Raw genomic sequence first — 94,547 nt, 5'->3', positions numbered from 1 at the left:
CAAATGCAGGGACAAAAAGATAGCTTTTACAAAGCTAGGTCTGTGGCACAATCAGGTTGAGAATGCGGGCATTGCTTCCTTTGAGAGCGTGGCAAGATCCATTGCAGCACATCACCAATATATACTACACTACTTCGATAACAGAAGCACCAATGCCTCGGCAGAATCTTTCAATGCAAAACTCAAAGCTTTTAGGAGTGTCTTTCGTGGCGTAAGGGACACAACATTCTTCCTGTACAGAGTGATGAAATTATATGCTTAAAAATCTTTACCCCCCAAACTTTCGGTATGATCCGTTAGTATTGAGTATTTAGACCTATGGCGGCCTGGGCTTGCAACATCTCCGCGTCATTGCGAGGTACGAAGCAATCTTTATCCATGTCATGGTGAGCGAAGTCGAACAGATCCCTCGACTAAGCTCAGGATGACCAAAAAGAAAGATTGCTTCGTTCCTCGCAATGACGATGTGTCTGCTTCCTCGTGCTTACTCGAGATGAGGGAGGAAGCAAGAATAAACAAAAAAAGTCGATGCTTACACATCGACTTAAAATTATCAAACCATCTAAATATTATATTCAATCCACTTACGGACAGGCAATCTTTTTTTGTCCATATCCCCTGCCGACAACAAATGTAGTATTTGATACCCTTTGAGTAACAACAACAGTATTAGATGAGGTAGTATTCCAAGGAACTTTATTAAACTGTAAACCCGCTTTAAGAATTAATGGGAATAACGGTCCTCCATCTGTTTTACTACCCAACATCGTTACCTCACCAGTTTTACTGATCATAATCCTTATAATTGGAGCTGTATCAGTACCTGTTAATTTCCAAATATCCGGTACAGCAACCCCATTTACCGTTTTCCCATATTCTGAACCATCTAAGAACCTGATATTCTGAGAAATGATACCTTCACCATTTGCTGTGTTATCATAAGTTTGAAATTGAATCTGTGCGGTATCCAAAGCCGAAGCACCAAATATCCTTGTATTGTTCACCCTCATATTAATGGCATTATCCAATAATTTAATATCAAAAGTGAATCCGTAATCAGATGCAGGCGCAGAAAATGATCTTGTCAACAACTCTCCATTTTTATATTCCTTCCCAGTTACTGGATCTATACAACCGGTATAGGTTGAGTTAACCTCGTATCGCCAGTTCAATGCATCATCAGCCATTTTTACCTCTTGCGTACATGTTCTAAAGTTTAAGTTCAAATTATACTTACAACCTGGTGTTATTTTGATATTCTCAATTTTAAAACCTGTTTTAGTTTCATCATTTATCGTGATTGTTCCAAAAGTTAAGGTCTTTGTGGTTGCTAATGGGTTAATCAATAATGTTGGATAACTTATTACTTCCCTTATTCCCACTGATAAATCTGGAAAAACAACAATCGCATCTGTACTTTGGTTATTTTTATAAGTAAGTGTTCCGTCTACAAAATTAAAGGTTGCACTAGCATCAACTTTACCTATCGTTGTATTTGCTAAAGCCTTAATAGTTCCTGTCATTTTCGGATCCATAGTCAACTTAGTGGTGATCATACTGTATCGATGTTTCATAATAACCCCTAAGTAGTTATCTCCCACGTTTAAAGTCCTATCTTTAATTACCTGGACCATCAAATCCTGACTAACATCTAGTAACTGTGCATTTGCAAATGTCTGAATACCATTTTTATAAGTTACATTAGGTAAATTATTTGTTTTACTATTTATGGAATAAATAACAAAGGTATAAGGAACTTTTGAATCTAAAGCGATAAAATTATTAGCTGGATTAGTTCCATAAACATAATCTTTCGTGGCTTTAAAAGTCCCATTGGAATTATAAACAACCACCCGATAATAAACACCTGGAGTTAATTTATTCCTGACTACAGTTGCTGCGCGAAGACCATTATTTGAGCTCTGAACAGTTCCTCCACCAATAGATTTTTGAATTGGTCCGTTATCCTTTTCCATCACAACATCTACGGAATAATCGTCAAATACCAAAGTAGTATCTTGTACCACTCCCGAAGGTGATGAACCAGCTCTAGAACTCGATTTCTTCTCAAAATCAATTTGGTCTTCTTCATAAGAAATACCATCAATGGAAATATTGACTAAAGAACCGTCTTTTACCACTGCAGGATTATCCTCAGATTTACTACATCCAACAACAAAAAGCATTAAGATTAAGGGTAAACTCAAGCTTAATCTCCTAAAATTATTTTTTAAATTTTTCATTTGATTATCGCTTAAGTATTACCAATCTATGTTTCTATTGTCATCTGCTTCCTGTTCCCATTCCTCATAAATTTCTCCATTATTATTATAAGGATACAATCTTGCAGATCCTACAGCAATATCAGCCTCCATGTGTATCTTCACGACGCTGACCGTTGGTGAACTATACTTTTTTTTCATTTTTGGGTAGATTTCTAATTACAGCCGAAAAATTAAGGGATGGGTAAATCCTTTACATACTTAATAAAATCAACGGTAATTAATTTTTAACTCGTTTTATTTTTCTAATAGATGTGTGGTACAATAGTTGGCTGTGTGATTGCCGCTACTATACATCACAAATGTAGAAAGGATTTATGGAGCAAGAAAATTTTGCATAGGTGTTTATACGCCTATTTAAGATTATGTAGTGTTAGTTCTACACTAAGACCAAAAATGGAAAGATATGTATGACATATTGCTATTGATAAACCTTTACCCAATCAATTTCCATGGCAACTGGGAGTTGCTTTTGGTCTACTTTCCCCACCCAATTTCCTCATAATTGCTGATCAATCAAAATGAAAAATGGCTGATCATAAGGCCATTGGGTTTTGTCGACACCTGCTTTTCGAGGATAAATGAAGGTGTCCTTACCATTCAATTGGAACACCAACCGATCAGGATACCAACTCAATCCATATACATTGAATTCCCCTGCATCCACAGGAGCAGTGCCACCGTGCGGAGGATTTTGTTTTTGCCCTAAGTTTAGTGTATAATGCGAATGCGTAGTTTGATAGATGATCTTATCAAAGTTCAAATGTTCCATGATATCGATCTCTCCGTTCATAGGGTATTTTCCATATTTATCCAGCTCCGCCAACATCCACATGGCTGGCCAGGCCCCTTGTGCGGACCCTAATTTAGCACGGATTTCGATCCGGCCATACTGAAAAGCAAATTTCCCTTTAGACCAAATACCACCAGTAATGAAAGGCCTTGGGTCCTTTAATGTATCAGGATTGTTGATACCAAGTAAATGTAAATGACCATTTTCCAAGTGGAAAACCTCATCTTCCTGACTCATATGCCTATTCCAATCCGAACTCCCAGCTGGAATCCTCGACCATTTTGTGGTATCAATCTCTTTGCCTTCAAAATCATCCTCCCAGACCAATTTCCATTTTTTATCCGAGCGATTTTCTTTTTGGAGGTAGACATAGGGCTTGTCAATCATTTTCTGGTTTACTTTACAGGCAGAAAATAAGCATAATGCAGTCCCAGCGAGGATAAAAAATCTTTTAAGAATCATGGTTTTTAGGTTGATGTTTTCCGAAACTACCTCTTTTTGACCTAATTTCAAAAGCAGTAGGTAGAAAATTATAATGCAGTATGTAGAAATCAATAGATCAGCAGTTAGAAATTAATCCTGTATCTTTAAAAAAATCAAAAATGGAAAATCTGAATAGCATAAATCCAACAAAAAAATGAAAATAAACACCTTTCATCCAGTAGATTTCAAAAGGCTCTTTATCGGAAATCCAACCGATAAATTGTGGTTTCAAATGGATATTGATCATTTTTTCATTCATTCCTTCCATTCGGAAAAGGTAGATCTTAAACTTCCCCTCCCCTTGCACAAAAAAACAGTGCATGATTTTATGTTCATTGTGAATGGAAGTTCGGCGAGATTGGCGGGTTTACATCGCTATGAACTTAAAAAAGCTGATCTACTTTTTGTACCTAGGCTTACCGCTTCCAATACCGAATTTATGACCGCGGATATCGAAGGGTATTATTGTCATTTTTCGGATGAAATGCTCCAGACCCAGCCGTTATTATTGGATTTTTTTAACCAAATGATCCTACCAACCTACCTTCATTTTCCTGAGCCCAATTTCCAAAGAGTAAATAAGCTCTTACAATCACTATGGGAAGTCAGTAGGGAAAAGAAAAACGACACAGAGCAATCAAGATTACAAGCCTTTTATTTAGCGTGTATATTGGCTGAGATCAGCCTGCTGATCAAGGAAGAAAACCAGCAAAAGCCCAGCAAAGGAAACAAATTATACAAGGACTTTTTGAGTTTAGCGAAGACCAAAATCATGCACGGTTGGACCTTAAAACAATATGCTGATGCCTTAAATATAACACCGAACCACCTCAACAAAACCATTAAAATGCTGAGCAACCGCTCAGCCAACGACTTATTGAATGAGCTAAAAATTCAAGAGGCGAAAGTCCTGTTGCTACAAACCCCTTCTACCCTTGCAGAAATAGCCTATCTACTCGGCTTTACCGACCAGGCACATTTCGGAAAATTCTTTAAAAAACACAGCAACCATACTCCTAGCCAATACCGTAAAATGATTGATATGTACTAAATAATGCGTCTTAAATAATATATTCTACATCAAATCCAGCCTAATTTTGCCGATGTAAAATATTTATTAATAAGCATGAAATCAGTTCATATCCATTTATTGTTATTCGTTGTTCTTTTAGGGATCAACAAGAGTTTTGCACAAGGACCTCCAGCAGCTCAAGGCGGAGCACCTGTTATGAATCCACCTGTATCGGTAGAAATGATGGCAGGAAGCCGTGGTCTATCCTACCAAATGATCGTCAACAAAAAGTTCCAGAGTGTACCACGTTTGGGATTCTTTTCCGTTAGTAATTTTCAGACCGATTGGAAATCTTCAGCCATGCGTGATTACATGATGCAAGGTAATCTTACCTTAAGTTTGGTTAAAGGACTGGATATTTCATCTGGATTTATCTGGACCCCTTATACCGGAATCCGTCCTTCAGCAGGTATCATGTACACTTTTGCGAATAGAGATTGGTTGATCGTTGCCAATCCTCGGACCGATTTGACCAAAAACGCCAACATGGAAGTTTTGGCCTTGGCCGAATTCAAACCGATGATCAATGAGAAATTAAAGTTCTACAGCAGATTGCAGGGCCTATACACGCAGGATACCGGAATTGGCGAGCACGGTAGAAGTTACATCATGGCCAGAGCCGGAATCACGATCAAGGATGTAACCTTTGGTGCTGGTGCTAATTTTGATTTCTATGGTCCACAAAAAATCAAAGACCATAACATTGGTGGATTTGTAAACATCAATCTGTTCTAATCCAGCTCAAATGACAACTATTTATTCAAGGTAAAATAAACATTTTATCTAGGTAAAATAAACATTTATACTAAGTAATAAGACCCATCTAACAATTCATGTAGGTGTAAATGGCAATCCTTTCTGGGTTGCCTTTTTCTTTCTAATCTATAAAAACATACCTTTAAACACTTATAATATCATTATATTTAGCGAAACGAAGAACCATTTTAACATTATCCATGGAAGAATTAAAAGCATTACCAAACCTATCAGCCGAAGAAGTTCGCGTATTGGGATCACTGTTAGAGAAATCCAAAACGACTCCAGAATACTATCCAATGACATTGAATGCACTGCAGACCGCCTGTAACCAAAAAACATCCCGCAAACCTGTGGTCAATTATGATGAAAGCACCATCATCAACACCTTGGATAGTCTGCGAAAAAAAGGATTGATTTCAACGGTTGTTGGTGGAGGTAGTCGCGTGACGAAGTATAAACATAACCTGGCAATACAATTCCCCTTATTACCCCAAGAGTTAGCCGCCTTATGCTTACTATTCCTAAGAGGGCCTTTAACAGGAGGTGAAATCAACAGCAATTCGGGGAGATTGTACGAGTTTGAATCCTTAGAGGAAGTACAGGAACTGCTCCAAAAATTAAGCACAGATGAACCTGCCTATGTACAGCAGCTATCAAAGAAGCCAGGACAGAAAGAGGCCCGGTTTGTTCATTTGTTTTCGCCATTTGATGAGGAAGCATATGAAGAAAGCTCCGCTTCGGAAACCGAAGCCAGTACAGGAAAATATGCTCAATTAGAAGAACGTGTCCAACAATTGGAACAACAATTGGCTACCCTGCAAGCTTCCTTTGATAAGCTTATGGAAGAATTAAGCTAATAAAAACAAATCCATTATTTGCTCATGAAAAAAATCAGTTTTTACCTTTTCTTCTGCCTGCTACCCTACCTAAGCTGGTCACAAGAATTTACCGATCTGGCAACACAAATCCAATCAAGTTTTAGAGGGTTGGACAGCTATAAAAACCAAGCTATCTGGGTAAGTGGCAGCAACGGACAAGTTGGAAGGTACTTGTTATCCAGTAAAACCTGGCAATGGACCCAGGTAAAAGGCTATGAGAAATTCGATTTCCGTGATATTGTAGCGTTCAGTGCCAAAGAAGCGGTAGTGGTTAGTGCTGGAAGTCCTGCGGTCATCCTCCGGACAACGGATGCTGGTAAAAACTGGAAAGAAGTTTACCGTAATGAAGATCCTGCCATCTTCTTGGATGACATGGAATTCACGGGTAAGCATGGATATATATTGGGCGATCCCATTGGAGGGCAATTCCAATTATTGGAAAGCAAGAATAAAGGCAAGACCTGGAAGGATGTTACGGATGAAATACCATTGATTGCCGAAGAAGGCGAAGCAGCATTCGCGGCAAGTGGTTCATCCATGCAGATGTTGAACGATTGGTTATATATCGGTACCGGAGGAAAGGTTGCCAGTTTGATGAAACGCAATCTCAAACAGAATCGATTGGATGTACAGGATGCACCGATCTGGTCTGGGGAAAGTGGAACCGGAATATTTTCCATTGCCTTTCTCAACCAACGGGTTGGTGTGGTAGTCGGCGGAAATTATATGGACGATAAGAACAACAGCAATAACATCCTTTTGACCAAAAACGGAGGATTATCCTGGGAAAAACCCATTACACCTGTTTTCGGTTATCGATCTTGCGTGAAATATATTGATGAAAACACGTTAATAGCAACCGGTACTTCCGGGACGGACCTATCCCTAGATGGCGGAATGAACTGGAAGAAGATTTCTGACGCCAGTTTCAATGTCATTGAAGTAAGTAAGGATGGTCAGATTTATTTGGCAGGCAGTAATGGAAACGTCGTGAAAGTAGATCTTATTCCTTGATCAGCTCGATATTGGGATGTTCAGAAATGATTTCTTCAATGATTTCAAAATAGGTTTGGCCATTACCATTTTTTAGATCATCAATTTTCTGTTGGATGGCCGCGGAATCAAAAGATTCAGGATCCTCCAATTTCTTTTTATAGAACTCAAGGGTAAAATCATAGCCAAGGTCTTTTTTGTTCGATTCGAAGTTCTTCCAGATCAAAAGCACTTCTTCCTTTTCCTTGATTGCTCCAAACCCACCATACAGCAGGTCATCAAAAGCATCCAAGCTTTCTGCCAATAGCCAGCTCTCATTCTCCATGAATTTTCTATTGATTTCTGCGTAAAAACTGGTTTTATCGTGGATCAAGGCTCCTTCTATGACAATTTCCTTCTTCATTCCTATCATTTTCCCCAAAAATAAGGATAATATTTAATGATCAGCAGCAATCAGTTTACGGATCAACACGATCTGTCCCAAATGGTAATAGCCATGTTCTATAACGCCTTCTATGTTACGCCAATAGTTTCCAAACCTTTCTTCAAAGAATGTTTCTTCTAATTTACTTTCGTCAAAGCGCTCAATGGTTTGGGCAAATTTCTCCGCATTATCCAAAAATACATGGACTAATATCTGCCATTCTCGGTCCTCAACGATCTCCGGAACATCGAAACTAAACTTATCTTGAATCGTAAATTGCCCATCTTCCAATCCTTCCAAAATTCCCTGCAGGTAATAATTGATGTGATATACGATGGCAGCAATGGTGTTTAAATCAGCAATCTGGGTACTTGCTATTTGCCAATTGATCTGCTGTAATTGATCCTGATAATTTGTATTTGCAATCCAAGTTCCTGAAAGATATACTTCCCGAAACCTGGAAGCCATAAATTCGCATCTTTCCATGGTTTCTTTTTTAAAGGATTTTTTATGCTCTCTTTCTAAATGCTATCCAAACTATATCTAACTCCTATCCCTACTGTATTTTGTCTGAGCGATGTATCCGATTTCGACCTTCGCTTCTACACATTTGAATTTAAGGAGCTTATCCAGGCTTCCAAATAAAGAAGTCCCGCCACCAAGCAGGTAAGGAATGGTGGTGATGATCATATCATCAATCAGATCTTCTTTAAGAAATTGTTGGATCACGACCCCTCCATCTATATATAAACGAAGGTATCCTTGATCATGTACAGTTTTCAAAACATCCTGAATCTCCCCTTTAAGCAAATTCACTTTTCCTTGATAGGCAGGAGGAATACTTTCCATGCTATTGCTCAAGACAAATACAGGCTTAGGATAAGGCCAATCCCCACCGAATCCACAAACTACCTCAAAGGTGTTTCTACCCATGAGTATGGCGTCGATTTCGGCTATGAAATCCTGGTAGCCCATATCCTGTTGTTCCGGATTTGGGATGGACAATAACCAATCAATCTTATCGTGGCGATCTGCAATATACCCATCCAAGCTGGTCGCAATAAATACCGAATTCCTTTTATCCATAAATGTTGTTATTCTTCTCCGTTAATTGTTGTTCTCCGTTGATTGTAGTTCTCCGTTGATTGTAGTTCTTGTCATCCATTGAATGTAATGATTGAACCTCTGAACTGCTTATTTGTTCTCTCCAAAGGTCAACAAATTCATATCAGGGTCTAGGATAGAAAATTCTTTCATCCCCCAGGGTTTTAATGATAAAGGTCCATTTGGATGAATGGGAACACCATTAGCCTTAAACTCTTCGTATAGCTTTTCTATTTCGTTGGTCCGAATATAGATCATCCCATAATTATCTGTTATGGAAAGATCTTGGAATTCAAAAAAATGGACCTCAATATTATCCCTATAAAGCATTAGGTAATCTGGATACTCATCTCCAAACTGTTGGAATTTAAGTTTATCTAGATAGAAATCTTTGGTAATTTTCAGATTTCTTGATGGAAGCTTGGGGTGAACGGTTGATAACATAACTAAATGAATTGAATTACTGATTTAGAGACCAAATTAATGCTTTCTCCTTGGTGGCACGGAATATGGTTTGATGTTGTTGTTGAGGTTCATCTGAATATTTCCAATTCAACGTAGCGGGCGAATTGTTCTTCAGGCTATCTGCAAGTTGTTTCGTGTATTGGTTAATATCTTCGGCATCAGAACCTGCAAACCAAAGGATTTTTTTATTTGCTGGCATTTTTTTAAGATGTTCTCCAGCTGTCCTCACCAAATAGTGGTCGTTCCACCATATGGAAGGATCAAAAGCGATATAATAATCAAATAATTGCGGTTCTAAGAAGAAGGATTCCATCACGAAATAACCGGATAAGGACTCCCCTAATATTCCTTTTATCAAATTGGTTCTATAATGTTTATTGATCTCAGGGATCAGTTCATCCTTGATAAAGGCACGGAACTTTTCAGATCCACCTATTACCGGAGCAACTTTCTTGTCTTCCTCTACATTTGTGATACCGGTAAGATCCCGCCTTCTCTGGGTGTTTTCTATCCCTACCAAAATAAATGCAGGAATCTGTTTGGTTTTGATCAAGGTATCAAACGTATGGGCGATATGCGGAAAATCCTCCATCAATCCCCCATCAGCCATATACATTACTGGAAGTGAATCCGTTATTTCATCATAATTCTCAGGTTTCCAGATATTGATTCTTCTCGATTCGTTCAATATTTTTGATTCGATCCGAAGGGAGTCATGGGAAGGAATCGGATCAGCATTTTGCTTATTGGATTTACAGGCCGAAGTCCAGAGTAATAGGAATAATAAGAGGTAGTTCAATGATTTTATCATGTAATTTTCAGCTATATTTATAATTGATTATAAATATAGCTGAAAATTAATTGCCATTTCTTAATTAAGAAGTTTTACTTTCGTTCATTTCTTTGGTGGTATTATTTAACCGAATCTCTACACTATTATTTGGAGCTTGTAGCATAGGACATCCTTTGGCTAAACTTGTAAAAAGAATTACCAACATCTGCGAGTTTACCTTTTTCAGAAAGATCATTGATCCATTTCATCCAACTGTCCATGTAGAATTTCATTTGTTCTTCCGAAGGTTGATTACCTGCAGTTTGATTGGTTCTAAAAATTAGTGTGAATTTTTTCATTTTAATGAAGGCAACTCAATTTGAAGTTTTATTTTGGCTTTCAAAGCAGTAAAAACCCGTAATAAAGTATCCAAAGTTACATTAGTAACATTGTTTTCAAGTCTAGAAATTTGGGCTTTCTGTACTCCAATCATTTTTCCCAATTCTTCCTGAGTCAATTTTCTTTCTTTTCGAATTTGTTTAATAGCAGTTCCAATTAAGTCCAATTGAAGTTCATATTCAAATAAATCTCTTTCAATAGATCCTACCTTTCCAATAAGTTCATCCTGCACTTCATTTAAAGTATGTGTTTTCATAAGAAAATTTTTGACTATTTTATCCTTTCAAAATTTATGTTAATTTTTCCTTAAAGTACCTTAACATTAATTTTTTAGCCTTTTGAATTTGACCACTTGGGACCTTTCCTTGTTTCTTAATAAAACCGTGTGTAGCAACAACCAATGTTCTTTGAGTGGAAGTTTTGTCCCAAAAGGTTAACAATCTATATTGAGCACCGTGGTATAAAGTCCTAAGTTCAAAATATCATTATTTAATTTTTTGAATAATTCTGGATCATTTTCTAACTGAAGCTTACGGATATTGAAAAGTATTTTTTCATAATGTTTTCGCTCCAGTCCTTTTAAAAACTCGAAAGCTTCATCTAAAAATATAATTTCGAAACGATTATTCATTTGCTCAAACAAAATTATAAAAAGTTTCTTTAAAACGAAACATATATCGTATTTTTAATTCATTATTAGACACTTATTATAAGGATATATTAGATGGAAGAAATCCAATAATATAAGGATAATGCTCCATCAATAAAGAAATAACCGCCTAAAGCAATTAATACTATCCCTAATGGTTTATTAATCTTTCTGTTTTTCTCATTTATAAGAAAAACGCCAAAGGCTAAAATGAAAGGTGAAATAAAGAAAGTAATGAATTCCATTAATTGGATTCAAAATTTGATTAATAATAATTCTAATTATAAATATAACCCGTAATCTGATTTAAATGATGTGCCAAATGGGAATTATAATCAGCAGCTAGAAACGCTAAAGTTTGGTCATTTGCTCTCCTTTGAAAATCTTCATCAGTGAGATTTGTCCAAAGATGTACTAATTGTTTATTTAATGCATTCCATAGGTCGATCATCTGTTGTGTTTCAGCTACTTGGTAATGATTGTATTTACACCACTTATCTTGATCATAAAATATAATAGGATTAACCTCAAATTGTGCCAAAAGAAAACGTCTATGATTGTTTGTTGCACTATCGATTAGATGGCCTAAAATTTCTTTTTTACTCCATTTTTCTGGTGATTCTTTATGTGTGTAAGTTTGCTCATCGATCAATTTCAAATGAGAGGTTGCTAAATCAATAATTTGGGATAATTCTTGGATAGTTGTTGGAATCATGATAAAATGGTTTTATTAAAAGTAATTTATTATTGTATACTTAACAAGAGAAATTATTTCTCTAATTCATTTACGATCACCTTTGCAATTTCCTTGGAACTGAAAGGGTTTTGACCAGTGATCAGATTACCATCTACCACGACATTGGAAGTCATAGGTATAAAAGCCTTTTCAAACTTCACTCCTCTTTCTTTAATAGCAGCTTCAAGATTAAAAGGAACTTCTTTTTTCCTCCCAGCGATACTTTCTTCAAACCAATCAAATCCTGTTAAGCTCTTTCCAGAAATTAAATAGGTACCATTTGATAATTTAACGTTTAATAACCCACCAACGCCGTGGCATATCGCTGCTACCATTTCACCTTTCTCATATTGTTTTCTGATGATAGATTGCAAAACATCATTATCTGGAAAATCATACATGGTTGCATGCCCTCCGGCTAAATAAACACAGTCGAAAAAATCATTTTCTACTTCAGTAAGGCTTTTGGATTGATGGAGTTCTTCCAAAAAACCGGGTGAAGAATAATATTCTTTCGTGATTTTATCCATTACAAAAGGTTTTAGACTTTCCGGATCAATGGGTACTTTTCCACCTTTAGGACTTGCAATAGTAACGCCCCACCCTTTTTGTTTTGCAGCATGATAGATGTGTGTCAGTTCGCTTAACCATAAACCTGTTGCTAATCCGCTTTCATAATGAGCTACATTTGTAACCACCAATAATAATTTCTTCATATTAAGAGTTAGATTTAATAAGAAAACTTAATATTTAGAAATATGTTTTGGTTCTTATTCGTCCATTAAAGACCAAGCCGGTTTAAATATTCATTTCCCAATGGGGAAATCTCATAACCTACAGGTTGACTAATGGTCAATCCTAAATTTTTCAGTTTCCGGATATTAAGCTTGAGCCATTCCTTTTCAAAACCAGTCAATTTTGCTATACCTATGGCGTGTAAATTGGGGTTGTCTTTTATGGCTAAAAGAATCTTGTTAGTCCAATTTCCTTGTTTACTAAAACGATCTAATTTATCCACTTTATTCTTCAGCTCATTGAATTGATCTTCGGATAGTTCTGTTTGTTCCCTTAATTTAATTCTGGGATCTGCTGAATGATAACTGACGGTTATTTTATAAATATTTCCTCTGTTGTTAGGACCAAATGATTTTAATAACTGGAGCGTATCATGATAACCCGCCATTATAGCATCTTGATCGGTTATATCAATTTCGTTGACAACTTGAATATCGCTGATTTTGATTAAACCTACTGACGTATGCACAAGGCTTCCAATTTTAACGGAAGCCTTATGCCACTTACGAAATGCCAATGTGATTTCTCCTGATTTAATACTTTTCAGGTGTATCTCTTTAAATAGCATATTAATTTTTTTATAAGATTAAGCTTCTAATGCAAACAAAGCGATCTTATTCCCTTCATTATCCAATACATGTGCAATGAAACCTGATTTTATCTGCTTGGAGTCCATCACTATTTTACCATGGTTTTCTTTTACTCTTTCAAGTGTCGGACCTAATTTTTCACCCGCATTAAAATACAAAATAACTGTTTGATTAGGCTCAGCATTTTGATTTTCTACCAATGCGCCAGAAACATTACCTCCATCAAATGGAAAAGTTAGCGATTTAAATCCATCAAATTCCATGGGGGTTAATGAAATTTCTAATACATTTTCATAAAATTTTTTGGCTCCGTTAAGGTCATTCACAGGCAATTCAAACCAATTAATTACGTTGTTCATCTTTTTTATTTTTAGTGATACAACAAAAATATGGGGATTGATGACCTTAAAATTGGATAAAACCGACAGGCACTAAACTATCCATTCTGGATAATTTTCTACCTGTTCTATGGTCTGATGAAGGTATTGTTTTGGATTCATTCCTGTAAAAGCCTTAAACTCCCTTATAAAATGAGATTGATCAAAATAATCATTTTGATAGGCAACATCTGTTAATGTTTTGAAATTGTTTTTACGGAAAGCTTCTAGACCCGACTGAAAACGAACAATTCTTGAATAGGCCTTAGGAGATAGTCCTACATATTGCTTTATCAATCTTTCTAAAGATCTTTCGGAAATTTTCATTTCAGATTGAATGTCTTTTAACGCTTTGCCTTGCTGCAAAAGAATAGTAGCAAAATCTGCCCTATTAAGACTTTGTTCTACCTGTTGGATTCGTTTTTGAAAAAAAAGGGAAATAATTTCAATTTTCTCTGTAATTGAGGAAGCGTGTATAATTTGTTCAAGTATGGGTTCTTTCGTAAGACAGCCTAGTGCAATATGCTGATTAGTCAGTTCCAAAGCATCTATTTTAAAAATGGCTTTAAGTGCAGTTGGTTGTAGATATGCACCAAAAATTCTAAAATTTCCTACTGCTTGTTGTTCACCTGGACAGGTTGTTTGCCCATATAGAAACATCTGCGGCAAAAGTTTGTATTCTTTGTTAAGAAATAGATCAGGCTCTTCTTGAACTATTAATCCTGAGAGACCATCAGGGATTATTTTAAACGTTTTATCGGCAGTACCTTCTAAAACCCAAAAATATCGGATATAGTTCTGCAATGGCTTAATCGGAAGGATTTTTTGATAAAACATTATAATTTTTAGAACTCGTCATTATTAATTATAAATATAATCCAAATCTCTGAGATGCCCAGTAAATAAATAGGTGGCCAACTCCAACTACCATTTTTTCTCCAGTCACTACATACTTAATTTCAACCTTAACAATGGATAATTTCTACCTTGATCATCCTGATCAGTTCTTTCAAATATTTCAAATCCAAAATTTTGATAAAATTTCAGTGCCTTTGTGTTTTGTTCATTTACATCTACTTTATCGGCTTTTAATTCATTGACTGCGAAATTCAATAATTTCTGGCCATGCCCTTGACCAAAATATTCAGGAGCTAAAAAGAGCATTTCAACTTTTTTATCTGCTACGCCGATAAAACCCAATACAACCCTTCCATCAACTAAACAAAAAACCTGTATATCCTTGAAATTAATAGTGTAAACAAGCTCCTTAATTTCTTCAAAATCAGTTGGGGTTAGGAAATCGTGTGTCGCAAGAACGGATTTCTCCCAAACTTCCAAAACTTGTGGTCGATAGATTTCAGAATATTCAGTAATTTCAAAACTTGGTGTATGCATAAGGCTAATATACTGATAAAACTTAACGTTAATTATCCATTTTCTACAAGTGGTTTCGCTGCTATGCCTTCAAAATATGTTTGTTTTAGGGTTAGAATCGTGCTTTAAGCAAGGTTAAAGCGAGGTTATAGTAAGGGAAAAGTATGTAAAGCATACATTTTACATACTTTTAGTATACTTTCAGTATGTTTTTACTTCGAAGGTAACCTTTAATAAAGAAGTCTTAAATTTAACTAAATTAAGAGAGAAAAAGGATTATCACAATTGCAAAAACAATTCCCGAGAACGGGAAGAGTCGCAATTAAATCTCATAGTTTGGGAAGTAGCCAAAATGAAACAATTTGAACTTTCTAACAATAAGATTTGGCCTTTTTAACAAATTAAAATTATCTTTCCTTATGGAAATTTGTCTTTATCAAAATTTCAAAAAATGGAAAATAAGGAAACGGTATTGGTTACAGGAGGATCTGGGTTTATTGCGACCCATTGTATCATTGTTTTATTGAAAAACGGTTATAAAGTAAAGGCAAGCTTACGTTCTTTAAAGAAATCGGAATTGGTAAAGGAAATGCTCACAAAAGGTGGCATTAATTCTTTTGAAAATTTATCTTTTGTGGAAGCAGAACTTTCCAATGAAAAAAGTTGGGAAACAGCTGCAGAAGGTTGCCAATATGTTATTCATACGGCTTCTCCAACACCAAATACAGATGCAAAATCAGAAGATGATTTTGTAACTCCTGCTGTAAATGGCGTACTGTTCGTGCTTCGTGCTGCTAAAAAAGCAGGTGTAAAGCGGGTTGTACTTACATCTGCCTTTGGAGCTGTAGGTTTTGGCACCAATAAAACGACTCCATATACGGAAGAAGATTGGACGGTTATCAATGGTACTGTTGCACCATATCAACGGTCTAAAACAATTTCAGAAAAAGCAGCTTGGGAATTTATTAAAAAAGAAGGCGAAGGAATGGAGCTTTCGGTTATCAATCCAATTGGCGTATTGGGACCAATTTTATCCCACGACTATTCTCATTCCATTCAAACCATAAAAAACATGTTAAATGGCGGTATGAAAAGTTGTCCAAAAGCAGCTTTTGGTTATGTTGATGTTCGTGATGTTGCCGACTTGCATTTCTTGGCAATGACAAAATCGGAAGCCAATGGTCAACGTTTTATTGCTGTAGAAGGCAAAGCATTATCTTTCTTAGAAACAGCAAATATTCTAAAAAAGAATTTTGGAGAAAAAGCGCGTAACGTACCATCAAAAGAAGTTTCAAATTGGGTCATAAAATTAGTGGCACTGTTTAATCCAAAAGCAAAATTAATTATACCTTATTTGGGATTGGTGAAGGAGGCTAGCAACGAAAAAGCCAAAACCCTGTTAGGATGGAAACCTAGAAAAGTAGAAGAGGCCGTTGTTGCGACTGCACAAAGTTTAATTGATTTTAAAGAGGTAAATGTATGAAAGTGATCATCACTGGCGCCACGGGAATGGTTGGCGAAGGCGTTTTATTCGAGTGTCTGGAAAATGCAGCAGTATCGGAAGTATTAATAATTGGCAGAAGAAATTACGAAATGAAACATCCGAAACTAAAGAAACTTATTTTGAAGGATTTCTCTGAAATCAATGATCATTCCGAAGTATTGATACAATATGACGCTTGCTTCTTTTGTGCAGGCGTAAGCTCTGTAGGAGAAAGCGAGGAAAGTTTTACCAAAAAGACATACGATTTTGTAGTTCCGTTTGCCACTTCGCTTGCTGCTATCCATCCCGCGATGACATTTATTTATGTTTCGGGCAATCGAACCGACAGCACTGAAAAAGGAAAAGTAATGTGGGCAAGAGTAAAAGGGCGCACCGAAAATGCGTTGATGAAATTGCCTTTTAAAGGCCAGTACAATTTTCGCCCAGCAATAATGACCGGCACGAAAGGACAAAAAAATGTAAAAACCTTTTATAAAATAATGGGACCGCTAATTGCTCCTTTCATTTCCGCAAAAACGTTGAAGCTTTCGGAGGTTGGAAAAGCCATGATCAATGCAGTGGCAAAAGGATATCATACGCAGATTTTGGAAACAGAGGATATTTTGAAATTGTCGAAATGAAAATAACGGAAATAAAATCCTGCATTATTGGTCCGGTGATTTCAGCCGAGCAATTTATTGCTGAGCATTTCTTTTTGTTTTTGGGAAAGGGCAGAATGAATGCTTATGATGGAAATAAACATTATGTTCTGAAACCCGGAGAAAGTTTTCTTGTTCGCAAGAATCGGTTAGCCAGATATAATAAAGTAAAGGATAATGACGAATTTGAAAAAGTAATTATCTTTTTTGATGAAGCTTTTTTAAAGAGTTTCCAGAAAAAGCATTCTATTGTATTTAAAAATTTCACTTCCAAGGATGCTATTATCAAATTGAATAAAGATGATTTGATCAATAGCTTTTTATTTTCATTAGAGCCTTATTACAATCATTCAGGAAATATCAGTCCTACATTTTCGGATATCAAAAGAGAAGAATTGTTGCTTATTTTGCTTCAACTGCATCCAGAATTGTCTGATATTTTGTTTGATTTTGGAGTTCCTGGACGAATAGATTTGGAGAAATTTATGCAGCAAAATTATAAGTTTAAAGTGAGTATGGAACGATTCTCCTTTCTGACAGGTCGTAGTTTATCGGCATTTAAGCGGGATTTTAAGTCCATTTTTAATGAAACGCCTAATCGTTGGTTGGTAAAAAGAAGGTTGCAAGAAGCTCGCTTTCTGATAGAAGAAAAACAACAAAAACCGGCAGATTTTTATCTTGATTTAGGATTTGAAGATTTGTCGCATTTTTATTTTGCATTTAAAAAGGAATTTGGAAGGACACCTGTTGAAATGCGGGGTAAAGGTTAGACTGCAGTAAATGCGGTTGTATTCTCTTTCCTAACTTGTTTCATAATTCGCTAATCCATTCATTTATATAAGACATTGAATCAACCAAATTTATATAATATTGGCATAAATCTATTATATCAAACTTATATTTATCAACTCATCCATTTCACATTCTCTATTTCTACGGACGGCTTACCTATGCATCTTTAGCTCATATAATGTATACTTTTCCAATACACCCCGGAAAATAAATTCTTCTTCATTTTGCTGAGCTGGTGGAAATTCAAAATCTAATTATTATTGAAAAGAAATTAGAGAAAATTAATCCTAGAAGAATGTTTCAACAAGGATGATGATCAGGCTTTATGCGTATTTACTGCATCAACAATATCCTCCTTGATAAATTCCCAATATTTCCCTCTTAAACAGATTGGATCGAAATCATCATCGGCAAGCTCAAAATTAATAAGGTTGTCCAATATTAGTTCTTGATCGTGTGTGTAAGGATATCGATCCTGATGCAGAGAAAGCATAGTAGAAATTTTATATTGGGATAGCAATTCATGCAAATCCCAGAAATCCTTCTTGCGACCTATCCTCTGTACAACATCAATTTTCATGGCAATGATTTCTTCGGTCGTAGCCATTCTGATTGTATCCACGATCAATGGAGGTTGTATAAAAGTATCTGTATAAAAAACATCTAATTTTACCACATTATTGTTATCTGTGCCTATACTATAAGATTTACCCATTGCCGGATCTATACTTGAAAAATGATAGTAGTAAGGAAATGTTTTCTCTATGAATTCATCTATAGCTTTAAAATCAATAGAACCATACGAGGCATCACTAAACAAATCTATATCTACAGACAATCGATGCCCTAATTGAAGACTTAATGCTGTACCACCTACCAAACGAAAGGATTCAAATACAGAGGATTCCATTAAAGTAATCAATGTATTTTTTAAAAGATCATTGACGGTGGTATAGTACATCATGATTAGTCTGTAGTTTTATTTAATCGGTATATAGTATATGGATCTCTGATATTGGACTCCTGTAAAGCTTGGTTTACTTTTTCAGTACCATAAAAGCGAATAATCTCCCTTTTGTCATTTTCGTTTCCACGCTCAAAAACGCGTTGAATAACAGCTCTGTACTGTCGTTCCCAATCTATGTGTTGAATGTCGGTATCCCAAAACAATTCTTTACTAAGGATATGCAGATCAGGAGTATTTTTGATTTCTTTTTCTTTGATTTTTTGGATATCATAATAGGCTTGCAATATCACTAAAGTACCTTCTTCCAATCCAAGTTCTCTTTCAATCTTCAATGCTAATGCAGTGCTAATTCCTCTTTTACCTTTAGTAATAGCGTTAAACGTTTGGGGATGTTCCTCTAAAGACATAGCAAAAGGACGTTGTTTGATAGAACGTTTTTTTAATTCTCTATCAAGTACAATCCCTGGATGGATCCCTTTGTACTTCTCAAATTGCCTATTCATAATACAAATATAAACATTTTTGCTTACATAAAATTGGCAAAAGAAAACAATTCAAGAATATTAATTTTTTTATGGAAAGGCTATAAATAAACAAAGCCCAACTATCGTCGGGCTTTTTTTCTTCAGCGGAGAGGGAGGGATTCGAACCCTCGATACAGTCATCCCGTATACAGACTTTCCATTTCAATGCTCAGTTTAAGTAAAGAAATCTAGATTTAAATATATGTAGATAGGCTTTTTTAGAGTGCGCAGTTAGTAGTTTATTGTTGTTGTGGACCCATTATGAGTGCGCAATTATTAATGAATTATTTAACAAAATGGCGAGAAATGGCGAACTACACTATTCCCAAGATTAACTTTGGTAAGAATTGCAGAACCAAAGCAGAACAAGCAAAAACCAAATGGGTGATTGAATTCACAATTGGTGACCAACGAAAACGAGTAAGTAACGGTCTTAACAGGTTACTGGATTATGACAAGAAATTATCCGAGTTTAACAAACTAAGGGATTCAATTGAAGATGAACTTATAAAAGGAACATATAACCTACCTAAACAAAAGCCTGTAATTATTCCTACAGTTAAAATTGCTGTTAAGGAGTTTATTCAATGGCATAAAACCTTATATAAGCTAAAGTAAGACGTTTTAAGATACTTTGCTTTTTTTTGAACACTAATACGGTTTTTTATAGATAATTGATTACAGGTGTGTTTCTGAAGTTCAAATTCTTTGTATGTTATATAAGTGAGATAAAATTAATTTAAAAAGCTTAGTTTTATATAAATTAAAAATCCAACCCAATATAATAATGAAAAAGAATAATTTGAAAGGCTTCGGTCTAGTATATATAATTTTATCAATTGTAATTATATATAATATAATTTATTTCTTATTAATTCTTAGTAAAGCAAATGAATCTGATAAAACATTATACGATACTGTAGGAAATTTTTTAACATTATTTATTAATACTCTTACAATATATTTTGTGTACAAAACATATGCATCCAACAAAGAGGATGTTCAATTTAATCGAACTATAGATTTGTTTTATAAGCAGTTGACCTATTCAGAAAAAAGAATTTTAAATGATGTAGCATTACAATCACAAATGGAGAAATTTTTCAAAAGGGTACAAAACTCAAATGTTTCATTTGAAGTGGAGAATGACTTTTTAGGTAATGATGAATTGGAAAGATATAGTAAAGTCTTAAAATATATTTCTGAGGACTTATACATCTATACCTTAATCTTAGAAAGAACCAATTTAACTTTGGACAATAAAAAATTCATAGTAAACCTTACAATAGGAAATATTTATCCCAATCTATTAATAAGACTTTCTGAATTCCAAAACCTATATAAAAATTTCAAAAACAGCATTAATTATATTGAAGCCAGTGAAAGACAGTCAACAACCCTAACCCATAATGATGAATTAATAGTTATTTGTAATGACATTGACTTTTATTTAACAATTATTACTGGTTCGGTCTTTTTGGAAATAGAAGATGGATTGAATTTAGGAGAATAAATAGGATATCTTTTTCATTAATAATACAATATAGAATGACTAAGAAAAAAACACCTAACATTGAGTTTGGTTATCTTATACCTGCAATTATCGCTATATGCCTAATAGCAGTAGCAATATCAATTATTATAATTTACACGGATAGCGAAAAGAATTCAAACATCATTCAGAATGCAATAAGCCTATCAACATTAATTTTAACAGGGATAACATTAGTCTTTTTGTACCTCACATTGAATCAACAGCAGGAACAAATTGACAGCAATAAAAGTGATGTAGAATTCAACAGGGTTTTGGATTTGATTTATAAGAATGTAGAATATACGAAGAAAGACTTTGATATTTTATCGGAGGCAACTTTATATGTTGATTCTAGTATTCAAAGCCGTTGGACAATAGAAAATTATCTTCAGAAATTTTTTGACCTTAATGAAGACAAGTTTAAGCACGATAAACTTGGAGATTTGTTTAATAAGAGACATAAGATGGTTGATTACTATATAAAATATAAAGGAAGGCTTGGAGTTTATGTATCTAGGTTTAGTACCATAGTTGGTATCTATCAAAAATTAATCATTGAAAATGATTCCCTTAAAGGTGAATCAAAAGAAATTTTATATTTCTTAATAAATGGTTTGTTTTATAGGGATGCGGTTTATGTTATTGTAAGGTATCATACATTCCTTAAAACTAACTTAGAAATTATAAAAGGGGATTTGATGGATTATTATAAAAACGATGTTGAAGCTGTAAAAACTACGTTAGATTCAGTTAATAATTTATCAAAGAGAATGAGTGAACTGGAAGGGTTTTTTAAACACAAATAAATTGAATAATATTCGGTTCTATATTTTTATATATTTTATAAAATAGGTGGGTATTAGATGTTGAAGCAAGATATATGCTGTTTTGGGTTGTATATGTAATGAAGAAACATTAAGTTTGCAATTGTTAATCATTTGATTGATAATGTTTTATATATTGTAGGTGATTTGAGGTAGTAAATCCGCCTGTCTATTCCCCAAGCATCCGAACCCATATCCAACCGCAACAAAATATATCTTGAAAACATTACCCTGTGCGCTGTATAAAGCAGTATCAACTTCATCCAAAACATTTTATAAAATATAATAATCCTCAATCAGTGCGCTGTTTTGGGTATATACTTTTTAAATTTAAAATGTGTGGCGAGGCGTGGCGAGATTTATGTGAATTCACAAATAATTTTTATTAAATATTTAACAATAATGTGCGCTGTAATGGTATGAATTTTGTATCTTTATATACGTTTAAAGCACAAAGAAAAGGGATTTAAGTGTTTTATTACCTAAATCCCTGATGCGGTTCTTACAACATATAAATTGCTAGTTGCGGAGAGGGAGGGATTCGAACCCTCGATACAGTCATCCCGTATACAGACTTTCCAGGTCTGCTCATTCGACCACTCTGACACCTCTCCGTGTCAATCGTGGCGCAAATATATAAATTTATCCCATTAAAAACATATTAATCCAAAATAATTCGTTTTTCGTTTTGCTTTCCCTAAATTAGGGCTGAGCGAATATGAAGCGAATCCTATCAATCGACGGCGGTGGAATTCGGGGAATCATCCCCGGCATGGTATTGGTTTCCCTAGAGCAAAAGCTTAAGAAACAAAGCAATAACCCAGATGCCCACCTTTCTGAATATTTTGATTTCTTTGCAGGCACCAGCACCGGTGGAATCTTGGTCAGTATTCTTCTCTGCACCCATCCCAATGATCCTACAAAACCTCGGTTCTCTGCTCAAGAGGCATTGGACATTTACCTGGAACATGGCACAGAAATATTTACAACCAGCAGTTGGCGCAGATTCTTGAACCAATTTGGACTACTAACGGAACTTTACGATGAGCATGTGCTTGAAAAAGTATTGGAAAGCTATTTCGGAGATATGAAGCTAAGTCAGCTCATAAAACCCTGTATCATCACCGCCTATAACATCGAATTGCGGAAAAACCATATCTTCCGGCAACAGAAAGCGATTTCCCATGGCGAATCCCGCAACTTCTTTTTGAAGGATGTTTGTCGAGCTACTTCCGCAGCGCCCACCTATTTTTCGGTGGCAGAGATCTATTCCTTGGCAGGCACGCGATATCCCTTGGTGGATGGTGGCGTATTTGCACATAGCCCCGCCATTTCGGCTCTTCTAGAGGTGCTCAAAACCTTTAAGACCTTCAAGATAGACGATGTACATATCCTCTCCCTCGGAACAGGGATTGCCAAGAATGCCTATAACTACGAAGATTTCAAAAAGAAAAAGGCCATTTCGATCGGGCCGGCTTTGGTGGATATCATGACTTCCAGTTCTTCGGAAAGCAACGATTATTTCCTACATCAACTGTTCCGATCTGTACAGCAGAGTTCCAACTATATCCGCTTGGAGCCATCCAACCTCTCCTCCATCGAACCTTCATTGGATGCGGCATCAAAAGGAAATATCCAGAAGATCGTTTCTTTGGCAGATAAGATGATCAGTGATAACGAATACTTATTGGATGCCTTAGTGATCGACCTCATCCGCGAAAAAGAAAAAGGGAAAGAGAAAAAAGAATTAACCGTTTGGCAATACCTTAAGGATAAATTTTAATAATTTTACTATCTTAATAAAATTCCAAAAAGAACATTATTCCATGGCAAAAACAATTGCATTAATAGCCCATGACGGCAAAAAAGCAGAAATGGTCGGTTTTGTAAAAGACCATCAGGAAGAACTTTCAAAAGCCCATCTGGTAGCCACCGGAACTACCGGCTCCTACATCCAACAAACGGGTTTGGAGGTAGAACTTAAATTAAGCGGTCCGAAAGGTGGCGATGCCCAAATTGCAGCAATGGCCGCAGAAGGAAAAATCGATGGCATCATTTTTTTCAGGGATCCCCTGGGTAAACATGCCCACGAACCCGATATTCAGATGTTGATGCGGATTTGTGATCTTTGGAATGTGCCTTTGGCTACCAACCTGGCAACAGGAACCCTGATCATTAAAGGATTACTGGAATAAACCCAGATGCATTTTCAAGCATTAATGGTTATCATATTTCAACAACAGATTAAACATAGAAAGATTACATATTATAAATGGAAAACGATAAAGTGAATAAGGACGAAACTACTCTTGATAAGAATAAAGCAGAAGCGAACAAAACAGAAGATACCATTGGTTTAAACGAGGTATTGGTGAGTATTGGTGAAGAAAATTACACCACCAATATCCAATATGGCGACCTTTCTTTGATTGCCGATGAGCCTTTGGAGCTCGGCGGACAGAACAAAGGGATGGCCCCATCCCAATTGTTGCTATCGTCCGTAGGAGCTTGTAAAGCCATCACTATGCGTATGTATGCCAACAGAAAGAAATGGAAAGTAAACCGTATCGATATCAAGATCAGCAGTGAGGTTCAGAAGAGCGAACAACAGCAAACCACCTTTATTCGCTGCAATATCTTTATAGATGGCGATCTGGATGAGGAACAAAAACGCAGGATCTACATGATCGGCGAAAAATGTCCGGTTCAGAAAATGCTGCAAAATCCAATTGTTGTAGAAAGTAATCTAATTGATACAAATAGTTAAGAAAATAAAAGAGGATTGTATATTTGCGGCCTAGATTAATTATTAATCATGCATACCATGAGTGAGCACACCTTTACGAGTCCCTTCCGTAATTTTACACGTGAGGAATGGAAAAGATTGAACGGTCAATTAAGTCATGCGATCCGCGAGGAAGACCTCAGCCAATTGCATGCCTTGAACGAGCCCTTGACCATGCAGGAGATCGAAGAGGTGTATATTCCCTTGGCCCACTTATTGGAATTGCATATCAATAAATTCCAGGAGCTCCATGCGATAAGCAATGACTTCTTTAAAAGGAACCATCAAAAACTGCCTTTCATCATTGGGATTGCAGGATCTGTTGCGGTGGGTAAATCCACCACAGCAAGGGTGTTGAAAAAGGTTTTGGCCCTATTGCCGCATCGACCAAAAGTGGAACTGGTGACTACAGATGGTTTCCTCTACCCGAACAAGGAACTTATCAAACGGAATATCCTGAACAGAAAAGGATTTCCGGAAAGCTATGATAGTAAGAAGATCATTCAGTTCCTGGCGGATATCAAGTCAGGAAAATCTTCGGTTTCTGTACCCTTATACTCCCACTTGGCGTATGATGTTCTGCCAAATGAAAAACTGGTGATTTCCCAACCTGATGTGTTGATCGTGGAAGGGATTAATGTTCTTCAGGTCAATTCTCGTAGAAATGGTGTCTTCGTATCTGATTTCTTTGATTATTCCATCTATGTGGATGCGGATGAGAAGAACATTGTGGATTGGTATATCGACCGTTTTGAATCCCTGAGAGCAACAGCGTTCCAGAATGAAGCCTCTTATTTCCATAAATATGCAAACCTGAGTACGGAGGAAAGTATCGCCATGGCGAATAATATCTGGAATGAGATCAATCGCCCGAATCTACATCAGAATATACTTCCAACGCGTTATCGTGCTGATCTGATCCTTAAAAAAGGATCACACCATTTTGTGAAAAGGATCAAGGTCAGAAAGATCTAATTAGCTTTGTGCTTATCAGCTTTGATTCTTTGTCCTTTTCGGCTTTTTATCAGGAAATGTAAATAGACTCAAATTTGAGGACCTCTTTCAGGATTTCATTCTCCAACTGTCGATGCATGCGGTTGCTATTGCTGATGGCGTACAGATCTATTTTATACTTCACATAATCCTTACCGATTTCCGTAACTTTTAGTTCAATAGTGCCGTCCTTAATCTTTAGGTTTGGGTGGGTGATCAAGCTCATTTTCAATGCTTCTTCCAATTCTTTGATATGGATGGATACGGATAAAGGCAGCTCAAACCTCACGGAAAACAGACTGGATTGGTGTGCGGAAAGGTTCATGAATGTCGAGGTGAATACCATATTGTTCGGAACCATCACAATATCATCCTCTTCGTCCTGTAATACCAGGTTGGCAAAGGTAATATCAATAATACGGCCTTTATGCTCTCCCACCCTAATTCTATCCCCTACGGAGAGCTGTTCTGAAAACATCACGATCAAACCTGAAATCATATTGGTGATGTAATCCCTGAAGATCACAGCTATCGCCATCGCCACAATGGTCATGCTGGTGATGAATTTCCCTGGATCGATTCCAAAGGCCAACATCAAACAGATGATTCCAAATACCACATTCAAAATGGCGGTTAAGCGGTTAATTCCCAACACGAAGTTCCCACGAACAGGCCGATGGGAATGCCGGGTATTATACAGGAATATGATCAGAAACCTTAAAATGGATAAAATAACGCTGACGATTAAGAATGCTGATAGCCCATCGATAAATTGGACCAATCGTTTATCCAATTTCAGTTCCGACTGGAAATAGAAATAATATATGGTCACCAGACCCAATAAAAAGACTTTTAACAGAAAAGACCAGGGTATCCTTTGTTTATTTTCTTCCAAGCTTGCGTTCATGGTTTTGAAGATATTGTTTTTTTGGTTTCGGAGCAAAACAAGTTCATGGAATATACCGTTATATACTTAATAATCAACCATTAAATTAAAAAACAATTCATTTAGGTTATTGATTCACTTAAATAACGTTTTATAATTCTTAAAAAACAAGTAACTTAGCAGTCGCTTTTTATAGCAGCAAACACGAAAATATGGAAACAACATTTGATTTTGAGAAGCCAATTGCAGATTTGCAAACCCAGATCGAAAAAGTAAAGCAGGTTGAAGAAAAAACCAAGGTGGATATGGGCGCAACTGTTCGTGAGTTGGAAGAAAAATTAGAACAAACAAAGGTTGACGTATATAGCAATATGACTGGATGGCAGAAAGTGCAGATGTCCAGACACGCAGACAGACCACAAACCTTCGATTATATTGACCTGATCTGTAATGATTTCGTAGAACTTCATGGAGACCGAACGGTAAAAGATGATAAAGCCATTGTTGGTGGTTTTGCGTCTATTGGTGATGAGTCGGTGATGATCATTGGCCATCAGAAAGGTAAAAATACCAAAGAACGTCAGTTCCGTAATTTCGGGATGGCAAATCCGGAAGGATACCGTAAAGCGCTTCGCTTGATGAAGATGGCAGAGAAATTCAATAAGCCTGTTATTACCTTGATCGATACGATGGGTGCTTATCCTGGTTTGGAAGCGGAAGAACGCGGACAGGGCGAGGCGATTGCAAGAAATTTATTGGAGATGTCGGTATTGAAAGTGCCAATTATCTGTATTGTGATCGGTGAAGGTGCTTCAGGTGGTGCTTTGGGAATTGGTATTGGTGATAAGGTGTATATGTTGCAGAATACCTGGTATTCGGTGATTTCTCCAGAATCATGTTCTTCTATCCTTTGGAGAAGTTGGGACCATAAAGAAAGAGCAGCTGAAGCTTTAAAACTTACTGCAGAAGATATGTTGGGCAATGGATTGATCGATGGGATTATTCCAGAGCCATTGGGCGGTGCTCATCAGGATCCTGAGACAACGGCGTTGAATGTGAAGGACAGGATCTTGAAAGATTTAGCGATTTTAAAAGCAAAAGATACAGATACCCTAGTGCAGGAAAGAATTGAAAAATTCAGCAATATGGGTGTGGTGAATGAATAAATAATCGTCATTGCGAGGAACGAAGCAATCTTTGGACTATGTCATCCTGAGCAGCGTCGAAGGATCTGTTCGAGTACCAAATGTAGATGCTTCGACTTCGCTCAGCATGACAAGCGGGAAGATTGCTTCGTCGTACCTCCTCGCAATGACGCAAAAACACTGTTATCCCCCCTTCCTAAACGGAATTGGATCCTTCAAAACAAACCTAAAACTCATTTCCTTATCCAATCTCCTTACCAACAAATGAATTGGTTTTCCATCTTTTTCCTGAAACTTCCCCATCACCTCCTTCAACTTCATATCCCCTACCTTTTTACCATCAATCTTCAACAGCACATCATCCTTTAACAATCCAGCCAAATCCGCAGGCGAATCTTTTCTAATATTCGAAATCACATATATCGGCAATAGCCTAAACTCATATTTAAAACTCTGGGAAATATTAACCTTAAATCCAGGTTCGTTATTATCCGTACTACTGCTATTAATATTCGCCGGAACCCTTCGTTGCGTCCAGACCATGCCATCATGCTTAACCTCAATCCCACTCATATTAATTGGAAATGGCTTTCCAAATTTCCTGTTCGGCTTTAAATAAACATGAAGGTTCGAATAATCAAACACCACATGGAAATGCTGCAATACCTGATTCCCTACCGATCCCACCCTATTCTCCGCTAATTTTGCCGCATGCACCGCATTGGAATCTGGATAGGAAACAATAGGTTGATTGATATGGAATCCAGCGAAATCAAACCCTTCGATCCGATTCCTCATTCCGAATATTTCGCCATTGAAACCCCGACCTATATAATCATAAATATGCGGTTCTTTGATCTTCAAATCAGGTATGAGAAAAGGAAAGATCAGCATCCCATCTGAATTCCCCATGTCGATCAGCATCTTGGCATCATTTAATTGCCTATCCCCTAAGTTTACATCTGCCAATGCGTAAGGCCTACTTCTTTCCAAGCTAATGTCAATTTTTTTATACCCTTTAGTCTCTTTACTGATGTCGGAAAAGAAATCAAAAAGGTAAATTTTCGATTTTTGATAATCTAATTTCACTTGGAAGCTCTCAAAGAATTTACTTCCTAAAATTCCATGCACCGGAAGCCCAACATGACTCGACACATCCAACTCACTGGAATTGATGACATAGATATCATGTCCAAAGTCTGCCGCTACATCTCCAATGATCAATTCATTGTTCAGTGCCATTATCCCTTCTACGCCATCCTCAATCCCAATTCCACTGAATTTCATTTTATGTACATTTTCCAAGGGAATACTATCCTTTTCAGAAACGAAAAGCATGGTTTCCTTTACGCCGGTGTCCAAAAGAAAGGAAAGGCTAACCCCGTTTAGGGTTACCGGGATGATAACCAGGTTACTGGAAAGATCAAATTTGAAGGAATTCTTTTTCGGAGAAATTAAATGAAAAGATTCTTGCGCCTGCGCAAAAAAACACATCATCCCGAACAACATCATGACCAATATTCTCATCAAAAAAGGTTTATATCCCTAATGTAATTAAAAAATTAATCGAATTATAGCGATAATAGTAATAATTAAAAAACATTCGTTAAATTTGTTGTAGCAGAGTTGAACTTTCCAACGTTCAATTAACTTAACCAACCAAAATGAGAAGAATATACACATATCTCAGTCTGTTAATCGGAATTACCTTACTTTTTACTGCTTGTGAGAAGTCGGAGCTTCATTCTGAGTTGGAAAACAGCGAAATCCTTTGGTCTCAATTCAAAATCAACAATAAGAATAGCTATCAATACACCCATACTACCCTATCTTGGACAGGATGGCGAACTTCTACAACCATCGAGGTTAATGGTGGTAAGATCACCAAAAGGGAATTTAATGGCTACATGATAAGTTATTACAATAACGTTCCGGATACCACCAAAAAGATAGAAATCATTGAGCTGAATGAAGATGTAAATAAACATCCCGAACTGATGAAGGACAAGACCTTGGATGAAATCTACCAGTTGGCAAGATCGCATGCAGATAACCAACAATTAAACGGTAGATTCGTTTTCGAATCCAAGAACAACGGCCTGATTTCAAGATCTGGAATTTTTGATGACGATTGTGTAGATGATTGTTTTGATGGGATTAACATTACAGAAATCAAACCCTTAAATCCATAAGCCGAAGATCACCTCTTCAAAATATACGAATTAAAAAAACCCGACCTAATGATTTTAGGTCGGGTTTCTTATTACAGGTCCGTACATTAACGTATAGGTCCTTTTATTTTTTTCCTGCTATTATAATGCAGCCAACGCAGCATTTAATGTTTCGGATGGACGCATTGCTTTTCCAGCTAGATCATCATTCGGGAAATAATAACCGTCGATATTTTCTGCTTTTCCTTGAGCTGCGATCAATTCTTCATTGATCTTATTTTCTTGCTCTGTCAAAGATTTAGCAAGTCCTTCAAATTTAGCGGCCAATTCTGCATCTTCTTTTTGAGCAGCTAGCGCTTCAGCCCAATAAGTAGCCAAATAGTAATGAGAACCACGGTTATCGATTTCACCAACCTTACGTGCTGGAGATTTATCATTTGCCAAGAACTTCGCATTCGCTTCGTCCAATGCATCCGCTAAAACCTGCGCTTTAGGGTTGTTCTGGGTTTGAGCTAAATGCTCCAAAGAAGCTTGTAGTGCTAGGAACTCACCTAGAGAATCCCAACGTAAATAGCCTTCTTCCAAAAACTGCTCCACGTGTTTAGGGGCAGAACCTCCAGCTCCAGTTTCAAATAGACCACCGCCATTCATCAATGGAACGATAGATAACATTTTTGCTGAAGTACCTAATTCTAAAATCGGGAATAAGTCAGTTAGGTAATCGCGTAAAACATTACCTGTTACTGAAATAGTATCCTCTCCCTTACGGATTCTATCAATAGAGAATTTAGTAGCTTCAATTGGAGATAGAATACGGATATCTAATCCTTCTGTATCGTAGTTTGGTAAATATGCTTTTACTTTTTTGATGATCTCTCTATCATGCGCACGGTTTTCATCTAACCAGAATACAGCAGGCGTATTGGATAGACGAGCACGGTTTACCGCCAATTTTACCCAATCCTGGATTGGCGCATCCTTCGTTTGACACATACGGAAGATATCGCCCTCTTCTACGGATTGCTCCATCAATACATTTCCTGAGCCATCAACTACACGGATAACACCGCTACCTGTTGCTTGGAACGTTTTATCATGGGATCCATATTCTTCTGCTTTTTGAGCCATTAATCCAACGTTAGGAACAGATCCCATTGTTTTTGGATCGTAGGCACCATTTACTTTACAGTCCTCAATAACCGCTTCGTAAATACCCGCATAAGAACGATCTGGAATAATCGCTAAGGTATCACGTTCAGCACCAGCTTTATCCCACATCTTACCTCCAATACGAATCATAGCTGGCATAGATGCATCAACGATTACATCTGAAGGGACATGTAGGTTGGTAATGCCTTTATCAGAATTTACCATAGCCAGGTCTGGTCCATTGGCAATAGCAGCATCAATAGCAGCTTTTACCTCAGCTTCTTTTTCGTGACCAGCAATCTTTGCGTAAACCTCGCCTAGACCATTGTTTTTATTGATGCCTAATTCTTTGAATAATTCGCCGTATTTAGCGAAAACATCTTTAAAATATACTTCTACAATAGCTCCAAAAATGATAGGATCAGAAACCTTCATCATAGTTGCTTTTAGGTGTGCCGATAACAAAACGCCAGAAGCTTTTGCTTCTTCGATCGCTTGCGCAACAAAATCTTTCAGTTTTGCAATATGCAATACAGAAGAATCAATTACTTCGCCTGCTTTCAGGTTTCCTAAACCTTTTAATTCTTGAACTGCCCCATCAGCAGCAACAAATTCGATTTTAAATTGAGAATCCTTTTCAACGGTTACTGATTTTTCAGAACTGTAGAAATCACCATCTTGCATAGATGCTACCTTGGTTTTACTATCTGATGCCCAAGCGCCCATACGATGTGGGTTTGCTTTTGCATAATTCTTAACCGCTTTAGGTGCTCTACGATCAGAGTTTCCTTCTCTTAATACCGGATTTACGGCAGATCCTAAAACCTTAGCATATGAAGCTTTGATTTTCTCTTCTTCTGCATTTGCAGGAGCGTCTGGATAATTAGGGATGGCATAACCCGCTTTTTGTAATTCAGCAATAGCAGCTTTCAACTGAGGGATAGATGCAGAGATGTTAGGCAATTTGATGATGTTTGCATCAGGCGTAGTGGCCAATTGACCAAGTTCAGCCAATGCATCAGCAGTTTTCTGTTCTGCTGTTAAATATTCATTAAAATTAGCTAGGATACGTCCTGCTAAAGAAATATCTCTTAATTCAACTTCAATATTTGCGGTTTTCGCAAATGCTTGTACAATAGGTAGAAATGAATAAGTTGCCAATAAAGGCGCTTCATCTGTTTTTGTGTAAATGATTTTAGATGACATAATTTTCTATTGAAATGATATTGTTTTGCAATTTAATTTGAGAAACCATGCAATTAAATGCCTGTTTTTTTAAAATTCGCCTAAAGATAAGAAAATGAAACTTAAATAGCCATAAAAGGATAAATAATGACAGCAATTCAAAAATCATTGTCAATATTGAATATATTTTAATTTTTTGAACGGTTTTTTAAGGTAAAATTAAGATAGGATTTCCTTGGGTTCCAAGATAGTGATATCATCCTCTGAATTATCAAAGGATCGATCTACAATTACTTTAGCCAGGTCGACTGTAGTTATTGGTTTATAATTCTTTAGAATGCCTAAGGCATTGAATACCTTAATGACTTTTAAAGCTATTTTTTCGCCTCGCCGATCAGTTTTAGGCCGATCAATCAGTCCTGAACGTAGAATGATCAATTTGGGGAAATCCAATTGTTTGATCTTTTCTTCGAGCATACCTTTCATCCGGCTATAGAAGAATTTTGATTTTGGACTTGCTTGGGCAGAAGACAGCAACACAAAAGTGAAAACATGGTTCATTCTTGCCAGTTGGGCAAATTTTAATTGATATTCATAATCCACTCGCCACTGTTTTTTCTTACTCCCGGCCTGCTTGAGTGTTGTTCCTAATGTAGAAAAGGCTACATCAGCATCTATGAAAGCAGCATATTTCTCTAGATGGTCAAAATCGACTATCACTTCTTTGAGCTTGGGATCGGGCATAAAGAATGGTTTTCGAACCAAGGCAACGACCGATTCTACTCGATAATCTGCCAAGAGCTGAAGTACCAATTCCCTACCGGTTGCACCGGATCCCCCAATTACAACTGCTTTCATAGATAGATGTTGCTGGATTATACTAAAGACTAAAACAGTACGTCACGGATATTTACATCCCGATCAAAAGAAGCCTTTGCAAAAGGACATAAAGGCATGATTTTCACATTGTTTTCCCTTGCGTATTCAACTGCTTTGTTAAGCAATAAATGGCCAATGCCTTTGCCTTTCTCTTCTTCATCCACTTCTGTATGATCGATAATGATCTTTCCAGGACCTGCCTGGGAATAGGTCATCTCTCCGATTTGCTTTCCGTCTTCTTCCGCAATAAAACCTCCTTTATTGCCATTCTCAACATGTTTAATTAGCATACTATTTGTTTTTTGATGTTAAACTATCAATTATTTTATCCTCTGCCGGAGTTTTTAATGGCACCAAGGTATCGACTAAATCATTTGGAACAGTCATGGACAATACATAATGTTTGATCAACCATTTTCCATTCTTCTTTTCCAAGACGCCTGATCCCCGACAGATCTTCATCTGTGTATTTAACAATTCATCTAGCCATGCTGTTTTACCATCGGCAGAAAAAGTGATGTGTCTTTCCAAAGAAGTGAAGGACCAAGCTTTCCCTTTATCAAAATAAGGTCTGGCCCAGATCATGAAATCCTGCTTGTTCCAGCGTTCTGTAGCATCCGTCCCGATAAAGATGGATTCTTTGTCCATCAGGTCAAAATACGCTTTAAAATCTGCCTTGGAGGCCGCCAGATGCCATGCATCCATCACTTTGTTAATGGCTGCCTTTTGTGTTTGGTTTTGTGCGAAGGCCAGATTTATCCCCATAAATAGGACAAGAAATAATGTTATCTTTTTCATATGTTGGTATTGGTTTATAAAAATTAAAATTTATCCAAAATGCTTCACATTTTTGGTGACATTATCGACATTCCACTCAATTTCCTTGCGGAAATCCTCCGAACGTATAGGGCAATTCTCTACATGGCAATAATGGCAACATTCCGGCATACAAGGATCTGCATGTATAAAGAATTCCGTTTTTGATTCCAGGTTAGCATTTAAAACTTGATCAAATTCGGATATGACATCATGCACTTTTGTCAAGGTATAATATTTTGGCAATGTTAAATGGCAATCAATATGCATTTCTTGACCATAACGCTGGACCCGGAGATTATGGACATCGATCCAATTTTCCTGTCTGTTCTTGTTCAACACATCGACTACTTCCTGAACAATTTCGGTATCCGATTCATCCATCAAGCCTGATATAGATTTTCTAAGTAGCTTATAACCATTGAATAAAATAAAACTACCTAAACACATGGATAAGGCAATATCGATCCAAGCCTGGTTGGTAAATTTCATGATCAATAAGCCGGCTATCAATCCAAATGAGCTGATCGCATCCACCTGCAGGTGCTTACCATCGGCTTCAATCGTCAGCGAGCGTAGTGCCTTCCCTCTTTTCATGAGGTAGAATCCAACTCCTAAGTTGATAAAGGAAGTAGCCAAGATCAGGTAGATCCCTTCCTCCACATTGCTGACAGACTCTGGAAAGAAAATATTATAGATGGATTTGATGAGGATAACACTACCGGCAATGAAAATCATCCCTCCTTCCACGAAAACAGAAAAGAATTCCACTTTTCCGTGTCCGTAAGGATGGTTCTGGTCTTTAGGCTGAGATGCTAAATAGATACTATAATATGCAAAACCAGATGCTACCACGTTGACAATACTTTCCGCAGCATCTGAAAAGATCGCATTAGACCCTGTGATAAAATAAGCTACAAATTTTATCAGCATCAACAGGATGCCTGTTGCCAAAGAAAGCGACACTAACCTCATTTGTCTTGACATAGCTCTTATTTTTTAGAGGGGCAAATGTAATTATTAAATATACGTTTAATATCCTTTTTCTTCATGTTGTTTTCCTAATCGTTTGGGCAATGATGGTTACAACGAATATCTGGAAAGCATGATAGACCATCAACGGCAAAAAATACAATCCCAATTTGGGATTATTTGCGAAGATAAATTTGGCAAAAACACTACCATGGGTCAAAGACTTTTTAGATCCGCAGAACAATCCGGTAATACGATCTTCACGATTGAATTTTAGCACAAACTTAAGGATCAGAAATATGAGCCCATAGGAAATGAAAAACAGTAGGATTACTCCAGCAAATAAACTTAACAAGTAGGAAGTCCCGATCGCATGAAATACATCGGAGATAAAGGATTCGGAAAAACTACTATAAACGATCAACAACACAACGGCCTTATCAAATTTCGTTAATGTTTTTCCATATTGATGGGCCCAATTTCCCCAATATTTTTGCAGAATTAAGCCAAGAATAACTGGAAGTATCACTTCAAGTAATAAACCTAAGTACAATTCAGCAAACATATTGACTTCGGTTACCTCTAAGAAAAAGTGCATGAGTAGTGGTGTCATCAATACCCCAATCAATCCGGAAATGCTCGCATTAAAAATAGACGCTGGAATATTACCTTTAGCAATAGCGACCATTACTACGGAAGAAGTAACCGTAGATGGCAAGGCAGCTAAAAAATAAAAAGATAACCAAAATTGTTCTTGGGTTTCTGTCTGGACAAAAGGGCGAAACAAAAGCACCAAGACCGGAAATAAGATAAAAGTAAACAGCTGTACCGAAATATGGAGTTTCCAATTCTTCATACCGGCCTTTATTTCCGAAAAACTAAGTTTCAATCCGTAAAAGAAAAAGACCAATGCGATACCTACGCTGCTTAGCACGGAAATGAATCGCCCATTTCCTATTTCCACTAGATCTGGGTATATATACGCAAGGATGATCATGGCTATTAAAGCAACAATAAACCCATCCAATTTCCATTTCAGTCGATTTCCCATATCAGATACAAAGCTATCATAAATTTCAGCAAAGGCTTATTTCCGCTGATTTTTTAAAATGTTACAGCAGAGAACTGAAATTCTTACATTTTTCGTATCATTAATAAATTGTATATAATATATTTGCAATATCATGAGTACAACATCCTATTTATCGGAAAGAATAAACAATCTTTCTGAATCAGCAACTTTAAAAATGACGAAACTAGGTCGTGAATTAGCGGCCAAAGGTATCAACGTTATCAGTCTTAGTGTCGGAGAACCGGATTTCAACACGCCAGAGCATGTAAAAGATGCTGCTAAGAAGGCGTTGGACGAAAACTATACCCGCTATTCACCTGTACCAGGATATCCTGATTTACGTCAGGCAATCGTCAATAAACTAAAGACCGAAAACAGTTTAGATTATGACATTTCCCAGATTGTGGTTTCAACTGGTGCTAAGCAGTCTCTTTCCAATGTATTGTTGACCTTGGTAAATCCAGGAGATGAAGTGATCATCCCTACACCTTATTGGGTTTCCTACTCTGAAATGGTGACTTTGGCAGAGGGTAAATCCGTTTTCATTGATACTGAAATCGATGCAGACTTTAAGATCACTCCGGAACAATTAGAAGCTGCCATTACTCCAAAAAGTAAGGTGTTCATGTTCTCCTCTCCTTGTAATCCTACCGGATCCGTTTATTCAAAGGATGAATTGGCGGCATTGGTAAAAGTATTTGAAAAACATCCACAGATCTTCATCATCTCTGATGAGATCTATGAGCATATCAATTTTGTGGACCAGCATGAGTCTATCGCGCAATTTCCTTCTGTAAAAGACAGGGTGATCATTGTAAATGGTTTTTCGAAAGCATTTGCGATGACTGGATGGCGCTTGGGCTATATCGCAGCAAACAAAGAAATCGCAGCAGCCAATGATAAGATGCAAGGACAGACAACTTCAGGAACTTGCTCTATCTCACAACGCGCAGGAATCGCGGCTTACGAACAGGGATTGGATTCGGTAAATCAAATGAAAGAGGCTTTTGCTCGTCGTCGTCAATTGGTTTATGATTTGTTGAATGATATCCCAGGTGTGAAAACGAACCTTCCTGATGGCGCGTTCTATTTCTTCCCGGAAATCAGTTCTTTTTTCGGAAAGCATGATCCTGATGGAAATGTGATTAAGGATTCTGCGGATCTTGCCTTGTATCTTTTGAACTATGGTCATGTGGCTACTGTAGGTGGAGATTCTTTTGGGAATAATAATTATATCCGTCTTTCTTATGCGGCATCCGATGAGAATTTAATTGAAGCGTTAAAGAGGATTAAGGAAGCATTGGGAAAATTGGTTTAAAGGAAGATTGCTTCGTCGTACCTCCTCGCAATGACGTGGAAAGTTCCTCGGAATGACGATATGGTCGTAATGACGAGATAGTCGCAATGACAAGGATACTTTGAAAATATAAAAGCTCGACTGCAAAGTCGAGCTTTATACTAACCAACTAAAATAAATATAAGATAATAAAAAACTATAATTAATAAACATGTTCAACATGTTTAGATTATGCTATTATAGTAAGGATTGGTAAATAACTTCTCCGATCAAACATCCTAATACAATCCCCGCTCCTACAGAAAATGAAATCTTTGCCCACCAAGGCAACTTTTTTATCAAACTCAATTCAACCACTATTTTAATGTCCGAAATATTATTACTAATTATCTATGGCAAAAGTGCGAAAGTATTGGTCTTGTGCCAAGGAATTGAATTTGGTTTAATTAGAATTGTAACCGAACAACTACATAGCTGTTTACAACATCTATTTTTAACATAAATATCATAAAAAAGAAATCATTACTTGCCTATTTACAAACATTTACCTATTTTTGCACGTCCGTTAAAATAACTACGGCAAGAATTCATTAACATAATTATTTAAACAATGCAACAGTACGAATCTGTAATCATTCTTACCCCGTTGCTTTCAGAAGATGCTGCGAAAGAAGTAATCACTAAATTCAAAGACATCTTAGTAGAAGGCGGAGCCGAAATTATCGCTGAAGATAATTGGGGTTTGAGAAAATTAGCGTATCCGATCCAGAAAAAAACAACTGGGTTCTATCACTTAACTGAATTCAAGGCTCCAGGTGAATTAATCAAAAAATTAGAGGTTGACTACAAACGTGATGAGCGTGTGATGCGTTTCTTAACTATCTCTCTTGACAAGCATGCAGTTGCTTACAACGAGAAAAAACGTAGCGGAGCATTCAACAAGAAAGTAGAAACTAAAACTGAGGAGGCAGCAAACTAATGGCAAACGAAAATATCCAGTACGTAACAGCCCCTAAAGTAGAGGACAACCGTAAAAAATACTGTCGTTTCAGAAAGAACGGTATTAAATACATCGACTACAAAGACGCTAACTTCTTATTGAAGTTCGTTAATGATCAAGGTAAAATCTTACCTCGTCGATTAACAGGTACATCATTGAAATTTCAACGTAAAGTAGCTCAAGCGGTGAAACGTGCGCGTATCATCGGACTATTACCTTACGTAACTGATTCATTAAAATAAGGAGGATACGATAATGGAAGTTATATTAAGACAAGATGTTAAACACCTTGGAGAGAAAGACGATATCGTAGTAGTAAAACCAGGTTTCGGCCGTAACTACTTAATTCCTCAAGGATTTGCAGTATTGGCAACATCATCTGCAAAAAAAGTATTAGCTGAGAACATTAAACAAGCTCAGTTCAAACAAGATAAAATCAAGAAAGATGCTACGGAATTAGCTGGTAAATTAGAATCGGTAAAATTATCTATCGGTGCTAAAGCTGGTGAAACTGGTAAAATCTTTGGTAAAGTGAACAGCATCCAAATCGCTGACGCTCTTAAAGCGCAAGGTTACGATGTTGACCGTCGTCGCATCACTTTCGAAACTGAACCTAAAACTTTAGGCGAATACATCGCTAACTTAAACCTTCACAAAGAGGTTAAAGTTCAAGTTCCTTTCGAAGTAGTAGCAGAATAAGCTTTACGGATAAAAAAATAAAAGTCGCTTCAAATGAAGCGACTTTTTTTATGTTCGAATACTAACCTTAATTCGGCCAGTACACATCATGACGTTTGTAAGGTTTATTATTCCCCTTATTGTTTTTGTATTTCTTCTTTTGCTGTCCAGGGGCATAACGTTTTGCAGATTTACCACCATAACGTTTCTTCGCTTGTCCTGGAGGAACATGACCACGGCGATGATCACTCACATAACAAGAGCTTACACTGAAGGCCATCACCGCTATTAGAATTAATCCCATTAATCTCTTCATATCTTATTATTTCTTGTTTCTATAGGTGTTAGACCAAATACTAAGCCAAAAGTCAATTCTATTTAAAAATTAATGAGTTGAAAGAAGCTATTCAGATCTTGATTCTTAAAATGAATTCGCCCAATCAAATTGATTTCAGTGGGTTGTGAGGATTTTCCGTTTATCTCCAGGTAATCCAGTTTTTCATAACTCGGCACGAAAGCAAAGTATTTTCCGATCAATGGACTGTTCTTATAATAAAAATGGAAAACCCGGTCAGATGGCACTAATGTTTCCTCCTGACCTTGCTGCTGTCCAGCTGTAGTTAAATTTAAAAGGCCAGCATGTTCCGATTTATGGAATTTATAGAATATCTTTTCAGGAACTAAGGATAGTAAATGTGGTGATCCCATGATGTTTAAATGGATATCCGGAACTTGGGTTTCATTTAAGGTCTTCTTTTCGATCATTTCAAAATTATCATCATAATCATAGCTGACTATCGAATCTACCTGTGTGATTTCCTTGTTGGATATCCGTAAGCTCAAATAATTCCCTAGATAGTTTGAAATGCTATCCAACGGTGTACTGCTGGTTGAATCGCTCAATAAGTTGTTCAAATTAACCATGGCACCTAAATCATTATTGATTTCCAAATGCACCAATAAGGAATCGTGCGAATCAGTCTTCAGCTTTTTGGTAGCCTTCGGAAACCGATAGGAATCGGAAGCTAATGTTCCGGTCAAGGTTGCTGTACCAGCAGAGAATTTGAGGCTAAGGTAATTCTTCCCCTCTCCTTGCCAGGTCATATCGCCCAGGTTACTGTTTCTCTTTGCATCAAATTGTTCCTTTGCATTTACCCAATCTTGTTGATCATCTTGGAGTAAAGCTTTCATAGGTTCCAGATTTCCTTGATTTTCTTTCCCTAACCCTACGACTAACTTGGAATCCGATAATAAAATACGCAGATCGCCTTTTGTGTAAAATAGTTCATTGGAAGAAGAAAGACCTTGCTGTGCCTCCATACCTAATTTATCAGTTAAAAACTGTTTTGCCTTGGCAAAATCAGAAACCCTTAAAATGGTGTAATACGTCGATTCTCTCCCAGGCAAGGAAAAGAAGTAGAGATGCCCAGGAACATCAATCCCCATACCCCATATTTTCACTTTATCAGCAGAAGTGCTATCTTTTCCTTTCGAACCATAATAAGCATTCCAATTCATCAAAGAGTTACTTCCCATTTTGAGCAAAAGGTTATCCACTTTGATATGGAGCATGGCTTGGGAATCTTTCGGAATCCTGATCTTATCCGCCTGGTTCGCCCTAATGGTTCTTAATACAAAAAGACTTATGGCGATAACCACCATAAGTCCTAAAATAACATAAAGTATCTTTTTTAAAATTCGCATGGAATTAGTCTTTAAACTTCAAGGTTAATTTATTGATGGCATCCACCATAAAACTCACCGCATTTGGTTTGGTTTTCGGGAAATCAACCCCAATTTCAAAACCTGCATTATTACCTTTCACTTTTTTAGAAACAAAATAAAGGTTGCCATATTGCGACAATTCATTGATCGTTTCTTCTATATTCCGGTGAATAGGAATGTCCAACTCCTTCACCAATGAAGGTACCTGTTTTGCATTGAATACCATGGATACTGGGTTATTCTTCACAAAGGAAACAAAACTTGCATCGCCTTTCCCGCGGAAAGTTTTGGATTTGATATCCTTCAATTTCTGTAAATCATTGGATAAAAATACTATTCCTTTATCAATTAATAAATAGGGTTTGATGCCAGATCTGTCGTTTATTTTTAATTCAAAAATACCACCATGGTCTTCAATGGAATTTTCCGATTTACCTACATTGATAATCTTTTCAAAAATACGGGTATCATCCGAAGAGAACATCCATATAAATTGAGGCAAAGTTTCCATTTTCGTGCGCTCCACCTCGGTATAATTATAATCATCATCGTATTGGTAATCCTTATATTTCACCTCTTGTTTGGTTACACCATTCACAACGAATAGATTATCGCCTTTGATTACTTTACCAAGAGCTTTTTCATCCAAGGTTACATCAGCGATGGTCGCAAACAGATCGATGATATTACCTACCTTATCGCCTGCCATATTACCATATACTTTTTTAACCAGACTTGGCATATGCTTGATGTAAGCCTCCGAGTTCATGTTCAATGAAATAAAACCCAACGCATTTGGATCTAAAAATTCAAAAAACTTAGAATTGAACTTGTTTTTATAGATATCCTTAAAATATTTCGTCATTTCCTTGTCCAGGCCAAGGTCTCCTACGAATTTCAACTGAGGACCATCAACGATCAAACTTCCTGCTAAAGATTCATAGCCATAATCGAAAATTGGCTTAGCACCAAATGTTCCGTAAAATAGATCCATTGGATAATATAGACTATAGAAATCATTAAAGTTCTTCATTTCTAAACGCATCAATTCATTATCCTTCATTCTGGAGAAAGTTTTTGACTTGCTATAACCTATCTTACCGTCCAATATCTGCGTAAATCTTTGGTTGACCCATTGAGCCATCAAGACATTCTTTACGGAATCATTATGCTGAGATACTTCGGCATACACCTTATAATAATCATCCTGATATTCATCACGTTCCAAAACCGAATCTACATAAGCATATTCATCCTCTTCTATTTCTGTTCCTTTAGCTGGAGGAGATGCCGGCGGAACTATAAATTCTTCTCCTTCTTCGAATTCAACCTCTTTGATTTCACCTTGCTTAACCGGTGGAACTTCGACCTCAGTTATAGTCGTATCTACATAAACCGTATCTGGGTAAGCTTCCACGGTAGTTGCTGCTGCTGCATCATCATAATTATATTTAGGATCTTCCTTCAGGCCGTATCTTGTTCTGATCTCTTCGTTATTAAAATAATTGAACATAGGGACAGCACCCAGAAAATAAAGGGTATTGTCATCCCAGGACATCCTTAATGTACCGTCTGAGGTATACAAGGTTTTCAGGCCATCTACCGTCTGTATTTTTTTATCTTTAGGCAGGACCTCTTCTAATTGCGCTACATTGGCTATTGGAAACAATGCCCCGATGTATTGAACACTATCCGTGATCTGGGCATGGATATAGGCCTTGGAATTCAGGTCAAGACCTAATTCTTGGATGTTCTCCTTACTTATCTTATTCTTTTTGCCGAAAACATTATCAAAGAACCCTATATTCTGGAAGATCTTATTCACTTCAGCTGCATCCACGTGCTTAAAAAAAGCCTTTCCATTCATCGCCATGACTACTTGAGCTTCCTCAGGAACCTTTTTCAATAAGTCTTGGGCATGAATCATGTTGCTCCATCCAACCGTCGCAAGAACAGCGACTAGTCTAATCATTTTCATATTATATGTATTAGGGTTAATGTTTCTATTTTAAAACGATGGTATTCGTCAGGTCCACCTTTCCATTTATCAGATCAGGAATATTGACCTTTAACATCACCGCCTTCTTATTTGGTGATACCTTCGCTAGATTATTCTGTTGTTTTGCTACCAAATTCTCAAAACGATAGATACTTGTATAAAAGGCCTGTCCGAAAGATTGCCTATTTTCTGGTCTTAATTTTTCGAATTCCTTCTTTCCTTCCGTACTGTGTTTATAATTTCTTTTCAGCGTTTTAGTTCCGGCATCATAACTATAGCTGGAATAACTGTTTATCTTCGCTTTAAAGTGCTTGGATAAAGTGTTGGTATAAGCATTCAAGGCTTGCACATTCTGGAAATCACAGCTGATGCTGGCAATATAATTGTCAAAATCCAAACGCTGCTTAACATTGCTGATTCCAGGGGTGTTTTTTAATAGATTGACGATGACTGCCATTTCCTTCCTTATTTCCGCCTGATTTGGGATCTGGATACCATCAATTTTATCCAATTTCATTAAGGAAGCCACTTTGGTTTTACTTTTACTGAGGTTCAAAGTTCCTTGGATAGTGCCGGAACCATTGGATTTCATGTTGATTTCTTCCACTACATCAAAACAGGATGTTAAGCAAAAAATGCTCAACAGACAGATCATAAAATGAATAATACGCTTCATATTTTCTTTAAAAAAATAGCAATAATAAACTGGAGTAAACCTAAAGAATTTTATTGACTAGACTAATTAATAGTTTGTTCAAATTATATAATAAATACAATATCCTGCTTAATACAAGCAATATGCCACAATTCTGTGAATAATTAGTTATTTATTTACAAATCTTTAAAGGCAATAAATGAAAATAGGCAGTACCCTAATAATCAAGGTACTGCCTATCCATCAAATAATTATTATTTAATAATTATATTTCTCAACTGATTTAATTTGGTTATTACCTTCCGTAAAGACCAATGTAGGTTGATAAGTTTCTGCTTCTTCGGGACTAAGGTTTATGAACGATAAAATATGTACCGTATCTCCTACCTTAGCATGCAACGCCGCCCCACCGTTCATACAAACCTCTCCACTACCCCGTTTTCCAGGCAATACGTAAGTCATGATACGACTTCCATTTACTGCGTTATTGATGTATACCTGCTCGTATTTCACAATACCTGCTGCATCCAATAAATCGGCATCAATGGTAATCGAACCATTATAGGCCACGTTTGCCTCTGTAACTTTGACTGTATGAATTTTCGCTTTTAATAATTTTAATTCCATAGATTGTTTACTTCCTAAATAGATTGTTTGATGGCCTGATCGGCCAAATGAATTGTTAAAAATATAATTTCTTTCTGATTTTGCTTAATGATATGTTTATGATAATGCACATGGTAAGAAAATTCAAAAGGCTTTTCCATATCCAAGTCTTCATCCGCCTGTGCCATTACCTGATATTCCGTTTCTCCTTTCGCATTGTATTTCCTGATCTCATACCCAAAACTCTTTTCTTGGAGATAAAACCAACTGCCTTCACCTAATCCCCCTAACCAAGTAGCCTGTTCAGGGACATGCATGGGCTTGTAAGGCTCATCAATATACCCTAAAATATTATCATCTGGCAAGGATTTAGCATGGGAAGAGAAAAAATTAGGCTTCAATAAACCGATCTGGAATTTTAAGGATTCCCAGCGGTTCAGCTTCCATTTCTCGATTACATTCCTTTCCAAAATAACTATTTCATTATCCTCCACCGCATTAACCACATTACTCGTCGGGCTTGCCTTAATGTTTTCCGGATACAGGATCTTCTGGATTCGCTTATCCTTTGGCTTCATACCTTCTACTAAGATCTGTGCCACATACCTCGAACAGGAATTGTTTTTTGCAGCCAATGCTCCATATAATATAGGCCCTTGATCCACCAGATCTTCCGCAAATTTTACGGCCTTTTCGAATGAAATATGATAGGAAACAGAACATAACAGTTTTCCACCACCATGGGTCGCAGCTTCTTTTGCCCTTAATTCCAATAAGATAGCATTCAGATTTTGCAATTCGCCATTTTCATCAAACTGGGCTTTTGTGTCTATTTTTAATCGCGGATCAAACTCGGCAGATCTTGCTCTACCATAGCCCCTAGGTACAATATACCGACCGAAATCGTAGTATTTGATCAAGCCGGATTTCCGTTCAACCAATACGATAGCCGCATGCCCAACTTTAAAATTCAGGTTCTTTACCACCCCTAATTTCTTAAAGAAAGACATCCATAATTCATCACCCCTAGCCGTTTGATCTGGCCAGGCAAGTGGTATGGCTATATCATTGTATCGTTGCATCTTTCCGCGCTACCTTTGCTTTTGAAATCCAATAAAAATCTTTGTATAGTTTTTCCAGATACCGATCACCGTAATCCGGAAACAAGAGCACCAGATTATCTGCTGGCTTTAAATCCATGGCACCTATGTGCTTATCTAAGGCAGCCAATACGGCAGCACTCGAATAGCCTAAAAGCTGGTTGAATTCCAGTGCAAATTCATGTGCCATTTCTTTGCTAGCCTCCAAAGAAACCTGAAATACCCGGTCAACCGTGTTTACATCGAACGACCCTGGAATAAAAGTCCTTCCGATACCTTCAATGGAATCAAATTTAACCTCCATCTCAGGCAGTTTCTGTTGGATCAGGAAATGCTGATACACTGAATTATTAGGCTCTACGCCAAAAACCTTGATGCTTGGGTTCATTTCTTTAAGGTATCTTCCAACCCCGGATATGGTCCCTCCAGTTCCCATCCCGATCAGCACATGGCTAACTTTACCTGCTGTCTGATTCCAGATTTCAGGTCCTGTAGTTTTATAATGTGCTCTGATGTTGGACGAATTATAATACTGGTTCGTAAAATAGGCATCTTCGGTATTTGCAGCATATGCTTGGGCGAGGTATTGGGTTGATTGAAAATCATGCAATCCATTCGAATTCTCACAAACAACCACCTCTGCACCATAGCTCTCCAAAACCTCTATCTTCTCCTGGGAACAGGACTGGGAAACAAAAATCTTACTTTTATAACCCATCTCTTTGGCGATCATCGCCACACTGATCCCTGTATTGCCACTGCTTGCTTCAACGAATGTGCCCCCTTTGGGAAGCCTATTTTGTTTGATCGCTTCTTCCATCATGAATAATGCAACCCTGTCTTTGGCTGATTTTCCTGGATTATGGTATTCCTCTTTTATAAAAATATTGACCCCATAACGCGCTGATAGTTCAGTGTGTTTATGGAGTGCTGTATTTCCAATCTTTTCTCTTAGCAAAGTCTCTCCGAATTGAATGATGTTTCCTGTTATTATTTGGTTTCTTGTTATTATTTATAACGATAAGATACCCGTTTTTATTTCTAAATAAAACAACTACCAAGCCAAATTGTTGAAGGAAATGGCTGAAATGGTGTTAATACGCTAATTCTTATCAGAAAAGTTACAATTAAATATTTAAATTTGTTGGAAACCGTAACAATATGAAACCGAAATCAATCATCATAGCTGTACTATTAGCGTTGCTATTGCTTATTTTATTCAATAATAAGGAAGAAGCGACTTTTTGGTTATTTACAGAGATCAGGACTTCGAAATTGATCATTCTTGGGATATTCTTTTTGATGGGGGTAGCCGTTGGCGGGATATTATTCCGCAGGAAGGCAAAACACCCGAAAGAGTATGGGGTCTCGAATCCTAATGTGGGGTATTTGGCGCCTGAGGATGAGGAGTTTTTGAAGGATGAGAGAGATGGGTTATCGGATGATGATAGGGAGTATATCCGTAGGGATTAAGTAGTTTTATCCGTCATTGCGAGGAACGAAGCAATCTTCCAGAATGTCATGCTGAGCGTAGTCGAAGCATCTGTTCGTAGTCCAATGTACAGATCCTTCGACTCCGCTCAGGATGACAGAGGCCAAAGATTGCTTCGTCGTACCTCCTCGCAATGACGCGGAAAAGTCATTTCCATTCCCATATTTTTTTAGGAGAATCCGTAAATATTCCCCTGCTATTCCTTCAAAAATTAATGCTTTCAAAATGAGGAAGTTTAGAAATTATTTAAAAATAACTTTACAATAAGTTTGCAATTTCAGGTGAAAAGTCTACCTTTGCATCACTTCAAACAACGAAGTGGTTCTTTTAAACAAAGAATTCCGATTCCGTAGCTCAGCTGGTAGAGCAATACACTTTTAATGTATGGGTCCTGGGTTCGAGTCCCAGCGGGATCACAGAAAAAAGCAACTCTTTTGGAGTTGCTTTTTTTGTATTTAGTAGTTAGACCAAAGGCGCCATGCCTAAACTATTTTTAAATATTATTTCGAAGAAGATTCCATTTAATTTGATATTTTAAGCATAAGTATCTATTTCGCATACCGGTAAAGAAAATACCTTCCATAAGAACTCAATTTTCTTATAGTTAGCTTCGAAATAAAACCATACTGAAAGTATACTAAAAGTATGTAAAATGTATGCTTTACATACTTTTCCCATACTTCCACCCTGCTTAAACCTTACTTAAACCACGATTCTTACCCAAATTCAAACATATTTTGAAGGCATAGCATAGAAACGACTAAGAGAAAATGGATAATATTCGTTAAGATTTCTTGCTTAATCCAAAGGATTTGAAAAATATTAACCTACAATAAAGATTACCAATAGAAAATGTAGATAATTTGTATATACCATTGTAAGTAAATTACAGGATTTGTTGACTCATCCATCATATAGATTCGGTTCTTTCTTCATATTCTTGTAAAAACAAGTAATCATGAAAATAGGAAGGAAATCAATTTCAAATGTTGGCGGCATTTTATGGCTCGTTTTAATCACCATAAGCACTATCGCATTCCAATCTTGTAAAAAAGATAAAGACGATATTGAAGATGAAGATCTAGACCAAGTTTGGGGAGGATCTGAACGACCGTTTCCTATTTATACCATTGATGATGCCACCTATATTGTTAAAGAAGATGGGACGCTTTGGGCAAGAGGGCGAATATTTAGTACTTCCCCTGGTGTAAATAAAGCCGGATATATACAACTAGAAAGCAATGTAAAGAAAATTGCAAATGCTCATAATGCGGAGCGGCTATATGTACTCAGAAAAGACAATTCCGTATGGAGATCACCTATTTTACCAAGTGATGAAAAACCCGAATTTGTTAATCAAAAAGCTACGGAAAAAGTAGCAGACAACGTAAAAGATGTAGTGGAGGGCCAGTATTTCGCGGCACTATTGAAATATGATGGTACGGTTTGGGCACTTGGTAAAAATTCAAATGGTCAATTCGGATTAGGAACTGCTAGTGATCAAGAATTACCGCTTACCCAAATTGCCAGTGGTGTAAAGCAAATTGCTGTAGGATTTAATACTATTTATCTTTTAAAAAATGATAACTCGCTTTGGTCTGCTGGAGATGATAATTATGGCAAGCTAGGCTATCTTACCGACGGAGACCAACGCACTTTCGGGAAGGTAATGGAAGATGTGAGAATTGTGCGTGCAAACGGAAATAATGTTATGGTCATTAAAAAAGACCGCTCAGCCTGGTCTTTCGGCACCAATGCCAATGGTACCCAAGGTATTGGCGTTAGTCCGAGTGGCAGTATTGAACCCATCTACCCCCACCGAATTGCTGATCAAGTAAAAGAGGTCTTCCCCATGGGATATACCTGTTTTTTTCTTAAAGAAAATGGAACGCTTTGGGCATCCGGCACTAATAATTATGGACAAATGGGTATGGCTACACCAGATCGTAGTCTTATTTTTATCCAGATAGCGGAGAATGTAACTTACATGTCGGCACACAATTATAATCGCCATATTGTAATACTGCAAAACGATAAATACATGATGACCGGTCGCAATGCTTTTAAAGAAATTCAACAGTCAGCCATCCAAAAATTCACTACTTTTACTGAATTCGAAATGCCGTAGAACTAATCGATTAATACCAACAAATTGCAATGAATAATTTTACCAAAGCAGAAAATATCTTGAGTCAAATTAGTGACAAAACTAAACTTGGCGACTTAAGAAAAATCGCAAATGACATTAAAAGAGACCATGAATTAGCTTTGGAGCTGTGGTCATCAAAGGTGTTTTTAGCACGTCAATTGGCAATTTTAATCATGGATAAGAAGCAACTATCTCCAGAAACTATTGATAAGTTGGATAAAGATATTATGCAACATAATGAAAATGAAAGGATTCAATTAATTGACTGGTTAATGGCCAACCAATTATCAAAGGACAAAAATACAATTGCATTAATGAATACTTGGGAGAATAGTCCATCTTCACTCCAGAGAAGGGTTTATTGGTATTATCAAGGTCGTTTACGTTGGGTTGGGCAAAAGCCGACTGATAGTCAAGAATTATTATCAAAAATTGAATCAGGAATAGATAAGGAGGTATTAGAAGTGCAATGGGCCATGAATTTCACGGCAGGTTGGATAGGTGTTTATGAAAAAGAGCTCCGAAATCGATGTATTGCACTTGGTGAAAAAACTGGCCTTTTCAAAGAAAAAACAGTATCCAAAGGATGTACTCCGGAATATTTGCCAGAGTTTATAAGAATAGAAAGTAACAAGCGGAATTTATAATTCGCACATGATAAATACTACATCAATCCCAAATCCTTAACCTTTTGCAATAGGTTCACCGTTTTATTCACATTAAATTTCTGAAGAAGATTTCTTCGGTGGGTATCCACCGTTGCTGGGCTTACAAACAACAGTTCTGCCATTTGTACAGAACTTAAACCTTGTGCTAAATAATTTATTACTTCCTTTTCCCTGCGGGTAAGGGCAGGAATTTCCTCCTTCGGATTTACCTTGCTTATCGCCATAACTTTTTGAGCGGCTTCGCCAATATAAATCCCACCAGCGGCTATATTCGTAATAGCTCGCACAATCTCCTCCATCGGTGCACTTTTTAACAGGTAGCCCGATGCACCATGCTGCAACATCTGAAGCATCATATTCCGATCATCCAGATTACTCAAACCTAAAATGAGTAAATCGGGATAGGCTTGTTTTATTTCCGAACAAACCACCAACCCATTACCATCAGGCAATTGAATATCCAAAAGCAATACATCAGCCTCCAAAACCTTAAGCAAGTTCCGGAGTTCAGTTAAACTGGCTGCAGCCGCAAGCACTTTAATTTCCTCATGTGGTAACAGATAGCTACTCAAACCTTGTGTAATCAACGGATGATCATCACAAATAATCGTACGAATCATATTTTAAATTTGGCATGTAATCATAAAATTGGAACCTTCTCCTATTTGGGAATCAATTTTCAATTTTCCACCTAAGGCAATAACTCGATCTTCTAAATTATGAAGACCCATATTTCTTCTTATTTGGTTTGGATCGAAACCCTTGCCATCATCTTCCACCTCAATTAGCACAAAATTATCCTCCACTCCTACTTGAACAAGGATCTTAGAAGCATCCGCATGTTTCACCGCATTGGTTATCAGTTCCTGTATAATACGCAATAAGGGCAACTCTATATTGCTGTCCTTTAAGGATTCCAATCCTCGAGCATAAAAATTGATCTTAGTTGAAGTGGATTCCATTTGCTGACAAAAATGTCGAATGGCTTCCTCAAAACCATCATTCTTCAAAACGATTGGTTCAAGGTTATGTGCAGTTTGTCGAAGTTCTGAGATCACCGTCCCCAACTGTTCGGTTACAACCGCTAAATCCACTTGATGATGGGTATGTCCATCCTGATGGTGTTTACCTTGATGGTCCCGAGCAATACGTTCCACATTCATTTTTAATCCCGTAACCTGTCCGATCAATCCATCGTGCAAATCCCGGGCAAGCCGTTTTCTTTCCTGCTCCTCTCCTTCAATCAATGCTTTTGCCACATCGATTTCCCGCTGTTGTTTTAACAATAGGGTTTCCTGTATCGTTCTTTTCTTTCTAGCGTTCCAGGCATACCAAATCCAAAGTCCAATCAAGCCGGCAACCACAAGACCCGAAATCATGAAGGTTCGGTTTAATAGATTTCTACTTTCCAATAAGTTGATCGCTTGTTCTTTTTCGGCCGTACGGTATTTTGTTTCCAGCTCAGCCATCAGTTTTTTGAAGTCTAATGCCCCAAGGCTATCACTCAAGACTTTATATTCACGAGTCCAGCGATATGCCTGTTCAAAATTCCCCAAACTAGCCTCCATTCCCGCAATCTCATTGATCATCACTAATCGGCTTTTGCTCATCGTACCACGGGGATCTTCTAATAGCTCCGAAAGTTCCTTTTTTGCTGAAACCATATCTCCTGCTTCCTTATAAGCCTGTGCTTTCTCGTATTTTAAGGCAAATTTGTCCCAATACAGATTATATTGATCTGCTAATTTCATGCCTGCAGAAATTGCCTGTTGCGCCTCATCAAATTTCTTCTCTTTGATAAGAATCCTGGCCTTATTCTTATAGAATAGGGCTGCTAATTTTTTACTCGGCAATTTGTTCAATAAGATTTCCGATTTCTCCAATACATCTTTACACTTATCCAATTTGTTCTGCATATAATAGGTGTCGAACATATTATGATAAGCCCAAAGCAGGTTTTCGGTTTCCTGTTCAGGAGATTTTACCAAACTTATGGCCTTAAAATAATATTCTAATGCTTTTTCGTATTCCTTATGGTTATAAAAAAGCATTCCGACATCCGTAAAATAACTCATCAATAAATCTGAATCCCCAGATTTTAAGGCATAAGGAATACAATGTTTGATGGTGATGTCTAAAAATGCTTTATCATCATCTTTTTGTTGTTCCAATGCCCCATAATTATGCCATAACTTTGCCCTGTACCGATAGGATTCCTTAGTATCTATTTTCTTAAAGTATTTTTCGGCTTGCATGTAAATGGCTTGGCTCTTTGGGTTATTATTGCCATAATAAAATCCTGCCTCGTAAAATAAATAGATGCCCTGCAACAAATCCTTTCCACGGATCAGTGGCTTAGCCTGAAGAAGATATTTTTTAGCTTGTAAGGTATCCTGATACGACCAATAATCCGATAGTTCCAACAAAGCCTTAAAACGCTGTTCTTCCGTTGTCGCATCCTTCAAGGACTTATCAAGTTGCTCAATTTCCTGTCCCCAAATGATAAAATGGACCAAAGAGAAGCATAGCATCAAAAGATAATTTCGAATCATTTATTTGCAGAAGATGTATAATTAGTGCTTATAAAGATAACCAAAAAGCATCTACCAGAAAACAGGTAGTAAGAAATACGCCTTTTTAAGGATTGACCTAGGTTATGGATACCGTTATTTTTGTTTTAACCCAAAAAATATACAACTATGAAAACACACAAAAGAATATTCGCTGCCCTCTTCGCCATTGCTTTATGCCTATTTTACAGCTCCTGTAGCAAGGACGAAACTACGGATCCCATTGATAAGGACTACAAACAGATTTATGAAGAGAATTTTAACGGTGGTAAATCTGATTGGTTTACCGGAACCTATAACAACAATACGTATAACGTATCTATGGCCAATGGTAAATATATCCATAAGCTAACTGCCTTTTATTCTAATTATGCCTTTATGCAGCATAATTATTTTACCGACCAGGAGAAGAAACAGTTGATGGAGACATCACTCCAATTAACAAGTGGAAACGGCGCGGCGTGCATTGTTCTAAATGGAAAGCAAAGTGCAGTAGCTGGTCAGATTGACCAAATCTACCTGTACATTTCTAAGAACCAATACTTCTCCATTGCTAAAATTAAAGATGGAAAATCAGAGGTAATCTTAAATTGGACAGCTCATGAAGCAGTTGATATCACTAAACCGGCTACCTTTACAGCTGAATTGGAAGGTGGAAATCTTAAACTTGCGATTAATGGTACGGTAATTCATACTTGGAATAACAGCGGTATAAATACATTAAATGCGATTGGTTTAGGCCTTGCCCAATGGGAAGAGAATTCAGGATCTAGCAGTACAACTATTGAGTATGATTATTTAAGGTTGTATGTTGTTAATTAAGTAAACATTTCCTTTTAGAAAGGGATTATGGATATAGAATTTCATAATCCTTTTTTTTGTAAAACATTCTCAGCAATACGCTGGACTACAAGCATTTTTGAAATTTTAAGAAAAGAAATAAATGAAAGTTTATTCCATAAGCGATATCCTACCGCATTTAAATCAATCTCTTGGTTATTACATCGGCGTATTTGAAGATACCCCCGACCCTATTTTAGAATGGCCACACAGACACGATTTTTATTCCTTGGTCTGGTTCACAAATGGTGAAGGATTTAATGTAATCGACTTTAAGGAATATGAAATTTACCCAAATAGAATTTTTTCTATTAACCCTAAACAGATCCATAATTGGAATTATTCCATTGACAGCTGTGGATACTTTATTCTTATTGATGCCCCAAATGCAAAACAATTAAATGTTGATTTTAATTACCCCTTCCTTGATCTATTGCAAGAAGACATTCCTTTTATAAAGGAGATTTTTGATCGCATGCTCTCCGGAAACAATCAATTATCAGGTATATCTTATTTACTATCCCTTTTACGACCAAATATAGCTTTCAGCCCAACTTCAAACTCTGTTATTTCAGATTTTAAAGAACTTATTTCCGAAAATCTTGACAAAAACCACAGTATAGATCAATATGCAAATGAACTTGGCATTACTTCAGGTCTATTGAACCAAACCTGCAAAGATGAAACTGGTCTATCAGCTAAGCAATTACAACTGGAACTGAAAATTACCGAAGCCAAAAGATTGATGTTATATTCGTCTTTAAACACCAGTGAGATTGCTTTTAAGTTGGGATTTGAGGATAGTTCCTATTTTGCTAGAATCTTTAACAAGAAAGCTGGTTATTCTCCTACCGGATTCCGAGAAAAGTACCTAAAAAATAGTATAAAGTCCTAACCCTGTGGCCACTTCTTAGACTAATTTTACTATTAAAAAAGATGAAATTAGTAGCCATCCTTTCGCTTTTAATATGCAGTATAAATGCAAGCGGACAAACAGATAAAATTATGAGTCAGTCTGAAAGGTATAAACTGGGTTTGGAAAAACTCAAAGAAATAGACGGTGAAGCCGGTGAACATGTTATCAATAGTTTGGCCGATATATCGCCAGATTTAGGTAAGTATATTGTTGAATATGCCTTTGGCGATATCTATTCAAGAGAAACATTGGATCTGAAATCAAAGGAAATTGCTGTAGTGGCTGCATTGACTGCCATGGGCAATGCCCAACCACAGTTAAAGGTGCATATAATTGGGGCTTTGAATACTGGAAGTTCAATCAATGAATTGAAAGAAGTGATCTTACAGATGTCCGTTTATTCGGGTTTTCCAAGTAGTATTAATGGGATGAACGCCCTTAAAGAAGTACTATCAGAAAGACAAAGAAAAGGGATAAAAGATAATTTAGGAAAAATTGCAAATGTGAATAAGGTATCAGATCGTAAGAGTTTAGGCGAACAGGAATTATCGGCTTTAGATAGTCTGCAAGTAGAAAAACTTAAAAACACGTATGATGATTTTTCACCCGAACTGGTTCAGTTTACTCTCGAATATGCCTATGCTGATATTTTTTCAAGAGATAATTTAAGTAAAAGACACCGGCAGATAGCTACAATTTCTGCCCTAACCGCCTTGGGAACAGCCCAACAGCAGTTAAAATTTCATATAAATGCAGGGTTAAATATTGGATTAAAAGAGGATGAAATAAAAGAAATTATGCTATTGATGACTGTTTCCTCAGGCTTTCCTTCAGCCATCAACGGCACAAATGCTCTGAGAGAAGTTTTAGCAGGAAGGTAGCTCACCTTCCAGCTCTGCCCACTCTTACTTATTATGCAATATTAAATACCATCTATTTATTAAATATTTTTGTTAATTAATTTTTTAAAGCATAAATTAGAATTAACACAAAACAAACCAATTACCCATATTAATGGATATTTTCAATTTACAAATGCATGGCATTTCTAAAGGCCTTAAGGTTGGGGACCTTCAAATCGCAGATGTAGGCGAAATTGTTCCTGCTTCCTTGATGGTTCATGATCTGGATGGGCTACAACCCATCGGGTGCACCTATATGAACAATTGGGGTTGTGAACGTTTGGGTACTTCGGTGGATGAAATCAATCATCTTGGCGAGTCATATTACGATCAATACTTTGTAAAAGAAGAGTCTAAGCACATATTTGTGGGGATGGACAATTACCTGAAGATCGGCGATTTCGACAAGCAGTATAATTTTTTTCAACGGGTAAAACTTCATAAAGATGATTTTTACACTTGGTTTTACACCGTCCTCAAGGTTGTTTCCTTTGATCTAGGTATTCGAATGGATCATAAAATCATTATTCTATCCTCACCAATCATCGGAATGGACCATCTCATATCCCGAGTGAATAAAACGCTGGAACAAAATAGCTTTATCCAAAATAATTATAAGAAATTTGCTTTATTGACAAAGAGAGAAAAAGAAATCATTAAACTGGTAGCTAATGGTAAATCCACTAAGGAGATTGCTGAAATGCTATTCTTATCCCCACTAACCGTTTCAACCCATCGAAAAAACCTGATCAGAAAGATTGAATGCGAGAATTTTGCGGATCTCTTAAAATTTGCCGTAATTTTCGATTTGATCTAAACTTTCACACAAAACTACTTCCTGCCCAAATAATTAATTCGCCTTCTTCCTAAAATAATAAGGATCATCAAAATTCTTATTCTTCTGTATATAGGCAAATCCGCCTTTGATATCTATAATCCAATTGAATCTATGGATCATGTCCGCTCCTAAATAATTGGAGCGTTGTTGAAAACCATCGCCTAAAAAGAAATTTGCAGGAACTTCATTAAATTGAAAAGCACCTAACTGAAAATTCGGTAAAACGGAAACCATATTATGAACTTCCTGACCTGAAGAATTTTTCATTATCTTTTTCTCTATAACCGGAAGCTCTTCCAACTTAAGATCTTCTGAAATTTTTTGCTTATAAAGGACAGCTCCAGAAAATCCAGATTGAAGTAAAAATTCGTCGGTTTGCATCTTCTCCCCGCTACTACTTGATGCTTCTACAAAAAGTTGACCCCTATTTAGTTTAAGCGGTAATTTGCTGTATGCCTTAATATCCGGCAACCCTTCGTAAACCACAAATTTAGAGGCATCAAAATCCATCTTAAACACCTTATTTTGGAACATTTTTAACCCAATTTTACCCTCAGCACCATAGCCTGTAAGTTCATTATCCCAGATCCAGATACTATCTACCGTAACTCCAGCTACCTGAATGCGATTAACCTTGCTCAAACCTTCAGGAAACTCTGTCGTATCAAACTTCACCGAACTCATTTTCCGCTCCCGATTAGGTGCCAATGAAGCTTCCTGCATAGAAATCTGGAACATGAGATCAGCAGAGTCCTTTTCATTGATCAAGCCTTTAACCAAAATATTGTAATGATCATTAAGCTTAAATGGAATTGTATCTTGACCATTTGCAAAACCTACAACAGAAATACAAAGAAGGAAAATTAAAAAATATCGGTTCATCTGGAAAATATCTTAATATTATTTCAAAAAATGAAACTTTATAAAAGATTAAAAAAAGGTACTAAGGTATACCAAAGGATATACATAAGCGCAATGCCCATAATGCCATCAATACGAGCAGGTTTATCGGCTTTATTGATGTATTGGTAAAGTAAATATAACAACCAACCGCCGTGCAAAAAGGCTACATAGATAATATCTGAATAAACCCAATCCAACAGCACATCCTTCTTCAAAAGAAGTACAGAACTCATGGACAACAAAACGGAAAGCCCCGCCAAATAAGTCGCCCTCACCTTACCAAGCCTAACCACCAAGGTTCCTTTTCCAGCAGCTAGGTCGGCATCATGATCAGGTATTCCCGCCATGATAATCGCCGGAACAATGGAAAAGAACAAAGGAATACCAACCACCCAAGAATAAATATTATTCAACGCTCCACCCTGATAAACAAAACCACAGATAATAACGGCAAAACTATGCGTAAACCCCACCACAATCTCGCCCCAACCATTGTAGGAAAAACGTAAAGGCGCGGCCGTATAAGATACCGCAATCAAAAACAAAAGGACAGTAACCAACAAAACTTGCATAGCAGAGGCAATAGCGAATATGCCCATGAACACACAGAGAACCGCCAATACTATCAACAGATATTTTAAGGAATTGGTATAAGCTTTTTCACTCAACACACCATCGACCAATACCCTTGATCCCCCAGAAAATGTACTGAAATGCTTATTCAACCGATCGGTTTCCCGATCTAAATAATCGTTACTGAAAACCGTGATCACCTCGATCACAAAAAGATCCAGATATCCCAATACGAAAATCCAAGGGTTAAAAGACCCTGCTAGTTCTGCATACAAAAAGGCACCGATAGCATAGGCAAAGAAGGTCATGGGATAGAATTGCAATCTGATCGCCTTGATCCAGGGCATGACCTGGTCCATCAACTTTTCCCAAGGAGTAAGGACGCCATTTTCAAGCGCCTTTCCTTTCTGGTAGGCCTTAGTCAGCCACTCCTCCTTTTTTTCATCAGAAGAATGTTTTACCGGACTGATCAGCATACTCCTTACAGGACTCACCCCACAGAATTTTAAAGTAGCATTTTCCAAAGATCTTCTTGAAGGTGCTCCATTGATCAAACGGTCTATCAATACAGGCGTATCCATGGTAATGATCAACTGGGCAGTTTTTGGGCTGAGCAATTTTTTAAAGGCATCCGGTTGAATCTCGTAAAAGGCAAACCCAGGAACAAACACCCGATCGATAAATCCCTTTAATAAGGCCGGCATATTTCCCCACCAGGTCGGATAGACAAAAACAAGATGATCCGCCCATTTGACCAACCGTTTGGCCTCTTTGAGGTCTTCCTCTTCAAATTGATCCTGCGGGGAAGGGATCTGAACATGCAGATCGAAATGAAGGTCAGCGACATGCAAGTATTCCACATGCGCCCCAGCTGCCCTTGCCCCTGCTACATAGGATTCGGCCAAGGCCGCATTATAGCTGTCTTTACGGGGATGCCCCAAAATAACCAAAACCTTAATGCTTGCTTCCTTCATACCTGTTCTTTTAGAAAGAACAATAAAGCCAAGCAACTGTTTAATCGAAATACAATTCTTCCGCCAATCGTTTGATTTTTGGTATTATATTGGAGATATAGGTCCTGGAACTTTCCAATCGCTCAGGAATATGTTGATCAGTCGGGTCCAGGTCTGCAGCCAAAGTTAAATTTACCCCAATTATATTCTCCCTCAACGTATAGATATAATCTACATTGTTTTCAATATCCCAATGCACGATGCATTTTTTCGCTGCATCCACCTGCAGCTCCTTAAAAATTTCAAACCCCTGCTCCCATGCTTGAATATATCGATGTTGAACCAATAATTTCTCCAGCAATTCTACATCTGCATGAATGGCAATTTCTTCTTGATACATGATCATCTAATTTTGTGTTAATCCATTAACTATCAAGATCAAAATTAGAAGCTACAAGTCGTATATAGGTTTCAACTTATAGAACTGAACCAATACCATCAACCGCAGTCAATAGCCAGGTTTACAGATGCTTAAAAGTTCGGATTTATAAATCCGATCAAGTTAACTGTGCTGTTGCCGATATGCAGTGGGTGTCAATCCGGTGCTGTTCTTAAAAACCGTATTGAAGGCCGTCTTGGAATTGAATCCAGAAGAGAATCCGATCGAAACGATATTATAAGGCATCATCTTTGGATCTAACAATAGTTCTTTGGCTCGCTCTACTCGGAATGAATTGATGAACTGGAAAAAGTTTTGCTGAAAACCGTTATTGATGATGTAGGACAATTGATGGCTACTGAGTTCCATTTGATTAGCCAATTTCAAGAGGTTTAATTCCGTATCCAGAAAAGCCTCCTGCTGTTCCATCAATTGCATCAATCTTTCTTTACCAGCCATAAGATCCTCATCACTCATCAATTTGATCTTTTGTTGGTTGGGTTTGGACTCCTCTTCCTCCGATTTTTCAAGCTCTTCAACAATGTCCAAACCTTTAGGGAATATCTCCTTCTGTCGGATGGAGTAAAACGCGACCAAATAAAGGATAAACAAGAAGAATAGATTCGCAAAAATATTCAGGTTCCTATTGGGCAAGAGCAGGTTATAAGCAAGGATCAAAAAGGATGATGCTATAAAAGAATAGATAATATATTTTATCCACCGCAGATCCACATCTTGGGTATGGGATGAAAACGATTGGATAAGCTTTTGATGCCGATGTACCTTAAAATACGCCAAAACCACACAGGTAATGGCATGGCTAAAGAACAGGACCAAAATCAGGATATGATAAGTCTTTTCAGATAATACTTCTTTTAAGGACAGGGCAATCAGTATCAGGAGTGGAACCAAGAAAAGAATAATTCGATATTTCCCGAATTTATAATCTGGATTAGTATAATAATAAACACTGATCAAAAAGGTAAGCGGCACCAAAAATTGAATGAATACCATGCCGATTTGATAGATAACATGATGTTTTAATGATCCAAGATAAAGCATTTCATCCAACCAGAATGTGGACCAGAAAATAGCAAACACCCCGAACCAAATATTCGCCTTCCGATTGACTTGTACAGCATGGCTGAAATTAAGAAATGCAAGGAGGAACATTCCTCCAATTAGAAAAGCTTTGATCAGGACTTCGAAAGTAAACATCTGTAGGTATTAAAACGGCAATATACACAAAGTTTAAAGCGCCAATTTACACAAAGTCGTACAAACCATTCTTCCAGCCTAAAATTTTATTGGAATCAGCCTGGAGCCAATTCTTCAGTACCGTAGCATAGACCTTCCGAAAGTCTTCTGTAAATATCAAATCCCCTTCATGAAGGTTTTTCAGATCCGGAAGCGCATTGAGCATCCCTTGTTTCTTCAATCCTCCACTGATAAAGAAAAGTTGATTGGCCGTTCCATGATCAGTACCATTGCTGGCATTCTGTGCCACCCTCCTTCCAAATTCCGAAAAGGTCATCAATAAGACATTCTTGAAAAGATCATGTTTTTTCAAATCGGCAACAAAAGCTTTTACCGCTTCATTGATTTCCTGGAATAACTTCCCTTGTCTATCATTCTGGTTCACATGGGTATCGAAACTTCCGATAGATAGGTAATATACCCGGGTATTGATATCCGATTTGATAAGCGAGGAAATGGTCTTGAATTCCTTTCCTAATCCTGAGTTTGGATAGGAATCAGCAGTTGCTTTGGTCTTGCTCTTATCAAAGATATAATCGGCATTATTGATGGTTGAACCTAAGGTGCTGTACAGATAGGAAACCGTTTCTTCCTCATGATCATGTTGCTGGGCTAGGGTTTTAAGATAATTTTCCTGGCTCAACTGGTATAGTTTCCGTGGCTCCTTGAACGCAAAAGCCTTATTATTCTTTCCTTTTAGGGCCAAGCTCAACATATCATCCACCTCCAATGCCTGTGTGGGATGCGGACAATCGTAACAGGCTTCATCCAAATACCTTCCTAACCAACCTGTTTCCAGGTATTCGTCCGATCGGCTGGCCGAATGCCAAATATCCATGCTTCGAAAATGGGATTTATCCGGATTTGGATACCCCACATTATTTAAAACCGCCAGTTCGCCCTGTTCATATAATTTATTGAAAAAGCCAAGGTTAGGATTGATGCCGGCCTCATCATTCAGGCGCAGGGAATTTTTGATTCCAATTTGGCTTCTTTCCCGAAAATAAATATCATTTCGGGTCGGGATGATGGTATTCAACCCATCATTTCCGCCTGTAAATTGCAGTACTACCAATATATTCGGCCTATTTTGGAGTGAATTATCTATTTCCAAGGCCTTCAGAAAGTTTGGTAGCATCATAGATGCGGAAACCAAACTGCCCATCTTTAAAAACTCTCTTCTCTTGATATACATATTCTCAGGATTACATCAGCTGATATTCCGGTGTGGACATCAAGTTGATCATATTCATTTTTATTCCCTCATCTGCAAAACGTGTAGCAACTTTTTGAACGCTTTTATTTGGTGATTGCAGGATATAGTCCACTAATTTCTTGCCTTTGAATGTATCATTGACTTGATTCCAGTCGATTTCGATCTGGGGGTTCTTGAATTGTCTTAAATTGCTGTTCTTATTCTTGGTCCCCATGTCCAGATCGTCATCCAGCGGCGCATCGTAGACCATCGGCCTTAAGCCAGTCCAGATTTGTGGCATCTGAAGCCGGAGCATCAAGGTGGAACTATCGATCCAGGCTTTTCCATTCGGCCATCCGGCCACATTGGGTGGATATAACAACATTTGGCCCAATAAGCGTTGATAATCTATAAGATTTTCGGGATGTGCCACTTGCATGGGCATAATACGCATCATGCCTACCATCAATTCAATGGGTGATTTTATACGGTTGCCAATATGTTGTGCTTCGTAGAACCAATCGCTCAGAAAGATGCTATCCATTAATTTTCGGATATCATAATTAGCTTGATAAAAGATGGAACTTAATTCTTGTACCCTCGCTTCATCTACTTTTTCATTCACGAAGAACTTATAGATCTTTTCGGTTATAAACCGAGCCGTTTCTTCCTTTTCTAAAATAATATGAAGAACATCCTCTCCAGAAAAATTACCCTTCTTCCCTAAGAACGTCTTTTCTCCAGTATCATGCTGATTCTTCCGTTCTATGAATTCTCCTTGCTTATTGTATGCCCAGCCCGTAAATGCCCTCGCCCCTTCCCTTACATCTGTTTCCGTATAATTCCCCCTTCCCATGGTGAATAATTCCATTACCTCCCTTGCAAAGTTCTCATTGGGATGGCCTTTTTTATTCTGTTGGTTGTTCAGGAAATTCAACATGGAAGGCGATTGGCTGACGGCAAACAAGAGATCCTTAAAATTACCTAGGGCATGCCGACGGATGCTGTTCAGCAATTGTTTGCTAAACCTGGGATTAACAGATCGACTCGCAAAATGGCCGTGCCAGAAAAAAGCCATCTTTTCGTTCAGTTGGGCCACGGAAAGGATCATCTGGTTCATGAAATCGATATTTAGATCCAGGTTCTGGGAACGGTTTAATTTTTGGGCCTGTTTCCGCTTCTCCGCATTGTCCATAGGGTTATAAGCATCTTCCGTTGGCTGCTCTGGCTTTTGGAAATTCACTGGCTGGAACTTCTGGGGCTTAGTTAAGCTGCGGTAGAGGTCTTTGATACTGCTTTTATCAATGGTCGGAATCTGTTCCAGCGCTGGCCCAAAACCTGCGCGCCATAATAAATGCAATTTTTGGGTTAAGGTTTCCCCTTTCATAAGGCGGTTTTCTAATTATATACCAATTTACGTAAAAATTATAACAAGTGATTTATGAATTTATTGTAAATTGTCGGGTAATTTTTTACCTATTGAATTAAACATTATGCATCCAAAAAATATAGAACGCGTTTATAAAATGTCTTTCGCAGGGGTTTATCCGATGTATATCCAAAAAGCGGAGAAAAAGAACAGAACAAAAGCGGAAGTTAATGAGATTATCTATTGGCTTACGGGTTATGATGAAAAGACCTTACAGAAAGCCATAGATGAGAAAATAAACTTGGAGGATTTTTGCGGGAAAGCACCAAAGATGAATCCGAATGCTGTAAAAATCACCGGGGTAATCTGTGGCGATCGAATTGAAGAAATTGAAGATAAGCTGATTCAACAGGTTAGGTATTTGGATAAGTTGATAGACGAGCTGGCCAAAGGAAATTCAATGGAGAAGATTTTAAGGTCATAATCTTTTGTAAATATGATAAAAGGATCTATTACTCTGTAATATTTCCATTATGCAAACGATTGAATGATTAAGGCTGGTTTTCCAGCGTCTTTTATTCATTATCTTGGAATAAATGAATGAAATGATGAAGAAACTAGCCATAATCAGTTTTTTGATCTGTGCCAGCAACCTAACCTTTGCACAATCAGAAAACGACCTTTCCTTTTTTAACAAAAAAAACCTGACGACTTTAGCCAGAAAGGCGAATCAACAAGCGATCCAAGAAATCCAACATCCGGTTTTGCGTGAAGTTGCAAACCAGATCAAAAATGGAAAGTACCCATTAGCGGAAAGATTCAAAACGTATGAAAGCTTCTTTGACCCTAAAATTCTTGCTAAAGAATTAAAAACCAGCCCTTATTCCCAATTTGAAAATCCTACCGGAATTTATTTTTCAGCAAATGAAGAAGTTCTTGTCTGGGTTGAAGAAAATGAAAACCAAAAACTAAACTTATTGGTCACCAATTGGGATGATGAACATTTTAGGATGCACTCCTATCCTTTAAAAGCTGGATTAAATAAATTCCAAGTAAAGGATAAGGGCAATTCATATATCCAACATTTCTATGATGAAGGAAAACCCTTTAAAAAATTAAAGATCCATATCCTTTCTGGTAAAATAAACGGTGTGTTTGATGCACGAAAAGATGATAATAACAAGTACCAAAAGATGCTGAGTTCAGCCTATGGTCCGGTTATCGATTTAGTAGGTAAAAAAGTACACCTTGCCTATTCCAAAGAATCGTTAAAAAAAGGGACCCCAGAAAATGGTAAAGGATTAGTAGCACTATATGATTCGATAATCCGTATTCAGCACGAGATCATGGGTTTGGTAAAATATAAAAAAGAACCTAAGAACCATATGTTTGGCCGCGTAATTTGGAAAGGATTTATGCATGCAGATGGATTGGGTGCCGCCTTTCATGATAATACCATGAAAGATCTAGCGAACATCAATCGGCTACGGAAAAATTCTTGGGGAGTTGCGCATGAATTTGGCCATGTCAACCAAGTAAGACCAAATATGAAATGGACTGGTACAACGGAAGTAACCAATAACATATATTCCGTTTGGACACAATATCTATACAATTCCCACTCCCCTAAATTGGAACATGAAAAACTAAAGGATTACGATGAGCCTAAAATTGGAGGAAGGATAACGGCCTATATGGAATCTGCATTTGTGCATAACCAACCTTGGTTAACCCAAGCGGGTCCAGACCGTTGGGATAGAGAGCGAAAAAGAGATTGGGGTGGAGATCATTTCGTTAAATTGGTTCCGCTATGGCAATTACAATTGTACTTCCATGAGGTTGGTGCAGGTAAGAAATGGGGGAATAAGGACTTCTATGGTGACATATTTTATAAAGCTATCCAAGAACCTGTTTCAGATCAGGAATCTGAAAGCTACTATCAATTACAGTTCGTCAAGAATGCTTGTAAAATGAGTGGATTAGACTTAACCGATTTTTTTAAAAAATCTGGGATCCTTGCTCCGATCGATCTTATTGTAGACGATTATACAGTTGGGCGAATGAAGATCACAGAAGCGGACATAAAGGAAGTAGAAAAATATGCTTCCCAGTTTCCGAAACCAAGTAGTCCTGTTATCCATTATCTTACGGCGAACAGTATAAATATCTTCAAAGATCAAGAAGAATTAAAAGGAAATATTAACGAAGGATTTTCGAAGGAAAAGGATCGTTTGATCATCGATAATCTAGCTTGGCCAGGTGCGGTTGCATTTGAGACGTATCAGGGCGATAAATTAGTCAAAGTCGCATTCCGTGGTGCTGGTTTCACCAATAACCAACACACCATTGTTCATCTTCCAATTGGTTCCACCAAAGTAAAGGCAATTGGTTGGAATGGGGAGAAAATAGATGTAATTTAAGCTTGTAGATACTTTGTATATAGGTATTAATAGCCTTTAAACAAGGTTGGCATATTTTTTATCCTGATATGAGTACACCAATTCATATCAGGATGAAAATAGCACAATCACTAATTTTAGGCGTTTTAGCCCTTTCTCTTACTGTCGGATGTTCAGGTTCTGGAGACAAATCCAAGTCTGGAGAAACAGAAAACGAATCAGGAGGATTATTTTCTTCCGGTTCTAAAAATGAGGCGCAAGAAATCATAGATTTCAATAACAAGATGGTTCAAACGGAAAATAACCACAATAGTTTTATCCGTAATTACATCCGCGCAGTCGATAATCTGGATTACTTCATCAAACAAAAGATGGCCAATCCAGAGGCCATAGCTATACCTCCCATTTTGGTAAAACCTGTAATGGTCAACCAATTAAAAGATTTAAAAGCCCCAAGCTCATTAAAAGGTGATTATGCAGTATGGATAGACAGCATGCAAACCAGTTTCACTGCCCTGCAAAGCCTATATAAGGAAATGGAAAACTATAAATCTGCCGAAGATTGGAAAGAAGACAGTGGAAAAAAAATGGAGCATTTTAGAGCCAAGGGTTTAGCAGAGATAGATAAGAATGAAAAGGCCTCAAAAGCAATTTTTACTGCATTGCGTCCTGAAGCGGATAAAGCAGAATCGGAAATATTGAAGGATCATCCTTTTAAGGATCAGATTATTTCTTCTAGAAAAATCATGGAATACTGTAAAGAAATAACCATGGGTACTTATGATGATGTGAGTAACCAGACTTTCAAAGCCAACTTTGAAAAACAGTACAATGAATTGGAGACTTTATTGAATAAAAATAAGGAAAACCCGATCAAAGGGGATCAATACGAAAGTAACAACCGAAGATTTAATACATTCAATGAAGCAGTGGATACCTATTTGGGGAAAATGCGCATTATTCAACGTGAAATGAATTCGTCAAGCGAGATTTCGGAAGGAGCATTTACCGATTTGGACAATGCTGCCCAAACGGTGGTGAGCACCTATAATAATTTTGTAAACTAATTTTTTACCGGTGGAATTTGGAGATCACTTGGATGATCGGAAAAGCCACCGTTTCTGATGGGGCGAGGGGTAGATATCGTCTGAAACTGTAGAATAGTCTTGGTATTCTATTCATTCGTCCCATTGGATTATTGATATCCGGAAAACGTGGATCATGGAAAGCAAAATTTCCTGCAAAAAGGATATCCTTGATCATCCAATCGTTGACCGATTTCTTTTCTAAAGGGAAAGGTAAATTCTCCTCTTTTAATCCCATATACTTGACCAAGGTATAATGGAGTTTATTCATCCATGCCAATACCCCCAATTTCTTGTAAACAAATTTCAATCTGTCCCCATCCAATTTTTGGTATTGGGTATGGTATAAACGGGCAACATCACATAGTTGCCTCAAACCAATGCCATAGCCCACTTGATGGCTAAGGATATGTACATTGAGCATGATGGAATTTAAAAATGGATTGGGCATATGAGTCTGAAAACCTTGACTGAAAACGGGCTCAAATGGTGCTTTTTCTTCACACAGAAGCCTTTTCAAGAATTTTAGGTTCCATGGATTTCTAGCTTGTATCAGTCGTTGATGATGTTCTACATGAAGACCTTTCCAGTCGTATCCACAGCTATATCCAGCATGGAAATGGATGTTCGTTTTCAGATCTACCATGAGCTTGAAGGCCTTATTATAGGGAAAGCCCCGTTCAAAATACCAATCGATATCTCCGCAAACACGCAAAAAAGGATCCGGATAATATTGGGCAACAGCCTGCCCCTTTTGAAGAATTGGCCGAATACCCTCCTCATTATACAATCTATCCAATTCGGAAATGATCGTATTCATTTTCTCGTTTTTTTCCCTGATCTGCTGTTCGCGGAGGATCATTTTATATAACATAGGCTGCTCGGGCATAAAGTAAGAAGGAAGTTGTTGGGCTGCATGAGCAATTAACCCATCGAGCGTCTGAAAGTAGGCTAGTCTATATACATTTTCCCAATCTGGGTTTTTTAGCTCCTGAAATTTATCCAATGCGAGGGGTTTTCCCCATAAGGCAAATTTCAGGAGATCTAAAAAAACCACAACGGATTTTGATATAGGATATCCTGCTTTATCATCGTGCAACAAATAATCCTTCTCGGAAGAAATGCGTCAGGATCTGCCGAACATCCGTTTGTGCCCTTTGGGCTTCCACTTCGAAAGTCCGCAGAACAAAGTCCACGGCATCCTGTTCTTCAAAATCCCTCCCTTTAAACTCTTCAATGATCATGGCGGCCGACTCGGAAAGGGTAAAAACACGGGCCATATCGAGCATTTCCAATCCAGGTTGCAACATGATGTAATCATTGCCAACCTTTCTGACAGATAAGTGGGTTAAAAATTTCATAGGTAGATGATTTTTAATTAGCTCGCACGCATCTTACGTTCTTGAACGGTGATTCGATGACATCAACACCAAGGGTTTCTACATTCAGCAGTTCCGCCTCCATGATATCCCCCAAAGTATTCGTCATCAACAAACTGTAGCCCCCTAGTCCAACTAAACCCAATATATTGGCTCCATTGGTCGAACTCCAGTATTCGCCGGTAATACCAAGATTACCAAAGGTTACCTGCAATAAGCCTTCAACTAAGCCTACGGAAAGACTTCCGCCATTATAATTAAAATGGAGATCATTGCTTGGATAAGGCGCTGCGGTCCCTGTAGCGTTGGTATATTCGAGATAACCAAGGCCACCTGTGGCACCCGTGGTATTAGCCTGTCCGTTAAGATATAATGGTGGTGTTCCCGTCAATGCCATAAGGTCATTATTGGTTGGCATGCGCCATTTACCTGCTGGATACACTTCTGCACAAGGATCACCATTCACCCCAAAACTTTGCGGAACAAGGCCTTTGAAGGAAAAGAAGGTGTTTCTTTCAGAAGAATGGGCATAGGTATGGTGAAAGCGATAAGGATTGTGTCCACCTGCATAATACAGGTTTGCACGACCCCAACGCACTCCTCCCACAGTCAATGGCGATTCGATCAGATTGACCAATAACCGGTGATCATTGGCTACTACCGGGGTTACATTAAAAGTAAACACCGATGGTGTAGCGGCTAATAAAGCACTGAAAGATCGTACAGTATTATCGTCAATATTTAAAGAAAGATCGGTCATGGTCACCGTCAGGTTATTAATTGCTGCTGTACTTGGTGTATATACATAGGCGATTTTCCGATCGGCATAGGGAGGTTCAATATCTACAAAATCTGCCCAATCAATACCGTTGGCTGCAGCTGTAAGAGTTCCCCAAGTACCCGATGCCAAGTCAAATGTCCCTGAGTAGGTCGATAAGCCTGTAACTGAAACTACCGCAGAGGCCATGTCTGCAAACATCCCCATGGTATTCAATTCGATTCCTATCCTGGATACCATATGATCAAATACGATACTGACAGGAACATCGATTGGGGTTGGTCCTGTTGGAACGGAAAATGTACCTGCATCATACAGAATATCTTTGTTGGCAGGTAATGAAAGCGAAGTCACGGTAGGTGTTGCTGGGTTGACATCTACCGGTGATTCACTATTGTTATAGGATAAAGCATACCATTTATAATCCACACCTTGATCCACTTCGATCTCTGCAGGGACATCTGATGTCAGTTCTGTTGAACTGACGAAGCTATTATCCGCCTTATAGAGGTAAAGCCTATATTTTACCCCGGAATCCATTGCTGCTCCCATTACCTGTTTAGAAGCTCCTTTTCGGGAACTCGATTTGATCATTTTTCTACCTCCTGCGGTCCCTAATTCGTGGTCTACAGAAAGGGAAGCATCGAAACCGGCGAAATGCAATTCTGCGACTTCCTTAGCACTAACTTCCTTGGAAGATGCCGAAGCCTTCGCTTCGCCTTGGGCGTTCTTTATACTTTCATCGATTCCATCTACTCGTACCGAAATCTTAGTTTTTTTTGGAATGGCATCATCCGCGTTCATTTGTTTGGAACATCCTACTAGAAGAAAATACGCGGTACCAAGGAAAATAACACCAGCTACTCTCCAATTGAAGTGATTTGTCAACTTTTCCATAATTTGTGTAATTAGCTAGTTTTATAAATCGTTATCATCCATACCGCCTGTTCCCTCATTCCAATCGCCTACGGATGGATTGGGTGAGGCAGTTACTGATTCGGCAGCAATTCCTTGCTCGAGCTCCACGTGCGTAACAGACATGCTAGGCACGATATAATCTTTTCTTTCATCATTTTTCATAATATTGTCTGTTTTGGGTTATTTTGTTATAATAGGATTTATAATTACCTATCAGTTAATTACACTTTTATGAACATTCCATCAATAAAAATTGAACCTTATCGTAATCTTGAAACTCAAAAATAATTTTAGCGGTACTCTTGGAAATAATATTTACAGCAGGTAGATAATCGTAGGTATTTATGCTTGTTTCTGGGTGTCTAGCATTTATAGGAACAATGTTAAAACAAATATTTCATTATTACAAGCTTAATATTGTCTTAACATTAATTTTTTATACTATTAAGCTTTTTTAGCAATATTTTGTAGATATACAGCTACTTTATAATCTATATCATTATCTATTTAAGATATTTTTGTCTTATTAGATTAATTAAAAACCTAAATTTCCTCATCCAGCCTTTTTTTACTGGTTCTTCGCCATATCCATATCCGTAGCCATAACCATAGCCTAAAGAAAAATCTACGTCATTCAGTAAAAAAGCCATTTTCTTCAGTTTCCCTTCTTCAAAACAGCTTTTGGAAACCTCTAAAAGTCTCTTGTCCAAAAATTGTGCTCGAACGACATAAATGGTCAAATCGGCAAGTTCAGAAATCAAAAATGTATCGGTCACTAATCCCACCGGAGCCGTATCTACAATGACAAAATCATAATTGTCCCTGCCGTATTGGATAATCTCCTCAAACCGTCCATTCATGAGCAATTCTGCTGGATTAGGGGCGATATATCCCGAATAAATTAAGTCAAACCCAAAACCCTTCGCTTGCGGAATGATAAGGTCTTCAACCTGGTAATTTTCGTCTACCAGGAAATTGCTGATGCCTGGTTGGGTATGCCGAAGGTAGGTCAGGTTGAGATAAGCGAGGATTTTTGGGGACCGGATATCCGCCCCGATCAATAATACCCGTTTATTAGCAAAGGAAAGTACTTTTGCCAGGTTAGTGGCAATGAACGACTTCCCTTCACCTGCTATAGTGGAAGTAACAAAATACACCGAAGCTCCTTTAACGTTCTTGCCCATCAGGAACCGAAGGTTGGTGCGTAAGATCCTGATAGCTTCTGCAAGCGCGGTCCGATCACTTTCTGCCTTGATGTCCTGATGAGATCGGGGCACTTCGCCTAAGACCGACACATCCCCTATCTTCAGTAAATCGGCCTTGCCCTGCACCTTGATATCCAAAGAAAACTTAAGGTAAAGCAGGGATAATGGCAATAGAAAGCCTATAGCCATGGAAATTGGCATAACCAACATTTTACGCGGGGAAACCGGTCTCCAAGTAGCATAAGCGAGATCAACCACCTTTAAGGTAGAAGGAGTTGCCGATAGGTTGATCTCATTTTCCTCCAACTTTTGGAGCAGGAATAGGTACAAGGTTTCGATCGTCTTTTGTTGCCGAACAATATCCTTGTACTTTCGCTCATTCAATGGCATACTGGCTTTTTTTCCTTCAAACTGCATGCGTCGGCGTTGGTGCATATTCACTTTGGAGGTCAATACCTGCCTGGAATTGGCCAAAGAACGCGTGATATTAGCATGGGAAATGGATACAGCTTGCTCTAAATTCTGCAGGACAGGATTCTGGGGACTCGCTGATTTCTGAAGTTCGTTTCGTTCCAGGAGCAGTTCATTATGGGTTTTGATTTCCGATTGGATGGCCAGATCCGATAGCCCGATATTGACCGGTAGTAGGTCCAAATTACTGTTTTGAAGGAGTTCATCCATCATATTGACCAGCTCTAATTGCATCTTGGCATCCATGAGTTCCTTTTCGCTCTCCACAGCTCCCTCCGCCCGGATGCTCCCCTCCAGATCCAAATCCAACACCTGATGCTGCTGTTTAAAAACTTCCAATCTGCCATCTGCAGCCTTCAGGTTCTCCGATATGATGGACAATCGATTATTAATGAAATTACTGGTGGATTTAAACACCCTGGCTTTATCCGCCAAGGCGTCTTGATTATATTGCTGGATCAAGGAATTGACCACTTCAATCCCTTTTTCTCTCGATGCATAACGAAATACAAAATCGACCGCAAAGGATAGCACATCTTTGGTTGGAGAAATCTGCATATTACTTCGTAAGATATCCACCGTGATTTCCTTTGGCATAAAATTGATCTTTACAGGAGTTCGCCAAGATATTTTGGGGTTCGGAACGAACATGATCTTTCCGATCGGAGATGGGATCGCCTTACCCAACTTGATGGGCACTTCCTCTTCTTCTTCATTTGTGAGTATATATACCCCACTCTCCTGCCTAATTTCGACCGAGTAAGCTTTCCTTTCCAAGAGCAGTGAATTAGGTTCCAACAGAATCATTTTCAAAGGGGATTCCTGGGCAAGGATCTCCTTTTCCCTGATCAGACCCTTCTGGAAATAAGTGATCTCATAGCCATTGGCATCCACCACCTTCCGCATGATCCTTCGGGATTGCAAAACTTGGATCTGATCATTCACAAATGCGGCTGAGGAAGTACCTCGTCCCGCTAAATTGGCCAACTCGGCAAGTCCAGCCATTTCTCCACTTGCCTTCTTCTCATCCTGCAATAATATCTTAGCGTAGACCTCGTAAATCCTAACAGAATATCGCAGATATAAGAAGCCGATCAGGAAACAGACCCCCATGGATACCACAAACCACTTCCAATAATGGGCATACCTTTCCAACTGGGATCGGATATCCATCAATCGTTTTTCATGATCAAATTCCTTTGATTTTTCGGTTTTCATATTGGCAGGTTTATAAGTTAAATTTAAACTATAAATTTTATTTTTTCTTATAAGATAATTATAAAATTTGTTTTAAAAATTTAAACAGCTATAATACAGTCGTTTAATTTAAATTATTTTATCTCCCCAATCCCTCATGATATTTAAATAATAATCGTATTTTAGGGAAACCTATTTGAATAGCTAGCGCTATTGATTAGATCAATTTAAACTTAACAGACCAACATGATGAAAAGAACCGTTGCCATAGCATGTTTGCTAACCGCTTCGCTTTCTACAGGATTCGCGCAGACGTGGAAACCTGTAGCCGACAAGATCCTAAGCCCTTGGGCAGAACAAGTAACCCCTCAAAATGCACATCGAGAGTACCCCAGACCACAATTGGTTCGTCAGAACAATTGGCAGAACCTCAATGGACTTTGGAAATACAAGGTTAGTCCAAAAGATCAAAAAACCGCCCCAACTTCTTGGGATGGAGATATCTTGGTGCCTTTTGCCATAGAGTCTGCGCTTTCAGGGGTCGGAAAAAGAGTAAGTAAGGATGATGCGATATGGTACCACAACCAGATCACTATCGACAAGAAAGTGAACAAGGGCAAGGTGCTCCTGCATTTTGGCGCGGTGGATTGGCAATGTGACGTGTATTTGAATGGCCAACATGTCGGAAGCCATGAAGGTGGATTTGATGCCTTTTCCTTTGACATCAGTAAGGCAATCAAAAAATCGGGCAAACAGGATTTAACGATCCGTGTATGGGATCCAACCAGTGAAGGCCCTCAACCTAGAGGGAAACAGATCATCAATCCACATGGGATATGGTACACGCCTGTTTCAGGCATCTGGCAAACAGTGTGGTTGGAAAGTGTTCCTCAAACCTACATTGCATCTACCAAACAGACTCCTGATGTAGACCAAAAATCGTTAGCCATTCAGGCTGCAATCGAAGGCGCCCAGGCTACAGACGAAATTCTAATTGAAGCTTTTGATGGCGGTCAAAAAGTAGCGGAGGTAAAGGGTAGTCAAGCAGATCTGCATCAATTGAAATTGAATGACCTGAAACTATGGAGCCCATCTAGGCCTCACCTTTATGACCTACAGATTAAAGTGCTTCGAAAGGGTAAAGTGATAGATGAGGCAAAGAGCTACTTTGCAATGAGAAAGATCAGCAAAAAGAAAGATGCTCAAGGAATTGAGCGTATGTACTTAAATGATGAGTTCATCTTCCATTATGGTCCTTTGGACCAAGGATGGTGGCCTGATGGCCTACATACCCCTCCATCTGATGAGGCGTTGAAATTCGATATCGTTAAAACCAAGGAAATGGGTTTCAACATGATCCGGAAGCATATCAAAGTGGAACCGGCGCGTTGGTACAGACACTGCGACAGCCTGGGCATTATGGTTTGGCAGGATATGCCAAGCGGTGACCTCGGCGGTAATGTTTGGGATATGCAGCCCGGAAAGATCAGTAGTGCAAAACACGATAAAGATAGATCGCCTGAATCGGAAGCAATTTATAGAAAGGAATGGAAAAGTATCATGGCGCAATTGCATAATTACCCAAGTATCGTGATCTGGGTTCCTTTCAATGAGGCTTGGGGACAGTTCAAGACCAAGGAGATTGTGGATTGGACGATACAGAACGATCCATCAAGATTGGTGAATGGGGCATCGGGCGGTAACTTCAATGCACCTGGCCATATTTTGGATATCCATAATTACCCGGATGCGGCCATGCCTAGCCCAGAATTGTTCGGCGATAAATATATTTTGGCATTAGGAGAATTCGGAGGATTGGGCCTTCCGGTTGAAAACCATACCTGGCAACAGAAAGATAACTGGGGATACCAATCTTTTAAGAATGCAGATGAACTTAAGAAGCGATACAGTGGATTGGTAGATCATTTAACCAGGTTGATACCATTGGGATTGTCCGCAGCGGTATATACGCAGACCACTGATGTGGAAATTGAAACAAATGGTTTGATGACCTATGATAGGAAAGTGATCAAGATCCCTGTAACAGAATTGAATGGTATTCATCAAAAACTTTATAGTAAGGAATTGGTGAAATAAGCAGGTTGATTTATTAATGGAATTATAATGTTAACAATAATGTCATGCTGAGCGAAGTCGAAGCATCTGTACGGTTGTTTACGAACAGATGCTTCGACTACGCTCAGCATGACATTGAAAAAACCAAATCATCAACTACAAATACAGTCTCCGCATTGCTTTCCCACCCCAAAACACTACATCATTACCTCAGCACAGCCATTGTGTAACATCTACACCATAACCAAAATTCACAAGCCTCAAACACCAATACATCCACCTAACTACCAACAACATACCTCCTCCCATCACCTCAAAAACATCCCCAAATAAATCTGTAGTAGTGATGTATAAACATAAAATTTTAAAACAAAACCCTTACATCACATCTTTGTATTAAATCAGATAACCATTTTTAGTTCCAAATCTTTCGCCATGAAGAATCGCATACTAACTATAGCATTACTATTTTCGGGTTTGGGTAGTTTTTCCTGCCACAACCAAGTTCAGGAAAAACCTGTTGCATCAGCAGATACCACAACCCAATCGATTCCAAAAGAAGACAGCCTACTCAACAAAATACAATCACAGACCCTGCAATATTTTTGGGAAGGTGCAGAACCGAATTCCGGATTGGCCAGAGAACGAATCCATATCGATGGCGTCTATCCACAGAACGACCAACAGGTTGTGACCATCGGTGGAAGCGGATTCGGCATCATGGGATTGGTAGTAGGCATGGAACGTGGATTCATCAATAAAGAAGAAGGAACCCAAAGACTGGATAAAATCATGGATTTCCTAGGAAAGATCGAGCGTTTTCATGGCGCATGGTCACACTGGTACCATGGTGACACAGGTAAGGTCAAAGCATTTAGTGAAAAAGATAATGGTGGAGATATTGTAGAGACCGCTTTTTTGACCCAAGCCCTTATCGTGGTTCGGGAATATTTCAAAAATGGAAATGATCTACAAAAATCCATCGCCAAAAAGGCTGATGCCCTATGGAAGGAAATCAACTGGAAACATTATACCAATGGTCAGCATGTAATCTATTGGCATTGGAGCAAAACCCATGAATTTGGGATGAACCATGCTGTACAGGGATACGATGAATGTTTGATCACCTATATTCTTGCAGCCTCCTCACCTACACACCCTATTGATACTGCTGTTTATAACCAAGGTTGGGCTAGGAATGGGGCGATTAAAAGTGACCTTAAGAAATTTGACATCCCTATCAGCATCAAGCATAATGCTAAGCCTGGAGAAGTGGGGCCTCTATTTTGGGCACATTATTCCTTTATGGGACTAAACCCTAGCGATCTTCAAGATGCCTATGTGAACTACGGCGATGTGGTGAAGAACCATACTAAGATCAATATTGCGTATAGTGAGGCCAATCCGAAAGGTTATAAAGGTTATGGTGCGGACAAAGGCTGGGGATGGACCGCAAGCTATTCGATTGCAGGTTATGATGCCCATCATCCCGATAATGATAAATCGGTGATCAGCCCAACAGCAGCCCTATCGTCCATGCCTTATGCTCCTAAAGAATCAATTGCCTTCGCCAAATACCTATTCGATCAGCTTGGCAATAAGGTCTGGGGGAAATATGGCTTTTATGATGCCTATAGCGAAACAGAAAACTGGTATCCACAACGCTATTTGGCCATTGACCAAGGACCAATCGTAGTCATGATCGAAAATTACAGGACAGGATTGATCTGGGACCTATTCATGCAGGCGCCAGAAATTCAAAAAGGATTAAAAAAATTAGGCTTCAAAAGCCCGAACATAAAATAGCTTCACATAGCGTTCAATTAATAGCTTGACCCATGAACATATTGAAATCAACAAGTCTTGCCGTATTGATTTTTAGTACTTTAAATCTTTTCGGACAGGAAAAATCGAAAATGGATGCCTTTATCAACGAATTGATGGGGAAAATGACCGTGGAGGAGAAAATCGGGCAGCTCAATCTGGTTACCGGTGGTGAGGCGACTACCGGATCGGTGGTTTCCAGCAATGTAGAGAACAATATCAAAGCTGGAAAAATTGGCGGGATCTTTAGCATGTCCAGCCCGGAAAAGATCCGTAAGGCGCAGGAGTTAGCTATCAAGCATTCCCGCTTAAAAATCCCTATTATCTTCGGGATGGATGTTATTCACGGCTATAAAACGGTATTTCCGATCCCTTTGGGATTGGCCGCCACATGGGATATGCCCTTAATCCAACAGACTGCGCGCGTAGCGGCTGTCGAAGCAGCAGCGGATGGGATAAATTGGACATTCTCGCCCATGGTCGATATTTCGAGGGATGCCCGTTGGGGTAGGATTTCGGAGGGTAGCGGTGAAGATACCTACCTAAGCTCCAGGATCGCACGGGAAATGGTTATTGGTTATCAAGGTGATGATTTGGGTAAATACAATACGCTCATGGCCTGTGTAAAGCATTTTGCACTATATGGGGCAGCCGAAGCTGGAAGAGATTACCATACCACCGATATGAGCCTACATCGCATGTACAACGAATATCTCCCGCCTTATAAGGCAGCCTTAGATGCGGGTGCCCTGTCTGTCATGACTTCCTTTAACGACATCAATGGTGTGCCAGCTACCGCAAACAAATGGTTATTGACTGATCTTTTGCGGAAGGATTGGAAATTCGATGGTCTGGTGGTTACCGATTATACGGCCGTAAATGAGCTTATTGAGCATGGATTGGGGGATCTTCAACAGGTTTCTGCCCTATCCCTTAATGCCGGGGTGGATATGGATATGGTTGGTGAGGGTTTTCTGACCACCTTGAAAAAATCATTGGATGAAGGAAAAGTTTCCCTTACTGAAATCGATCGGGCCTGCCGCTATGTGTTGGAAGCCAAATATCGGTTGGGATTATTTGATGACCCATTCCGATATTGTAATGAAGGCAGGGCAAAGAAAGAGATCGGAAAAGCAGAACATCTCCGCTTGGCGCGTGAGGCTGCCGGAAAATCCTTTGTTCTATTGAAAAATGAAGGGCAGGTCTTACCGCTTAAAAAACAGGGAACGGTGGCTGTTATAGGTCCATTGGCCAATACTGGTGCGAATATGCCAGGGACTTGGAGTGTAAGTGCGGATCTGCAAAAAACGCTTTCCTTGGTTGATGGAATGAAGGCCGCATTAGGCAATAAGGTTAAGATTGTAAGTCATCTTGGCGCCAATCTTACTTCAGATGCTAAATTACAGGAACGATCGACGATGTTTGGAAGAACGATCCCTCGAGATGAACGGCCAGCGGAAACTGTTATCCAGGAAGCTTTGGAAGTAAGTAAGGGGGCAGATGTCATTGTTGCTGCATTGGGAGAAAGTTCGGAGATGAGTGGTGAAAGCTCTAGCAGGACGGATTTGAATATCCCTGATTCGCAGAGGAAATTATTGGAAGCTTTATTGAAAACCGGGAAACCTGTTGTTTTGGTATTGTTTGCAGGTAGACCATTGACTTTAACATGGGAGGATGAACATGTTCCAGCGATATTGAATGTTTGGTTTGGAGGAACAGAGACTGGTAAGGCTGTGGCGGATGTTTTGTTTGGAGATGTGAATCCTTCGGGGAAATTACCGGCAACTTTTCCGAGGAATGTTGGTCAGTTACCGATTTATTATAGTCAAAAGAATACGGGTAGACCTTTGGGAGAAGGGCAATGGTTCCAGAAGTTCAGAAGTAATTATTTGGATGTGGCCAATGATCCTTTATATCCTTTTGGGTATGGATTGAGTTATAGTAAATTTGATTATGGAAAACTTCAATTGGATAAGGATAAGTTTACTAAGGGTGAGGAGATTAGGGTGTCTGTAGAATTAAGTAATTCGGGGAATTTTGATGGGGAGGAAGTGGTGCAATTGTATGTTAGGGATATGGTTGGAGCTGTGACAAGACCAGTTAAGGAATTGAAGAATTTCCAGAAGGTTTTCTTGAAGAAGGGTGAGAAGAAAAAGATTGAGTTTGTGATTAAGGAAGAGGATTTGAAATTTTATAATCAAAATTTGGAGTTTGTTTCTGAGCCTGGAGCATTTAAGGTTTTTGTTGGTGGTAATGTTAGGGATGTACAGGAAGCAGATTTTGAGTTGATGGATTGATAACAGCGTCATTGCGAGGAGGCACGACGAAGCAATCTTCTTTCCCCGTCATTGCGAGGAGGCACGACGAAGCAATCTTTAGCCATGTCATGGTGAGCGCAGTCGAACCATCTGTTCGTATACAACCGTACAGATCCTTCGACTACGCTCAGGATGACAAAGGGAATGTTCAGGATGACAAGTTTAAAGATTGCTTCGTTCCTCGCAATGACGTATAGCACCTCGCAATGACGTAGAAAAAGATTGCTTCGTACCTCGCAATGACGATAAATCTACTCCGCGAAATAACTTACCTCAACAAATTTCTGCGTACTACTTCCCTCCGATTCTTCCAACTGAAACTCCTTCACCACCCCAGCAACAGTCAAAACTCCTTCCGGCAATTCCATCTCCGATTTCTCATGCGCCAATAAAACACCTGTACCATTCCCATCTTCCATCAATTCATAAACCGTATAAGTCTCCGAAATCGGGATCAACGTAAAAGTATCCACCACCGGAATCTGAATAAAACCAGTCACATACCCTGCTTCCTCAATTTTCCTTACTGTCCCCCTAATAATCACATTCGTAGAAATCTTATTATCGTTCAGGTTCCGCACTGAATGCAAGGTCTCCGCTTGGTACTTGGCATAGTTTTCTGAAAGCGTATCATCAAACCTTCCTTCCACTTCCAATTGCTCCCGTGATGATAATTTAGATAGCGCCAATTGCAGATACAGCACCGCTTTCTGCTTTTCAAACACTACACCGGCTAATTTCCCCACTTCCGAAGGAGAAATAATATCATCATCCGCACTGGTAAAAATATTGTAGAACTTACCGCCATTATCCAACAGATCAATTGCTTGGCTGGCACTTGTAAAAGGTTTAATCAATTCCATAGATATATCATTTTTGAATATCTAAATTTACCAATTATTTTTCTCTTTGCATATCCCAACGTTCCTCAAATACCGGAATATAATCCAGAAATTGAGAATCTTCATCCGCATACTTCTTAAGGATAGACACCCATTCGTCAAACTTCTTCCGATCCTTTACGTGGAAAAAACTCTGCACCATATTGATCGCCATTTCAGCTTTTTGATAGTTATCATTTGAAAGATCAATGCCTTTTAAATAAATCCGTTCTGCCTCTTTTAGGTTGTTCAAGTGTTTAAATGAAAACCCTAACTCCCTATAAAACCAAAAGTTATCTGGATCATTTTCGATAGCCTTATTCAAAACCACCACCGCTTTGTAAAAACTTCCGATATGGTTATAGGCATAGGCCAGCTCAAATTCAAGGCCTTCAAGATGGGGATCCTTCTCATAAACTTTCAACAGGATCGGCAATGCCAAATCACTTACGCCGGCCGCATTGTATGCCCTTCCTTTGGCTACCTGATATTTATCTGTTTTTTCGTTGACTTTATAAACAGACAACCAATTTGGTTCTTTGGGCAGCTTCAGCTCCTGCACCTGCTTATCAGATAATATAGCGACATCTACAGTCCTTGAATCCAGTCTTGATGCCATAATAGCATCCGTAATCGGATCCAATAAAACCAAGCCTTCCTCCTTATCTAGAACTGTTGCATGATGCCGAAAAGAAATCCCAGAAAGCTCATCTAAGTAAACAAATCCAATCAAATGCCTTTTAGGATTCCCAGTGCCTTCAAATACCACCCACTTATCCAATGCATCGTAAAACTTTTGATCAATGGACAACACTTGAGCATTTCCAAAAAATGCAGCAAAAACAAACGAAATGATTAATAAAAAGGTTTTCATCCAGACAATATTTTATTTCCAAGACCAGTTCAAATCTTCGATATAAGCAATCTGAAGATCTTCGGATAATTTATAGAAATAGTCGCCTACCGATTGAGAATCTACCTTCGATTTAGGAATGATAAATCCATGGCCTACATCGATCATCAGATATAACGCCTTTCCGGTTTCAATAATCTCCGTTAGTTCCTCATACCTAACCTTAGTCTCCTTCATACCATCAATTGAAAAAATATGATCATCCAGAAATTCCATGGTAACCATCTTATCTAAACTTTTACTCAGGTTAAGTTGGATATGCTTTTTAAAATGCTTGATATACTTTTTAGCTTCATAGCCAGGATAACTAAAAACCCACATCACTGCTATAGCAAGAAAGATATAAGCTCCTAATTGATAGCCTTTATATAAAAAGTAAGCACCGATTAATAGATAGATTACAGGAATTATCCATTTCGTTAACTGTCTCCTTTTTCTAATACTTTCTGTTTTGGATGCCACGTATAGATTAAAGTCCACGTAGTCCGCTTCACTAAGGGTAAATTCTTATTTCATATCGGCTTATCTAGCATGCTGTTTTTCTATTTACCTTAAAAGTACAGGTTTTATTGGTTTATAATGGCAGATTAGTCGAAAAACTCTGCTGGATATTGGACTACAGTTCTTGAAAACGCTGCTAATGCTCCAGGAAAAAGCTCCAATGCCATGCAGTTTTCTTCAGGTACATCAAATGGTAATTCAATGCCAAAATCTTTACATAATTGATAACCAAATCGGGGATAATAATCAGCATGGCCTAAAAGTATGACGGCCTTAAAGTTCAGACTTTTCGCCTTTCTATGGGCCGCTTCGATCAATGCTGCGCCAATTCCTTGGTTTTGGTATTCCGGATGTACAGCTACAGGCGCAAGAGCCAGAAACTGATCCACATTTTCAGGAATAATCACTGCCCCATCTTTAGGAACGAGTTTTATTTTTGTGAGCAAGATATAGCCTACAATTTTACCGTTCTGTTCTGCCACAAGAGATAGCTCTGGCACAAAGGCTTTAGATTTCCTTAATCTTTCGACCAAAAATTGCTCTTGATGGTCTGTATAGACCTCCTTTTCAAAAGCATCCTTTATTAGATGAAATACCTGATCAAAATCCTGCGGACTTTCTTGCTTTATTTCCATTTCGAAATCCATTTTTGCTCTACTTGGGAAACCTTTTTACTATCTGCCACATAGGCCGGATTTGGCATATACCAAGGTATTCGTTCATAATAACTTTTGAGATCCTTGTCTTGAAAAACAAATCCCCTCCTTGCAAAAGGCAAATTCCGAAAGATCTTCCGTTGAAGCGAAGAAATAGGCTCATCAATTGCCAATTTCTCTTGTTGATGAATGGAAAATGGCAAATAAAAATCGATTTCCTTATTATTCATGGATTGCAAATAGGTGTTTAGACTATAAATGAACAGTTCACCTTTTGGCTTAAAATTCTTTTTATGAAAGGTCAATGAGCCATCCTGCACATAAAATGTAACTGCATCCTTATCTTTAATGCCATTTGGAGAGCCTTTTACATCCTTCTTTTTACCAATTCCATTGATTTTCCAGTCTTCTTTATTCGTAAAAAAGGTTTTTTGAATATCAAACTCCTCGAAATCACCCATATCTACATTCAAGGTAAAATCATCTATTTGTTTATTTGCCCAACGATTAGCCGCTGTTAATACATATTCAAAATCATAGCGGTAATCAACACTACCCGATACATCAAATTTATAGGTATGCTTTACGATATTCTTTCCCTTTTTAAATTTCGCCTTAAAATGATAGACATAAAAGAAGTCCACATAATTTCCGGAAATATTACCCCCAAAAGTCTTCAGATCGATGCTTTTGATTTTCCCCTGTTGATTATAGAGTGAATCCGCCACATAGGAGACTTGATATTTCAGGTTATTCCCATTCATAGTTACCGTAAAATCATGCATGTATGGATGAAGTCCTTTTTTAGGAGCTCCATCAACATCACCTTGCGGAGACATGGCTTCAAAACCAACAATGATTTCTTTATCTGCACCGGGATTAAAAAACTCGTAATACACCGATACTTCAATAAATTGATTATTGATCTTTTTGATGTTAAGGATTTCCTTTTGAACGGATATATCAGTTTCCTGAATTGGAATCAACTGATTTCCAGAGGCAAAATAAGCACCATCATTCGCGTAGATAGTATTTTGACATAAAAGGATTAAAATAAATAATAGAAATTTTCTCATAATCATTATAAGGATGGTAGAAATAAACAATATTAGTGTACAATAATATCTTTTGCATTTTATTGATACTTTTTATCTAAATATTCTGTGTAATCATCTCTTATTTTTTTGTAATCCGTATCATTTGAAATACTTTTTCCAGTTGAAATACTTTTTACAAATGATGAAATCTCAAAGTCATCATTTTGTTCACGCGTTAATGAATCAAGATAATTTTCAATTAACTTAGATAAACTTACTTTATTTGTTGAAGCATATTTTTTCGCTCGCTCAATTACGTTTTTATTTAATTTTAGTGTTAATATAGAATCCATTATCTCCAATTTGGATAAATAAACATAGATAAATTATTCGGTCAATAAAGTTTGAGGTCATCATATTTTCTCCCCAGCAAAAAATTGATCGGTATTAATTGTAATCAGCGTAGATTTTCCTGTTGAAATCTTTGAATTTTCGACTATCAATTTATAAGTTTCCAAACTTTGTTTAGGCATTAAATTCGACCAAAAAAAGATAATGGTATTCTTTGTTTTGGGTTGAGGTAAGCTAAATTCATTAAAAATGAAATTCAAACCTTTATTACCTTTTATTTGAGCTGAAGTTTTAGGAATAAATTCATCGAACTTCCCATCATAATTCCAATCTAAAGATCCTCCAAAAGAACCTTTTGCATAACAATTTGCATGGAATGAAACCAGCGTGTCATTCGTATAATAATGAATTTGAAGGGGTTGTTTCAAATCATTTTTATAAAATTCACCAAAGCCTTCCACATAGGTAAGAAATTGTTCCTTTGAAATTGTTTTCGTGATAATATTTGGATTTAATTTTTTAAAATTCTTCTCGACCTGTTCAACTTTAGTGTTATCGAATTCTTTAATAGCCTCAATACCAGCTGCCTTATACATTATACTCTTGCACCCTGAAATTGTCACGAACAATATCAGGAATATAAAAATTAACCTTATAAATTTTAATGGATTTGACATCTATTAAATTTACCACAAATTTTTCATAACTTTCTATCTATAACGGCTTTTCTAATGACGAATGTACTTATATGAAATATTAAACATCATTCATAAAGACAGATTGCTAAAAGTTGGCTACGAGGCAAAACCATAGTGAAAGTATACTAAAAGTATGCAAAATGTATGCTTCATATACTCTTTCAGTACTTTAACCCTACTTTAAACATACTTAAAGCACGATTCTAACCTGAATTCAAACATATTTTGAATGGGTAGCATGGAAACCATGGCGAGAAAATGGATAATTATTGTTAAGCCTTCCAGAATCGAACCCCGCCTGCGCATGACCTGAACCCTCACAACGCAAAAAAACTCCAATCTTTCGATTGAAGCTTCTCCTGCGGGCTAGGAGGGAATCCTATCGAACACTTAATACCTATTTTTAACGATTTTGAGAATCTGAAAGTATAATTAATGAAAAAAAAATTAAACCTAAATTTTTAATCTCTTTTCAATCTCTGCGACTAAGGGCTTATTATTCTGAAAAATAAAATTAGTTGCTACGAGTTGTTCAAGTTTTAAAGCAGCTTGTTTCTTTGGGAGAACATTTGCTTCTACAAGCTTATCAAATATCCAAATCATACCGTGATATTCAATGTCCTTATTTTTAGCACAATTCCTTACGGTCTTATCGCTACTCAATACACAGGCATTTAGCATATTGGCAACGTGTAAAACGGATTTATCTGTTTCTGATAAAGATTTCGGATAGGGTTCTGATTGGATTTGAAGAAAATCTTCTTCTTTGAGATTATGGACAATAAGCCTATCAACGGATTGATAGGCTTTTAAAATTTGTTGTTGTTCAGAATATAATTCAAAATAAACTGAAGTCGTAGTATGTATGTCAATTTCAAGTTGAAAAAAATGCATTAACAAGACCTAAATCATAAAGATCTATAAAAATACAAGCATCCGTAATAGCTATTTTTAATTTCATTCTTCGGTGAGGTATTTGACATTTGGAGAATAATAATTAAAACATCGGTTGATGTTGTTTTTTAAATTCAGCCAAAGATTGATTAGATAATGAAGCTGCTTTTGACATTGAAATCTGATCTTCAATCAAAGCTCTAAATAATAATTGTTCAAAGCGATTACTCTCTTCAATCCCTTGATATTCTACAGGTTCGTCAACTTTCCAATTTTGTTGTCTAATTAAGAAGAAGAATTGTTTAGTATAATTTTCATTAATAATCCCACAAACTTTTGCTCTCATTACAATTGCTTGCATTGAGATGCCGTACTGTTTTTTAATATTACCCAATTCTAAAGTTGAAAGCTTAGTACGATGTTTTCCTAATTCTGCTATAATGGTTTCTTCAGGAAGTAGCATTGCACCTGCAAACTGATGACATAAAGTTTCTTTTTGTTTATCAGTCACATCACCCAATACTAAAAGCAAATGAGCCAACTCGTGAAGCAATGTAAAACGTATTCTATCTGGCTTATTGGCTTTTCTTTCATTGTAAGCTACAACCGGGATATAACCATTTACAAAAGTTTGTAAACCGTCAAAATCCTCATCGACATTCAGCTTTACTACTTTTATATTCTTATCTTCTAAAAGTTCAACGATGTTGAATATAGGACCAGTACCTAAAGACCATTTCTCTCTTAAAAGTTTTGCAGCTTTATTGACTTCTTCGTAAGAAGTAATTTCCCCAAAGTCTTTTAGTGGATTATCAAAACTATGTGGGAGCCCAATAATTTCTTCTAACTCTAAATAGCGTGAAAGATATTCTTTAGTAGTTTCATTGATAATTGCTACATCCTTTTGTGGCATTCGGCTAAGCTTTCTGTATTCAATATCACTAAACTCAACTTTAGTAGTTCTGAAAAAATAATCAGGACTGATATTAAGTGCTTTGCTAAGCATATTTATTTTTTCTGCATCAGGAATGACTTCTCCTTTTTCGTAACGATGCAACGCCTGACGAGATAAAGTTCCGCCTAAAGCATCAGCCAAATCCTGCAATGAGAAACCATTCATAAGACGGGCTGACTTAAATCTTTCCGCAAATATTGCTTTTGTTTCCATTGTATAAATTATTATGTACTGCAAAGGTAGTTATTATAGTTGACAAACGCAACTTATTACTGACATTTTGTAACACTAACTTGTAACTGTGACAAAAATTTATAACACCTTAACACTCTAAAAAAAGACATTATGTCACGAATAGTATGAAAACTAACCGGTTTACATAATTGGTTGACAAATTTGTTTTTTGGAATACATTTTGTAACTTTACATTTAAGTGCAAATAGGTGCATTTATAACTTTTTAAATATTATAAAAATGGGCAAGTACCAAATTAAAAGAACCAGTAATGGTCAATTTCGCTGGACATTGAAAGCGACAAATGGAGAAACACTTATAACAAGTGAAACTTATGTAAGTAAACTAGGTTGTCTTGATGGCGTGGCAAGCAGTAAAGTTTGTATAGCTGACAAAAATTTCGATAAGAAAACTTCGACTGCAGGTCAACCCTACTTTAATCAAGTAGCTAATAATTATCAGGTTTTAGGTACGAGTGAAATGTACTCCTCTTCCTCAGCTAGAGATAACGGTATTGATAGCGTAAAGCGTAACGCTCCTACTGCAACAATTGAAGATTTAACATAAATGCTTATGACGAAAATCTACAATTTAAAGAACCTACAGCCTGGAGACAGGCTGGTTCTACCTAAAAGCAATATAGGCTTTGTTTAACATCACGCTATTTACATAAGTAATGATGCTTACGGAAACAGACAATACATCGAAAATTTTATTGGAAAGGGAGTTCAAGTGACAAATGAAAACTACTTATTCAGAGATGGTTATCATTTAACAAGAATTGAACCTTTTACTGGCAATAATTTTCAACGTCGATTAGCTGTAAATCGTGCAATTTCACTAATTGGAATGCAATGTGATTTGGTCAATTTCAACTGTGAGCATTATGCCAATGCAGTTCAATATAATAAACCGTTTAGCAAGCAAGTGGGAAATGGATTAATCGCAACATTATTATTAGCAGTAATTGGTATCGAATTTAGTAAATTAAAATTAATAAAATGGATAAAAACAAACATTTAGATTCAGTTATTTCGACACATCAGATAACTAAAGAAGAAACACTTTTTGACAAATACGTTAAAAAGAAAAATGAAGTTAAAGAATCCTTGGAAGAAAACTACGGAAGCAATATCTATTCTCCGTTCAACTCGGGTTCGTATGCTAAGAACACCGCTATCAATACAAAATTTGATTTTGATTTGGTATCACCATTCAAACGTAATGCTTTTGGCTCGAACGGAACATTAAAAGAAATGTATGAAGACGTCTATGATTTTCTTTACGGGAAATACAAAGATGTTGCAGAGGTTAAAAAACAAAAAGTTTCAATTGGTTTGGATTTTTACGCTGACAGTGATGGAGACGTAATTAAAATTGATGTTGTTCCTGGTCGTGAGCTTTCTCAAGACCAATACAAGGAAGATGAAAATTTGAACTTGTATGTGTATTACAAATACGGAAATATTGATGCAGGCAGTGAACGAATTAAAACCAATGTTAAAGCTCAAATCAATAATATTAAAGACAGAGCTACGGCTGAAAAAGATTCGATAAGAAAAATTATACGTCTTTTAAAAGTTTGGAAAAACACCAAGTATAATTATCCTACCAAATCTTTCTTCTTGGAACTCATTACTATTAAAGCATTTGATTCTAAAAGTATTAACGGAAGTATTTGGGATAAACTCGAAACTGTCTTAGAATATATTAGGGACAATGTAACCAAAGAAAAATTTACACTAAAAGACCCTGGCAATAGTTCGAACGATCTAGCTGATACTTTGACTTCAACTGAAAAACAACAATTGTCGGATGATATGAAAAATATGCTTAAAAGAATTGAGGATAATGATGAGAACCTGAAAACGTATTTTCCTGAAAATCCTAAGTTTAAAAAAGAAGATACCAACAATAATCAATACAGAAAGAACAGTGGTATGCCAATTCCTCCACCGAAACTAAATTTTGGATAATTATAATGAGTCAAAGAGTAAATGAAATCAATACAGTAGTAGAAAGCATTCCCGATGTGAAAATTGTAAAGCCATTTGAGCAGAGCAGAATTGACATCGAGGGATGTATTGTTGTTTTTGTTGAAGGATTAGAGCAACCATTAGAATTCAAGGTTACTATTCATCCTCAATATCCGTTTAAAAGCCACGAAACAGAAACTATTAAGTTTTCTAATGATGATTTGATAGAGCATAAACACATTATGCAAAATGGAGCCATCTGTATTCATACAGCACATACTCCTGTTTTGTCACAAAAACTAATTTATGATATTGAATCTGTAAAGGCTTGGATTAAGAAATATTACATCAACAAAGATTCGGATACTCATTATGAACATTTAATTGTACCACAAAAAGCATTTAATGAAAACCATTTTGCTTACTTCTTCAATGAAGTAGATTATACTTTCCATAAAAATCAGTTTGGCTTTGTTGACTATTCCATAATGAACAATGGAGTCTTTCACAAAGAAAATATTCAGAGCAGTATTTTTCAGTCTTTCTTAAATAAGGATAGAAAAAAAATAGTAGATGTCGATTGGAATTTTCAACTTAAAAACCTGCCTCAAAACACAGGATTATTTATCTTCTTAAAAGATGCTCCAAGTAAAAATCAACGTTGGGTTTTTGATAGTTGGAAAGATTTTGAAGCTACATTGCCTCAAGATTTTTTGAAATTTCTACACAATGTTGAAGAAAGACTTGTTAAAGGGGAAGGGAAATGGCTTCCTTTATTTGTAGGGTATAATATTTCTGAAACAGAAATTCATTGGCAAGCGATTATATTGGAAATTGGTAATTTCCCTATTTACGGCGAAAAGATAAACAAACAATGGTTTACAAAAATTAAAGAAGATAAGTCTATAGACTGGGCGATGACAAGAAATTGCTCTTACAAGTACTTTTTTGGTAGAGGAAAACTAAGTGACCGAATAACAGAAAGTAAAATATTGATTATTGGTATCGGAGCTGTAGGGAGCATAATAGCTAAAACATTGGTAAGATGTGGCTGTCGAAAATTAGGCTTTATAGAATATGATGTAAAAGATCCAGAAAATGTTTGCAGGTCCGAATATTCTTTCTTTACAGGAGTTACCAATAAGACCAATGATTTGATAAACGAATTATGCTTGGTTTCTCCTTTCTTTGAACCTGTTGGTGGTGGATACGATTATTCTGAAGCGTTTGATTTTTTCATGAAATCACACTTGTCAGATACAAATATCAAAGCCGAAATGGAAAAGCATCTTAACAATTACGATATTATTATTGATTGCTCTGCCGACAATGACTTGCTTTACGTATTAAGTCAGTTAAATATAAATTCAACGCTTTTAAATCTTTCAATATCAAACCACGCAAAACATTTGGTCTGTGCTACTGAACATAATCGGTATGAATTTATATCATCCCAATTTGGTGGTAAAATTCTCAAATTTGATGTTGACGACTTACATAATCCTACAGGCTGTTGGAGTCCAACATTTAAAGCTTCTTATAATGAAATAAATGTTCTTGTACAGGCAGCGATAAAGCAGATAAATTTGAAGATTGAGCAAGAAAAAACACTAAGAAATTTTGTTATTGAAACAGATGATACCAATTGTTTCATAATTAATATAAAAGAATTTTGATTTTAAAAATAGAACAAATTGGGTTAAGTCTTGAAGTTGAGGATGAACTGCTAAATGAACTTCTGGAAATAGGTAAAACTCATTATCCTAATGAATTTGGTGGATTTTTGCTTGGGTATTACTCCGAAGACAATAAGCATTTGCATATTACAAATACAATACTTCCGAAGAAATATCAAGCATCGAAATATTCTTTTGAACGAAATACAAAAGGAATAGAAAATGAACTTGCAGAATTTTACGCAGAGAATCCGAGAAAGATTTACATTGGGGAATGGCATACTCATCCAGATAATAGTCATATCCCAAGTGCAACAGATATTTCTGCAATAAATACAATTATAAACAGCAAAAATACTTCCATCGCAAATCCAGTTTTACTGATAATAGGATATTCCAAGACAACGGTAGATTTTGGGTTTTACATTTCGTTTGAAAATAAATTATATAAATATGAAAAATAACATACTAAAAATTAATCTTTTAGGAATTCTGTTGTTTCTGTGCATTAATTTGTACGGTCAATCAGATAGTGTTAGATTAAAAACATTAGAAACAAAGGTTCAATTGATTGAAGATTATAAATCAAATATTGACCAATATTCAAAAATTGAATTAGAAAAACACAAAGTAGAACTTAAAGCAGATATTGATAAGGATTATGAAAATGTCAGAAATCTTTTTGGTTTAATTTTATTCATAGGTGTTCCTACTACACTTTATGGATTGTATGAAATGTTCTGGGGAACTAAGAAAAAAATAAAAAAAGCAATTGAGGAAAAGATAGAGAAAATTGTTGAATTGAAGAGAGAGGACATAATAAAACTTATAAATAATCAAGCGTACGATCGACAGATTAAAGCTAGTAAGAAAATTTTAATTCTAAGTGTAACTGAAGAAGCTCAAGATGACATTAAAAATACCACAGCCAATATGGGATTTAAAAATTTAATATTTAGACTTACTAATTCTACAACAGATTTACCAGAAAACGATTTGATTATAATTAACAACATTGATGGAGAATTTTCCCAAGAAAAAATCAGTGAAATTATTGACGAAAATAGTGATGAGGATACATTTTTTGTTGCCTACACTTCTAAACAAATCGATAGAAATCCGAGAATGAATTTTGCTAATTCTAAATTTACTTTATATCATTCCATTTTAACAACACTTGCATTTACTTCCTCAATTAGAGATATTGACTAATAAATTTCTATATCTTAAGCTTCTTCTTAGATAGAAAAATTAAGAGATAAATAGGGTGTCTACATTTTCAGACAACATATTTTTTTGTGTTTAGAAAGATTAGTGACTTTTTATCAGGGTACTGGGCAGAAGGCAATGTAGTGCTTATTTCCCTTTGTGTCAGATAATAGGAAATTGGTGTGTTCTTTTAATCTCGACCTTTATCTTTTAAATAAAAAGTTTATGGAAAAGCGAAAAGCAAAACCTATCAATTCAAAGAATGGGAGTAGTGCTGAAATCAATGAGTTTTATAACCAAATTGAGGAAGAGAAAGAAACTAAAATCTTAAATTAATTACAGATATTATTGTAAGAATAACCTTAGAAGATATTTATTCAAACAATTCCGATGAATAAATTATTTAACTAATAATCAGTAGTATCAGTATTCAAAAGCGATTTAGCGAAAGGTATTCGAACTCTAAATGTCTGATATATAAGTGTATATATTTTCTTAGAAAAATATATATATTTTCATGATGTAATTATTTGTTAACCAGTAAAATAGAGGTTCCTCAGAAGAGATTGAGGGATTAGTTCAGCCCCACAATTCCCGCGCACAAACCCTGAACTATCCCTTGTTGGGGGTGGCTTAAAATAAAACAAAGCCGCTCGCTACGCTCCCGGTTTTGTTGTTTCTGGATCTTTTGCTCAAACAAGTTTGGCAAAAGCCCAGAAACAACAAAACCCGACTAACGTCGGGCTTTGTTTTTTTCAGCGGAGAGTGAGGGATTCGAACCCCCGAACCTGTGACAGTTAACGGTTTTCAAGACCGCCGTGTTTTAATCGATGTTTCAGAAAACTGAGACAAAACAATGACGGTTAAATACACTATTCCTACAATCTTACAAGGTAAGAAGAGGAAAACAAAGCAGATGCAAGCTAATGAAAAATGGTATGTTGAATTCTATTACAACAATAAAAGATTTAGGAAATCGAAGGGATTTAATAGATTGAAAGATTACAACGAAAAACTTAGAGCATTTTCAGATCTCAGGATTGAATATGAACAGTTACTCATTTCAGGGAAATTTCAAATGGTAGAAAATAACATTACAGTACCCCCTGTAATTACATGTGCTGTTGATTCCTTCATTCAATATCAAAAAGATAAGGGAAACCGACTTAAGACCATCCAGAGCTACTCGAGCAAACTAAAATACCTGAAAATAAAATATGGACAACATTTGGTTACCGAAATCTATTCTTTCGATGTTGAAATGTTACTGTTGGATCTTGGTAAAAATTGGTCTCCCAAAACATTTAACAATGCAAAAGCCATTTTTTACAACTTTTTTGAATATTGTATTTTTAATAGGTTCGTCCAAGATAATCCAGTAAAAGGCATAAGGTCAAGATATGTTCCAAAAACTGAAAGAAATAGAGTTTTTAACGATAGGGACTTCAGTCTTATTATGGATGAGGTTAAAAGTGACAGGATGCTTGAATTATTTATAAAATCCATTTATTATACCTGCATAAGACCGCGAGAATTAATGCAGTTACAGATTAAGAACATTGATTTTAGAAAAAACCTAATCTTTATACCAGCCAACATCAGTAAGAATAAAAGAGATGGATATGTCAGCATCTGTGAAAACTACAGATATGAATTGCGAAATTTTATTGGAATTGAACCTACTTTTTTTCTGTTCAGTAATGATTGCAATATTTTTGGTGAAACACCCTTTAATGTAAATAGACCTTATAAACGCTTTGTAAAAATTCTAGAAAGACTGAATTTGAAGAACAAAGGTTATACACTTTATAGTTTTAAGCACTATTCCAATGTCAAAAAATATCTTTCAGGTTGGAGCCTTGCTGAAATAATGAAAGCAAACCGGCACTCTTCAATTGAACAGACGGAAACCTACCTAAAGGATCTCACTGAATTTGTGGACATTCAACATAAGAATATTCCTAAAATATAATCAAAAAGCCCTAGATCATTGGTTTGATCGGGCTTTTTTCGTTCATTTACAATTATGTCGGAGATCAAATACACCTTCCAATCAATGTTCGTGAATTTAAGGGATATGGATGAGGATTTTCAGAAGTTATTTTACTTCATTCAATCCATACCTATCAATAAAAAATCCAGTCTGTACCAGACTGAAAACGAAAACGAACTATCTGAAAGATACAATCTTTTCAATAAGGAAATAGATCTCGAACTACTTATTGGTTACACAGACGATAAAATCATTCCTGATTTTGATTTTATTAATCTATTAAAAGAAGTCTTTCCAGATGACGACATATTGGAATGTCTAGTATTTTTTCAGGATTTACTTGTTATGGTACACCTTTTAACTCAACATCTTTGGAATCCTATCTATTCATTAAATTCCAGTGCTAGAACTAAATTTGAAATCGAGGGAATCAAGGATTTTGATGATAAAGGCCAATCCATCAATGAGAAGAAGAAAAAAATCATCCTTACTGATGATTATGTTCCAAACAATTGTATTGATCGAATTGATGAAATGATTCTATTAGCAAGAGCAATTGAAATGAAGGGCTTAACGGTTCGGTTTTCAAATTCGGAGTTAATTAAAGACGGATCTAAACCCTTTGCCCTGAAATATAATGTAAATGAATCCTTAGTTTCAGAAATAGCTCTTAAGGTTTATGATGAATGGTTATTAAATAACAAAATGAGGCCATGTAATGACGATAATGAATCTAAAAGAATTGAAAAGGAGGTTAATTTTGACCATGCAACATATCAATCCTATCTCTTCCTTTTAATTCACGAAGGGATTCCACCTTCTTTTAGCACTGAATATTTGCAGGAGTTGAAAAGGGTTGCAATGGGTTACCAGCTTGAAGGGCGAGTCCCAGCGATAAACCTTTTTTTGAAATTCACGGCAGAAATGATGATAAATTATATAAACAAGAATACTTCAAGTGATTTTTTAGAACAGGATAAATTTAAATTGATATACACTGCTTTCGTACTCAACGGATTGTTAAATCACAAATTTGATTTTAGGGATTCAGATGGTTTCGACGAGAAGAAAAGACTTTTTGTCCGAGACCTATTAAGGGATTAAAATTATTTCCCTGATTTTCAGCGCGGGGGAATGTTCTCATTTTTGAATTTCTGTCCCTAGATTGGCTTATATGCACTTTTACATCGTTATCCAATGAAGGATAACATAAATAAATTTTATATGAGTCAAATCATAGATTGCTCCAATTTATTTGTTGAGCAGAATTCCCAATACGGAATTGGGACAGCAGAAGAAATCAGTAAAGATGTACATTCCTTTACTGAAATTGAATCTACCAATTTAAATATCGCTCTAGGATGGCTAGCTAATGAATTTAGGGTAACAATTTCCCCTACCCCTAAGATGGATAGGAACGGTGTTCCATATTATTGGATTGGACGTGGCACTGAAAAGGCCTCTACCGGTATTAAAATTCCAGTGAAACCATGGATAAAAAGACTACTTGAATTTATATTGGAAGGTCAAAAGGTAAACGTTAGTCTAGAGGAGCTCGTAACGGTGGCTGACTCGCTTATCGAACAGAAATCTGAAAACAGATCTGGGGTACAGGATTCGGAAAATTCGGTTTTGCACAACACAGACTCTGATTCTAAAAATTAGTCCTTAAAGGGGAAGAAAGTCTTCTTCCCCTTAATTCACCCATTCATTTTTAATTAAAACAGATCATGAAGAAATTTCATATACCTATTTCTTTGCCCCAAAAATTCAATGAGGTAATGCCATTAATCCCATCCAACTCACTATTTTTCAAGAATATAACCAATATCGGTGCTACCTTTTGCGAGATTGAGAACCAAACACGTCCCTCATTGATAATTGAACCTAATACCCCTGTAATTATAGGTAAAGCAAGGCAACATGACAATGTAATTGCAGTATATGCGAAAATTACTTTGGAAGATATCACAAGACAGATAAATCGAATTAGGTCGTCAGGTAAAATGGTTAAGATCATGTGTACCCCCGAGAGCTACACCAAAGCTGTAAGGGCTTTGAAATTTGCAGGATTCGATGTATATAATGATGTTTTCTGTCTATTTGACGAGTGTGAAAAACTTGCTAAGGATGTACATTACAGAGAGGATATTATCATGCCTTTAGATTACTTCTTCAAATTCAAAAATAAGGCTTTCATCTCCGCAACGGCTATGGAGCCCAGCGACCCAAGGTTCAATAGCTTTGATCGGTATTATTTAGTCCCGACAGAGTCAATTGCTGTTCCGATACAGCTCTATCCAACCAACAACACTCTGTTCACCTTAGGAGACCTGCTGAAAGCAAGGGGAGAACGCCATTTTATATTTTTGAACAGCATATACAGTATTGTTGGTTTTATCAACATCCTAAAACTTCCAGAAGAAGAAGTTTCTATTTTCGCGTCCTCGAAGGCTTCCGAACGATTAAAGCTTCAAGGTTTTAAAAATGTACATGATAAGATTGACGAGAATAGATTCACCAAATATAATTTCTTTACCTCTCGCTATTTCTCGGCGGTGGACATCTATGTAAATTATGATGTCAACATATATATCATTACAGATGTGCTATTGGCTTCATTTACTGCAATAGACCCCAAAACCGATGCCGTTCAGATCCATGGGAGATTTAGGAATAAGCAATATAAAAGAAATCTGTATTCAATATTTTCGGTGAGCCAGAATTTCGACGTTCTGTCAGAAAATGAACTTGAATTCCAAGAATTCTTGATTGTGGAACTACATAAGATCATTCAAACCTATATGCTGACCTTAAATAACGAAGGATCAAAGATTCAGTTGATAAATATCTTCAAGGCATTCCCTTTTGGGAAGTTTATCGACACCAAGGGAAACATAAACTATTACATGAAGGACAACATTTACTATCTGAATAAAGTAAAGAGGCTATATACCGATTATGATCTAGTTATCAATTCTTACAGGGATGCCAAAGCTGAAGAAACCGACCTACCAT

General features: G+C 37.2%; 100 protein-coding genes and 3 tRNA genes (1 of these 103 only partly in view). 45 read left to right on the top strand and 58 right to left on the bottom strand.

Annotation, left to right across the window (positions count from 1 at the left end; genetic code table 11):
• Nucleotides 1–262 (top strand): transposase (locus CRJ00_RS14975; RefSeq protein WP_144038071.1); only part of this gene is annotated, 262 nt, incomplete at its 5' end.
• Between the two features lie 322 nt (nucleotides 263–584).
• Here CRJ00_RS14975 and CRJ00_RS14970 read toward each other — a convergent pair.
• Both CRJ00_RS14970 and CRJ00_RS14965 read right to left on the bottom strand, forming a co-directional pair.
• A complete protein-coding gene (locus CRJ00_RS14970) occupies nucleotides 585–2,243 on the bottom strand; it encodes a fimbrillin family protein (protein WP_144038172.1) in 1,659 nt (552 codons plus the stop codon).
• A gap of 538 nt (nucleotides 2,244–2,781) precedes the next feature.
• A complete protein-coding gene (locus tag CRJ00_RS14965) occupies nucleotides 2,782–3,537 on the bottom strand; it encodes a glycoside hydrolase family 16 protein (protein ID WP_218962229.1) in 756 nt (251 codons plus the stop codon).
• A 175-nt stretch (nucleotides 3,538–3,712) separates the two neighbouring features.
• On the opposite strand from CRJ00_RS14965, the gene CRJ00_RS14960 reads away from it, so the two are divergent.
• From CRJ00_RS14960 to CRJ00_RS14945, 4 genes are all read left to right on the top strand, one after another.
• On the top strand, nucleotides 3,713–4,609 hold the full coding sequence (locus tag CRJ00_RS14960; RefSeq protein ID WP_099367554.1) for an AraC family transcriptional regulator: 897 nt from the start codon (nucleotides 3,713–3,715) through the stop codon (nucleotides 4,607–4,609).
• 75 nt (nucleotides 4,610–4,684) lie between these two features.
• Nucleotides 4,685–5,365 carry a hypothetical protein gene (locus tag CRJ00_RS18855; RefSeq protein WP_180268504.1) on the top strand — a complete coding sequence of 227 codons (681 nt, stop codon included), beginning with the start codon at nucleotides 4,685–4,687 and terminating at the stop codon, nucleotides 5,363–5,365.
• A gap of 221 nt (nucleotides 5,366–5,586) precedes the next feature.
• The gene (locus CRJ00_RS14950) at nucleotides 5,587–6,246 is read left to right on the top strand and encodes a YceH family protein (protein WP_099367553.1); all 660 of its coding nucleotides are present in this window, start codon (nucleotides 5,587–5,589) and stop codon (nucleotides 6,244–6,246) included.
• A gap of 24 nt (nucleotides 6,247–6,270) precedes the next feature.
• A complete protein-coding gene (locus CRJ00_RS14945) occupies nucleotides 6,271–7,281 on the top strand; it encodes a WD40/YVTN/BNR-like repeat-containing protein (protein ID WP_099367552.1) in 1,011 nt (336 codons plus the stop codon).
• Here CRJ00_RS14945 and CRJ00_RS14940 read toward each other — a convergent pair.
• From CRJ00_RS14940 to CRJ00_RS14875, 15 genes are all read right to left on the bottom strand, one after another.
• Nucleotides 7,271–7,663, bottom strand: a complete 393-nt coding sequence (locus tag CRJ00_RS14940; RefSeq protein ID WP_099367551.1) for a barstar family protein — start codon at nucleotides 7,661–7,663, stop codon at nucleotides 7,271–7,273. The two genes, CRJ00_RS14945 and CRJ00_RS14940, sit on opposite strands and share 11 nt — an antisense overlap.
• A gap of 33 nt (nucleotides 7,664–7,696) precedes the next feature.
• Nucleotides 7,697–8,170 carry a DinB family protein gene (locus CRJ00_RS14935; RefSeq protein ID WP_099367550.1) on the bottom strand — a complete coding sequence of 158 codons (474 nt, stop codon included), beginning with the start codon at nucleotides 8,168–8,170 and terminating at the stop codon, nucleotides 7,697–7,699.
• A gap of 57 nt (nucleotides 8,171–8,227) precedes the next feature.
• Nucleotides 8,228–8,770, bottom strand: coding sequence for a dihydrofolate reductase family protein (locus tag CRJ00_RS14930; RefSeq protein ID WP_099367549.1), 543 nt, complete (start codon nucleotides 8,768–8,770; stop codon nucleotides 8,228–8,230).
• Nucleotides 8,771–8,878: 108 nt separating this feature from the next.
• Entirely contained in the window at nucleotides 8,879–9,232 is a 354-nt protein-coding gene (locus CRJ00_RS14925) for a bleomycin resistance protein (RefSeq protein WP_099367548.1), read from the bottom strand.
• A 16-nt stretch (nucleotides 9,233–9,248) separates the two neighbouring features.
• Nucleotides 9,249–10,064: an alpha/beta hydrolase gene (locus CRJ00_RS14920; protein ID WP_180268503.1), complete on the bottom strand. Its 816-nt coding sequence runs from the start codon at nucleotides 10,062–10,064 to the stop codon at nucleotides 9,249–9,251.
• A 125-nt stretch (nucleotides 10,065–10,189) separates the two neighbouring features.
• A complete protein-coding gene (locus CRJ00_RS14915) occupies nucleotides 10,190–10,384 on the bottom strand; it encodes a hypothetical protein (RefSeq protein WP_099367547.1) in 195 nt (64 codons plus the stop codon).
• Nucleotides 10,381–10,680, bottom strand: a complete 300-nt coding sequence (locus tag CRJ00_RS14910; protein WP_099367546.1) for a helix-turn-helix domain-containing protein — start codon at nucleotides 10,678–10,680, stop codon at nucleotides 10,381–10,383. Before CRJ00_RS14910 ends, CRJ00_RS14915 begins: the two co-directional genes overlap by 4 nt.
• A 34-nt stretch (nucleotides 10,681–10,714) precedes the next feature.
• On the bottom strand, nucleotides 10,715–10,864 hold the full coding sequence (locus CRJ00_RS19230) for a hypothetical protein (RefSeq protein ID WP_257213806.1): 150 nt from the start codon (nucleotides 10,862–10,864) through the stop codon (nucleotides 10,715–10,717).
• Nucleotides 10,858–11,055, bottom strand: coding sequence for a hypothetical protein (locus CRJ00_RS19225; protein WP_257213805.1), 198 nt, complete (start codon nucleotides 11,053–11,055; stop codon nucleotides 10,858–10,860). The genes CRJ00_RS19230 and CRJ00_RS19225 overlap by 7 nt, the downstream gene beginning before the upstream one ends.
• 295 nt (nucleotides 11,056–11,350) lie before the next feature.
• Nucleotides 11,351–11,788 (bottom strand): DinB family protein, encoded by a 438-nt coding sequence (locus CRJ00_RS14900; protein ID WP_099367545.1) that lies wholly within the window; start codon nucleotides 11,786–11,788, stop codon nucleotides 11,351–11,353.
• A 53-nt stretch (nucleotides 11,789–11,841) separates the two neighbouring features.
• Nucleotides 11,842–12,525, bottom strand: a complete 684-nt coding sequence (locus CRJ00_RS14895) for a type 1 glutamine amidotransferase domain-containing protein (RefSeq protein ID WP_099367544.1) — start codon at nucleotides 12,523–12,525, stop codon at nucleotides 11,842–11,844.
• Between the two features lie 65 nt (nucleotides 12,526–12,590).
• Nucleotides 12,591–13,172, bottom strand: coding sequence for a hypothetical protein (locus tag CRJ00_RS14890; RefSeq protein WP_099367543.1), 582 nt, complete (start codon nucleotides 13,170–13,172; stop codon nucleotides 12,591–12,593).
• Between the two features lie 18 nt (nucleotides 13,173–13,190).
• The gene (locus CRJ00_RS14885) at nucleotides 13,191–13,553 is read right to left on the bottom strand and encodes a VOC family protein (RefSeq protein WP_099367542.1); all 363 of its coding nucleotides are present in this window, start codon (nucleotides 13,551–13,553) and stop codon (nucleotides 13,191–13,193) included.
• Nucleotides 13,554–13,625: 72 nt separating this feature from the next.
• Nucleotides 13,626–14,408: a helix-turn-helix domain-containing protein gene (locus tag CRJ00_RS14880; RefSeq protein ID WP_099367541.1), complete on the bottom strand. Its 783-nt coding sequence runs from the start codon at nucleotides 14,406–14,408 to the stop codon at nucleotides 13,626–13,628.
• Nucleotides 14,409–14,516: 108 nt separating this feature from the next.
• On the bottom strand, nucleotides 14,517–14,966 hold the full coding sequence (locus CRJ00_RS14875) for a GNAT family N-acetyltransferase (protein ID WP_218962228.1): 450 nt from the start codon (nucleotides 14,964–14,966) through the stop codon (nucleotides 14,517–14,519).
• A 430-nt stretch (nucleotides 14,967–15,396) separates the two neighbouring features.
• Between CRJ00_RS14875 and CRJ00_RS14870 the strand changes: the two genes are divergently transcribed.
• Genes CRJ00_RS14870 through CRJ00_RS14860 form a run of 3 tightly spaced genes read left to right on the top strand, consistent with a single transcriptional unit; the run spans nucleotide 15,397 to nucleotide 17,857 of the window.
• Nucleotides 15,397–16,428 carry an SDR family oxidoreductase gene (locus CRJ00_RS14870; protein ID WP_099367540.1) on the top strand — a complete coding sequence of 344 codons (1,032 nt, stop codon included), beginning with the start codon at nucleotides 15,397–15,399 and terminating at the stop codon, nucleotides 16,426–16,428.
• The gene (locus tag CRJ00_RS14865; RefSeq protein WP_099367539.1) at nucleotides 16,425–17,069 is read left to right on the top strand and encodes an NAD-dependent epimerase/dehydratase family protein; all 645 of its coding nucleotides are present in this window, start codon (nucleotides 16,425–16,427) and stop codon (nucleotides 17,067–17,069) included. Before CRJ00_RS14870 ends, CRJ00_RS14865 begins: the two co-directional genes overlap by 4 nt.
• Nucleotides 17,066–17,857, top strand: a complete 792-nt coding sequence (locus tag CRJ00_RS14860) for a helix-turn-helix domain-containing protein (RefSeq protein ID WP_099367538.1) — start codon at nucleotides 17,066–17,068, stop codon at nucleotides 17,855–17,857. The genes CRJ00_RS14865 and CRJ00_RS14860 overlap by 4 nt, the downstream gene beginning before the upstream one ends.
• Before the next feature lie 338 nt (nucleotides 17,858–18,195).
• On the opposite strand, the gene CRJ00_RS14855 is transcribed toward CRJ00_RS14860, so the two are convergent.
• A complete protein-coding gene (locus tag CRJ00_RS14855) occupies nucleotides 18,196–18,843 on the bottom strand; it encodes a nucleotidyl transferase AbiEii/AbiGii toxin family protein (RefSeq protein ID WP_099367537.1) in 648 nt (215 codons plus the stop codon).
• 2 nt (nucleotides 18,844–18,845) lie between these two features.
• Entirely contained in the window at nucleotides 18,846–19,349 is a 504-nt protein-coding gene (locus tag CRJ00_RS14850; RefSeq protein ID WP_099367536.1) for a helix-turn-helix transcriptional regulator, read from the bottom strand.
• 282 nt (nucleotides 19,350–19,631) lie between these two features.
• Here CRJ00_RS14850 and CRJ00_RS14845 point away from each other — a divergent pair, with 282 nt between their 5' ends.
• From CRJ00_RS14845 to CRJ00_RS14835, 3 genes are all read left to right on the top strand, one after another.
• Complete coding sequence (locus tag CRJ00_RS14845) at nucleotides 19,632–19,988, top strand: hypothetical protein (RefSeq protein WP_099367535.1); 357 nt, start codon at nucleotides 19,632–19,634, stop codon at nucleotides 19,986–19,988.
• A 169-nt stretch (nucleotides 19,989–20,157) separates the two neighbouring features.
• A complete protein-coding gene (locus tag CRJ00_RS14840; RefSeq protein ID WP_099367534.1) occupies nucleotides 20,158–20,883 on the top strand; it encodes a hypothetical protein in 726 nt (241 codons plus the stop codon).
• Between the two features lie 35 nt (nucleotides 20,884–20,918).
• Nucleotides 20,919–21,710: a hypothetical protein gene (locus tag CRJ00_RS14835; RefSeq protein ID WP_099367533.1), complete on the top strand. Its 792-nt coding sequence runs from the start codon at nucleotides 20,919–20,921 to the stop codon at nucleotides 21,708–21,710.
• Between the two features lie 544 nt (nucleotides 21,711–22,254).
• On the opposite strand, the gene CRJ00_RS14830 is transcribed toward CRJ00_RS14835, so the two are convergent.
• Nucleotides 22,255–22,342 (bottom strand) — tRNA-Ser (locus CRJ00_RS14830).
• A gap of 104 nt (nucleotides 22,343–22,446) precedes the next feature.
• On the opposite strand from CRJ00_RS14830, the gene CRJ00_RS14825 reads away from it, so the two are divergent.
• The 4 genes from CRJ00_RS14825 to coaA all read left to right on the top strand — a co-directional run bounded on the left by CRJ00_RS14825 (nucleotide 22,447) and on the right by coaA (nucleotide 25,488).
• On the top strand, nucleotides 22,447–23,511 hold the full coding sequence (locus CRJ00_RS14825; protein WP_099367532.1) for a patatin-like phospholipase family protein: 1,065 nt from the start codon (nucleotides 22,447–22,449) through the stop codon (nucleotides 23,509–23,511).
• A gap of 43 nt (nucleotides 23,512–23,554) precedes the next feature.
• Entirely contained in the window at nucleotides 23,555–23,923 is a 369-nt protein-coding gene (locus CRJ00_RS14820) for a methylglyoxal synthase (RefSeq protein ID WP_099367531.1), read from the top strand.
• A gap of 77 nt (nucleotides 23,924–24,000) precedes the next feature.
• Nucleotides 24,001–24,495 carry an OsmC family protein gene (locus CRJ00_RS14815; RefSeq protein WP_099367530.1) on the top strand — a complete coding sequence of 165 codons (495 nt, stop codon included), beginning with the start codon at nucleotides 24,001–24,003 and terminating at the stop codon, nucleotides 24,493–24,495.
• A gap of 57 nt (nucleotides 24,496–24,552) precedes the next feature.
• Nucleotides 24,553–25,488, top strand: a complete 936-nt coding sequence (gene coaA / locus CRJ00_RS14810; protein ID WP_099367567.1) for a type I pantothenate kinase — start codon at nucleotides 24,553–24,555, stop codon at nucleotides 25,486–25,488.
• Nucleotides 25,489–25,537: 49 nt separating this feature from the next.
• Here coaA and CRJ00_RS14805 read toward each other — a convergent pair whose 3' ends face one another.
• Entirely contained in the window at nucleotides 25,538–26,413 is an 876-nt protein-coding gene (locus CRJ00_RS14805; protein ID WP_218962227.1) for a mechanosensitive ion channel family protein, read from the bottom strand.
• Nucleotides 26,414–26,604: 191 nt separating this feature from the next.
• On the opposite strand from CRJ00_RS14805, the gene CRJ00_RS14800 reads away from it, so the two are divergent.
• Entirely contained in the window at nucleotides 26,605–27,558 is a 954-nt protein-coding gene (locus CRJ00_RS14800) for an acetyl-CoA carboxylase carboxyltransferase subunit alpha (RefSeq protein ID WP_099367529.1), read from the top strand.
• Between the two features lie 162 nt (nucleotides 27,559–27,720).
• Here CRJ00_RS14800 and CRJ00_RS14795 read toward each other — a convergent pair whose 3' ends face one another.
• Nucleotides 27,721–29,064: a PDZ domain-containing protein gene (locus CRJ00_RS14795; protein ID WP_099367528.1), complete on the bottom strand. Its 1,344-nt coding sequence runs from the start codon at nucleotides 29,062–29,064 to the stop codon at nucleotides 27,721–27,723.
• A 137-nt stretch (nucleotides 29,065–29,201) separates the two neighbouring features.
• On the opposite strand from CRJ00_RS14795, the gene CRJ00_RS14790 reads away from it, so the two are divergent.
• Nucleotides 29,202–29,729 carry a hypothetical protein gene (locus tag CRJ00_RS14790; RefSeq protein WP_144038171.1) on the top strand — a complete coding sequence of 176 codons (528 nt, stop codon included), beginning with the start codon at nucleotides 29,202–29,204 and terminating at the stop codon, nucleotides 29,727–29,729.
• 120 nt (nucleotides 29,730–29,849) lie between these two features.
• Here CRJ00_RS14790 and CRJ00_RS14785 read toward each other — a convergent pair whose 3' ends face one another.
• The 6 genes from CRJ00_RS14785 to CRJ00_RS14760 all read right to left on the bottom strand — a co-directional run bounded on the left by CRJ00_RS14785 (nucleotide 29,850) and on the right by CRJ00_RS14760 (nucleotide 35,760).
• Nucleotides 29,850–32,063 (bottom strand): NADP-dependent isocitrate dehydrogenase, encoded by a 2,214-nt coding sequence (locus CRJ00_RS14785; protein WP_099367526.1) that lies wholly within the window; start codon nucleotides 32,061–32,063, stop codon nucleotides 29,850–29,852.
• A gap of 198 nt (nucleotides 32,064–32,261) precedes the next feature.
• The gene (locus tag CRJ00_RS14780) at nucleotides 32,262–32,900 is read right to left on the bottom strand and encodes an NAD(P)H-binding protein (protein ID WP_099367525.1); all 639 of its coding nucleotides are present in this window, start codon (nucleotides 32,898–32,900) and stop codon (nucleotides 32,262–32,264) included.
• 29 nt (nucleotides 32,901–32,929) lie between these two features.
• Nucleotides 32,930–33,211 carry a GNAT family N-acetyltransferase gene (locus tag CRJ00_RS14775; protein ID WP_099367524.1) on the bottom strand — a complete coding sequence of 94 codons (282 nt, stop codon included), beginning with the start codon at nucleotides 33,209–33,211 and terminating at the stop codon, nucleotides 32,930–32,932.
• 1 nt (nucleotide 33,212) lies between these two features.
• On the bottom strand, nucleotides 33,213–33,719 hold the full coding sequence (locus CRJ00_RS14770; RefSeq protein ID WP_099367523.1) for a nuclear transport factor 2 family protein: 507 nt from the start codon (nucleotides 33,717–33,719) through the stop codon (nucleotides 33,213–33,215).
• A 30-nt stretch (nucleotides 33,720–33,749) separates the two neighbouring features.
• The gene (locus CRJ00_RS14765; RefSeq protein ID WP_099367522.1) at nucleotides 33,750–34,724 is read right to left on the bottom strand and encodes a cation diffusion facilitator family transporter; all 975 of its coding nucleotides are present in this window, start codon (nucleotides 34,722–34,724) and stop codon (nucleotides 33,750–33,752) included.
• A gap of 61 nt (nucleotides 34,725–34,785) precedes the next feature.
• Nucleotides 34,786–35,760, bottom strand: a complete 975-nt coding sequence (locus CRJ00_RS14760) for a bile acid:sodium symporter family protein (RefSeq protein WP_099367521.1) — start codon at nucleotides 35,758–35,760, stop codon at nucleotides 34,786–34,788.
• Nucleotides 35,761–35,893: 133 nt separating this feature from the next.
• Between CRJ00_RS14760 and CRJ00_RS14755 the strand changes: the two genes are divergently transcribed.
• The 4 genes from CRJ00_RS14755 to rplI all read left to right on the top strand — a co-directional run bounded on the left by CRJ00_RS14755 (nucleotide 35,894) and on the right by rplI (nucleotide 38,777).
• A complete protein-coding gene (locus CRJ00_RS14755; RefSeq protein WP_257213802.1) occupies nucleotides 35,894–37,099 on the top strand; it encodes a pyridoxal phosphate-dependent aminotransferase in 1,206 nt (401 codons plus the stop codon).
• 589 nt (nucleotides 37,100–37,688) lie between these two features.
• The gene (gene rpsF, locus CRJ00_RS14750) at nucleotides 37,689–38,057 is read left to right on the top strand and encodes a 30S ribosomal protein S6 (protein ID WP_099367520.1); all 369 of its coding nucleotides are present in this window, start codon (nucleotides 37,689–37,691) and stop codon (nucleotides 38,055–38,057) included.
• Nucleotides 38,057–38,320: a 30S ribosomal protein S18 gene (gene rpsR, locus CRJ00_RS14745; protein ID WP_099367519.1), complete on the top strand. Its 264-nt coding sequence runs from the start codon at nucleotides 38,057–38,059 to the stop codon at nucleotides 38,318–38,320. The genes rpsF and rpsR overlap by 1 nt, the downstream gene beginning before the upstream one ends.
• A gap of 13 nt (nucleotides 38,321–38,333) precedes the next feature.
• Complete coding sequence (gene rplI, locus CRJ00_RS14740) at nucleotides 38,334–38,777, top strand: 50S ribosomal protein L9 (protein WP_099367518.1); 444 nt, start codon at nucleotides 38,334–38,336, stop codon at nucleotides 38,775–38,777.
• 67 nt (nucleotides 38,778–38,844) lie between these two features.
• Here rplI and CRJ00_RS14735 read toward each other — a convergent pair whose 3' ends face one another.
• From CRJ00_RS14735 to CRJ00_RS14705, 7 genes are all read right to left on the bottom strand, one after another.
• Nucleotides 38,845–39,072 (bottom strand): hypothetical protein, encoded by a 228-nt coding sequence (locus CRJ00_RS14735; protein WP_099367517.1) that lies wholly within the window; start codon nucleotides 39,070–39,072, stop codon nucleotides 38,845–38,847.
• A gap of 62 nt (nucleotides 39,073–39,134) precedes the next feature.
• Nucleotides 39,135–40,460 (bottom strand): hypothetical protein, encoded by a 1,326-nt coding sequence (locus CRJ00_RS14730; RefSeq protein ID WP_144038170.1) that lies wholly within the window; start codon nucleotides 40,458–40,460, stop codon nucleotides 39,135–39,137.
• Nucleotides 40,461–40,464: 4 nt separating this feature from the next.
• Nucleotides 40,465–42,459, bottom strand: coding sequence for a hypothetical protein (locus tag CRJ00_RS14725; RefSeq protein WP_099367515.1), 1,995 nt, complete (start codon nucleotides 42,457–42,459; stop codon nucleotides 40,465–40,467).
• 25 nt (nucleotides 42,460–42,484) lie between these two features.
• Nucleotides 42,485–43,156, bottom strand: a complete 672-nt coding sequence (locus tag CRJ00_RS14720) for a hypothetical protein (protein WP_099367514.1) — start codon at nucleotides 43,154–43,156, stop codon at nucleotides 42,485–42,487.
• 237 nt (nucleotides 43,157–43,393) lie between these two features.
• Entirely contained in the window at nucleotides 43,394–43,762 is a 369-nt protein-coding gene (gene panD, locus CRJ00_RS14715) for an aspartate 1-decarboxylase (protein WP_099367513.1), read from the bottom strand.
• 14 nt (nucleotides 43,763–43,776) lie between these two features.
• A complete protein-coding gene (locus CRJ00_RS14710; RefSeq protein WP_099367512.1) occupies nucleotides 43,777–44,823 on the bottom strand; it encodes a DUF6695 family protein in 1,047 nt (348 codons plus the stop codon).
• Nucleotides 44,807–45,799 (bottom strand): PLP-dependent cysteine synthase family protein, encoded by a 993-nt coding sequence (locus tag CRJ00_RS14705; protein WP_180268502.1) that lies wholly within the window; start codon nucleotides 45,797–45,799, stop codon nucleotides 44,807–44,809. Before CRJ00_RS14705 ends, CRJ00_RS14710 begins: the two co-directional genes overlap by 17 nt.
• A 203-nt stretch (nucleotides 45,800–46,002) precedes the next feature.
• Here CRJ00_RS14705 and CRJ00_RS14700 point away from each other — a divergent pair, with 203 nt between their 5' ends.
• From CRJ00_RS14700 to CRJ00_RS14680, 4 genes are all read left to right on the top strand, one after another.
• The gene (locus CRJ00_RS14700; protein WP_099367510.1) at nucleotides 46,003–46,314 is read left to right on the top strand and encodes a hypothetical protein; all 312 of its coding nucleotides are present in this window, start codon (nucleotides 46,003–46,005) and stop codon (nucleotides 46,312–46,314) included.
• Nucleotides 46,315–46,676: 362 nt separating this feature from the next.
• Nucleotides 46,677–46,749, top strand: a tRNA-Lys gene (locus CRJ00_RS14690).
• Nucleotides 46,750–47,291: 542 nt separating this feature from the next.
• A complete protein-coding gene (locus tag CRJ00_RS14685; protein WP_099367508.1) occupies nucleotides 47,292–48,461 on the top strand; it encodes an RCC1 domain-containing protein in 1,170 nt (389 codons plus the stop codon).
• Between the two features lie 29 nt (nucleotides 48,462–48,490).
• Nucleotides 48,491–49,129, top strand: coding sequence for a DNA alkylation repair protein (locus tag CRJ00_RS14680; RefSeq protein ID WP_099367507.1), 639 nt, complete (start codon nucleotides 48,491–48,493; stop codon nucleotides 49,127–49,129).
• A gap of 17 nt (nucleotides 49,130–49,146) precedes the next feature.
• On the opposite strand, the gene CRJ00_RS14675 is transcribed toward CRJ00_RS14680, so the two are convergent.
• A complete protein-coding gene (locus CRJ00_RS14675; RefSeq protein ID WP_099367506.1) occupies nucleotides 49,147–49,770 on the bottom strand; it encodes a response regulator in 624 nt (207 codons plus the stop codon).
• A 3-nt stretch (nucleotides 49,771–49,773) separates the two neighbouring features.
• Entirely contained in the window at nucleotides 49,774–51,702 is a 1,929-nt protein-coding gene (locus CRJ00_RS14670) for a tetratricopeptide repeat-containing sensor histidine kinase (protein ID WP_099367505.1), read from the bottom strand.
• Between the two features lie 147 nt (nucleotides 51,703–51,849).
• Between CRJ00_RS14670 and CRJ00_RS14665 the strand changes: the two genes are divergently transcribed.
• The 4 genes from CRJ00_RS14665 to CRJ00_RS14650 all read left to right on the top strand — a co-directional run bounded on the left by CRJ00_RS14665 (nucleotide 51,850) and on the right by CRJ00_RS14650 (nucleotide 55,195).
• Nucleotides 51,850–52,542, top strand: a complete 693-nt coding sequence (locus CRJ00_RS14665) for a hypothetical protein (protein WP_099367504.1) — start codon at nucleotides 51,850–51,852, stop codon at nucleotides 52,540–52,542.
• 121 nt (nucleotides 52,543–52,663) lie between these two features.
• The gene (locus tag CRJ00_RS14660; RefSeq protein ID WP_099367503.1) at nucleotides 52,664–53,455 is read left to right on the top strand and encodes a helix-turn-helix domain-containing protein; all 792 of its coding nucleotides are present in this window, start codon (nucleotides 52,664–52,666) and stop codon (nucleotides 53,453–53,455) included.
• Nucleotides 53,456–53,496: 41 nt separating this feature from the next.
• Nucleotides 53,497–54,357 (top strand): carboxymuconolactone decarboxylase family protein, encoded by an 861-nt coding sequence (locus CRJ00_RS14655; RefSeq protein WP_180268501.1) that lies wholly within the window; start codon nucleotides 53,497–53,499, stop codon nucleotides 54,355–54,357.
• Nucleotides 54,358–54,490: 133 nt separating this feature from the next.
• Nucleotides 54,491–55,195 carry a LuxR C-terminal-related transcriptional regulator gene (locus tag CRJ00_RS14650; protein ID WP_099367502.1) on the top strand — a complete coding sequence of 235 codons (705 nt, stop codon included), beginning with the start codon at nucleotides 54,491–54,493 and terminating at the stop codon, nucleotides 55,193–55,195.
• A 33-nt stretch (nucleotides 55,196–55,228) separates the two neighbouring features.
• Here the strand turns inward: CRJ00_RS14650 and CRJ00_RS14645 are convergent, their stop codons facing one another.
• The 6 genes from CRJ00_RS14645 to CRJ00_RS14620 all read right to left on the bottom strand — a co-directional run bounded on the left by CRJ00_RS14645 (nucleotide 55,229) and on the right by CRJ00_RS14620 (nucleotide 61,923).
• Nucleotides 55,229–56,098, bottom strand: coding sequence for a hypothetical protein (locus tag CRJ00_RS14645; protein ID WP_099367501.1), 870 nt, complete (start codon nucleotides 56,096–56,098; stop codon nucleotides 55,229–55,231).
• Nucleotides 56,099–56,136: 38 nt separating this feature from the next.
• Entirely contained in the window at nucleotides 56,137–57,666 is a 1,530-nt protein-coding gene (locus CRJ00_RS14640; protein ID WP_099367500.1) for an NAD(P)H-dependent oxidoreductase, read from the bottom strand.
• 40 nt (nucleotides 57,667–57,706) lie between these two features.
• A complete protein-coding gene (locus CRJ00_RS14635; RefSeq protein ID WP_144038169.1) occupies nucleotides 57,707–58,045 on the bottom strand; it encodes a hypothetical protein in 339 nt (112 codons plus the stop codon).
• 162 nt (nucleotides 58,046–58,207) lie between these two features.
• Complete coding sequence (locus CRJ00_RS14630; RefSeq protein ID WP_099367498.1) at nucleotides 58,208–59,302, bottom strand: helix-turn-helix domain-containing protein; 1,095 nt, start codon at nucleotides 59,300–59,302, stop codon at nucleotides 58,208–58,210.
• 46 nt (nucleotides 59,303–59,348) lie between these two features.
• Nucleotides 59,349–60,536: a DUF1501 domain-containing protein gene (locus CRJ00_RS14625; RefSeq protein ID WP_099367497.1), complete on the bottom strand. Its 1,188-nt coding sequence runs from the start codon at nucleotides 60,534–60,536 to the stop codon at nucleotides 59,349–59,351.
• A gap of 10 nt (nucleotides 60,537–60,546) precedes the next feature.
• Complete coding sequence (locus CRJ00_RS14620; protein WP_099367496.1) at nucleotides 60,547–61,923, bottom strand: DUF1800 domain-containing protein; 1,377 nt, start codon at nucleotides 61,921–61,923, stop codon at nucleotides 60,547–60,549.
• Nucleotides 61,924–62,029: 106 nt separating this feature from the next.
• On the opposite strand from CRJ00_RS14620, the gene CRJ00_RS14615 reads away from it, so the two are divergent.
• The 3 genes from CRJ00_RS14615 to CRJ00_RS14605 all read left to right on the top strand — a co-directional run bounded on the left by CRJ00_RS14615 (nucleotide 62,030) and on the right by CRJ00_RS14605 (nucleotide 65,371).
• Entirely contained in the window at nucleotides 62,030–62,389 is a 360-nt protein-coding gene (locus CRJ00_RS14615) for a DUF2200 domain-containing protein (protein ID WP_099367495.1), read from the top strand.
• A gap of 121 nt (nucleotides 62,390–62,510) precedes the next feature.
• Nucleotides 62,511–64,325 carry a M60 family metallopeptidase gene (locus CRJ00_RS14610; RefSeq protein WP_099367563.1) on the top strand — a complete coding sequence of 605 codons (1,815 nt, stop codon included), beginning with the start codon at nucleotides 62,511–62,513 and terminating at the stop codon, nucleotides 64,323–64,325.
• 68 nt (nucleotides 64,326–64,393) lie between these two features.
• The gene (locus CRJ00_RS14605; protein WP_099367494.1) at nucleotides 64,394–65,371 is read left to right on the top strand and encodes a DUF3829 domain-containing protein; all 978 of its coding nucleotides are present in this window, start codon (nucleotides 64,394–64,396) and stop codon (nucleotides 65,369–65,371) included.
• A 4-nt stretch (nucleotides 65,372–65,375) separates the two neighbouring features.
• Here CRJ00_RS14605 and CRJ00_RS14600 read toward each other — a convergent pair whose 3' ends face one another.
• The 5 genes from CRJ00_RS14600 to CRJ00_RS14585 all read right to left on the bottom strand — a co-directional run bounded on the left by CRJ00_RS14600 (nucleotide 65,376) and on the right by CRJ00_RS14585 (nucleotide 71,358).
• Entirely contained in the window at nucleotides 65,376–66,446 is a 1,071-nt protein-coding gene (locus tag CRJ00_RS14600; protein ID WP_180268500.1) for a nucleotidyltransferase domain-containing protein, read from the bottom strand.
• 31 nt (nucleotides 66,447–66,477) lie between these two features.
• Nucleotides 66,478–66,750, bottom strand: a complete 273-nt coding sequence (locus CRJ00_RS14595; RefSeq protein WP_099367492.1) for a PqqD family protein — start codon at nucleotides 66,748–66,750, stop codon at nucleotides 66,478–66,480.
• Nucleotides 66,751–66,763: 13 nt separating this feature from the next.
• On the bottom strand, nucleotides 66,764–68,443 hold the full coding sequence (locus CRJ00_RS14590; RefSeq protein WP_099367491.1) for a fimbrillin family protein: 1,680 nt from the start codon (nucleotides 68,441–68,443) through the stop codon (nucleotides 66,764–66,766).
• A gap of 21 nt (nucleotides 68,444–68,464) precedes the next feature.
• Nucleotides 68,465–68,626 carry a hypothetical protein gene (locus CRJ00_RS18850; protein WP_167554228.1) on the bottom strand — a complete coding sequence of 54 codons (162 nt, stop codon included), beginning with the start codon at nucleotides 68,624–68,626 and terminating at the stop codon, nucleotides 68,465–68,467.
• A 341-nt stretch (nucleotides 68,627–68,967) separates the two neighbouring features.
• Nucleotides 68,968–71,358, bottom strand: a complete 2,391-nt coding sequence (locus CRJ00_RS14585; RefSeq protein ID WP_099367490.1) for a GumC family protein — start codon at nucleotides 71,356–71,358, stop codon at nucleotides 68,968–68,970.
• A gap of 225 nt (nucleotides 71,359–71,583) precedes the next feature.
• Between CRJ00_RS14585 and CRJ00_RS14580 the strand changes: the two genes are divergently transcribed.
• From CRJ00_RS14580 to bglX, 3 genes are all read left to right on the top strand, one after another.
• Entirely contained in the window at nucleotides 71,584–73,434 is a 1,851-nt protein-coding gene (locus tag CRJ00_RS14580; RefSeq protein ID WP_306473112.1) for a glycoside hydrolase family 2 protein, read from the top strand.
• 414 nt (nucleotides 73,435–73,848) lie between these two features.
• Entirely contained in the window at nucleotides 73,849–75,219 is a 1,371-nt protein-coding gene (locus CRJ00_RS14575; RefSeq protein WP_099367489.1) for a glucoamylase family protein, read from the top strand.
• A 32-nt stretch (nucleotides 75,220–75,251) separates the two neighbouring features.
• Nucleotides 75,252–77,534: a beta-glucosidase BglX gene (gene bglX, locus CRJ00_RS14570; RefSeq protein WP_099367488.1), complete on the top strand. Its 2,283-nt coding sequence runs from the start codon at nucleotides 75,252–75,254 to the stop codon at nucleotides 77,532–77,534.
• Nucleotides 77,535–77,806: 272 nt separating this feature from the next.
• Here bglX and CRJ00_RS14565 read toward each other — a convergent pair whose 3' ends face one another.
• The 9 genes from CRJ00_RS14565 to CRJ00_RS14525 form a co-directional block, all read right to left on the bottom strand.
• Nucleotides 77,807–78,418 (bottom strand): hypothetical protein, encoded by a 612-nt coding sequence (locus CRJ00_RS14565; RefSeq protein WP_099367487.1) that lies wholly within the window; start codon nucleotides 78,416–78,418, stop codon nucleotides 77,807–77,809.
• A 34-nt stretch (nucleotides 78,419–78,452) separates the two neighbouring features.
• A complete protein-coding gene (locus CRJ00_RS14560; RefSeq protein WP_099367486.1) occupies nucleotides 78,453–79,310 on the bottom strand; it encodes a tetratricopeptide repeat protein in 858 nt (285 codons plus the stop codon).
• Nucleotides 79,311–79,322: 12 nt separating this feature from the next.
• Nucleotides 79,323–79,829, bottom strand: a complete 507-nt coding sequence (locus tag CRJ00_RS14555) for a YcxB family protein (protein WP_144038168.1) — start codon at nucleotides 79,827–79,829, stop codon at nucleotides 79,323–79,325.
• Between the two features lie 107 nt (nucleotides 79,830–79,936).
• The gene (locus tag CRJ00_RS14550; protein ID WP_099367561.1) at nucleotides 79,937–80,485 is read right to left on the bottom strand and encodes a GNAT family N-acetyltransferase; all 549 of its coding nucleotides are present in this window, start codon (nucleotides 80,483–80,485) and stop codon (nucleotides 79,937–79,939) included.
• Complete coding sequence (locus CRJ00_RS14545; protein ID WP_099367484.1) at nucleotides 80,476–81,582, bottom strand: YARHG domain-containing protein; 1,107 nt, start codon at nucleotides 81,580–81,582, stop codon at nucleotides 80,476–80,478. Before CRJ00_RS14545 ends, CRJ00_RS14550 begins: the two co-directional genes overlap by 10 nt.
• A 59-nt stretch (nucleotides 81,583–81,641) precedes the next feature.
• Complete coding sequence (locus tag CRJ00_RS14540) at nucleotides 81,642–81,896, bottom strand: DUF6364 family protein (protein WP_099367483.1); 255 nt, start codon at nucleotides 81,894–81,896, stop codon at nucleotides 81,642–81,644.
• A 60-nt stretch (nucleotides 81,897–81,956) separates the two neighbouring features.
• On the bottom strand, nucleotides 81,957–82,490 hold the full coding sequence (locus tag CRJ00_RS14535) for a hypothetical protein (protein WP_099367482.1): 534 nt from the start codon (nucleotides 82,488–82,490) through the stop codon (nucleotides 81,957–81,959).
• Nucleotides 82,491–83,045: 555 nt separating this feature from the next.
• Complete coding sequence (locus CRJ00_RS14530) at nucleotides 83,046–83,486, bottom strand: hypothetical protein (RefSeq protein ID WP_257213800.1); 441 nt, start codon at nucleotides 83,484–83,486, stop codon at nucleotides 83,046–83,048.
• Between the two features lie 103 nt (nucleotides 83,487–83,589).
• Nucleotides 83,590–84,654, bottom strand: coding sequence for a helix-turn-helix domain-containing protein (locus tag CRJ00_RS14525; RefSeq protein ID WP_099367481.1), 1,065 nt, complete (start codon nucleotides 84,652–84,654; stop codon nucleotides 83,590–83,592).
• A gap of 261 nt (nucleotides 84,655–84,915) precedes the next feature.
• Between CRJ00_RS14525 and CRJ00_RS14520 the strand changes: the two genes are divergently transcribed.
• The 6 genes from CRJ00_RS14520 to CRJ00_RS14495 all read left to right on the top strand — a co-directional run bounded on the left by CRJ00_RS14520 (nucleotide 84,916) and on the right by CRJ00_RS14495 (nucleotide 89,539).
• Nucleotides 84,916–85,242, top strand: coding sequence for a YegP family protein (locus CRJ00_RS14520; protein WP_099367480.1), 327 nt, complete (start codon nucleotides 84,916–84,918; stop codon nucleotides 85,240–85,242).
• Nucleotides 85,243–85,407: 165 nt separating this feature from the next.
• Nucleotides 85,408–85,698, top strand: a complete 291-nt coding sequence (locus CRJ00_RS14515) for a hypothetical protein (RefSeq protein ID WP_099367479.1) — start codon at nucleotides 85,408–85,410, stop codon at nucleotides 85,696–85,698.
• A complete protein-coding gene (locus tag CRJ00_RS18845) occupies nucleotides 85,677–86,651 on the top strand; it encodes a nucleotidyltransferase (RefSeq protein ID WP_099367478.1) in 975 nt (324 codons plus the stop codon). Before CRJ00_RS14515 ends, CRJ00_RS18845 begins: the two co-directional genes overlap by 22 nt.
• A gap of 5 nt (nucleotides 86,652–86,656) precedes the next feature.
• Complete coding sequence (locus CRJ00_RS14505) at nucleotides 86,657–88,327, top strand: ThiF family adenylyltransferase (RefSeq protein ID WP_099367477.1); 1,671 nt, start codon at nucleotides 86,657–86,659, stop codon at nucleotides 88,325–88,327.
• Nucleotides 88,324–88,791, top strand: coding sequence for a Mov34/MPN/PAD-1 family protein (locus CRJ00_RS14500; RefSeq protein ID WP_099367476.1), 468 nt, complete (start codon nucleotides 88,324–88,326; stop codon nucleotides 88,789–88,791). The genes CRJ00_RS14505 and CRJ00_RS14500 overlap by 4 nt, the downstream gene beginning before the upstream one ends.
• Nucleotides 88,781–89,539 (top strand): NARF domain-containing protein, encoded by a 759-nt coding sequence (locus CRJ00_RS14495; protein ID WP_099367475.1) that lies wholly within the window; start codon nucleotides 88,781–88,783, stop codon nucleotides 89,537–89,539. Before CRJ00_RS14500 ends, CRJ00_RS14495 begins: the two co-directional genes overlap by 11 nt.
• Nucleotides 89,540–90,295: 756 nt before the next feature.
• Here CRJ00_RS14495 and CRJ00_RS18840 read toward each other — a convergent pair.
• A tRNA-Ser gene (locus CRJ00_RS18840) sits at nucleotides 90,296–90,415 on the bottom strand.
• Between CRJ00_RS18840 and CRJ00_RS14490 the strand changes: the two genes are divergently transcribed.
• The 4 genes from CRJ00_RS14490 to CRJ00_RS14475 form a co-directional block, all read left to right on the top strand.
• Nucleotides 90,393–91,508 carry a tyrosine-type recombinase/integrase gene (locus tag CRJ00_RS14490; RefSeq protein WP_099367474.1) on the top strand — a complete coding sequence of 372 codons (1,116 nt, stop codon included), beginning with the start codon at nucleotides 90,393–90,395 and terminating at the stop codon, nucleotides 91,506–91,508. The two genes, CRJ00_RS18840 and CRJ00_RS14490, sit on opposite strands and share 23 nt — an antisense overlap.
• 54 nt (nucleotides 91,509–91,562) lie before the next feature.
• Nucleotides 91,563–92,633, top strand: coding sequence for a hypothetical protein (locus tag CRJ00_RS14485; protein ID WP_099367473.1), 1,071 nt, complete (start codon nucleotides 91,563–91,565; stop codon nucleotides 92,631–92,633).
• Nucleotides 92,634–92,753: 120 nt separating this feature from the next.
• Entirely contained in the window at nucleotides 92,754–93,194 is a 441-nt protein-coding gene (locus CRJ00_RS14480; RefSeq protein WP_144038166.1) for a hypothetical protein, read from the top strand.
• Between the two features lie 65 nt (nucleotides 93,195–93,259).
• On the top strand, nucleotides 93,260–94,547 hold the 5' portion of the coding sequence (locus tag CRJ00_RS14475; protein WP_099367471.1) for a hypothetical protein. The gene runs 533 nt beyond the window's last position; only the first 1,288 of its 1,821 coding nucleotides appear in the window; it begins with the start codon at nucleotides 93,260–93,262; the stop codon falls past the right edge of the window.

This window comes from Sphingobacterium sp. 1.A.4 (genome assembly GCF_002734245.1).
Classification (GTDB): Bacteria; Bacteroidota; Bacteroidia; order Sphingobacteriales; family Sphingobacteriaceae; genus Sphingobacterium; species Sphingobacterium tenebrionis.
The sequence above is the reverse complement of the archived record's forward strand: the minus strand, read 5'-3'. Positions and strand labels throughout refer to the sequence as shown.

Bases quoted from the DNA above. Each gene is read 5' to 3' on its own strand.
- CRJ00_RS14520 (WP_099367480.1), top strand. From the start codon at position 84,916: ATGGGCAAGTACCAAATTAAAAGAACCAGTAATGGTCAATTTCGCTGG.
- coaA (WP_099367567.1), top strand. From the start codon at position 24,553: ATGAGTGAGCACACCTTTACGAGTCCCTTCCGTAATTTTACACGTGAG.
- CRJ00_RS14960 (WP_099367554.1), top strand. From the start codon at position 3,713: ATGAAAATAAACACCTTTCATCCAGTAGATTTCAAAAGGCTCTTTATC.
- CRJ00_RS14730 (WP_144038170.1), bottom strand. From the start codon at position 40,460: ATGCGAATTTTAAAAAAGATACTTTATGTTATTTTAGGACTTATGGTG.
- CRJ00_RS14945 (WP_099367552.1), top strand. From the start codon at position 6,271: ATGAAAAAAATCAGTTTTTACCTTTTCTTCTGCCTGCTACCCTACCTA.
- CRJ00_RS14610 (WP_099367563.1), top strand. From the start codon at position 62,511: ATGATGAAGAAACTAGCCATAATCAGTTTTTTGATCTGTGCCAGCAAC.
- CRJ00_RS14625 (WP_099367497.1), bottom strand. From the start codon at position 60,536: ATGTATATCAAGAGAAGAGAGTTTTTAAAGATGGGCAGTTTGGTTTCC.
- CRJ00_RS14540 (WP_099367483.1), bottom strand. From the start codon at position 81,896: ATGGATTCTATATTAACACTAAAATTAAATAAAAACGTAATTGAGCGA.
- CRJ00_RS14800 (WP_099367529.1), top strand. From the start codon at position 26,605: ATGGAAACAACATTTGATTTTGAGAAGCCAATTGCAGATTTGCAAACC.
- CRJ00_RS18845 (WP_099367478.1), top strand. From the start codon at position 85,677: ATGGATAAAAACAAACATTTAGATTCAGTTATTTCGACACATCAGATA.
- CRJ00_RS14530 (WP_257213800.1), bottom strand. From the start codon at position 83,486: ATGCATTTTTTTCAACTTGAAATTGACATACATACTACGACTTCAGTT.
- CRJ00_RS14850 (WP_099367536.1), bottom strand. From the start codon at position 19,349: ATGAATAGGCAATTTGAGAAGTACAAAGGGATCCATCCAGGGATTGTA.
- CRJ00_RS14840 (WP_099367534.1), top strand. From the start codon at position 20,158: ATGAAAAAGAATAATTTGAAAGGCTTCGGTCTAGTATATATAATTTTA.
- CRJ00_RS19225 (WP_257213805.1), bottom strand. From the start codon at position 11,055: ATGAATAATCGTTTCGAAATTATATTTTTAGATGAAGCTTTCGAGTTT.
- CRJ00_RS14680 (WP_099367507.1), top strand. From the start codon at position 48,491: ATGAATAATTTTACCAAAGCAGAAAATATCTTGAGTCAAATTAGTGAC.
- CRJ00_RS14880 (WP_099367541.1), bottom strand. From the start codon at position 14,408: ATGTTTTATCAAAAAATCCTTCCGATTAAGCCATTGCAGAACTATATC.
- CRJ00_RS14650 (WP_099367502.1), top strand. From the start codon at position 54,491: ATGGATATTTTCAATTTACAAATGCATGGCATTTCTAAAGGCCTTAAG.
- CRJ00_RS14885 (WP_099367542.1), bottom strand. From the start codon at position 13,553: ATGAACAACGTAATTAATTGGTTTGAATTGCCTGTGAATGACCTTAAC.
- CRJ00_RS14655 (WP_180268501.1), top strand. From the start codon at position 53,497: ATGAAATTAGTAGCCATCCTTTCGCTTTTAATATGCAGTATAAATGCA.
- CRJ00_RS14640 (WP_099367500.1), bottom strand. From the start codon at position 57,666: ATGAAGGAAGCAAGCATTAAGGTTTTGGTTATTTTGGGGCATCCCCGT.
- CRJ00_RS14635 (WP_144038169.1), bottom strand. From the start codon at position 58,045: ATGTATCAAGAAGAAATTGCCATTCATGCAGATGTAGAATTGCTGGAG.
- CRJ00_RS14940 (WP_099367551.1), bottom strand. From the start codon at position 7,663: ATGAAGAAGGAAATTGTCATAGAAGGAGCCTTGATCCACGATAAAACC.
- CRJ00_RS14575 (WP_099367489.1), top strand. From the start codon at position 73,849: ATGAAGAATCGCATACTAACTATAGCATTACTATTTTCGGGTTTGGGT.
- CRJ00_RS14815 (WP_099367530.1), top strand. From the start codon at position 24,001: ATGGAAAACGATAAAGTGAATAAGGACGAAACTACTCTTGATAAGAAT.
- CRJ00_RS14755 (WP_257213802.1), top strand. From the start codon at position 35,894: ATGAGTACAACATCCTATTTATCGGAAAGAATAAACAATCTTTCTGAA.
- CRJ00_RS14760 (WP_099367521.1), bottom strand. From the start codon at position 35,760: ATGGGAAATCGACTGAAATGGAAATTGGATGGGTTTATTGTTGCTTTA.
- CRJ00_RS14525 (WP_099367481.1), bottom strand. From the start codon at position 84,654: ATGGAAACAAAAGCAATATTTGCGGAAAGATTTAAGTCAGCCCGTCTT.
- rpsR (WP_099367519.1), top strand. From the start codon at position 38,057: ATGGCAAACGAAAATATCCAGTACGTAACAGCCCCTAAAGTAGAGGAC.
- CRJ00_RS14685 (WP_099367508.1), top strand. From the start codon at position 47,292: ATGAAAATAGGAAGGAAATCAATTTCAAATGTTGGCGGCATTTTATGG.
- CRJ00_RS14860 (WP_099367538.1), top strand. From the start codon at position 17,066: ATGAAAATAACGGAAATAAAATCCTGCATTATTGGTCCGGTGATTTCA.
- CRJ00_RS14925 (WP_099367548.1), bottom strand. From the start codon at position 9,232: ATGTTATCAACCGTTCACCCCAAGCTTCCATCAAGAAATCTGAAAATT.
- CRJ00_RS14545 (WP_099367484.1), bottom strand. From the start codon at position 81,582: ATGAGAAAATTTCTATTATTTATTTTAATCCTTTTATGTCAAAATACT.
- CRJ00_RS14560 (WP_099367486.1), bottom strand. From the start codon at position 79,310: ATGAAAACCTTTTTATTAATCATTTCGTTTGTTTTTGCTGCATTTTTT.
- CRJ00_RS14645 (WP_099367501.1), bottom strand. From the start codon at position 56,098: ATGAACCGATATTTTTTAATTTTCCTTCTTTGTATTTCTGTTGTAGGT.
- CRJ00_RS18855 (WP_180268504.1), top strand. From the start codon at position 4,685: ATGAAATCAGTTCATATCCATTTATTGTTATTCGTTGTTCTTTTAGGG.
- CRJ00_RS14620 (WP_099367496.1), bottom strand. From the start codon at position 61,923: ATGAAAGGGGAAACCTTAACCCAAAAATTGCATTTATTATGGCGCGCA.
- CRJ00_RS14710 (WP_099367512.1), bottom strand. From the start codon at position 44,823: ATGCAACGATACAATGATATAGCCATACCACTTGCCTGGCCAGATCAA.
- CRJ00_RS14875 (WP_218962228.1), bottom strand. From the start codon at position 14,966: ATGCATACACCAAGTTTTGAAATTACTGAATATTCTGAAATCTATCGA.
- CRJ00_RS14845 (WP_099367535.1), top strand. From the start codon at position 19,632: ATGAGTGCGCAATTATTAATGAATTATTTAACAAAATGGCGAGAAATG.
- CRJ00_RS14675 (WP_099367506.1), bottom strand. From the start codon at position 49,770: ATGATTCGTACGATTATTTGTGATGATCATCCGTTGATTACACAAGGT.
- CRJ00_RS14720 (WP_099367514.1), bottom strand. From the start codon at position 43,156: ATGAAGCGTATTATTCATTTTATGATCTGTCTGTTGAGCATTTTTTGC.
- CRJ00_RS14700 (WP_099367510.1), top strand. From the start codon at position 46,003: ATGAAACCGAAATCAATCATCATAGCTGTACTATTAGCGTTGCTATTG.
- CRJ00_RS14490 (WP_099367474.1), top strand. From the start codon at position 90,393: ATGACGGTTAAATACACTATTCCTACAATCTTACAAGGTAAGAAGAGG.
- panD (WP_099367513.1), bottom strand. From the start codon at position 43,762: ATGGAATTAAAATTATTAAAAGCGAAAATTCATACAGTCAAAGTTACA.
- CRJ00_RS14920 (WP_180268503.1), bottom strand. From the start codon at position 10,064: ATGATAAAATCATTGAACTACCTCTTATTATTCCTATTACTCTGGACT.
- CRJ00_RS14780 (WP_099367525.1), bottom strand. From the start codon at position 32,900: ATGAAAGCAGTTGTAATTGGGGGATCCGGTGCAACCGGTAGGGAATTG.
- CRJ00_RS14765 (WP_099367522.1), bottom strand. From the start codon at position 34,724: ATGTCAAGACAAATGAGGTTAGTGTCGCTTTCTTTGGCAACAGGCATC.
- CRJ00_RS14795 (WP_099367528.1), bottom strand. From the start codon at position 29,064: ATGAGAATATTGGTCATGATGTTGTTCGGGATGATGTGTTTTTTTGCG.
- CRJ00_RS14900 (WP_099367545.1), bottom strand. From the start codon at position 11,788: ATGATTCCAACAACTATCCAAGAATTATCCCAAATTATTGATTTAGCA.
- CRJ00_RS14930 (WP_099367549.1), bottom strand. From the start codon at position 8,770: ATGGATAAAAGGAATTCGGTATTTATTGCGACCAGCTTGGATGGGTAT.
- CRJ00_RS14735 (WP_099367517.1), bottom strand. From the start codon at position 39,072: ATGAAGAGATTAATGGGATTAATTCTAATAGCGGTGATGGCCTTCAGT.
- bglX (WP_099367488.1), top strand. From the start codon at position 75,252: ATGAACATATTGAAATCAACAAGTCTTGCCGTATTGATTTTTAGTACT.
- CRJ00_RS14870 (WP_099367540.1), top strand. From the start codon at position 15,397: ATGGAAAATAAGGAAACGGTATTGGTTACAGGAGGATCTGGGTTTATT.
- CRJ00_RS14580 (WP_306473112.1), top strand. From the start codon at position 71,584: ATGATGAAAAGAACCGTTGCCATAGCATGTTTGCTAACCGCTTCGCTT.
- CRJ00_RS14970 (WP_144038172.1), bottom strand. From the start codon at position 2,243: ATGAAAAATTTAAAAAATAATTTTAGGAGATTAAGCTTGAGTTTACCC.
- CRJ00_RS14895 (WP_099367544.1), bottom strand. From the start codon at position 12,525: ATGAAGAAATTATTATTGGTGGTTACAAATGTAGCTCATTATGAAAGC.
- CRJ00_RS14865 (WP_099367539.1), top strand. From the start codon at position 16,425: ATGAAAGTGATCATCACTGGCGCCACGGGAATGGTTGGCGAAGGCGTT.
- CRJ00_RS14590 (WP_099367491.1), bottom strand. From the start codon at position 68,443: ATGGAAAAGTTGACAAATCACTTCAATTGGAGAGTAGCTGGTGTTATT.
- CRJ00_RS14505 (WP_099367477.1), top strand. From the start codon at position 86,657: ATGAGTCAAAGAGTAAATGAAATCAATACAGTAGTAGAAAGCATTCCC.
- CRJ00_RS14630 (WP_099367498.1), bottom strand. From the start codon at position 59,302: ATGTTTACTTTCGAAGTCCTGATCAAAGCTTTTCTAATTGGAGGAATG.
- CRJ00_RS14595 (WP_099367492.1), bottom strand. From the start codon at position 66,750: ATGAAATTTTTAACCCACTTATCTGTCAGAAAGGTTGGCAATGATTAC.
- CRJ00_RS14585 (WP_099367490.1), bottom strand. From the start codon at position 71,358: ATGAAAACCGAAAAATCAAAGGAATTTGATCATGAAAAACGATTGATG.
- CRJ00_RS14950 (WP_099367553.1), top strand. From the start codon at position 5,587: ATGGAAGAATTAAAAGCATTACCAAACCTATCAGCCGAAGAAGTTCGC.
- CRJ00_RS14890 (WP_099367543.1), bottom strand. From the start codon at position 13,172: ATGCTATTTAAAGAGATACACCTGAAAAGTATTAAATCAGGAGAAATC.
- CRJ00_RS14835 (WP_099367533.1), top strand. From the start codon at position 20,919: ATGACTAAGAAAAAAACACCTAACATTGAGTTTGGTTATCTTATACCT.
- CRJ00_RS14550 (WP_099367561.1), bottom strand. From the start codon at position 80,485: ATGGAAATAAAGCAAGAAAGTCCGCAGGATTTTGATCAGGTATTTCAT.
- CRJ00_RS14665 (WP_099367504.1), top strand. From the start codon at position 51,850: ATGAAAACACACAAAAGAATATTCGCTGCCCTCTTCGCCATTGCTTTA.
- CRJ00_RS14770 (WP_099367523.1), bottom strand. From the start codon at position 33,719: ATGAAAAAGATAACATTATTTCTTGTCCTATTTATGGGGATAAATCTG.
- CRJ00_RS14605 (WP_099367494.1), top strand. From the start codon at position 64,394: ATGAGTACACCAATTCATATCAGGATGAAAATAGCACAATCACTAATT.
- rplI (WP_099367518.1), top strand. From the start codon at position 38,334: ATGGAAGTTATATTAAGACAAGATGTTAAACACCTTGGAGAGAAAGAC.
- CRJ00_RS14485 (WP_099367473.1), top strand. From the start codon at position 91,563: ATGTCGGAGATCAAATACACCTTCCAATCAATGTTCGTGAATTTAAGG.
- CRJ00_RS14660 (WP_099367503.1), top strand. From the start codon at position 52,664: ATGAAAGTTTATTCCATAAGCGATATCCTACCGCATTTAAATCAATCT.
- CRJ00_RS14915 (WP_099367547.1), bottom strand. From the start codon at position 10,384: ATGAAAAAATTCACACTAATTTTTAGAACCAATCAAACTGCAGGTAAT.
- CRJ00_RS18850 (WP_167554228.1), bottom strand. From the start codon at position 68,626: ATGAAAAATGATGAAAGAAAAGATTATATCGTGCCTAGCATGTCTGTT.
- CRJ00_RS14670 (WP_099367505.1), bottom strand. From the start codon at position 51,702: ATGATTCGAAATTATCTTTTGATGCTATGCTTCTCTTTGGTCCATTTT.
- CRJ00_RS14805 (WP_218962227.1), bottom strand. From the start codon at position 26,413: ATGAACGCAAGCTTGGAAGAAAATAAACAAAGGATACCCTGGTCTTTT.
- CRJ00_RS14965 (WP_218962229.1), bottom strand. From the start codon at position 3,537: ATGATTCTTAAAAGATTTTTTATCCTCGCTGGGACTGCATTATGCTTA.
- CRJ00_RS14825 (WP_099367532.1), top strand. From the start codon at position 22,447: ATGAAGCGAATCCTATCAATCGACGGCGGTGGAATTCGGGGAATCATC.
- CRJ00_RS14790 (WP_144038171.1), top strand. From the start codon at position 29,202: ATGAGAAGAATATACACATATCTCAGTCTGTTAATCGGAATTACCTTA.
- CRJ00_RS14910 (WP_099367546.1), bottom strand. From the start codon at position 10,680: ATGAAAACACATACTTTAAATGAAGTGCAGGATGAACTTATTGGAAAG.
- CRJ00_RS14480 (WP_144038166.1), top strand. From the start codon at position 92,754: ATGAGTCAAATCATAGATTGCTCCAATTTATTTGTTGAGCAGAATTCC.
- CRJ00_RS14935 (WP_099367550.1), bottom strand. From the start codon at position 8,170: ATGGAAAGATGCGAATTTATGGCTTCCAGGTTTCGGGAAGTATATCTT.
- CRJ00_RS14615 (WP_099367495.1), top strand. From the start codon at position 62,030: ATGCATCCAAAAAATATAGAACGCGTTTATAAAATGTCTTTCGCAGGG.
- CRJ00_RS14495 (WP_099367475.1), top strand. From the start codon at position 88,781: ATGAAAAATAACATACTAAAAATTAATCTTTTAGGAATTCTGTTGTTT.
- CRJ00_RS14565 (WP_099367487.1), bottom strand. From the start codon at position 78,418: ATGGAATTGATTAAACCTTTTACAAGTGCCAGCCAAGCAATTGATCTG.
- CRJ00_RS14820 (WP_099367531.1), top strand. From the start codon at position 23,555: ATGGCAAAAACAATTGCATTAATAGCCCATGACGGCAAAAAAGCAGAA.
- CRJ00_RS14725 (WP_099367515.1), bottom strand. From the start codon at position 42,459: ATGAAAATGATTAGACTAGTCGCTGTTCTTGCGACGGTTGGATGGAGC.
- CRJ00_RS14785 (WP_099367526.1), bottom strand. From the start codon at position 32,063: ATGTCATCTAAAATCATTTACACAAAAACAGATGAAGCGCCTTTATTG.
- CRJ00_RS14855 (WP_099367537.1), bottom strand. From the start codon at position 18,843: ATGATGTACTATACCACCGTCAATGATCTTTTAAAAAATACATTGATT.
- CRJ00_RS14775 (WP_099367524.1), bottom strand. From the start codon at position 33,211: ATGCTAATTAAACATGTTGAGAATGGCAATAAAGGAGGTTTTATTGCG.
- CRJ00_RS14535 (WP_099367482.1), bottom strand. From the start codon at position 82,490: ATGTATAAGGCAGCTGGTATTGAGGCTATTAAAGAATTCGATAACACT.
- rpsF (WP_099367520.1), top strand. From the start codon at position 37,689: ATGCAACAGTACGAATCTGTAATCATTCTTACCCCGTTGCTTTCAGAA.